The 115,343-nt window shown below is 70.0% G+C and carries 91 protein-coding genes and 3 pseudogenes (2 of these 94 only partly in view); 45 read left to right on the top strand and 49 right to left on the bottom strand.

Features of this window, described 5'->3' with window-relative positions:
* Positions 1–165 carry the 5' portion of a roadblock/LC7 domain-containing protein gene (locus PBV52_RS44435; protein ID WP_274247063.1) on the bottom strand. It extends 249 nt beyond the left edge of the window, so the window shows 165 of its 414 coding nt (coding positions 1–165); its start codon is at positions 163–165; its stop codon lies off the left edge, out of view.
* A complete protein-coding gene (locus tag PBV52_RS44430) occupies positions 162–1,523 on the bottom strand; it encodes an ATP-binding protein (protein ID WP_274247061.1) in 1,362 nt (453 codons plus the stop codon). Before PBV52_RS44430 ends, PBV52_RS44435 begins: the two co-directional genes overlap by 4 nt.
* A gap of 288 nt (positions 1,524–1,811) precedes the next feature.
* Between PBV52_RS44430 and PBV52_RS44425 the strand changes: the two genes are divergently transcribed.
* Positions 1,812–2,768: a helix-turn-helix domain-containing protein gene (locus tag PBV52_RS44425; RefSeq protein ID WP_306801471.1), complete on the top strand. Its 957-nt coding sequence runs from the start codon at positions 1,812–1,814 to the stop codon at positions 2,766–2,768.
* Positions 2,769–2,859: 91 nt separating this feature from the next.
* Positions 2,860–3,654: a hypothetical protein gene (locus PBV52_RS44420; RefSeq protein WP_274247059.1), complete on the top strand. Its 795-nt coding sequence runs from the start codon at positions 2,860–2,862 to the stop codon at positions 3,652–3,654.
* Between the two features lie 618 nt (positions 3,655–4,272).
* On the opposite strand, the gene PBV52_RS44415 is transcribed toward PBV52_RS44420, so the two are convergent.
* Both PBV52_RS44415 and PBV52_RS44410 read right to left on the bottom strand, forming a co-directional pair.
* Positions 4,273–7,542, bottom strand: coding sequence for a carboxyl transferase domain-containing protein (locus PBV52_RS44415; RefSeq protein ID WP_274247056.1), 3,270 nt, complete (start codon positions 7,540–7,542; stop codon positions 4,273–4,275).
* 2 nt (positions 7,543–7,544) lie between these two features.
* Positions 7,545–9,308 (bottom strand): AMP-binding protein, encoded by a 1,764-nt coding sequence (locus PBV52_RS44410; RefSeq protein WP_274247054.1) that lies wholly within the window; start codon positions 9,306–9,308, stop codon positions 7,545–7,547.
* A 956-nt stretch (positions 9,309–10,264) separates the two neighbouring features.
* Here PBV52_RS44410 and PBV52_RS44405 point away from each other — a divergent pair.
* The 6 genes from PBV52_RS44405 to PBV52_RS44375 all read left to right on the top strand — a co-directional run bounded on the left by PBV52_RS44405 (position 10,265) and on the right by PBV52_RS44375 (position 15,605).
* On the top strand, positions 10,265–11,038 hold the full coding sequence (locus PBV52_RS44405) for a calcium-binding protein (protein ID WP_274247053.1): 774 nt from the start codon (positions 10,265–10,267) through the stop codon (positions 11,036–11,038).
* A 65-nt stretch (positions 11,039–11,103) separates the two neighbouring features.
* Positions 11,104–11,889, top strand: coding sequence for a calcium-binding protein (locus PBV52_RS44400; RefSeq protein WP_274247051.1), 786 nt, complete (start codon positions 11,104–11,106; stop codon positions 11,887–11,889).
* Positions 11,890–12,113: 224 nt separating this feature from the next.
* On the top strand, positions 12,114–12,254 hold the full coding sequence (locus tag PBV52_RS44395; protein WP_274247049.1) for a hypothetical protein: 141 nt from the start codon (positions 12,114–12,116) through the stop codon (positions 12,252–12,254).
* 846 nt (positions 12,255–13,100) lie between these two features.
* A complete protein-coding gene (locus tag PBV52_RS44390; protein WP_274247048.1) occupies positions 13,101–14,090 on the top strand; it encodes a TIGR00341 family protein in 990 nt (329 codons plus the stop codon).
* A gap of 428 nt (positions 14,091–14,518) precedes the next feature.
* Complete coding sequence (locus PBV52_RS44385; protein ID WP_274247046.1) at positions 14,519–14,962, top strand: DUF6325 family protein; 444 nt, start codon at positions 14,519–14,521, stop codon at positions 14,960–14,962.
* 337 nt (positions 14,963–15,299) lie between these two features.
* Positions 15,300–15,605: an SHOCT domain-containing protein gene (locus PBV52_RS44375; RefSeq protein WP_274247044.1), complete on the top strand. Its 306-nt coding sequence runs from the start codon at positions 15,300–15,302 to the stop codon at positions 15,603–15,605.
* 74 nt (positions 15,606–15,679) lie between these two features.
* On the opposite strand, the gene PBV52_RS51500 is transcribed toward PBV52_RS44375, so the two are convergent.
* Positions 15,680–15,946, bottom strand: a complete 267-nt coding sequence (locus tag PBV52_RS51500; RefSeq protein WP_306801470.1) for a hypothetical protein — start codon at positions 15,944–15,946, stop codon at positions 15,680–15,682.
* 944 nt (positions 15,947–16,890) lie between these two features.
* On the opposite strand from PBV52_RS51500, the gene PBV52_RS44365 reads away from it, so the two are divergent.
* The 3 genes from PBV52_RS44365 to PBV52_RS44355 all read left to right on the top strand — a co-directional run bounded on the left by PBV52_RS44365 (position 16,891) and on the right by PBV52_RS44355 (position 19,807).
* Complete coding sequence (locus PBV52_RS44365) at positions 16,891–17,817, top strand: YhjD/YihY/BrkB family envelope integrity protein (protein ID WP_274247043.1); 927 nt, start codon at positions 16,891–16,893, stop codon at positions 17,815–17,817.
* 406 nt (positions 17,818–18,223) lie between these two features.
* Positions 18,224–18,604, top strand: a complete 381-nt coding sequence (locus PBV52_RS44360; RefSeq protein ID WP_274247041.1) for a hypothetical protein — start codon at positions 18,224–18,226, stop codon at positions 18,602–18,604.
* Positions 18,605–18,685: 81 nt separating this feature from the next.
* Positions 18,686–19,807, top strand: coding sequence for a PP2C family protein-serine/threonine phosphatase (locus PBV52_RS44355; protein ID WP_274247039.1), 1,122 nt, complete (start codon positions 18,686–18,688; stop codon positions 19,805–19,807).
* A gap of 20 nt (positions 19,808–19,827) precedes the next feature.
* On the opposite strand, the gene PBV52_RS44350 is transcribed toward PBV52_RS44355, so the two are convergent.
* From PBV52_RS44350 to PBV52_RS44335, 4 genes are all read right to left on the bottom strand, one after another.
* The gene (locus PBV52_RS44350) at positions 19,828–20,043 is read right to left on the bottom strand and encodes a hypothetical protein (protein ID WP_274247038.1); all 216 of its coding nucleotides are present in this window, start codon (positions 20,041–20,043) and stop codon (positions 19,828–19,830) included.
* A 294-nt stretch (positions 20,044–20,337) separates the two neighbouring features.
* Positions 20,338–23,838: a SpoIIE family protein phosphatase gene (locus PBV52_RS44345; protein WP_274247036.1), complete on the bottom strand. Its 3,501-nt coding sequence runs from the start codon at positions 23,836–23,838 to the stop codon at positions 20,338–20,340.
* Positions 23,839–25,534: 1,696 nt separating this feature from the next.
* Complete coding sequence (locus tag PBV52_RS44340; RefSeq protein WP_274247034.1) at positions 25,535–26,653, bottom strand: acyl-CoA desaturase; 1,119 nt, start codon at positions 26,651–26,653, stop codon at positions 25,535–25,537.
* Between the two features lie 7 nt (positions 26,654–26,660).
* On the bottom strand, positions 26,661–27,716 hold the full coding sequence (locus tag PBV52_RS44335) for a ferredoxin reductase (protein ID WP_274247032.1): 1,056 nt from the start codon (positions 27,714–27,716) through the stop codon (positions 26,661–26,663).
* 87 nt (positions 27,717–27,803) lie between these two features.
* Between PBV52_RS44335 and PBV52_RS44330 the strand changes: the two genes are divergently transcribed.
* Both PBV52_RS44330 and PBV52_RS44325 read left to right on the top strand, forming a co-directional pair.
* A complete protein-coding gene (locus PBV52_RS44330) occupies positions 27,804–28,943 on the top strand; it encodes a CdaR family transcriptional regulator (RefSeq protein WP_274247030.1) in 1,140 nt (379 codons plus the stop codon).
* Between the two features lie 564 nt (positions 28,944–29,507).
* A complete protein-coding gene (locus tag PBV52_RS44325) occupies positions 29,508–29,846 on the top strand; it encodes a co-chaperone YbbN (RefSeq protein WP_274247028.1) in 339 nt (112 codons plus the stop codon).
* A gap of 94 nt (positions 29,847–29,940) precedes the next feature.
* Here PBV52_RS44325 and PBV52_RS44320 read toward each other — a convergent pair whose 3' ends face one another.
* From PBV52_RS44320 to PBV52_RS44310, 3 genes are all read right to left on the bottom strand, one after another.
* A complete protein-coding gene (locus tag PBV52_RS44320; protein WP_274247026.1) occupies positions 29,941–30,123 on the bottom strand; it encodes a hypothetical protein in 183 nt (60 codons plus the stop codon).
* Between the two features lie 886 nt (positions 30,124–31,009).
* Entirely contained in the window at positions 31,010–32,011 is a 1,002-nt protein-coding gene (locus PBV52_RS44315; protein ID WP_274247024.1) for an IS481 family transposase, read from the bottom strand.
* 65 nt (positions 32,012–32,076) lie between these two features.
* The gene (locus PBV52_RS44310; RefSeq protein WP_274247021.1) at positions 32,077–32,622 is read right to left on the bottom strand and encodes an alpha/beta hydrolase; all 546 of its coding nucleotides are present in this window, start codon (positions 32,620–32,622) and stop codon (positions 32,077–32,079) included.
* 123 nt (positions 32,623–32,745) lie between these two features.
* On the opposite strand from PBV52_RS44310, the gene PBV52_RS44305 reads away from it, so the two are divergent.
* Positions 32,746–33,201 carry an Lrp/AsnC family transcriptional regulator gene (locus tag PBV52_RS44305; protein ID WP_274247019.1) on the top strand — a complete coding sequence of 152 codons (456 nt, stop codon included), beginning with the start codon at positions 32,746–32,748 and terminating at the stop codon, positions 33,199–33,201.
* 189 nt (positions 33,202–33,390) lie between these two features.
* On the opposite strand, the gene PBV52_RS44300 is transcribed toward PBV52_RS44305, so the two are convergent.
* Entirely contained in the window at positions 33,391–33,969 is a 579-nt protein-coding gene (locus PBV52_RS44300; protein ID WP_274247018.1) for a TetR/AcrR family transcriptional regulator, read from the bottom strand.
* A gap of 91 nt (positions 33,970–34,060) precedes the next feature.
* On the opposite strand from PBV52_RS44300, the gene PBV52_RS44295 reads away from it, so the two are divergent.
* Entirely contained in the window at positions 34,061–34,507 is a 447-nt protein-coding gene (locus PBV52_RS44295) for a DUF1772 domain-containing protein (protein ID WP_274247015.1), read from the top strand.
* A 125-nt stretch (positions 34,508–34,632) separates the two neighbouring features.
* Here the strand turns inward: PBV52_RS44295 and PBV52_RS44290 are convergent.
* Positions 34,633–35,660 (bottom strand): annotated as a pseudogene (locus PBV52_RS44290) (IS5 family transposase).
* Between the two features lie 180 nt (positions 35,661–35,840).
* Between PBV52_RS44290 and PBV52_RS44285 the strand changes: the two are divergent.
* Positions 35,841–36,794 (top strand): IS481 family transposase, encoded by a 954-nt coding sequence (locus tag PBV52_RS44285; RefSeq protein ID WP_274247014.1) that lies wholly within the window; start codon positions 35,841–35,843, stop codon positions 36,792–36,794.
* 139 nt (positions 36,795–36,933) lie between these two features.
* On the opposite strand, the gene PBV52_RS44280 is transcribed toward PBV52_RS44285, so the two are convergent.
* Positions 36,934–37,335 (bottom strand): type II toxin-antitoxin system VapC family toxin, encoded by a 402-nt coding sequence (locus PBV52_RS44280; protein ID WP_274250033.1) that lies wholly within the window; start codon positions 37,333–37,335, stop codon positions 36,934–36,936.
* A gap of 221 nt (positions 37,336–37,556) precedes the next feature.
* Positions 37,557–38,126, bottom strand: a complete 570-nt coding sequence (locus PBV52_RS44275; RefSeq protein ID WP_274247012.1) for a dienelactone hydrolase family protein — start codon at positions 38,124–38,126, stop codon at positions 37,557–37,559.
* A 57-nt stretch (positions 38,127–38,183) separates the two neighbouring features.
* Between PBV52_RS44275 and PBV52_RS44270 the strand changes: the two genes are divergently transcribed.
* Positions 38,184–38,774 carry a transcriptional regulator gene (locus tag PBV52_RS44270; protein ID WP_274247009.1) on the top strand — a complete coding sequence of 197 codons (591 nt, stop codon included), beginning with the start codon at positions 38,184–38,186 and terminating at the stop codon, positions 38,772–38,774.
* Positions 38,775–39,057: 283 nt separating this feature from the next.
* On the opposite strand, the gene PBV52_RS44265 is transcribed toward PBV52_RS44270, so the two are convergent.
* Together PBV52_RS44265 and PBV52_RS44260 are read right to left on the bottom strand one after the other, a co-directional pair.
* Entirely contained in the window at positions 39,058–39,486 is a 429-nt protein-coding gene (locus tag PBV52_RS44265; protein WP_274247007.1) for a hypothetical protein, read from the bottom strand.
* A gap of 100 nt (positions 39,487–39,586) precedes the next feature.
* The gene (locus PBV52_RS44260) at positions 39,587–40,489 is read right to left on the bottom strand and encodes a hypothetical protein (RefSeq protein ID WP_274247006.1); all 903 of its coding nucleotides are present in this window, start codon (positions 40,487–40,489) and stop codon (positions 39,587–39,589) included.
* Positions 40,490–40,866: 377 nt separating this feature from the next.
* Here PBV52_RS44260 and PBV52_RS44255 point away from each other — a divergent pair, with 377 nt between their 5' ends.
* Positions 40,867–41,061, top strand: a complete 195-nt coding sequence (locus PBV52_RS44255) for a hypothetical protein (protein ID WP_274247003.1) — start codon at positions 40,867–40,869, stop codon at positions 41,059–41,061.
* A gap of 234 nt (positions 41,062–41,295) precedes the next feature.
* Entirely contained in the window at positions 41,296–41,739 is a 444-nt protein-coding gene (locus tag PBV52_RS44250; RefSeq protein ID WP_274247002.1) for a hypothetical protein, read from the top strand.
* Positions 41,740–41,833: 94 nt separating this feature from the next.
* Here the strand turns inward: PBV52_RS44250 and PBV52_RS44245 are convergent, their stop codons facing one another.
* Together PBV52_RS44245 and PBV52_RS44240 are read right to left on the bottom strand one after the other, a co-directional pair.
* Complete coding sequence (locus PBV52_RS44245) at positions 41,834–43,060, bottom strand: hypothetical protein (protein ID WP_274247000.1); 1,227 nt, start codon at positions 43,058–43,060, stop codon at positions 41,834–41,836.
* 1,073 nt (positions 43,061–44,133) lie between these two features.
* Complete coding sequence (locus PBV52_RS44240; protein WP_274246999.1) at positions 44,134–44,814, bottom strand: response regulator transcription factor; 681 nt, start codon at positions 44,812–44,814, stop codon at positions 44,134–44,136.
* Positions 44,815–45,237: 423 nt separating this feature from the next.
* On the opposite strand from PBV52_RS44240, the gene PBV52_RS44235 reads away from it, so the two are divergent.
* Together PBV52_RS44235 and PBV52_RS44230 are read left to right on the top strand one after the other, a co-directional pair.
* Positions 45,238–45,396, top strand: a complete 159-nt coding sequence (locus tag PBV52_RS44235; RefSeq protein WP_274246997.1) for a hypothetical protein — start codon at positions 45,238–45,240, stop codon at positions 45,394–45,396.
* A 322-nt stretch (positions 45,397–45,718) separates the two neighbouring features.
* Complete coding sequence (locus PBV52_RS44230; RefSeq protein WP_274246995.1) at positions 45,719–47,128, top strand: glycosyltransferase family 39 protein; 1,410 nt, start codon at positions 45,719–45,721, stop codon at positions 47,126–47,128.
* Here the strand turns inward: PBV52_RS44230 and PBV52_RS44225 are convergent.
* Entirely contained in the window at positions 47,119–48,090 is a 972-nt protein-coding gene (locus PBV52_RS44225) for an aldo/keto reductase (RefSeq protein WP_274246993.1), read from the bottom strand. The two genes, PBV52_RS44230 and PBV52_RS44225, sit on opposite strands and share 10 nt — an antisense overlap.
* Before the next feature lie 315 nt (positions 48,091–48,405).
* The gene (locus PBV52_RS44220) at positions 48,406–49,659 is read right to left on the bottom strand and encodes a sensor histidine kinase (RefSeq protein WP_373922045.1); all 1,254 of its coding nucleotides are present in this window, start codon (positions 49,657–49,659) and stop codon (positions 48,406–48,408) included.
* A gap of 407 nt (positions 49,660–50,066) precedes the next feature.
* Between PBV52_RS44220 and PBV52_RS44215 the strand changes: the two genes are divergently transcribed.
* The 4 genes and pseudogenes from PBV52_RS44215 to PBV52_RS44200 all read left to right on the top strand — a co-directional run.
* Positions 50,067–53,429: a S8 family serine peptidase gene (locus PBV52_RS44215; RefSeq protein WP_274246991.1), complete on the top strand. Its 3,363-nt coding sequence runs from the start codon at positions 50,067–50,069 to the stop codon at positions 53,427–53,429.
* 160 nt (positions 53,430–53,589) lie between these two features.
* Positions 53,590–57,300 (top strand): hypothetical protein, encoded by a 3,711-nt coding sequence (locus tag PBV52_RS44210; protein ID WP_274246990.1) that lies wholly within the window; start codon positions 53,590–53,592, stop codon positions 57,298–57,300.
* Between the two features lie 100 nt (positions 57,301–57,400).
* Positions 57,401–58,843 carry a polysaccharide deacetylase family protein gene (locus tag PBV52_RS44205; protein WP_274246989.1) on the top strand — a complete coding sequence of 481 codons (1,443 nt, stop codon included), beginning with the start codon at positions 57,401–57,403 and terminating at the stop codon, positions 58,841–58,843.
* 150 nt (positions 58,844–58,993) lie between these two features.
* Positions 58,994–59,346 (top strand): annotated as a pseudogene (locus PBV52_RS44200) (transposase); the annotation flags it as partial.
* Here PBV52_RS44200 and PBV52_RS44195 read toward each other — a convergent pair.
* Positions 59,296–60,273, bottom strand: a complete 978-nt coding sequence (locus PBV52_RS44195; RefSeq protein ID WP_274246987.1) for an amidohydrolase family protein — start codon at positions 60,271–60,273, stop codon at positions 59,296–59,298. The pseudogene PBV52_RS44200 and the gene PBV52_RS44195 sit on opposite strands and share 51 nt — an antisense overlap.
* A gap of 77 nt (positions 60,274–60,350) precedes the next feature.
* On the opposite strand from PBV52_RS44195, the gene PBV52_RS44190 reads away from it, so the two are divergent.
* Complete coding sequence (locus PBV52_RS44190) at positions 60,351–60,980, top strand: TetR/AcrR family transcriptional regulator (RefSeq protein WP_274246985.1); 630 nt, start codon at positions 60,351–60,353, stop codon at positions 60,978–60,980.
* A gap of 21 nt (positions 60,981–61,001) precedes the next feature.
* Here PBV52_RS44190 and PBV52_RS44185 read toward each other — a convergent pair.
* Positions 61,002–61,532: pseudogene (locus PBV52_RS44185) on the bottom strand (hypothetical protein).
* A 71-nt stretch (positions 61,533–61,603) separates the two neighbouring features.
* On the opposite strand from PBV52_RS44185, the gene PBV52_RS44180 reads away from it, so the two are divergent.
* The 6 genes from PBV52_RS44180 (at position 61,604) to PBV52_RS44155 (ending at position 69,623) form a co-directional block, all read left to right on the top strand.
* Positions 61,604–62,530: a hypothetical protein gene (locus PBV52_RS44180; protein WP_274246983.1), complete on the top strand. Its 927-nt coding sequence runs from the start codon at positions 61,604–61,606 to the stop codon at positions 62,528–62,530.
* Positions 62,531–62,546: 16 nt separating this feature from the next.
* Positions 62,547–62,720, top strand: coding sequence for a hypothetical protein (locus tag PBV52_RS44175; protein WP_274246981.1), 174 nt, complete (start codon positions 62,547–62,549; stop codon positions 62,718–62,720).
* A gap of 951 nt (positions 62,721–63,671) precedes the next feature.
* Positions 63,672–64,493, top strand: a complete 822-nt coding sequence (locus PBV52_RS51495) for an RICIN domain-containing protein (RefSeq protein ID WP_306801501.1) — start codon at positions 63,672–63,674, stop codon at positions 64,491–64,493.
* Between the two features lie 221 nt (positions 64,494–64,714).
* A complete protein-coding gene (locus tag PBV52_RS44165; RefSeq protein ID WP_274246979.1) occupies positions 64,715–66,055 on the top strand; it encodes a jacalin-like lectin in 1,341 nt (446 codons plus the stop codon).
* A gap of 215 nt (positions 66,056–66,270) precedes the next feature.
* The gene (locus PBV52_RS44160) at positions 66,271–67,605 is read left to right on the top strand and encodes a glycoside hydrolase family 43 protein (RefSeq protein WP_274249949.1); all 1,335 of its coding nucleotides are present in this window, start codon (positions 66,271–66,273) and stop codon (positions 67,603–67,605) included.
* 17 nt (positions 67,606–67,622) lie between these two features.
* Positions 67,623–69,623 carry an RICIN domain-containing protein gene (locus tag PBV52_RS44155; protein ID WP_274249947.1) on the top strand — a complete coding sequence of 667 codons (2,001 nt, stop codon included), beginning with the start codon at positions 67,623–67,625 and terminating at the stop codon, positions 69,621–69,623.
* 157 nt (positions 69,624–69,780) lie between these two features.
* Here the strand turns inward: PBV52_RS44155 and PBV52_RS44150 are convergent, their stop codons facing one another.
* Genes PBV52_RS44150 through PBV52_RS44135 form a run of 4 tightly spaced genes read right to left on the bottom strand, consistent with a single transcriptional unit; the run spans position 69,781 to position 75,118 of the window.
* Positions 69,781–71,478 carry an amidohydrolase gene (locus tag PBV52_RS44150; RefSeq protein ID WP_274246977.1) on the bottom strand — a complete coding sequence of 566 codons (1,698 nt, stop codon included), beginning with the start codon at positions 71,476–71,478 and terminating at the stop codon, positions 69,781–69,783.
* A gap of 45 nt (positions 71,479–71,523) precedes the next feature.
* Complete coding sequence (locus PBV52_RS44145) at positions 71,524–72,504, bottom strand: ABC transporter permease (protein ID WP_274246974.1); 981 nt, start codon at positions 72,502–72,504, stop codon at positions 71,524–71,526.
* The gene (locus tag PBV52_RS44140; protein WP_274246972.1) at positions 72,501–74,075 is read right to left on the bottom strand and encodes a sugar ABC transporter ATP-binding protein; all 1,575 of its coding nucleotides are present in this window, start codon (positions 74,073–74,075) and stop codon (positions 72,501–72,503) included. Before PBV52_RS44140 ends, PBV52_RS44145 begins: the two co-directional genes overlap by 4 nt.
* Before the next feature lie 8 nt (positions 74,076–74,083).
* Positions 74,084–75,118, bottom strand: coding sequence for a sugar ABC transporter substrate-binding protein (locus PBV52_RS44135; RefSeq protein ID WP_274246970.1), 1,035 nt, complete (start codon positions 75,116–75,118; stop codon positions 74,084–74,086).
* Between the two features lie 243 nt (positions 75,119–75,361).
* Between PBV52_RS44135 and PBV52_RS44130 the strand changes: the two genes are divergently transcribed.
* Positions 75,362–76,363: a LuxR C-terminal-related transcriptional regulator gene (locus tag PBV52_RS44130; RefSeq protein WP_274246968.1), complete on the top strand. Its 1,002-nt coding sequence runs from the start codon at positions 75,362–75,364 to the stop codon at positions 76,361–76,363.
* 32 nt (positions 76,364–76,395) lie between these two features.
* On the opposite strand, the gene PBV52_RS44125 is transcribed toward PBV52_RS44130, so the two are convergent.
* Entirely contained in the window at positions 76,396–77,349 is a 954-nt protein-coding gene (locus PBV52_RS44125) for an LLM class flavin-dependent oxidoreductase (protein ID WP_274246966.1), read from the bottom strand.
* Between the two features lie 58 nt (positions 77,350–77,407).
* Between PBV52_RS44125 and PBV52_RS44120 the strand changes: the two genes are divergently transcribed.
* Entirely contained in the window at positions 77,408–77,980 is a 573-nt protein-coding gene (locus PBV52_RS44120; RefSeq protein ID WP_274246963.1) for a MarR family winged helix-turn-helix transcriptional regulator, read from the top strand.
* A gap of 12 nt (positions 77,981–77,992) precedes the next feature.
* Here PBV52_RS44120 and PBV52_RS44115 read toward each other — a convergent pair whose 3' ends face one another.
* From PBV52_RS44115 to PBV52_RS44070, 10 genes are all read right to left on the bottom strand, one after another.
* Positions 77,993–78,697 (bottom strand): gamma-glutamyl-gamma-aminobutyrate hydrolase family protein, encoded by a 705-nt coding sequence (locus PBV52_RS44115; RefSeq protein WP_274246962.1) that lies wholly within the window; start codon positions 78,695–78,697, stop codon positions 77,993–77,995.
* Positions 78,694–80,184, bottom strand: a complete 1,491-nt coding sequence (locus PBV52_RS44110; RefSeq protein ID WP_274246961.1) for an aldehyde dehydrogenase — start codon at positions 80,182–80,184, stop codon at positions 78,694–78,696. The genes PBV52_RS44115 and PBV52_RS44110 overlap by 4 nt, the downstream gene beginning before the upstream one ends.
* Positions 80,185–80,241: 57 nt before the next feature.
* On the bottom strand, positions 80,242–81,687 hold the full coding sequence (locus PBV52_RS44105; RefSeq protein ID WP_274246959.1) for an APC family permease: 1,446 nt from the start codon (positions 81,685–81,687) through the stop codon (positions 80,242–80,244).
* Between the two features lie 192 nt (positions 81,688–81,879).
* Positions 81,880–82,506, bottom strand: coding sequence for a TetR/AcrR family transcriptional regulator (locus PBV52_RS44100; RefSeq protein WP_274246956.1), 627 nt, complete (start codon positions 82,504–82,506; stop codon positions 81,880–81,882).
* Positions 82,507–82,549: 43 nt separating this feature from the next.
* A complete protein-coding gene (locus PBV52_RS44095) occupies positions 82,550–83,395 on the bottom strand; it encodes a fumarylacetoacetate hydrolase family protein (RefSeq protein WP_274246953.1) in 846 nt (281 codons plus the stop codon).
* 21 nt (positions 83,396–83,416) lie between these two features.
* Positions 83,417–84,343, bottom strand: a complete 927-nt coding sequence (locus PBV52_RS44090; RefSeq protein WP_274246952.1) for a 3,4-dihydroxyphenylacetate 2,3-dioxygenase — start codon at positions 84,341–84,343, stop codon at positions 83,417–83,419.
* The gene (locus PBV52_RS44085; RefSeq protein WP_274246949.1) at positions 84,336–85,799 is read right to left on the bottom strand and encodes an aldehyde dehydrogenase; all 1,464 of its coding nucleotides are present in this window, start codon (positions 85,797–85,799) and stop codon (positions 84,336–84,338) included. Before PBV52_RS44085 ends, PBV52_RS44090 begins: the two co-directional genes overlap by 8 nt.
* A 34-nt stretch (positions 85,800–85,833) precedes the next feature.
* Positions 85,834–86,640 (bottom strand): acetoacetate decarboxylase family protein, encoded by an 807-nt coding sequence (locus PBV52_RS44080; protein WP_274246948.1) that lies wholly within the window; start codon positions 86,638–86,640, stop codon positions 85,834–85,836.
* A gap of 12 nt (positions 86,641–86,652) precedes the next feature.
* On the bottom strand, positions 86,653–87,861 hold the full coding sequence (locus PBV52_RS44075) for an NAD(P)/FAD-dependent oxidoreductase (RefSeq protein ID WP_274246946.1): 1,209 nt from the start codon (positions 87,859–87,861) through the stop codon (positions 86,653–86,655).
* Positions 87,862–87,866: 5 nt separating this feature from the next.
* Positions 87,867–88,055, bottom strand: a complete 189-nt coding sequence (locus PBV52_RS44070) for a ferredoxin (RefSeq protein WP_274246944.1) — start codon at positions 88,053–88,055, stop codon at positions 87,867–87,869.
* A 257-nt stretch (positions 88,056–88,312) separates the two neighbouring features.
* Here PBV52_RS44070 and PBV52_RS44065 point away from each other — a divergent pair, with 257 nt between their 5' ends.
* A complete protein-coding gene (locus PBV52_RS44065; RefSeq protein ID WP_274246942.1) occupies positions 88,313–89,662 on the top strand; it encodes a glutamine synthetase family protein in 1,350 nt (449 codons plus the stop codon).
* A gap of 17 nt (positions 89,663–89,679) precedes the next feature.
* The gene (locus PBV52_RS44060; RefSeq protein ID WP_274246940.1) at positions 89,680–90,972 is read left to right on the top strand and encodes a cytochrome P450; all 1,293 of its coding nucleotides are present in this window, start codon (positions 89,680–89,682) and stop codon (positions 90,970–90,972) included.
* A 196-nt stretch (positions 90,973–91,168) separates the two neighbouring features.
* Here the strand turns inward: PBV52_RS44060 and PBV52_RS44055 are convergent, their stop codons facing one another.
* Positions 91,169–91,621, bottom strand: coding sequence for a hypothetical protein (locus tag PBV52_RS44055; RefSeq protein WP_274250032.1), 453 nt, complete (start codon positions 91,619–91,621; stop codon positions 91,169–91,171).
* Between PBV52_RS44055 and PBV52_RS44050 the strand changes: the two genes are divergently transcribed.
* The 4 genes from PBV52_RS44050 (at position 91,541) to PBV52_RS44035 (ending at position 95,705) form a co-directional block, all read left to right on the top strand.
* Positions 91,541–91,939 carry a carbohydrate ABC transporter permease gene (locus tag PBV52_RS44050; protein WP_274249945.1) on the top strand — a complete coding sequence of 133 codons (399 nt, stop codon included), beginning with the start codon at positions 91,541–91,543 and terminating at the stop codon, positions 91,937–91,939. The two genes, PBV52_RS44055 and PBV52_RS44050, sit on opposite strands and share 81 nt — an antisense overlap.
* A 5-nt stretch (positions 91,940–91,944) precedes the next feature.
* Complete coding sequence (locus PBV52_RS44045; RefSeq protein WP_274246939.1) at positions 91,945–92,832, top strand: carbohydrate ABC transporter permease; 888 nt, start codon at positions 91,945–91,947, stop codon at positions 92,830–92,832.
* 198 nt (positions 92,833–93,030) lie between these two features.
* Complete coding sequence (locus PBV52_RS44040) at positions 93,031–94,284, top strand: DUF3500 domain-containing protein (RefSeq protein WP_274246937.1); 1,254 nt, start codon at positions 93,031–93,033, stop codon at positions 94,282–94,284.
* Positions 94,281–95,705 carry a HupE/UreJ family protein gene (locus tag PBV52_RS44035; protein WP_274246935.1) on the top strand — a complete coding sequence of 475 codons (1,425 nt, stop codon included), beginning with the start codon at positions 94,281–94,283 and terminating at the stop codon, positions 95,703–95,705. Before PBV52_RS44040 ends, PBV52_RS44035 begins: the two co-directional genes overlap by 4 nt.
* A gap of 297 nt (positions 95,706–96,002) precedes the next feature.
* On the opposite strand, the gene PBV52_RS44030 is transcribed toward PBV52_RS44035, so the two are convergent.
* Entirely contained in the window at positions 96,003–96,152 is a 150-nt protein-coding gene (locus tag PBV52_RS44030) for a hypothetical protein (protein WP_274246934.1), read from the bottom strand.
* A complete protein-coding gene (locus tag PBV52_RS44025) occupies positions 96,136–96,852 on the bottom strand; it encodes a hypothetical protein (protein WP_274246932.1) in 717 nt (238 codons plus the stop codon). The genes PBV52_RS44030 and PBV52_RS44025 overlap by 17 nt, the downstream gene beginning before the upstream one ends.
* 127 nt (positions 96,853–96,979) lie before the next feature.
* On the opposite strand from PBV52_RS44025, the gene PBV52_RS44020 reads away from it, so the two are divergent.
* Positions 96,980–97,597: an NAD(P)-dependent oxidoreductase gene (locus tag PBV52_RS44020; RefSeq protein ID WP_274246930.1), complete on the top strand. Its 618-nt coding sequence runs from the start codon at positions 96,980–96,982 to the stop codon at positions 97,595–97,597.
* 17 nt (positions 97,598–97,614) lie between these two features.
* On the opposite strand, the gene PBV52_RS44015 is transcribed toward PBV52_RS44020, so the two are convergent.
* The 7 genes from PBV52_RS44015 to PBV52_RS43985 all read right to left on the bottom strand — a co-directional run bounded on the left by PBV52_RS44015 (position 97,615) and on the right by PBV52_RS43985 (position 109,796).
* Positions 97,615–98,622: a glycosyl hydrolase gene (locus PBV52_RS44015; protein ID WP_274246928.1), complete on the bottom strand. Its 1,008-nt coding sequence runs from the start codon at positions 98,620–98,622 to the stop codon at positions 97,615–97,617.
* A gap of 67 nt (positions 98,623–98,689) precedes the next feature.
* The gene (locus PBV52_RS44010; RefSeq protein ID WP_274246926.1) at positions 98,690–99,691 is read right to left on the bottom strand and encodes a LacI family DNA-binding transcriptional regulator; all 1,002 of its coding nucleotides are present in this window, start codon (positions 99,689–99,691) and stop codon (positions 98,690–98,692) included.
* Complete coding sequence (locus PBV52_RS44005) at positions 99,685–102,141, bottom strand: alpha-L-arabinofuranosidase C-terminal domain-containing protein (protein ID WP_274246924.1); 2,457 nt, start codon at positions 102,139–102,141, stop codon at positions 99,685–99,687. The genes PBV52_RS44010 and PBV52_RS44005 overlap by 7 nt, the downstream gene beginning before the upstream one ends.
* 80 nt (positions 102,142–102,221) lie before the next feature.
* Positions 102,222–103,535, bottom strand: coding sequence for an alginate lyase family protein (locus PBV52_RS44000; protein ID WP_274246922.1), 1,314 nt, complete (start codon positions 103,533–103,535; stop codon positions 102,222–102,224).
* 120 nt (positions 103,536–103,655) lie between these two features.
* Positions 103,656–106,535: a glycoside hydrolase family 2 TIM barrel-domain containing protein gene (locus PBV52_RS43995; protein WP_274246920.1), complete on the bottom strand. Its 2,880-nt coding sequence runs from the start codon at positions 106,533–106,535 to the stop codon at positions 103,656–103,658.
* Between the two features lie 153 nt (positions 106,536–106,688).
* Positions 106,689–108,227 carry an endo-polygalacturonase gene (locus tag PBV52_RS43990; RefSeq protein ID WP_274246917.1) on the bottom strand — a complete coding sequence of 513 codons (1,539 nt, stop codon included), beginning with the start codon at positions 108,225–108,227 and terminating at the stop codon, positions 106,689–106,691.
* Positions 108,228–108,284: 57 nt separating this feature from the next.
* The gene (locus tag PBV52_RS43985; protein WP_274246916.1) at positions 108,285–109,796 is read right to left on the bottom strand and encodes an alpha-N-arabinofuranosidase; all 1,512 of its coding nucleotides are present in this window, start codon (positions 109,794–109,796) and stop codon (positions 108,285–108,287) included.
* A 556-nt stretch (positions 109,797–110,352) separates the two neighbouring features.
* On the opposite strand from PBV52_RS43985, the gene PBV52_RS43980 reads away from it, so the two are divergent.
* From PBV52_RS43980 to PBV52_RS43965, 4 genes are all read left to right on the top strand, one after another.
* Positions 110,353–111,705: an extracellular solute-binding protein gene (locus tag PBV52_RS43980; RefSeq protein WP_274246914.1), complete on the top strand. Its 1,353-nt coding sequence runs from the start codon at positions 110,353–110,355 to the stop codon at positions 111,703–111,705.
* Positions 111,702–112,730 carry a sugar ABC transporter permease gene (locus tag PBV52_RS43975; RefSeq protein ID WP_306801469.1) on the top strand — a complete coding sequence of 343 codons (1,029 nt, stop codon included), beginning with the start codon at positions 111,702–111,704 and terminating at the stop codon, positions 112,728–112,730. The genes PBV52_RS43980 and PBV52_RS43975 overlap by 4 nt, the downstream gene beginning before the upstream one ends.
* Positions 112,730–113,551 carry a carbohydrate ABC transporter permease gene (locus tag PBV52_RS43970; RefSeq protein ID WP_274246912.1) on the top strand — a complete coding sequence of 274 codons (822 nt, stop codon included), beginning with the start codon at positions 112,730–112,732 and terminating at the stop codon, positions 113,549–113,551. Before PBV52_RS43975 ends, PBV52_RS43970 begins: the two co-directional genes overlap by 1 nt.
* A 411-nt stretch (positions 113,552–113,962) precedes the next feature.
* On the top strand, positions 113,963–115,343 hold the 5' portion of the coding sequence (locus PBV52_RS43965) for a TIM-barrel domain-containing protein (RefSeq protein ID WP_274246910.1). 644 nt of this gene lie beyond the right edge of the window; the window shows 1,381 of its 2,025 coding nt (coding positions 1–1,381); its start codon is at positions 113,963–113,965; its stop codon lies beyond the right edge, outside the window.

The following is a 115,343-nucleotide window of genomic DNA, read 5'->3' as shown; positions in this document are numbered from 1 at the left end:
GCCGGACAGACCCGCGGCCAGCCGTTCGGCGTCGTCGCGGTCGATGTCCTTGGAGAAGGCGCGGAGCATGCCGTCGGCGGAGAGCAGGATCGCGTGACGCGCCTGCGGCACCTTCAGCACCTCGTCCAGCATCCAGCCCAACGTGTTGTTGGTGGGCCTGGTCATTCGTGGCTGTTCCCTTCGTCGTCGTGGAGCGTGTGCCGGGCGTCCCTGCCCGAGCGGGTGCCGCGTGCGAAGGCGCCCATGCGCCGGGCGTTCTCCTCGGCCGAGCGGCCGCCGACCTCGTCGGCCGCTACGGGCTGCGGGGCCGGTTGCCGTGGGGAGCGGCGACGGCGCCTGGGCAGGCCGCCCGGCGTCGTCGCCTCCGCGGGTTCGGGTGCGGCATGGGGATCGGGGGCGGGGGCGGCCGGATCGGCGGTGGGGGCCGTGTCGGTCGAGTGCGTATGCGCAGGGGGGTGCGCGGGCGCGACGGCGGACGTGGGCGCGGGCCGTTCGGCGGGCGGCACGGGCTCCTGGACGGCGGCGTCCAGGTGCGTGAGCAGGGCGGCCGGAAGGAACACCACCGCGCGTACACCGCCGTACGGGGAGAGCGTGTCCACGGAGACGGTGAACCCGTAGCGCTCGGTGAGCGCCCCGATGACGGCGAAGCCGAAGCGGGGCGGGTCACCGAGCCGGACGATGTCCACGTCGTATGTGCGGGCGAGCAGTTCGGCGGCGTGCTCGGCCGCCTGGCCGTCCATGCCGACCCCGGCGTCGTCGATCACCACGCAGGCGCCGTTGTGCACCGTCTGGACGGTGACCTCGACGGTCGTGCCCGGCTGCGAGTGACGCGCCGCGTTGTCGAGCAGTTCGGCGACCGCCAGTACCACCGGTTCGACGGCCCGGCTGCGCACGGCGATGTCGACCTCGCCGTTGATACGGATGCGCCGGTAGTCGCGGATACGGGAGGTGGCGCCGCGTACGACCTCCACGAGCGCGGAGGTGGCACGCTGGCGGCCCGGCCACGAGCCGCACAGCACGGCGATGACCTGGGCACGGCGGCCGAACTGGGCGTTTGCGTGGTCGATTTCGAGCAGATCGCTCAGCACGCCGGGGTTGTCGTGCCGATCCTGCATCTCGGAGATGGACACCTGTTGTTCGTTCGCCAAGGCCTGGAGGGAGCGCATCGACGCCTTCAAGGCGGCCTTCGCCGACTGGTCGGCGCTCGACCGGGCGTGCTCGACCGCACCGGCGAATCGCTCCACGACACCGTCGAGGCACTTCGCGAACTCCGTGTCGGCGAGCCGGGTGTCGAGCAGACCGACGGCCGGTACCTGCGGGTGGGGCGCGTCCTCCAGGGCCGGCAGCCGGGCCGAGACGAGATGCCGCAGTTCCTCGTCCCGTGCCCGAAGGCCCTCCCCCAATTCGGCGTTCCGTCTGCGCTGCCGTGCGGTGATGCCGCGTTCGCGCACCAGCAGCACGGCGACGGCGAACAGGCCCACGGCCAGGCACCAGAACACCGCCTCCGGTATCTGTTCCGTCATCAAGTCCTCACAGCGGGTGGCGGGTCGACGGGCAGCGCACGACGGTAGTGGCGCATCCGCATGCGGACTTGTCCGTGCGCGCAAGGAAGTTGCCGCGGGACGCACGAGCGTTCGTGAGACCTGCAGATCGCGACCGGCTCGGCTCCGGCGTAAGCCAATGAGGCCGATACGAGTTCCGGAAACCGATTGCTGGTCCCTAGGCTGCGCCCCGAACAACAGTCCTCGAACACAGGGGCGTTCGGGGCTGCTCCCGAGGCCGTCGGGAGACGTCGCAGCAAAGGGGATGCGTTGCCCACGGGAAGCTACGTCGTGGAGACGACGAGAACCGCCGAGGTCGGAGCCCGCGAGCAGACCGATCTGTGGAGTGAGCGCGTCGCGGCGTACCAGACCAGGATGGACTACAAGTACGCCCGCGCCGAGGGCTTCCGCGGCAAGATGGTCCGGCAGGGCAGCGACAGCTACCAGGTCGTCACCTGGTACAGCGACCAGATCGAGTACGCCCGTACACCGGGCCTGATCCGTCAGATGCCCGACCCCGACTACCGGCTCCTCTTCCCTGTCGCGGGCGAACTGCTGCTGCGACAGGACGACCAGGAGGTGCGGCTGACGCCGGGCACGGGCAGCCTGATCACACTCGGTGCGCCCTTCGAGATCCTGCACGGCGCGTCCCTGCGCGGTGTCATCATGTCGATCCCGGCCCAGGAGATCGACGGCCCGCTGAACCGGAAGGCGCCGCTGGCCACCGGGCTCGATCTGACCAAGGGGCTGGGCCGTGTGGTGCACTCCATGGTGCGCGGCCTGAACGACGAGCGTGGCCATCTCACCACCCCGCAGTTCGACGCCGTCTGCGACCGCGTCGTCGAGCTGCTGTGCATGCTCGCCTGCGGGGACGACCGTCCCGACGTCCCGGGGCAGCTGACCGAGGTGGAGGCGGTGGTCCGCCGTCATGTGCGCGAGCACGCGGCCGACCCCGGCCTGTCCGGCGCCTCCATGGCCCGTGCCCTCGGCTGGTCCCTCCGCCAGATCCAGCTCGCGCTCCAACAGGTGGGCACCACGCCTCGCGACCTGATCCGCGAGGAGCGCCTGCGTCTGGTCCGCGAGCGTCTCCTGCGCGCCGACTGCGCGCACATGACGATCACGGACCTGACGTACGCCTCGGGCTTCTCCTCGGCGAGTGCGATGAGCACGGCCTTCCGTCGGCGCTTCGGGGTGAGCCCCCGGGAGATGCGTTCCAAGGCCCGCTGATCCCGCCCGCACGCATCGGCATCGACTCCGCGCGAACGGGGCCTCCCTGTGTCATTGACGGGCAGGCAGTTGATCGCGAACGATGACCGCCATGCGCTTCCTACGGCGGGTACGTGAGGATCTCTCCGCAGGGGAGAACCTGGAGATCTACGTCACCGCGCTCCTCTCGCTGACCTTGGCCGTACTCGGCGCGCTCGATGTGGCCGACGGCGAGGTGCTCTCGGCTGCCATCCTGGCGACGCTCGCCCTGCTGGCCGGGAGCCTGCTGGGCAGCCGCCGCCAAGTCGCCGATCTGGCCGCGCAGATGCGCGCTCGCAGCCGGGGAGAGGTGTCGGCCCAGGACTTCTTCAGCACCGACAAGCCGGACGTTGTCCAACAAGTGCACGGTGCACGGGACATCAGGATCGTCGGAGTCACGCTCGCGCGAACGCTCCGCAACCTCATCGACGAGTTGGAACACCGAGCGGTCGCCGGAGCGTTGGTCAAGGTCGCACTCATCGACCCGGACACCACGGCACCTGCGGAGGCCGCCCGACGCAGCACGATGCCTGACCGGCCCGAGGTCTACCAAAACCGGCTGCGCCCATCGATCGACCTGCTACGGGACCTTGTTGAGAAGCCTGGAGTCGACGGCCGGGTGGAGGTGCGCTTTCTGCCCTTCGTCCCTGCCTTCGGGCTGGTACTCCTCGATCCACAGCGGTCCCACGGGATCACCTACGTCGATGTCTACTCACACAGTTCTGCCAGCGGGGATGCCGTCTTCGCGCTGCGGCCGGGCCGGGACGGACATTGGTACGAGCACTTCCACGGCGAGTTCGAGCGTGTCTGGGCGTCGGGGCGGCCGGCCGACTCCTCGGACGGCTTTCCCGCCGTTCCGAGCGGCTGACGCCCTGCGGGCACGGCTGGCTGCGCAGCAGCACCGGCCGCCGCGCCCATCCCCACCGTCGCGTGATCACCGCCGTCCTGCACGAGTACACGCCCCGTCCCGCTCGGCGGGCAGCCCGAACTACGCCACCGCCGCCCCGGCGAACCGTGCGCCCGGCAGTCCGCCGGTGGAGTACGCCGCGTGCACCGCGCCGCCGGCATGCACCAGGCTGTGCAGCACCTCCGGCGGGTAGGGCGGGGTGGCGCGCGGCGTCTGCCAGAGGGGGGCATCGGTGGCCGCGTCCGCAGCCGCCGGCCGACGTGCGTACCGTGCGCGACAGACCGACCGTCGGCCATGGCGCGTGAGCACCGGCGGTCGTTAGCGGTCCGGCCTTCGCCGCACCACCAGGTGGATCGAACCCGGGTAAGTCATCGTGGCGGCAAACTCCGCCCGCAGGACGCCTGCTTCCTGGCGTACGCCGACGAGACCGTCCGCGGCCGGGTCACCGGCGTCCGGGCCACGCCGCCCATGCCCGGCCCGCCGCACGGGTGGCGGTGCCCCGGCATCGCCGCGCACGGCCGGCCGGAAGACACACGGCGACCACGGAAGCGGGCCGTGTGCCCGGGCGTCGGCGGGCCTTCACCAGGTGTCGACGCAGCGGCGCGAGCCGCGCTGCCCGGGCTCAGGGTCAGGGTCAGGGTCAGGGTCATGCAGCAGCGTGCTGATCCAGCGTCGGGACTCGGCCGGGTCGATGACGTCGTCGATCTCGAAGACCGATGCGACGTTGAGTGCCTTGCCGTGCTCGTAGGCGGCCGCGACCCTGCGGGCGAACTCCCGCTCGCGCTCGTCCGCGTCCTCGATGGCCGCCAGCTCCCGGCGGTAGCCCAGCCGCACCGCGCCCTCGATGCCCATCGGCCCGAACTCGCCCGTGGGCCACGCCACCGTGAACCGGGGGATGCGGAAGCCGCCGCCGGCCATGGCCTGGGCGCCCAGCCCATAGCCCTTGCGCAGCACGATCACCCCGAAGGGCACCGTGAGCGCCGAGGCGTGGACGAACATGCGGCTGACATGCCGGACGGTCGCGGTCTTCTCCGCCTCGGGGCCGACCATGAACCCGGGTGTGTCGCACAGGGAGACCACCGGCAGCCCGAACGCGTCGCACAACTGCAGGAAGCGGCTCGCTTTGTCGGCCGCGTCGGAGTCGATGGCGCCGCCCAGATGCCGCGGGTCGTTGGCGAGGATGCCGCACGGGCGACCCTCCACCCGGGCCAGAGCGGTGATGACGCCGCGTCCGAAGTGCCGTCGCAGTTCCAGGACGGAGTCCGCGTCGGCGAGGGTGGCGATGACCGCACGCACGTCGTACGCCCGCCGCCGGTTCTCGGGAATGAGGTGGCGCAGTCGGCGCTGGTCGGGGCACTCCCATTCCGTCACCGGGCCCTGGAAGTACGACAGATACGTGCGCGCCAGCCGGACGGCATCCGCGTCGTCCTCGGCGTCGAGGTCGATGACGCCGTTCGCCCGCTGGACCTCGACCGGCCCGATGTCCTCCGGGGCGTAGCTGCCCAGACCCCCGCCCTCGATCATCGCCGGGCCGCCCATGCCGATGGTGGCCTCGGGCGTGGCGATGATGACGTCGCAGCAGCCGAGCAGCGCGGCGTTGCCGGCGAAGCAGCGCCCCGAGCCGATGCCGACCAGCGGCACCTTCCCGTTCAGGGACGCGAACAGCGCGAAGGCCATGCAGTCCAGTCCGGAGACCACCGTGCCGTCCACGTCGCCCGGCCGGCCGCCGCCCCCTTCGGCGAACAGGACGACGGGCAGGTGCGCCTGTTCGGCCAACGCGAAGAGGCGGTCCTTCTTGCGGTGGCCCGTCATGCCCTGGGTGCCGGCCATCACGCTGTAGTCGTACGACATCGCCACCACGCGGGCGGACCGGGGGCCGAACCGGTCGGCCCCCACCGTGCCCACGCCGCCGACCAGGCCGTCGGCGGGCGTGCGGCGGATCAGGTCGTCCAGGGACCGGCGGCTGCGCTGGGCGGCCATGGCCAGGCCGCCGTACTCGACGAAACTGCCCGGGTCACACAGGTCGGCGATGTTCTCACGGGCGGTGCGCCGCCCCTCGGCGTGCCGCCGGGTGACCATCTCGGGGCGGTCGGCGTCGTCGCCGAACCGCTTGCGCGCCCGCACCTCTTCCAGATCGGCGCGGGGGGCGTCCGGATCCGGCCGTTCCTCGGGGCGCGGCTCACCGTCCGCCTCGCCGGTGGCCTCCATCACCACCAGCGGCTGACCGTGCTCGGCCAGTTCACCCAGCTCCACCCGTACGGCGACGACCACGCCGTCGCCCGGCGCCTGGAGCAGGTGCTCCATCTTCATGGACTCCAGGACCACCAAGGTGCTTCCGGCCCGTACGCGCTCTCCTTCGGCGACGGCGACGTCGACGACGGTGGCCGTCATGGGGGCGGTGACGGTGAGCGTGCCCTGTGGCTCCAACGCGTCGGTAACCTCGGCGTCCTTCTCCTCGTCTGTCTCCTGCGGGACCAGTGTGGGCAGGAGTTCGTCAAGGAGCGCCGTGTGCAGCCGCCCGGCGACGACCTCGGGTGCCTCCAACAGCCGCAGCAGCACCTCGGTGTTGGTGGCGACTCCCTCGACCCTCAGCTCCGCCAGGGCGCGGCGGGCGCGGGCGAGCGTGTCGGGCAAGCTGCCGGAGCCGTCGTGGGCGACGAGCTTGGCCAGCAGTGAGTCGAAGCGCGGGCTGACCCGGCCGCCGGGAAACGCGGCGGTGTCGACGCGCACACCCGGCCCGGCCGGCGGCCAGAAGACGTCCAGCGTGCCGGCGGAGGGCAGCACCGTCCCGTCGGGGCGGACCGTCTCGGCGTTGACCCGCACCTGCACCGCGCAGCCGCGGGGAACGGGAGCCTGCCCCGCCCCGATGCGGTCGAGTCTCTCGCCGGAAGCCACCCGCAGCTGGGCCTTGACCAGGTCGATGCCGGTGACCTCCTCGGTGACGGTGTGTTCGACCTGGATGCGCGGGTTGGCCTCGAGGAAGTAGAAGCCCGGGGAGCCGTCGCCGGTGTCCACGAGGAACTCGAACGTGCCGAGACCGGCATAGGCGACCTCCCGGGCCATGCGCAGCGCCGCATCGTGCAGCCCGGCCCGCACCGCCGCGTCGAGGCCGGGCGCCGACGCGATCTCCACGATCTTCTGCCGGTGCCGCTGCAGGCTGCAGTCGCGGTCGCCGTAGCCGACGACGGCGCCCGTGCCGTCGCCGAGCACCTGCACCTCGACATGGCGGGCACGCCGCAGCAACTGCTCGACGTAGACCGCGCCGTCGCCGAAGGCGTGCGAGGCCTCCGAACGGCAGCGCCGGACGGCCTCCTCCAACTGCCCTGCCTCGTACACCGCCCGCATGCCGCGCCCGCCGCCGCCGGCGACCGCCTTGACCATCACCGCGGCACCGTCGCCGAGGCCGGCCATGAACGCACGAGCCTCCTCGATACCGGTGTCGCCGTACGTCGCCGGCAGCACCGGCACGCCGAGGCGCGCGGCGAGTTCACGGGCCGCGGTCTTGTCGCCGAGCGTCCGCAGCACCTCGGGGCGCGGCCCGACCCAGGTCAGTCCGGCGTCGGCGCACCGCTGCGCGAAGTCGGCGTTCTCGGCCAGCAGTCCGTAGCCGGGGTGGACCGCGTCGCAGCCCGTGCGCACCGCCGCACCGACCAGGGCCGCCGCGTCCAGGAAGGCCCCCGGCCCCTCGCCGTCGAGCACCACGACCTCGTCCGCCATGCGGGTGTGCAGCGCGTCCGCCTCGTCGCGGGAGTGCAGCGCCACCGTCAGCAGGTCCAGCTCGCGGGCGGTGCGCATCACCCGTACCGCGATCTCACCGCGGTTGGCGACCAGCAGCTTGGCCAGACCCATCGTCACCGGTCCTTTTCGTCAGCATCGGCAGCGGCCGGGGACGCCGGAGACACGGCGATGCGCGCGGCCCGCTCCAGCAGCTCGCCCTTCTTCACCTTGCCGGTGGTGGTCATGGGCAGGGCGTCGACGCACCTCACCACGGGCACCTTGTACGGCGCCATGTTCGCCCGCGCCCACACTCGCACGCCCTCGGCGTCCAGCGCGGCGCCGGGGCGGGGCTGGACGAACGCCAGCGGCACCTGGCCCCGTTGGGGATCGTCCATCGGTACCACCGCCGCGGTCAGCACATCCGGGTGCCGGGCCAGCAGCGCCTCCAGCTCGGACGGGAATACGCTCATACCCGAGACCTTGATCATCTCCTTGTTGCGGCCGAGGTAGTGCAGGCACCCGTCCTCGTCGATCATTCCGATGTCGCCGGTGTGCAGCCAGCCGTCGCGCAGGACCCGGGCGGTGGCCTCCGGCTGCCGCCAGTACCCGGTGAGCAGGGAGGGGGAACGTACGAGGATCTCGCCGCTCTCGCCCAGCGGCAGCGGCTCGGCGCTCTCCCCGTCGGCCACCATGAACTCGGTTCCCGGCACGGGCAGTCCGCAGAAGACCGGCTCGGTCAGCAGGTCGTGATCCCCGTGCTGGAACCCGGTGGTGAAGGAGTCCGCGGTGTGCGTCTCGGTCATGCCGTACGCCGCCTCCTGCAGCATGCTGTGCTCACCGACCAGGGAGCTCCACCGGGCCCGGATCGCCGGCGTCAGCTTGCGCACGAACGACATGGCCCGCGGCTGCGCCAGACTGGACAGGTCGGTGCCGGGCAGACCGGGGTGCTCCATCAGCTCGACGTAGTTGTCGACCGTGCCCAGCATCAGCGTCACGTGGTACCGCTCGATCGCCTGCAGCACGGCCTCGGGGTCCCACCGGGTGAGCAGCACGATGCCGCTGCCGGTCAGCAGCGGCAGCAGGATGCCGAAGTCCTCGCCGGCGATCCAGAAGACCGGCACGTAGATCAGCAGCACGTCGGGGTTGTCGCCGGAGAGGTCCATGCCGCTGGCGGCCGCCGCCGTCGCCGCGGTGTAGAGCATGTGCCGCTGGGAGTGTTCGCACCCCTTGGGCAGGCCGGTCGTCCCTCCGGTGTAGTTCAGGGCGGCGAGCGCGTCCAGGTCGGCCGGCTGGTCCTGGCCGCGGGCACCGCCCACGGCCTGTCCCCACCCACTGCCGGTCGGGCCGGCACCCGCCAGGCCGGACGGCAACGGCAACACCGGATCGGAGGGGAGCATGTCGGCGAGGCTGGTGACGAGCACGCTCCGTACGGCTGTGCCGGACCGCACCGCCTCGACCAGCGGTCGCAGGGTGTCCAGAGTGATCAGGAGCTCCACCCCGGCGTCGGCCAGCTCGTGCCGCAGCTCGTACTCCCGGAACATCGGGTTCACCGGGACGTGCACGGCTCCGGCGCGCAGGATGCCGAGCATGGCGACGATGAACTGCGGGCAGTTGGGCAGGAACACCCCGACGCGGTCTGAGGGGCGTACGCCGCTGCGCTGCAGCCAGCCGCACAGCCGCGCCGTCAGGTCCTCCAGCGCCGCGTACGTGATCTGCTCGCCGTAGAAGGTGATCGCGACTCGGTCGGGATGGCGCCGGGCCCAGTGCCGCAGGTGGTCGGTGACCGGCCGCTGCCCGAACGGGTACACCACCTCCCTCGGCATCGAGGCCGGCCATACGCGCTGCTGGCGGGCCCGTACGTCGGCCAAGTACTCCTCCACGCGCGCGTTGTCCGCCACGACGGCCTCCACCCGGCTCAGGCATACCAACTGGTCGGCATGTGCCGCATCACCGTAAAGGGAGCCCGCAAGCCGGGACAAGGGGCCGGACGCAGTGGGGGCAGGCCGGGGGCTGCCGTCTCCTTGAACTGCGCGAGACCGGGCCGGTGACTGCCGACCCGCCGACGATGATCCCCACACCGGCAGGTTACGAACAAGCCAGAGCCGCGCCAGGAGGCTCGTGTACGTGCCCGAAGTGCTCTGGCACAGTGGCGGCCCGGCCGCCACTGGACGCCCTTGACGTCCACCTTTCACACCGAGGCAGGCCGGGATACCCAGGGTCGCCGGCGCAGAGCCCGAAGCCGCTTGGACATACCAGCGGAAAGCCCTGTTCACGAACCCTTTCAGATCGACCGTGCGGGCCGAATCAACTCACCCCGCGATTAATTGAATTCGATACGGGTGAATCGTGAATTGACGCAGCCGGGGCTGACGCAAATCAAGCGCAGACATGCGCGCAGTTCATCCATCCCCGGTCAGGGCGACGATCCACGCGCGGAGACCGCGTATTCGGCAATGGCGCTAATTCGGCTTCAGCACGGCTTCGCATCCCGGCATGCTCTGGGTGCCCAGGCGCCAGGGCCGATCACCGGTTGAGCAGGCGTCGGCCATGGCGCGATGGGAGGGGTCTGCGAGGACTGAGGACTGTTGAAAGCGGCAAGGACATCCGGGTGTCGCGCCGGGGTGAGCCGCAGCCGCACGTTCAGCGCTTGCGGCCACACCATTTCCCCCGTTTCCCTCGCACTCCGCGAAGGCCGGCTATTGGGTCCCGGCTGCGGTCGGCAAACCATCTGCCTCAGACGCGACCGCCGGAGCCGTCAATACCTGTCTCCTCCGATTGGCCCGGTGATCGAAGCAAAAGGAAATGCGCACGACTGTGAGATCGAAATTCAGCGCCCTATCGTCAGGAGCAGGTCATGAAGAGAACGCGTCATCACACCGTGGCACTTCTTGCCACGGTGTGTGGTTTCACTCTCTGCCTCACGGGCGTGGCCCGCGGGGCCGGCGCACCGACGCCACACATTCTCGCCACGACGCTGGTGAACAAGACCGGCACCACCATCACGGTCACCGCCGGAGTCGGACGGGGCAACACGATCAGTGTCTGGCAGTCAGGCAGCGGCATCAGAATCAGAGACACCGGAGACACGGTCGCACCGTCCGGCGACTGCTACGCCATCAGCACGACCGAAGTCGCCTGCAGGGCCGCCGACACCACCGAACTCGTGGTCAACGCCGGCGACCAGGACGACAACGTCACCTCCTCGCTGGCGGCCCTCGGCGTCACCCTCGTCGGCGGGGCCGGCAACGACAACCTCTACGGCGGATCCGCCAACGACACCCTCGAAGGCGACGAGGGATCCGACTTCCTCTCCGGCGGCGCAGGCAACGACACGCTGACCGCAGGAGCCGAGGCGGACAGGATCTTCGGCGGCTCCGGCAATGACTCCATCGAGGGACGCGGCGGCTCGGACATCGTGGACGGCGGCGCCGGCAACGACGTGATCTACGGCGGCAACGGCAACGAGCAGATCGTCGCCGGCACCGGCAACGACTACGCCGAGGGCGGCAACGGCCGGGACACCATCGACGCCGTGGACAACGTCAGCGGCAACGACTACGTCGAAGGCGGCGCCGACGCGGACGACTGCCGCGCCGATTTGGGCGACAACGTCAGCGGATGCCCCTGACCAGCGCGAGTGAGCAGCACGCCAGTACCCGTACAACAGCGAGACGACACGAAAGGCGGGCACCGATGAGAACACGGAGTATCTGCACCACGGTGGTGGCGATCGGCGCACTCACCTGCGCCCCACTGACCGCCGCCTCCGCCGCGCCCGGTGCGCCCGGTGCGGCCCCCGGCGGGGGCCTGGCAGGCACCACGGTCGTGCAGGAGGTGGGTGACGCCCTGGTCGTCACAGCTGACCAGGGGGTGGCGAACGACATCACCATCCGGCGTCAGGGCAACGTTGTCGTAGTGACGGACGCGGGGGACACCGTGGCCGCCGTCGCCCCGTGTCAGTCGACGGGGACGCACACGGCAGAGTGTCCGCTGCCCGTCACGTCGATACGGGTCAACGCCGACGACGCCGATGACAGCGTCACCATCTCGCCGAACCTGGAGGCCGCCGGAACGGTGATCGGCGGTGCGGGTGACGACCGCCTCATCGGCGGCCCCCGGGCGGACCGGCTCGTCGGCGACGATCCGGCTGCCACCGGACTGCGGGCGACGCCGGGCAACGACACCATCAACGGCGGCCCCGGCAACGACACGATCTCCGGGCTGGCCGGCAACGACACCCTCAACGGCAATGCCGGCAACGACACCCTCAACGGCGACGACGGCAACGACACCCTCAGTGGTGACCAGGGCAACGACACCCTCAACGGGGGCCGCGGCAACGACACGCACATCGGCGGCGAAGGCAACGACACTCTCAACGCCGTGGACAACGTGATCGCCAACGACAGCCTCGACGGCGGCCTCGGCTTCGACACCTGCAACCGCGACACCGGCGACACGGCCCTCAACTGCCCCTGATCAACGACCCTTCGTGCGGCCGGATGTGAAACTCCCGAGCCGCAGGTTCAAGTCCCCTCGTCCCGACAGTTCCCCGGTACCGCACTGCACTCTGTCGTCGGGTCGGGGAAGCGTGGGAGCCCCCTGGGACCGATCGGGTCGGAGGCGTCGGCGGCTCGATCGTCGCGCTCTACCGACTCACCGGCGGCCCCGACAACCACGACGACGGCTACGGCTACGGCGGCTTGAAGCGCTGCGAACTGTACGTCGACAGCCTGGCCCGCAACACGTTCGAGAACGCCCGCACCACGAAAATGCACAACAAGATCTCATCCCACGACTGGGTGAGCACGAGCGCCTGCACCACCTACTCGTACATCTCCTAAACCGCCCCATCCGGTGCCTCTCGGGGCCGAGTCGCCCCGAGAGGCACCGCTACCGCGAGGCCCGACCGGGGCCACGTCAGGTGTGCGCCACGACCGTCCACACTGCGGTGTCGGGGGCGAGTACGCCGTTCTCCAAGGGCTCGCTGGTCGGCAGCACAGGGGCCGCGGGCGCAGCGGCAGCGGCCGGTAGGAGAGGTAAGCGTGGCCGCGCTGCGCCAGGTGCCGAGCCCGCAGCCGCATGGCAGGCGTGCCGGCGAAGTGCGGCATCAAGGTGCCACAGACGGTGCCGCATCCGACCGCCACAGGCACGGGATACTCCATCGAGGCGCCAGTTCCTTGCCCGCACTGGGTGATCACCCGGTGCGGGTGAAGTCCCGGGACGGACGGCCGGTGCCCTAGGGTGCCCATGGCTGCCGAGAAGGGCGGGACAGGCCCGCCACTCCGCTCTCCGATTGGGCAGCACCGGTGCGGTGGGCGGGAAATCGGCCCGTGCGGCGGTCGGCTGCTGAGATCGGCGCAGGCACGGGTGCTTGTGGGAGTGGGCGCAGCTCTTCGCCACGGCCGTCGCCGCGGCGTCGTACGGGTCGGCCGTCGTGTCGGACGAGAGCCACGCAGCAGGCTTTCGACGACTGCATCCGCCTGGCCGCCGGCAGCGGCGCCGGGCTGGGGACCGAGGCCGATCAACTCGCCAGTCCCTCCGAGATCCGCGCCCGGGGCGACATCACCGACGAGTTCAGGCAGGCGCAGGAGAAGATCCTCCACTGAGCTCACAACTTGCTCACGTACACCGTGTCCCGCACAACCGGGCCGTGCCGGCCGTGGTTACTTGGGAGCATGCTCAGCGGCGTGCGTGCCCGTGTTCTGCCGGCCTCCCAGCGCCGCTCGCTGGACGAACTGGCTCAGGATCTGGACCTGTCGTCCGGAGACACCAGGTCCAAGCGTTCGGCCTTCTGGACCATGCTGACGCTGTCGTCGGTCATCGCGGCCGGCGGAGTGCTCACGGACTCGACGGCCACCGTGATCGGCGCGATGATCATCGCGCCGCTGTCCACACCGATCATGGGCATCGCCCTGGGCTCGGTGCAGCGCCGCCGCACCGGATCGGTCAGGACCGTCCTCTTCGCCTGCGTGCTGGTGATCGCGATCGGGATGGTGTTCTCGACGGTGCTTCCCGGCGACTACGACCTGCTCTCCAACAGCCAGATCTCGGGACGGACGTCGCCGGGCCTGATGGACCTGATCGCCGCCCTGGCCACGGGCTTCGCCGGCGCGGTGGCACTCGCCCGACGGGACGTAGCCGCCGTGCTGCCCGGAGTTGCCATCGCCATCTCGCTCGTTCCGCCCCTGGTGGTCACCGGAGTCTGCCTGGGCCGACTGTCGGGATGGCTCGCGCTGGGGGCACTGATGCTGTTCGTGTCCAACCTCTTCGCGCTGGTCTTCGGCGGCATGGTGGTCTTCGCCACCCTCGGCTACGGCGCTCAGGACGACAGAGCAGCCGGACGGCCCGCCCGACGGGCATACGCCGCCATGGCCCTGCTCTTCACCGTCGTGTTCGTGCCGCTGACGGCCAACACCGTCCTCACGCTCCTGCTCGACGCCTGGACCGACCGGACCAAGGACGCGGCGCAGCAGTGGCTCGCCGACGAACCGGGCGCCTCCGTAACGAGTGTCGACGCGGAATCCCGGACCATGTACATCCATGTGCGCGCTCCCGGAGACCTCCCCCCGGTGAAGCCGCTGCTCGACCGGCTCGACGGACAGATCCCGGACGGGATCCCCGTCGTGGTGGACGTGTCGCGAGGTCGACGCATCGATGCCGGAAGGGTCGGCGGCTGAGCGGCCAGCGGCCCGATGGTCGCGACGAAGCGGTCTGTGTTCTGCACGATGCTGTTCGCCCACACCACGACGACGGACAGCAGCGACAACAGCGCGGCGACAAGGATCAGCAGGCCGGCGCCGAGCGACGGAAACGGGTGGTGCCACGGCGGCCCGGCGACCTCCAGGGCAGCCACCCGGCGCCGCAGTTCCTCCAACTCGCCGCGCTCCCGGCCCGAGAGACCTCCGTCACCGCTGTCGCTCGGTCACCAGCAGATGTGAGTGGCGCACAACGCGTCACGTAGGCGGACGAGGCGAGTGAACCGCGTCTTTTGGAAGTGCGAAGGCCACGCCCCGATGCTGCAATTGAGGTGCGCGCCCCGATGCTGAGGCGGGTGTGTCACAGGGGGCCAGCCGCGAGCACGAGCACGAGCACCAGAGGCGACACCGTGAGCGACGAATTCGACGAAGTGGGCCCGATCGACTACCTGGTCGTGGAGTTCCCCGGCAACCGGATGACAGGCGAGGGCTTCCCCCTCCTGGTCGATCTCGTGGACCGCGGCCTCATTCGGATCATGGACCTGGTGTTCGTCAGAAAGGACGAAGACGGATCCGTGACCGGCATGGAGATCGCCGATCTCACCGGCGACGGCTCCCTCGACCTGGCCGTCTTCGAGGGCGCGTCATCCGGTCTCCTGGACCAGGACGACATCGACGAGGCCGGCACCGCACTGGAACCCGGCAGTTCCGCCGGCATCCTGATCTACGAGAACCTGTGGGCAGCGCCCTTCGCCGCGGCCCTGCGCCGTGGAGGTGCAAGGATGGTCGCGTCCGGCCGGATCCCGGTGCCCGACCTCGTCGCCGCCCTCGACGCGACCGAGGCCGCTCACTGAACAGCAACCGTGGCGGTTCAAGGGCAGCAGGGAAGCAGGCCGTGCCAGGTCTCGTACGTGGTGTCGCGCGCACCGCCGTCATCTCCGGAACGGCGACTGCCGTGTCGAACCGTGCGTCACGCCGACAGCAGGGGCGCTGGGCTGCGCAACAGGGGCAACAGGGACAAGGTCGGCCTCCGGGCAGCGCCCGTGGCCCGTGCGCTGCGACGCAGCGGGGCCGAGGTGGTGACCAGTGGGCGGATCTCCGTCGACGGCGGCCGGCGGGGCCGCCGCCCGCTGAGGCGGCGTACGCCCCGCATCGCCACACCACCCACGGATCACAGGGGAGATGAATGACATGCCAGGACTCCTTCGCGGTGTCGCCCGCACGGCCGTCATCTCGGGGACGGCCACAGCGGTGTCCAACCGCGTCTCACGGCGGCAGGCGGGCCGGTGGGCCGAGCAGGACCGCGAACAGCAGCTCGCTCACCAGCAGTACGTCACGCCGCCCGCACCCGCCGCGCCTGCGCCCGCCGCGCCGCAGCCGGGCGCCGACGACATGTCCAGCAAGATCGACCAGCTGAAGCAACTTGGCGACCTCAAGGCCCAGGGAGTGCTCACCGACGAGGAATTCGAGACCCAGAAGCGGCGGATCCTCGGCTGACATGCAGGGAACGGGAACGGGGGGGGTGCACGGGCCGAGGGCTCCGACTGCCCCCCGCTGCCGGTACGCAGCCATCAGAAGCCGACCGGCTGCGTGACCTGCTGCGGAGCCCGGCCTGCCGGAAGGCGCTCGTCTTCTCCGCGCTCATCGGTGTCCCGGTCTCCCTCGCCGCGTTCTGGTTCCTCGCCGGCCTGCACGAACTCGAGCACCTGCTGTGGGCCGAACTGCCCGCGGAGCTGGGTTGGGACACCCCTGCGTGGTGGTGGCCGCTGCCGCTGCTGACGCTCGCCGGCATCGCCGTCGGTCTCGTGGTCCGGCGCCTGCCGGGAGCTGGCGGCCACGTTCCCGCCGCCGGTCTGCACGCCCCGGGGCTGCCCCTGGCCGCCCTGCCGGAGTCGTCCTTGCGGCCGTGGCCGGCCTGCCGCTGGGCGCCACCCTCGGCCCCGAAGCCCCGTTGATCGCGCTCGGCGGCGGTCCGGCCCTGCTCTTCGCATGGCTGGCCCGAGCCCCGGTGACCCAGCAGAGCACCGCTCTCCTCGGAGCGGACGATGCCGCTGCGGTACGGAACACCGCCAGGCACCCGCGACGACCATGTCGGATGCTGGTGCCGGGACAACGGCCCAGCCACGGCCCGCTACGGACAGTGCACCCGACGGCCGCCCGTCACAGCCGCTGTGCTCATCGGATCGCAGCGCTGAGCAGCATCGCGACTGCCCCTGAGGCCCCTCGGACGCGCGGGCCGGGACCTCACATGCCGGCTCGCAGACGCTCTGTCCCGTCATCCAGCGGCCGATCAGCACACTGCCGAGCACCATCGCCTGTTGCGCGTGATCTCCCGTCCAGGTGCGCTGCGCGGTCCCAGCAGCGGCGCTGGGCCGACGCCGGATGGAGCAGCACGTGCAGTGCGTCCTGGTGGTGGCGTCCGCCAGAGGCGTACGGACAGGGCCCGCCTTCATCTCGACCCCCAACCGATCCGTCCGGCCCCGTCTCCTCGCCATCGCACGGTGGGCCGTCCTAGGGGTCGAGCCCGTGCACGGCCGTGATCCGCCGCATCTCTTGACGGGTGACCCGTTCGTCCCCGTGTGAGCCCCTCATGCGGCGGAGTGCCGTAGCCCGCTTCGTCGCGCACTCTGGAGGTGGAAGGGAGCGTCGATGGAGACTTGCGCAGGGGCGCCGTCGGCACCAGGGATCCGGACACCATGCCGGGCACCATGTGCGTCGACGACTGATGCGGCGCGGGGGTAGGCGCAGGGGTGCCGGCAAGCGGCCGAGTCGGCCCGACGGGATGAGGCGCGGAAGCGGCGACCGGCGGCGGATCTTCTCCCTGCTGCGCGTGTCATGGTGGCGTGGCCGTATCAGGGAACTGACTGCCTGGCAGAAAGGCTTCCACGCGCGGGTGGAGACCCGCTTCCCGGTGGTCACAGGGCTCGTGGACCGCATGGTGTCGGTGAACATCTTCGACTCCGCCACTCGCATCGCGGCGCAGTGCTTCCTGACCGCCGTTCCGTTGCTGTTCGTGGTGGGTGCGTACGCGCCGACGGCGGTGCGGGACCAGGTCTCCGCGTCAGTCAGTGCCGTCTTCGGTCTGACCGGGCAGGCGAAGGACGAGGTGAAGCAGGCGTTCCAGCCCCCTGCCGACGATCTGCGCCAGGCGACCGGCCTGGTGGGCCTGCTCATGGTGCTGCTGTCGGCCACCGCGGTGAGTCGCGCGGTGCAGCGACTGTGCAGACGGGCCTGGCTACTGCCCCGGACGGGGGCGAAAGTCGCTCCGTGGAGGTGGCTGGCGTGGATCGTCCTGTGGCTCGGCGCACTGGTCGTGCAAGGGCTGCTGCACAACGGGTTCGGTCAAGGGGTGGTGCTGGGATTTCCGGTCATCCTGGTCATGCATGCGGCCATGTGGTGGTGGACCCAGCACCTTCTGCTGGCCGGCGTCGTCCGCTGGGCGCCCCTCCTGCCTGGGGCCGTCATCACGGCGATCGCGGTCAGCGGTCTGTCCGTGACCGCGCACTTCTACATGCCACGGGCACTCAACCGGGCCTTGGCCGACTACGGTTCCGCGGGGTCGGTCTTCATCCTCCTGTCCTGGCTGATCATCGTGTGTGTGGCCGTCGCCATCGGCCTCAGTGCGGGGGCAGTACTGTCCCAGGAGCCCTATCTGAAGCGCCGCCTCGGAACCCCTACGTCGTCACCTGGTGAGACCGAACACGCGTGACCGCCCTCGCGGGCTACCGGTGCGGGGCTGCCGTGAGACCGGAACCGACTCCCCCGCCCCGAGGCGGAATCGCCCCTCGCCCGTGTCCTGTACGGACGCAATGTGTCCCGGGTGTTGATCGGCATGGGCGCGACGCGAGTGTCCACGCGTCCGGGGTCGGTGCGCGAGAGCTGGTCGATCAGCGTCGGCGGACGCTGCTCGGCGGTGCCCACCGCTGCTTCCCGTAACCGGCGCAGAGCGGCGGACCTCCGCACCTCGAAGGCCGGATCTTCGTCACTCTGGTCGTAGCTTCTTCGGTGATCTTGTTGCCCGTCGCCTCTGCCTCCTCGCGTCGGGCGGCCGCGCCTCGGGGCGCCTCTCCACGCACCTGCTCGGCTTCTCTCTGGATTCGCTCAAGATCTGCGAGGTGCTGCTCGGCGACGTCAGCTTGGGCGGCCTTCCGCTTCCGTTCTTCACGCTCTGTCTGATCTTGTGCGGTGGCGGGCTACTCCGCCAGCTCCGCACAGCGGCTCTGCGCGGCATCCTCAGGGTCCTCCAGTCGGACCGGGCAGCCGTGCGCGCTCTGCCCCTGGACGCGGCGTTCCGGGAGACGATGAAGCGTGCGGTAGCACTCTTCACGGACCCCGAAGCAAGCCCTCCCAACCCGCTCCGCTCCACGACCGCGGTATTGATGCTGCACACCACGGTGTCCGCATCGGACGGCATCGAGGCCGCACCGGAGGGGAAGCAGGCCGCTTCTCTCGCCGTCGCGCTCGGCCTGCCGGCCTCGGCCCAACCATCGGACTGACACGGGCTCGGCGGGGCGCCCCACCCGGGCGGCGGAGCCTGCATAACGTACAGAGAGATCACCACCTGCCCGGGAGTACCCATGATCGGTCCCCGCCGGATGAGGCCCTCCGACGCCCTCGAGGCGATCGAGCCTCCGGGCAACGCCGAGCTGGCCGTCGGCGTGGTGTCGGTGACGGCCTTGGTGGAGGCCCTCGGTGTCCTGTCCGGATCCGCGGTGTGGCTCCTCGGGCTCCTGGTCTTCCCACCGGGTACGGCGTCGGCGCTGTGCACCGTCCGGCAGACGAGGTTCGTCGCCGCCTGGACCACGGTCGTCGTCACACTCAACGTGCTGCTGCGGGGCGATGACGTGGGCCGGTGGCTCGACCGGGCTCTGCTCGTGCTGCTCACCCTCGCCCTGGGAGTGACCTCCGTCTACGCCTGCCACCGGCGTGTCAAGCGCGAGCACGAGATGCTCCGCCTGCGCTCCACCGCCGCCGCCATGCAGCGGCACATTCTGCACCCCCTGCCCCTGGTCACCGACGACGTCATGGTCAACGGCGTCTACGAGCCCGTACAGGAGGACCGGCTCGTCGGCGGTGACATCTACGAGGCTGTCGCCTCGCCCTGGGGGACACGGGTGCTGATCGGTGACGTGCAGGGCAAGGGACTCGCCGCCGTGGGGGCCGCGTTCGCCGTCATCGGTGCCTTCCGCGAGGCGGCCCACCGGGAGCCCACGCTCACCGCACTCGTCGACGCCCTGGACGCCTCGGTCGTCCGGCACAACGCATACGCCGAACAGAACAGCGACGACGAGCGGTTCGTGACCGCGCTCGTCATCTCCGTCGACGCCGGTACCGAAGCGCAGGTCGTCAACTGCGGGCACATCCCACCCCGGTTGGTGCACGACGGCATCGTCACCACACCGCCGCTGGAGTCGGGGGTCCCGCTCGGTCTCGCCGAACTGGCCTCCGAACCGACCACCGTGGGCTGGTTCGAGTTCCCTGCCGGTTCGACACTGCTGCTGACCACCGACGGCCTCACCGAGACCCGCGCTGCCGACGGCACGTTCTACCCGGTCGACGAGCGGCTGACGAAACACCTCGACCTCTCCACCACCAAACTGCCCCAGGCCCTGTACGCAGACGCCCGCGCCTTCGCCGGCAACGGCAACCAGCACGACGACGTCGCCGTCCTGACCGTCCGCCGCACTCCCATCCACTGAGCAACGCCCCAGTGAGGCCTTCAGCCCAGCGGGTCGCTTCCGTAGAGGACGGGACCGTCCTGTACGGAAGTTGCTCTGCCCACGGGCGACGGCCGACAGGCCCTCCGGCTCCCGGGCGGCGGTACGGACGTCTCGCACAGCTCGTGTCGACCGCTGTCCTTGAGCAGACAGCCCACAGCACCGGCCTCGATCGCGGCGGTGAGGTCGGCGTCCATGCCGGGCATCTGCAGATCCATCAGCACCAGGACTCGTGCGAGTGAGGCAGTCGGTGAACCCACCCTCCAGATTTCGGCAGACCACCTCCGCAATCCTGCGCGGTTCGATGCGGCTCCGCGCTCGACAGCATGCGTGGAACTACGGACGCAGCCTGCGCACGGTTCTCACCCTCCAGGATCCGTCCAGGGTCCGCGACTCCGCTAGCAATGAAGACAGTTCGTCAGCAGTGCATTAACTAATCCGCAGCCTCCTCACCGAGCACCAGCGGTCGGTCGTGTGGCACTTCCGTCAGCCTGCGGGTCGCCGGTTCGACACTACGGTTCAGCGGTGGCGGCGAGCAGGGCGGTGTCGTCGTCGACCCGGTGGGGGGTGTTCAGCAGCTCCAGGGCCCGTTCGGTGATCTGCTGGGGATCGGTGCGGGCGGCGGCGGGCAGCGCGCCGCAGGTCTGGCACAGGGCCGCCAGGCAGCTGTCCAGGGACAGTGACCGGTTTTCCACCAGGCCGTCGGTGTACAGCAGCAGGCTGGTGCCGGGCGGGAACGCCACCGCGCGGTCGACTGGGGTGCTGCCCAGTCCCAGCGGCAGCGCCGGGGGCAGCTCCAGATAGGCGGTGTCGGTGGCTACCAGCAGGGGCGGCAGGTGCCCGCTGCCGGCGTAGCGCAGGCTGTGGCGTTGTGGGTCGTAGACCGCGTACAGGCAGGTGGCGAAGCGTTCGGTGGCGAGCGACTGCAGGTAGGCGTCCAGCCTGGCCAGCACCTGGGCCGGGTCGGCGCCCTCCATCGCGAGGCTGTGCAGGGCGGAGCGGAGTTGGCCCATCACGATGGCGGCTTCCACGTCGTGGCCCATGACGTCGCCGATGGCCAGCCCCACGGCACCGTCGGGGAGGGCGAGAACGTCGTACCAGTCGCCGCCGACCTCGGCGCCGCGGTTGCTGGCCCGGTAGTGGGATGCCAGGCGCACCCCGGGCACCTGGGGCAGGCGGTGGGGCAGCAGGGCGCGCTGCAGGGTCAGGGCGAGACGGCGCTCGTTGTGGTACCGGGTGGCGTTGTCGTAGGCCAGAGCCAGGCGGTGGGCGAGGTTCTCCAGATACTTGTGTTCGACCGCGGAGTAGCCGGTGTGCCGGACCAGTACCAGGGCCCCCAGTGTCTGGTCGTGGGCGTGCAGCGGCAGGGCCAGCACGGCGACGGGCGGCGGCTGCGGGCTGGCTGGGGCCGGGACGGTGCCGTTGATCGCGTGGGTGGCGGCGGCGGCCAGGTCCTCGGGGGCAAGAAGGGGGGTGCCGGCGATGTATGCCGGGGGTGACTGGGCCGGGGCGGGTTTTGCTGCGGTGAGGTGGATGCTGATCTGGTCGGCGAAGTCGGGCAGCAAGATCTGGCCGGCAGTCTGCAGTATCCGGTCCGGGTCGAGGGTGGCGGACAGCCGCAGGCCCGCGTCGGCCAGGGAGGCCAGCACGGCCAGCTGGTCGCGGGTCTCGGTCAGGGCCTGTTCGCGCAGCCGGGACAGCTCCAACCCGGTGCGGACGCGCGCCAGCAGCTGGCGCGCGGAGAAGGGTTTGGCGAGGTAGTCGTCGGCGCCGGCCTGCCGGCCCTGCACGGATTCCTCCTCGCCGGCGCGGGCGGTGAGCAGGACGATGGGCAGGCGGGCGGTGCGCGAGTCGGCGCGCAGCGCCCGGACCAGCTCGAAGCCGTCCATGCCGGGCATCATCACGTCGCTGAGCACCAGCTCCACCGGCTGCGCCAGGGCCATCTCCAGGGCGGCCCGGCCGTCGGCGGCGAGCAGCACGTCGTAGTCGGGCTGCAGGAGCTGGGTGAGATAGGCGCGCATGTCGGCGTTGTCGTCGACGACCAGCAGGCGGGCCCGGTGTGGGTGGTCGGTTTCGTGCGGGCCGGGGCCGTGGGGGGCATCGTGGGCCGCCGGAGCGTGCGGCGTGCGTGCCGCGGGGGTGGCTGCGGCGGGGACGGGGTCAGCCGCCAGCCAGCCCAGCGCCTCGTCCACATAGGCCGCAGCACCGCCGGGCCGGCCGCCTCCGCCTTCCCTGGGGGTTTCCCCGGGGGCTCCGTCGCCCGCCGCGGGCGGGGCCGGGCGCGGTCGGTGGGCGGTAGCGAAGGGGAGGTCCACGGTGACGTTGGTGCCCTGGCCGAGCCGGCTGTCCACACCTACGGTGCCGCCGTGCGCTTCCACCAGGTCCTTCACCAGCACCAGACCGAGGCCGCTGCCCTCGTGGGAGCGGGAGCGGGCGCCGCGGACCCGGTGGAAGCGCTCGAACAGGCGCGGCAGCTCGTCCGCGGGGATGCCGGTGCCGGTGTCGGTGACGGTCAGCCGGGCCCGGTCGCCGGCCGCGGCCACCTGCACCCGGGCGCCGCCGGTGAAGGTGAACTTCAGGGCGTTGCTGAGCAGGTTGAGGATTATCTTCTCCCACATCTCCCGGTCCAGGGACACCGGCTTGGGCAGCGGCGGGCAGTCCACCTCCAGCGTCAGCCCGGCCGCCTCGAAGGCGGAGCGGAACACCCCGGCCAGCTCGGCCGTGGCACCGGCGAGGTCGACCGGCTCGAGGGCCGGGCGTATCTGCCCGGCCTCGGCTCTGGCGACCTCCAGGAGGGTGTTGACCTGCTTCAGCAGGCGCAGGGCGCCGCGCTCGGCCAGCTCCAGCTGCTCGCGCCGCTCGGGCCGGTCCTCGTCGGCCAGGGCCTGCTGGAGCGGGCCCAGGAGCAGGGTGAGCGGGGTGCGCAACTCATGGCTTACGTTGGCGAAGAAGGTGGTCTTGGCCCGGTCCAGCTCGGCCAGCGCCTCCGCCCGCCGGCGCTGCTCGTCGTGGGCGAGCGCAGCCGTCAGCGCCCCGGCCACGGCGGCGGCGAGCACCTCCAAAAAGTCCCGGTAGGCCCCGGCCGGCGGGAAGCAGGGGTTGACACCCACCACCAGGACGCCCGCCATCTGGCCCGCACAGTCCAGCGGCAGAGCCAGCGCCTGCTCGACTGGGAGCCAGGAGGCCGCAGCGTGCTGCCCGGCCGTGTTGCCGCCGGTGAGCGCGGCGGCGGGCAGCGTGGCAGGGGCACCGTTGGCTACCACCTGCGCCAGCTGGGCCGCGACCTCCGACCCGTCGGCCGCACTCTGCGAGACGGCTTCGGGCGACGGCTGGAGCCCGGCGGAGGCCGCCGACCGCAGCATCCCCGGCTCGGAGGCCAGGTACAGGCCCAGGAACGGGATCTCCTCGGGATAGGAGCCCAGCACCTCCGCGACGACACGTGCGACCTCGCCCGGGGTGGGCAACCCGGCGGTGCGGGCGCCGGTCTCACTCAGCAGGCGCAGCCGGCGCTCGCCCAGTACCCGGCCGGTGGTCTCCGTGATGATCTGCAGCACGCCGCCGGCGGTGCCGTCGTCCAGCAGCACAGGCTGGAAAGAGGAGTCGAAGTAGCACTGCTCCGGAAAGCCGTGGCGCTCCATGATCAGCGGCTCATCGGGGATCAGCAGAGACTTGCGGGTGTCGGTCACGTAGTGGAAGTGGGAGCTCACGGGGTGGACCCAGACCTCGGGGAAGATCTCCTTATAGGGCCTGCCGAGCGCCCAGGGGTGTTTGGCGCCGACAATGGGTGTGGAGCCCAGGTTGTACAGCGTGGCGAATTCGGCGCCCCAGTACAGAGCCATCCCGTGCTCAGAGGTGAGCATGAGGCGCAGGGTGTCCACCAGAGGCCCCGGCCAGGACTCGGGGGGCCCGAGCGGCGTCGCCGCCCACTCGATCCCAGCCAGAAGCTCGCCGAACGGACCGGCCTCGGCGAACATCCGGGCCGCCGCGGTACGCGGGTCATCGGGCCGGGGCATCGAGAAATCTTCCTCCTGGGGCCTACGTGATCCGCCCGCGCCCTCCCAAGGCTGCCGACGGCCACTCGCTGCGCACCTTCCGGGCAGATCGGACACCAGATCCGACGGTTCCGGCTACGCTCTGGCAGGATTACAAGAATCAAATTATCAAATACTGTGATTTTCTCAGCAATGTACGCTTTTAGGCTCACGCCAATGGCGGGAGGAAGGTGGCGGGCCACAAGGGCAGGTCGTGGACTGCCTGGGCCGGGCTTGCTGCCGGCAGTGGTGACGCTGGTCACCGCCGCGAGCGTCCAGGACCGGGATACCGCTGCTGCAGCGACTGCGTGAACTCCACCGCAGGGTCACCCTGGTGTGGGCCGACGGCGGATACGCCGACTCGACTGGGCCCGCACCAGGCCCCGCCTCGCGCTCACCATCGTCAAACGCACCGATGCCGCTATGGGGTTCGTCATCGCGCCTCGCCGCCGCACCAGCAAAGCCACCCCAACTTGGCGCGACCCGATCCCGTGGGACCAAACAACATCCGCGGGACGAAGCAACGAAGAAGACGAACCTCTGACGAGAGCACGGTCTTCGGCCTCGTCGATCCAGACGCGCTCAACCCGCCGGTGGGCCGGGACTGCGTCCGCACTGCCCCTGGCTACAACGCACCGTGATCACAGCACACGCCACTTGGAGAAGAACGCAGCAAAGCGACCCAACCAGTGCGCATCAAGCCCATTGCCGGCGCGCGGGGGAAGCGGCGGGGGGCTCATCCCTGGTTACTCATTGGCGGGCTACGGGGAGCGGCAGCACGAGGGGGCAGTGACCTACTGAGCGTCGCCCGATCAGTCCCAAGGCCGGAGTTCAACGCTGCGCAGCCAGCACCAAGTCAGCACGGCACCGCCAAATCCCCCCTGACTACGCCTCTCGGACAGCGGTCGCTTCTGCCTTCCGCCGACCTCTGAACCACCGCTGCACGACGAGGCATGGAGCCCACACGCATAGCCAGAACCAGAACTATGTTGCCCCACCACATGTGCGTCTGACCTGTGTCTTTCTACCGTGTGCCGAAGCTCGGCCTGATCACGTGGCACCGGCTTCCGTTCGCATCAAGGCAAGCGCCGGGCACGTGCGAACGCCTTGATGTGTCGGCGGCGAGTACGCACCAGGACGCTTACGTCGTGGACGGGTAAACCCCGGAACGCCCCGACCGCAGACCGACACCCTGACGGCGGACATCGCCCGCCTCAAGAAGGCGGACCGCACGCTGCGCTCCCAACACGCGGCGGAGCAGCGGGAGGCACGCGCCACCATCGCCGCCTACGCCAACCACATCCAGACGCTGAGCCTGCGGAACGCCGAACTCGAAGCGGAGAACGCCACCCTGCGCGAAGCTCTAGGCCAGGGCGGCACCGTGGCCTCCCTCCCTGTGACGCGTTGATGCCTTCCACCCAGCCCGCCCGTCGGCAAACCGAGTGCGCGTACGCACCCGACTACCGGCCCGACCACGGCAGGTCAGCGCACTACAACACCTCGCCGGGGGCTGTGTGCTGAGCTCCTGGGGCACGTCCAGGCAGCGCAGCCGGACACCGGGCCGCCCGGATCCCGTGTCGTACGGTCTGATGTCGCGGCCGCCCACTGTCCGCAACGGATCTCACCGAACCCGGCGGTGCCGCCGGTACGACCGAAAGATCTGAACCGATACCGGGAATCAGGCCGCGACGAGCTCCTGCTCGCGGTCCGGCGTCTTGACCGTGGGCTTCTTGTTCGGCAGCGAGAGCCGGAAGACCTTGCGCCACGCGGAGAACACCTGCTTGGGCAGCGGCCCGGTGACGTACTCCAGCTCGTACTTCTCGAACAGCGCGCGCACCTTCACCGCGACCTCGGCGTACCGGTTGCTCGGCAGGTCCGGGAACAGGTGGTGCTCGATCTGGTGCGAGAGGTTGCCGGTCATGAAGTGCATGGCCTTGCTGCCGCTGATGTTCGCCGAGCCCATCATCTGGCGCAGGTACCACTGGCCGCGCGTCTCGCCCTTGATCGACCGGCGCTCGAAGACCTGCACGCCTTCGGGGAAGTGCCCGCACATGATCACCGAGTGGGACCAGATGTTGCGGACCAGGTTCGCGGTGAACGTGGCGGCGAGCGTGGGGAGGAACGACGGGCCCGACAGCAGCGGGTGGATCACGTAGTCCTTGAGCACCTGCTTGCGGATCTTGCGGCCCACGGCCTTGGCCCGCGCGCGGAACTCCGGGTTCTTGCGGCGGCGCTTGTGCAGGTTCTTGCCGAGTTCCAGGTCGTACGCTGCGATGCCGTACTCGAAGAAGCAGGCGTTGATGAAGTTCCACAGCGGCTGGCCGAGGTGGAACGGGTGCCACTTCTGGTCCTCGTCGACGCGCATGATGCCGTAGCCGAGGTCGTTGTCCTTGCCGATCACGTTGGTGTACGTGTGGTGCAGCTCGTTGTGCGAGTGCTTCCACTGGTCGGACGGCGAGACGTGATCCCACTCCCAGGTGGTGGAGTGGATCTTCGGGTCCCGCATCCAGTCCCACTGGCCGTGCAGGACGTTGTGACCGATCTCCATGTTGTCCATGATCTTCGCCACGGACAGACCGGCGGTGCCGATCAGCCACGCGGGCGGGAAGATCGAGAACAGCAGCACGCCCCTGCTGACCAGCTCGAGCTTGCGCTGCGCCGAGATGACCTTGCGGATGTAGGCGGCGTCTTTCTCGCCGCGGCCGGCGATCACCTCGTCGCGGATCGCGTCCAGCTCGCGGCCAAGCTCCTCGATCTGCTCCGCGGTCAGGTGGGCGGTGGGGTCGATGGCGGTCAAGGTGCTCCTACCGTTCGATGTCGCAGGGGCCCGCCGCGGCGGACACGCAGGTCTGGATGAGGACGCCCGGCTCGGCCTCGGTGATATCGCCGGTACGCAGGTCGCGGACGGCGCCCGCCTTGAGCGGCGAGACGCAGCCGAAGCAGATGCCCATGCGGCACCCGGAGGGCATGAGCACGCCGGCCTCCTCGCCGACGTCCAGCAACGGCGTGGCGCCGTCCGCGTCGACGGTCTTGCCGGTGGCGCTGAACGTGACCTCGCCGCCGTCGCCGGCCACGACGATGCTGGGGCGGAAGCGTTCGGTGTGCAGGCGCTCTGGGACGCCGTGCTCGCTCCAGTGCTTTTCGGCGGCGTCGAGCAGGCCCGCGGGCCCGCAGGCCCAGGTCTCGCGCTCGGCCCAGTCGGGCACGAGTTCGTCGAGACGGGCGATGTCGAGCATGCCGTCTGTATCGGTGTGCACCTCGGTGAGCCGCAGCTTCTTGTCCGCGACCAGGGCGTGCAGCTCGTTGCGGAAGATCACGTCTTGCGGCTGTGGCGCGCAGTGGACCATGACGACGTCGTCGAACTCGGTGTCGCGCAGCATGCCCATCACGGGCGTGATGCCGCTGCCTGCCGTCAGGCAGAGCACCTTGGCGGGCTTGGCCTGCGGCAGCACGAAGTCACCGGTCGGCTGGTCGAGCTGGATCAGCGTGCCCGGTTTGGCCCTGCGGACCAGGTGGTTGCTGACCTTGCCGTCCGGGATCGCCTTCACGGTGATCGTGACGCGGCCGTCCTGGCGGTTTGTCGGCGAGGTGAGGGAGTAGGCACGCCACAGGCGCACCCCGTCGACGTCGACCCCGATCCGCACGTACTGACCGGCCGTGTGGCCGCGCCAGCCCCGTCCCGGCCTGATCACGATGGTCGCGGCGTCACCCGTCTCGGGGTGCACGGCCTCGATGCGCCCACGCAGGTCAGCGCCCGCACGCAGCGGGCTGACCAGGTCGAGGTAGTCCGACGGCAGCAGCGGCGTCGTGACCATCTCCAGCAGTTTCCACGCCCTGCTGCGGAGGGCTGTACTCGTCATGACTCCAGCTTGCTGTGCCTCAGGGCGTAAAGTCCTGACCGCAGGACGTAAATCTGGCTGGCTGATTTGTTCGCAGGGAATAGAAACGTGAGCCATGCAATCCGGAGGGCCAGCGAACTGGCCCTGGATGAGACGACGGTCACCGCCCTTCGGGCCGCGCTGAAGACCACCGCCGACGAGGTCGTCCAGGCGATCATCGACGAGGTCCCTCCCTACGCCAACGCCCTCTCGGGCCACATGGGCGCCACCATCCGCCGAGCCGTCCGCACCGCCCTGGGGCACTACCTGGACCGCGCGAGCGGGAACGCCACAGGCGGCGACGCCGGCGACGCCGCCTACGAGCTGGGCCGCGGCGAGGTGCGCGACGGCCGCTCGATGGACGCCCTGCTCAGCGCCTACCGCGTCGGCGCCCGCGTGGCCTGGCGATGCCTGGCAGCGGGTGCCGTACCCGCAGGTCTGCCCGCCGCCGAGGTCGCCAAGTTCGCCGAGCTGACCTTCGCCTACATCGACGAGCTCTCCGCCGCGAGCGCCGCGGGCCACGCCGACGAACTGGCCGCCCGGGGCAGGGACCACGAGCGCCACCTGGAACACCTGGCCCGCGACCTCCTCGCCGGCGCGAGCCCGGACGTGCTGCTGGCCTCTGTTCAACGGGCCGGGTGGCAGCCTCCGGTTTCGCTGACCGCGGTTCTGCTGCCCGCCGCCCAGGCCCGGCCTGCCTACCGCGCGCTCGACCCGAGCACCCTCGTCCTCGACGATCTGCCGGACGCCACCGGTGTGCTGCTCGTCCCCGATGCCGACCGATCACATCTCTTGCGGCAGCTGACCGACCGCACCGCCGTGGTCGGCCCGGCCCGGCCATGGACTCGTGCGTCCGCCTCGTACGCACGAGCCGTACGCGCGCGCTCCCTCTCCTCCGATATCCGCGACACCGAGGACCACCTGCCCGAGCTGGTGCTGAGCGCCGACGCGGACGCGTTCGCAGACCTGCGTGCCCGGGCCCTCGCACCGTTGCGGACCTTGCCTGTCGCGACCGCACAGCGGCTGGAGGAGACGTTGCGGGCGTGGCTGCTGCACCAGGGCAGGCGGGACGAGGTGGCGGCGGCGTTGTTCGTCCATCCCCAGACGGTCCGGTACCGGATGTCGCAGCTGCGGGAGCTGTTTCCGGATCTCGCATCGCCACACCGGGTCCTTGAACTGACACTGGCGGTCGGTCTTCGGGCCGGCTGACGCGTACTTCGACCGTCCACGACCGCGTCCGCGAGCGGTCCAGGAATCGTGCCTCGTTCTCGGTGCCATCAGCCGGCTCATGCGGCCCGGGGAAGAGCGGTATCAGCCAGCTGAGACCCGGGGTTGATGTGAAGACCGGACAAGACCTCGGGAAGCCCGTCGGGGGCGCTGTCTCTGAGAAGCGCGGTGACGGACACGGCTCGACTGGATCCGGTGGACGATGCACCCCGGCCCGCTCGTCGACGCGCTCATCGAGCATCTGGTCGATGATCTGGGCCGCTGCACCCTGGAAAACGGCTTTCATGTCGTCGTGGAGGGCGCTGTCCTGGCACGAGCTGACCCACGGGCGCGCGCGGCGGGCTGCAGCTGGGTGACCGGCGGGGCGGCCAGGCCGGGTCACCAGGGGCGGGGGGCCGGGCCGCTCGCGCCGGGGACCACCGTGGTTCTGCGACGGCCCCGTGCCTCCCTTCCGACAGGTCAACCGGACGACCGACCGGGCCGGCCTGGCACACCGCGCGAGGGATGATGGGGATGGAATGACGGAACGTGAGGTCAGGAGCTTCCATGACGAAACGGGTTCACCGACCCCGTGAGGACGCGGAGTTCAATTTCATCCTCGGGATGAGCGGAGTCCCGGTCCTCGCATACTTCACCGGGACATGGCCCAAGGCAATCGAGCCCTGCCGGGCGATGGACCTCGTAGTGGGTGGCATCGCCGACGACTACACGGGCCGCCTGACGGCCGTCCGCGCCGACATCACGCGTTGTCCGGCCGCAACCGAGCGATACGGGATCACCGGAGCCCCGTCCTACGTCCTGCTGAAGGAGGGAGAGGCGGTGGCGTACGGCACGGGGCCCATGACCATCACCGAGGTACGTAAGTTCCTGGACGGCCACCTCTGAGCGGCCGCTGCGGAACGTGCCGCGACGCCCGTCACGTCTCGTCCATGGGAGCTGCGCCGCCTGAGACACCTTGGGGCTGAGACACCCCCACAGGTCACATAACGCCATCCAGAACCACTCCTGGCGGCAGCAAGTCGAAGGCCGCGAGGGCCAGGTCCATCCACACGGCAGTGACGTCCCGCCCGGAGCGGGCCTGCTGTCGGACGGTGTCCTTCTCCCGCCAGACGACGGTCCGGTGGCCGTCCTTCTCCAGACTTTGAGGTGTCTCATGAGACATCAGCTCGCGTCTGGGCCCCCACATGATGAAGACGTCCCAGGGGCGCTCAGGCGAATCCCCAGAGCTGCTCTTGCTTCCTGCCCCGTGGCCTTGCTGGTGCCGGTGAAGCAGGTTTCGTCCGGCGTCGGGGCCCGGGAGTATTCCTTACGGTCAGGGCCGCTCTCCGCGCGTCCCTCCGCTATGGCCTCTGGTAACCCCGAATTGCCCTGCCGATTCCGTGGCCGCTGACTGACGGTGCCGTTGGCGTGGCAGGTAATCTCCGGGCCAGAGACCATAGTTGGGGGTGCAGGTGCGGGGCCGTGTTGTGGGGCTGGTGTCGCTTGCCGGGGTGACGGCGGTGCTGGCGGTCTTGCTGGCACTGACGGGAAACGCTGCCACATCCCAACAGCGGTGGCCCGGTTTGGTGGATGGACTGCGTCGGCACCCGTGGCCGTGGGGCGCCGTGCTGGGGGCGCTGTCATTCGTGGCAGCCAGTGTCGCGATGTGGATGCAAGAGCGTCCACTAGCGGTTCAAGATGATCCACCACCTCCGCAACCCGCGGCCGTACCGGGCTGGTTCGTGGACCGGGACCAGACGCGCGACACGGTGGCGGCGGTGTGCCACGGCGGCCGCGCGGTAGGCATCACCACCTCGCTGTGGGGAGCGGGCGGGTTCGGTAAGACCACTTTGGCCACGGCCGTGTGCGCCCACCGGCGGGTGCGGCGCCGGTTCCGTTCGCGGATCTATACAGTCACCATCGGCCGAGATGTCCGCGGACGGGCAGCCGTGGCCGCCAAGGTCACCGAAGTCACCCGATTCATCACCGGCGACACCAGCGAGTTCGACGATCCCGACCTGGCAGGCGCTCACCTGGGCCGACTCCTGGATCAGCGTCCCCGCATCCTCCTAGGTGTAGGAGGCCAAGACATTGGTTACGCCTACTCGGAGTCGATCTGCTGGCGGCTGGCCTCCGGTAGCACCGTGGGGCCGGTGGTAGTTGTAGTGGATGTTCCAGACCTTGAGAGCCTCGGCGCGCTGCTGCTCTGAGAGCCAGGTGCGGGCGTAGAGGAACTCCTCGGCGAGGATCCGGTTGTACCGCTCCACCTTGCCGTTGTGGCATGGCGTGTAGGGCGCGGTTCGCTGATGCCTGGATCCGAGGAGTGCGCGGGCGAAGGCGCCGGCTCGGTAGCAGGAGCCGTTGTCGGTGACGATGCGTTCGATTCGGGTGATGCCGTGTGCGGCGAACCACGCGTGGGCTCGGTGGAGGAACCCGATGGCAGTCGCCGCCATTTCGTCTGGCAGGGCTTCGGTGTAGGCGAGGCGGCTGTAGCCGTCAACCGCGGAGTGCAGATAGACGTAGCCGCCGCGTTCGGTCTTCTTCTTGCGCCGATCCACGGCCTTGGCTTCTCCGCTGCCTCGCCCGTGAGCACGCCAGCCGCCGCCGTCGGGGGTGCAGCCGACTTTCTTGACGGCGATGTGGACCATGTGCCCGGGACGACAGGCGGTGATCTTTCGCGGTTCCCTGTTGGTCTCGCCGTTGGGGTCGATGAACCGGCGCCGGTTCAGGCCCAGGCTCACGAGGTGACGGGATACGGTGCGGCGACTGATGGTGGCGCCGTCGTTGTTGAGTTCGAATGCGATCCTCGAAGCCGACCATTTCCGGGTGCGGCGTAGGTCCTCGATCCGGGAAACGACATCGGTGTCAGTTGCTGTGGGTCGCCGATGTGGTGCTGAGGAGCGATCCAGGAGGCCGAGGTCGCCGTGGCCGCGGAAGCGGTTGACCCACTTCGACGCGCACGCGCGAGAGATTCCCATCTCTGCGGCGACATGGGCGATCGGGCGGTTCCGGCAGCGGTCGATCAGACGGCGCCGACCTTCGGGAGACAGCGGGGCATTGCGATGCGGCATGCGCGGGCTTTCAGAGCAGGGAGAGGGCTGGCGTCAACGCGAAGCTCCGCGTCGGATCGGTCATCTCAGCAATCGACGAGTGTGCGAAGGAGTTCCAGGCCCGCCTGCCAGTCGCCGAGGCCGCTGTCGGAATTGATGTGGCCGTGGCTTCCGATGAGATGCCCTTGTGCCTGCCACTCGTGCGCGAAGGAGGCGGACGTCGTCGGGTCGCAGTAGGGGTCGTCGTCGCTGGCCACCATCAGGCTCCGGCACGGCAAAGGGCGAGCGGACAAGCCCAGGAACGTAGATGCGGCCTCACGTGGGAACGCCGGTCCCTGGGGATTCGGAGGCGCGACCAGGAACGCCGCAACCTCGTCGGGTCGCGCCCGGTCCAACCAGTGCACAGCCGCCCAGCAGCCAAGGCTGTGAGCCACCAACGCCACCTGGCTGTCACGCCGGGAAGCGATCTCGTAGGCAGCCTGGACTGCGGCAACCCAGTCCGGCAGGTGCGGCATGCTCCACGAGGCCGGTGCAATCCGGACCGCTGAGGCTCCCCACTGGTTCTCCCACAAGCTCTGCCAGTGCCTCTCATCCGAACCGTCGATCCCGGGGATGATGACGTACGCGACCATCGCTTACCGACCTTCCAATCGCGGCCCCCACGCGTCGTGGGGCCACCCTGGGGAGATTCTCGATGGATCAGCGGCAACGATCAGGCTCAGCAAGTGATCTCAAAGAAAGTGGGGGTGACAACGATGGAATCAATCGACGAGATCGACCGTGCCATCTTGGAACTGCTCCAGACCGACGGCCGACTCACCGGAGCCGAGGTCGGACGCCGAGTCGGGCTGTCCCAGCCAGCAGCCAGCGCCCGCATCCAACGCCTGGAGAAGAACAGGATCATCACCGGCTACCGCGCCGTCGTCGCCCCAGCCGCAGTCGGGCTGAACATCCATGCCATCGTCCGACTACGCACCACCCACGCGCAGCTGTCCCAAGCACTCACCCTCGCCGCCAAAACTCCTGAGGTCGTCTCGACACTCCGCGTGACCGGCGAGGACTGCCTGCTGCTCGACGTGCACTGTTCTCACGCCGAACGCCTTGAACAAGTCGTGGACTCCCTCGCCCGCTACGGCCCGGTCACCACATCCCTGGTACTGCGCAGCTATCCACCCAAGTCGCTGCCAACGACACCGTCAACAAGGTCATGACCCGCAACACCTAGGGTGCGTATTGAGTCGTGATCAATGAGCACCGCAGCTTCCGGGCCGGGTGCCCCGTCGGGGGTACGGGGCCGGCGATCTGCGGCTGCGCCGTGTGGGCGCGAGTGACCGGAAGCGATGCCGCAGGCAGGCAGCGGGGCCCGAGGACCCCGGCCGTGTGCCATCCGGGACGGTGCGTCAGAGCATGGCGAGCCGGTCCACCAGCAGCTCCGTCCTGCGCTCGGTGTCCTCCGGCGGGAGCCGTCCCGCTCGGGTCAGGGTGGCCAGTCCGTGCAGGGACGCCCAGAACGTCTCGGTGAACAGCTCCGGGCGCACGCCGTCCCCGGCGACCTCGCTGAGGCACTCCAGCAGCGCGGCGAAGGCGTCCTTCAACGGTTCGGGGGTGTCCTCCTGCGCGTACGCCAGGCCGCCGTCGAGCTGGAACAAGGCGTCGTAGACCGCCGGGTTGCGCTCGGCGAAGTCCAGGTAGGCGCGCGCGAGGGCGGCGACCCGCTCGCGCGGGCCGTCCGCGCCGGAGGCCGCGTCACGCACGGCCGCGGCCATCTCCGTGGCGCCTTCCAGGGCGACGGCGCCGATGATCTCGCGCTTGCCGCGGAAGTGGCTGTAGAGGACGGGCTGGCTGTACTCGATGCGCTCGGCGAGCCGGCGGGTGGTGACCGCCTCCCAGCCCTGCTCCTCGGCGAGTTCGCGGGCCGTCGCCACGATGAGGCGCTCGCGCTCCGCCCGTTCGCGCTGCTTGCGTTCCTGTACCGACATGATTCGATCCTAGCACCGCTAGACAATCAAGCGGCAGCAGTACTAGCGTTGCCTCGTCAGCTAGCAACACTAGATTTCCGGAGGGGTCATCATGCTCGATGCACTTGAGGTCGTCACCATCGTGGTCGTCGGCGTGATGGTGGGGGTGGAGTTCTCCGTCCCCTTCTTCAGTAACCCGATCCTCAACGCACTCCCCGGCGACAACGGCCTGCGCGGCCGCGTCCACGGGGCCCGACTGGGCGGCGCCGTGATGCCGTTCTGGTACATCGGCTCGCTCGTCCTCGTCGGGGTCTGGGCCGTCGCCGGATGGGACGACGACGGCACCGGCCTCGTCGTGACCGCCGCCGCGCTGCTGATCGTCAGCGTGCTCATGTCGATCCTGGTGCTTGTCCCGATCAACAACCGGGTCAAGACGTGGACCGCCGGCAGCCGGCCGGCCGACTGGAAGGAGCAGATGAAGCGCTGGGACCGCTGGCACTACGCCCGCGTCGCCGTCATCATCGCCGCCTTCGCCTGCCTGGCGGCCGCCCTCACCTGAGCCCGCGGGCCGGCGCGGCGCCGGTGGCGCACAATCCCCACTCCCCGGGCGGCAGCGGGCCACCGAAATCCCGACGTCCGGGCATGCAACTGCCGCTGAGAGTCCACACCTGCGATCCCGGCAAGCTACGCCCCTCGATCACCTGCGCGGCTCTCGGCTCTGGTTCGGGTGAGGTCTTTGATCCAGATCACCGAGGCGCAGGTGAAGCCCGGCGAGGTGGCTTTCCGGGGTCTTGTCGTAGCACGTCGCGATGCCCCGCCACGCCTTCAGTTTGTTGATCAGGCGCTCGACCATGTTCCTCTCCTTGTAGAGCTCTGCGTCATGGTCGACGGGGCGTCCCCCTTTGCGGCCCTTCCTCTTCCGGTTGGCGGCCTGGTCCCGTTTCTCCGGGATGACGGCCTTGATGCCGCGCCTGCGCAGGTGGGCGCGGTTGCCGCGGGAGGAGTACGCCTTGTCCCCGGCGACCGCGTCCGGCCTGGTGCGGGGACGGCCGACCGGACCAGGGACGCGAACCTTGCTCAGCACGGGGATGAACCGGGGGCTGTCCGCGGCCTGTCCTGCGGTCAGTACGATCGCCAGCGGGCGGCACCTACGGTCGGCGGCAAGGTGGATCTTGCTGGTCTGCCCGCCCCGTGAGCGCCCGAGCAGGGCGGCCTTCAGCCGGACTCTGTGCCGGCGCCGGAAGCGTCTTCGGTCTTCTCGCGCGGGGGCGTCCTCGGTGTACTGCCCGTTCCGTCCTTCCGAAGTGCCCCTTTTTGCCGGGCCTTCTCCTCCTCGGCGGCGGCCTTCTCCAGAGCGGTCAGGACATCGTCATCGAGGTGCATCCCGGCGGCGTCATGGTGGGCCCGTGCGGTGGTGGAGTCCACGCTGACCAGCGACAGTCCACCTCGTCCCGGTTCGTGGCCTCGGCGATCAGGCCCTCCAGCAGGGCCTCGAAGACACCGGCGTCGCGCCACTGCCGGAAACGGTTGTGGACGGTCGACCAGGCACCGAACTCAGCGGGCATTTCCCGCCACTGCCCGCCCGTCCGAAATCGCCACAGCACCCCCTCGAACTGCTGCCGCAGCCGCACCGGGTACGGGCCATACTCGCCGATCGGCAGGTACGGCTCGATGAACTCCCATTCCACGTCGGCCAGTTGCGCACGTGTCATGCAAGACGATCTACCGGATCGAAGATCAGCGCGAGGGGAAAACCCGCTCATTGATCACGACCCGATACGCGCCCTAGGTGTATTGATCACGAGCGTTGTTAACGCTGGCGCGGGGCTTGATCATGGCGAAGACCTCCGGTGTGGTGGAGCTGTCTAGGACTGCACCGCACGGAGGTCTTCATGTCCCACCGTAATGCCCGGCTGACCGTTCACGGCAGGCGGCTGCTGGTCGAACGTGTCTGCGCCGGTCGCCCGGTCGCCCATGTCGCAGCCGAGATGGGCATCTCCCGCGTCACGGCCCATAAGTGGATCCGCTGGCGGGCCGAGGGCGAGCAGGGGCTGCACGACCGCTCCAGCCGGCCGATGACGACACCGCACCGCACGGCGGCCGCAGTCGAAGCCCGAGTGTGCCGACTGCGCCAGGACCGTAAGCTCGGTCCCGCCCGTCTCGGCCCGATCCTGGGCCTGCCCGCCTCGACCGTGCACCGTGTCCTGGCCCGGCACGGCCTGAACCGGCTGGCGTTCATGGACCGGCCCACCGGGCAGGTCATCCGCCGCTACGAACGCGCCCGCCCCGGCGAGCTGGTCCACGTCGACGTCAAGAAGCTCGGCCGGATCCCGGACGGCGGCGGCCACAAGACGCTGGGCCGTCAGGCCGGCCGGGCCACCCGCAGCGGCATGGGGTTCGACTACATCCATTCCGCCGTCGACGATCACTCCCGCCTCGCCTACAGCGAGATCCACCCCGACGAGAAGGTCGCCACCTGCGCGGGCTTCCTCACCCGCGCGGCCGCGTTCTTCCACGCGCACGGCATCACCCGCATCGAGCGCGTACTCACCGACAACGCCTGGGCCTACCGCAAGGGCCTGGCCTGGAAACACGCCCTCGCCCAGATCGGCGCCACCGGCAAACTGACCCGCATCTACCGGCCCCAGACCAACGGCAAGGTCGAACGCTTCCACCGCACCCTGCTCGAGGAATGGGCCTACCAGCGGCCCTACACCAGCAACGACGACCGCACCGCAGCCCTCGACAACTTCCTGCACACCTACAACCACCACCGCTGCCACACCGCACTCGGCGGCCAGCCACCCATCACCCGCGTCAACAACCCTGCGGGTCAATACACCTAGGGCGCGTATCGAGTCGTTATCAACGAGTCGCCCCGTGACGCCTTTGATCCAAATCCTTGAGGGCAGATCCCAAAGAATGGTCGCCCCCCAGCTCGGGCAGGCCGGGCCGGCGATCGCCGAGTGCTCCCTTGCGAGCGCCTTACGAGGAACTCAGAGCGTCTAGCGACGCCACGGGAACGATGCCGTCCGCCCGACGAGCCAATGCCTCATCGATCGTGACCAGTGCATCAGCCTGAAGCCGCGTCACGGCGAGGTATTCGGCGTCCCCGATAGTGTCCCACCCCTGCTCCCGGGCGATCCGCCAGGCTGTGCGACGGGAGACCCGGTCGCCCAGCAGCCGCATCTTCACCTCGGTCAGGCGCTCGTGCATTCGCAACGCCTCGACCTCGTCGAGCTCGCCGCCTCTGACCCGTTCGAACAGCAGCGACAGTGCCTGCGACCGCACCGGATTTGGTGCGACAAGCTGGTTATCGGGACTGATCTGCACACCGGTCGACACGATGTGCAGCAAGGTCCTGGCATCGACCACGTAGCGCGTCATGGCTCGCAGAATACGGCAGGGCATCCCCCGCCCTCCCGAACCTGTCGATGCAGACCTCAGGTGCTCGGGATACGGGCCGCACTCGCCGATCGGCAGGCACGGCCCGATGAACTCCCACTCATCGTCCGCCAGTTGCGCACGAGTCACACAAGACGATCTACCGGATCAGAGCCTCGGAGCAAGGCCCGAACCCGCGGATTGATCACGACTCGATACGCGCCCTAGCGCGAGCCGAGGAACTCGAACGTCCGCTGGGTCAGGAGCTTGGCAGCGTCCGGGTCGTAGGACGGCAGCGAATGGTCCGCGAACAGGTGCTGGTCTCCGGGATACAGGAACAGTTCCGCGTGGGCGCAGTCGGAGACGAGCGCGCGGGCAGCGTCGATGTCCTCGGCGAAGAACGGATCGGCTTCCTTCGCATGCACCTGCACCGGCACACCGTCAGGCCAAGCCGCACCGAACTCCGACACGGGGATGCAGGCGTGGAACAGGAGCGCGCCCCGCGCGCCCGCCCGCGTCTGCGCCAGCTTCTGGGCGGGCAGCACACCGAGCGAGAAGCCGACGTAAACGATGTCCTGCGGCAGGTGCTCGGCCGCGCGGACGCCACGCTCGGTGATCTCGCCGAAGCCGATCTGCTCGACGTAGCCCGAACCCTCCTCAAGGGAGCCGAAGGTACGCCCCTCGAAGAGATCGGGCGTGTGGACGGTGTGGCCGACGGCGCGGAGTTCGCCGGCGAAAGCAGCGACTCCGGGGGTCAGCCCCTGCGCGTGATGGAACAGTACGACCTCTGTCATGCCCGAACCCCTTGCTTGCGAGTAGCGAATGATCCGGAACTATAGAATAATCGAGATGTGTCGAACAATACCCGCCTCCCCGACTACGACCTCGCCGATGTCACAGATGTGACAGCCCCGGCCCAGCTCCGCGCGCTGGCCAGCCCGCTGCGCAACGCCATCCTCGAACTGCTCCTCGAACGCGCCGCGACGGTGAGCGAACTGGCCGCCGCACTCGACCGACCGAAGAGCACGGTCGCGCACCACGTGAACGCCCTGACGGATGCCCAGCTGCTGAAAGTCGTGCGGACCCGCCGGGTGCGGGCCATCGACGAGCGCTACTACGGCCGCACCGCGCGCATCTTTCGCGTTGGCACCGTCAGCCCGACCGACGGGGGCGCCACGCCGTACTGCACCAACGATCTCGCCACGGCCGCAGCCGAGTCGGCACCGGCGCACCAGGCGGATCAACTGTCCTCGATCGTGCGGCATGTGCGGATCCCGCAGGAGCAGGCCCGCGAGTTCTGGGCGCGGGTCCTGGAGCTTGCCAACGACTACGCGCAACTGCCGCGCGGAGGCGATGTGGTGTACGGCTTCGCAGCCGGGCTCTACCCGACCGACTATCCGGCGCTACCAGAGGCTGAGTCTGCGGAAGAGGACCCGGACTGACCTGTACCGCAGGTCGTAACGTCCGCAGCCACGGCCTGCAGCACCCGAACCTTCACCACCCTGGCCCCATCTCAGGCAGCAACCCACCGAGTCACATGACCTATCGGACAGGCCCTAGTTGAGTCGCTCCGCGGTCGGCGAGACGCCAGATCATGCAGGTACTGCCGGGCAGAGTCGAGATGGCCGCCGACATCACCGTCCATCTCGCGCGTCGGCGCTACGAGGATTGATCACGACACCTCGCCATGTCAGCCCGCTGGCCCCAGGCTGGTTCCGAGCACCTTCACTCCCGTGTGGCGTGTGCTCGGTCGAGCGGGATGACGACGGTTGAGCGTTGGGCGATCTGCTCGCGGAGGGCCGTGTTCTCCGCGAGCAGGGCCGCGACGACCGTGGCGGCGGCGTCGACTTCGTCTTGGAGTCGTTGTCGCTCGTGTCGGTTGTCTTGCAGTTGGCGGCGGAGGCGGGCGATCTCCGCGGCCTGGGCCTGGTCGTGTTTGCTTGCCGCGCTCTGGCTGACGTGGTTATCCCAGTCGACGAGTACTGCGGTTGCCCGGTTCATCGTGGCCCGGCTGACGCCAGCCTCCCGCCAGAGGTTCTGCTTGGTGAGCTTGCCGTCGGTGCGGATGGGCCGACCAGTGAAGAGCCGTTCCATGGCCTCTCGAAGGGCCTTCTCGGCCGTGGGTGAGAGACCGGGCCGGGTTGGGGCGGTCATGTTTCTCCCGCTTTGGTGAGCGCGATCTCGACGTCGCGGACCTGCTGGTCGATCAGGGCTCTGCGGTTCGCCGGGAGTGTGGGGAGGCTCCGCAGTTTGGTCAGGGAGGCGTGCTCGGCCTGCCAGATTGGCAGGTGCTCCGGGGCGATGGTGCTGTTGCTGCAGCGTGCGGGCTGGCAGGGGTCAATGAGTGGCCCTCGGTGTCCTGGGGCACGATGGCGTCTTCGAGGCACTTGGCGCCGGCGGGGTTGTTCTCGTCCAGGGTGCAGTGGTTGAGCTTTCCGAACCGGATCGATAGGTGCGTGCGTTTGAGCAGGCCGTGTTCGACGCGAACGTCCCCTCGCTGGGCCTTCCCACTCGCTCGGAGGGCTTCGGCCTTCTCCCGGACGGCAGCGAAGGCCGAACGCATCTGGTCAGCGCCGGGCCCAAAGCCGATGGCCTCGCCGCGGCTATCGGCGTCGAAAAGGTCCCTCAGCCGTTGGAACCGACGTTCGGCGATGGCGGTGGTGAGGAGACGGGCCCAGGAGGGGTCGTGATCCATGTAGCCCTGGGTCCAGCGGTTGGCCAGGGCTCGGGTGGCTGCGTGCTTGAGCTGCATGCCGACAGCGATTTCCGATCCGGGATAGTCGCGGGTGAGCATGGCCATGGTCCGGCGGAACATGTGCGGAGTGACCTTGCTGGGAGGGATCTCGGCGAGACCGGTGACGCTCCGGTGACGGTTGACGTGCTGGATGAAGCACCTGATGGCGGTCTGGCTGGTGAAGCCACTGCCGTGGAAGCGCGGGGTGACCGCCGCAAAGGCGAGGGTGTCGCTCATCGACAGGTGCATGGCGGTTTCGATGGCCTGAGCAACCGGTGCGATGATCCACCAGTGGGCGGTGGGCAGGTCGGGATCGAGCTTGCGTTTGACCGACTTCACCGCCGGGGTGCCGAAGTACTCGGTGAGAGCATCCTGGGTGATCTCGCGGATTACTGGCGGGAGGGGGCTATTCCGACCGTGCACTATTCCCCTTCTTTTCCCTCTGCCCCGGGAGGGACGGGGCCAACTACTCTCGCCCCTTGTCCGGGCTCGGTCCGGGCGGGGCGGGAGGCAGCTTCGGCGGGGCAGCCGGTCGCAGCAGTCTCTTTCGGTATAGCCCGGCCGCAAGCGCCGTGATTTCCTCACGGGCCCACCGCCTGCTGACGTTCGAACGACGGCTACTGGCGGCCACGGCCGTTCCCAAGGTTCCGTCCTCCGCGACAGACTGAAGGTTCATCAGGCACTCGTGGTTGTAGCGGACAGCGCCGCCGTCCGGGCGCGTACGCGTGTCGCTGACCAGTGCGCAACCGTAGCCGTCGTTCTTCCAGAGCGCGTAGGTCGGGACGGCCAGACGGACATGCGTGAGTGAGGTGGTCGACGGTTTCCTCCGGATGCGCGGCGTGCCAGGCAAGCAGGACATTCTCACGCTCCTCACGGAGGTCCTCGTCCACGATCTGGGACCAATGGCAGTCAAGGCAACGCACTGCGTGCTGGAAGCCGTCGACGCGCTGGGACATGTCGTAGTAGGGGTGGTGCGGCGCTTCGGCGCCAACTGATTCGCCCATGTCCCGTCAACGAACGATGCTGCTTGGAGTCTCCGGCGGGGTACTCGCCTCCGACGCACATGGCCGGTGGTTTCGAACCCCTTGGCCGTCGTCTCGTCAACCTCGAAGAGTTCAGGTTCCCATCTGCTGCGGCAGATGGCATGTTCACCTTCCAGTTGCCTAAGCAAAGATGGCACGGGGAGAGATTGGAGACACCGAGTGAGAACAGCACCGAGCGCGGTCCGCATGGCTCTGGTCGCAGCCTGCACGGCTGTGGGGCTCACAATCAGCACTACCGGAACAGCCCACGCGGCCACCTTCTGGGAAACCGAATCGTGGACGGACCCCAGTGCCAAGGACCCCGGAGGTGTCGAGGCGGGCTCAGGTCTGTGGCGCAGCGACGGATCTGGTGAGTACTGGGTCTTCTTCGACCCGTACGGCGAGAAGCTGTCCGTGAAGGACGGCTACGCCGACGGACATGCTGCAAGAGCCCGGGTCGTCGTCACAGACGCGCAAGGTCATACACAGGACGAAGACACCTTCTACGTGGGCACGGCGGACGGGTTGAAGGAGTACAACCTGGGCACGCCCGACGGCAGCGGAGACATCGCCGAGGGCCTAAACGTCACCGTCTATGTGTGCATCAACGAGACGACGACGTGTTCGCCCAGTACTTTCGGCAAGGCGTGAGGAACAACCGGACACTCGGCCGGGTGGACTGATGGCCCACGTGATGGCAGAAGTGTTGTCCAGTTCTCATCGAAATCTCTCAGTCGTCTGATAGCTAAACGGTGTCAGGAACCTGCTTCTTCTCCCGCTTGTTGGCCTCGTCTTCAGCTCGGGCGGCAATGTATTCGGCCCAGTCGCGTCTGGCGTAGGCGACCCAGCGGACGGCGGTGTGGCGGTGCATGCCGGTCAGGTCGGCGAGGATTGGGCTGGGGAGATCGGCGGCGAGGGCTGCCAGCGCCGCGTTGCGGGCGGTGCGAACCGGGATGCCGTGGCGACCCAGTTTCTGGGTCATGCCGTGCGTCGAGATCGGCTTGCCTGGGACCATGCCCGGGAAGAGCCACCGCGGCCCTGGCTGGACTCGTGAGAGCTGCGGCCGTAGCTGAGGCTGTTCGGCGAGGCTCCGAAGGAGCTCGGCGAGCCGTGGAGGCAGCAGGACGGGGTGGCGGCCCAGGACCAAGTGAGCGTGCTCGTCACCGAACTTGAGGTGCTCGGGCGTCAGATGGCAAAGGCGTTCGGTGGACGGACCGAACAGCAGGGTGATCGCGCCGGCAGCCTGCACGTCCGTAGGCAGGGCATCGTCGGTGAGACAGCGCTGGAGGAGCGGCCATCGATCGTCCTCGTCGAGCAGGTTCTGGGGCTCTTGCCTGGGGATGGAGGGGACGGTCAGTTCGCGGGTGAGGCGACGGCTTGTGGTCCATTTCAGGAAGTATCGGATCAGGTAGCGGCGTTGGCTGGTGGCTCCGGCGATCCAGTCGTCGATGTGCTCCTGGGCGAGCTTGTCAAGGGCCAGGCCGCGCTGGTCCATCCAGGTCAGAAAGTCCAGGGCGACGCGGACGCGACGCCGCAGGTCGCGGTCGGCGGAGGCGGGATGGCGGCGAATGGCGGCCCGTTGGCGTGCTCGCCGAAGCAGGAACCAGTGCAGGAAGGGGCGGGCGAGGTTGGCGTGCGCGGCCGGCTTGTCCGCGAGCTCGTGCTCCAGCCAGCCGGGGATGCGTTCGATGTCCTCGTTCCGCTCATCCAAGATGCTGGTATGGACGAGGAGTTGGCGGATGTAGCGCTGGTTCCGGCTGGGCGGGAGCTCGTCGAGCAACTCATGGGTGAGCTCGTACCCTTCGGCCGCCAGTTGAGCGAGGAGCTTGGTATTCGGGCTCTCCTTGATCCACTGGATGGCGGGGAACGGCGAGGGAGCGTCCGCCAGCGCGGCCGCGAGCGGTTCCAGCTGTGGGGGTGACCGTGCCGTCGGGCCCGGCCAGCAGGGCGTTGACCCGCTCGGCGAGGACACAGTGGGCGCATCGGCCGCGGCTGTGGGGGTTGCCGGCCCGGCCGCACTGGTTGCATGTGTAGTCGGTGGCGAAGCCGACGCAGGGTCCGCAGATCTCGGCGCCGTCGTCGTCGCGCGCGATCAGCGGTTGGACCGTGCCGCAGCGGGGGCACTCGGTCGGCGAGCGGAGAACAGCGGTGTAGCAGCTCTGGCAGACCGGCCCGATCGGCCACCGTGTCGTGATCGGCCGGGTGCGGGCGCAACGAGCGCACGTATCGCCGGTGCGATTGCGCTGGTAGCAGGTCCCGCAGACGGCCTGGCCTTCCGCGTTGCGATGGCAGGGCAGTACCCGGCCGCAGAGGGAGCAAGGGGCCTCTGGTCCGCGGAAGCAGCTCGGACACAGATCCGGGGTGTCGCCGGTGGCGTTGCGGGCGATGATACGGATCTCCCCGCAGCGTCCGCATGGGCGGCGGGGGCGTCGCTGCTGGTTGTAGCAGTGGTGGCAGAGCACCTCGTCCTCGTTGACGACGGCGGCGGTCTTCCCGCAGGATGTGCAGGTCCGGTCCGGGCGTCGATAGCACTGTTTGCAGATGCCGCGACCGTCGTCGCGCCGGACCACTGGGACGTCGAGGTGCCCGCACTCGGCGCACTCCTCGAATTTCGAGGGGTCGGCGCGATAGCAGGGGTGGCAGATTGGGCCTTCCGGCCGGCGGCCGACGATGGTAGGTGATCTCCGCTTCGATGTCGTCGAGTTGGGCCTTCAGCGAGGTCGGCGGCGCGAGCAGTTTCCGCTGCTTCTCGCGGGCCCGGTCGAGGTCGTCGGCGTAGGCGCGGTAGAGCCGGATGATGTGGTCGACGTCGATGGTCTGGTGCATGAGTGCTCCGTGCGAAACCGGTCTGGTTGATCAGGGCGCGGTGACGCTAGGACGTGGGGACGAGTCGGCACGTCCGACCCAGGTGCCAACTCCGGTGTCACGCCTGGGTATGAGTGACGTGGCCCCGGGAGGGCCGGGGGTGTGCCGGTGCCCGGATGGTGACGGTGGCGCCGGGCTTGCCCATCCGTGATGACCGCAGCCGGCTGCGCCGGATCTGGTTCAGCCGGAGGTCCCCGGAGCGACCAGCCCCGACTCGTAGGCCATGACGACGAGTTGGGCCCGATCGCGGGCACCGAGCTTGGCGAGCAGCCGGCTCATGTGGGTCTTGACGGTCTGTTCCGACACCACCAGCGTCGAGGCGATCTCCGCATTCGACAGGCCTCGCGCGACCAGCAGCAGGACCTCCGTCTCCCGTGGCGTGAGGCCGTTGAGCCGCAGGCGGGTGTTCGGGCGCGGGAGGGGGCGGCGCCGGGCCACGTCCTCGATGAGGCGACGGGTGATGGACGGGGCGAGCAGCGCCTCGCCTGCGGCGATCACCCGCACTGCCTGCACGAGTTCGGCGACCGGCGCTTCCTTGAGCAGGAAGCCGCTGGCCCCGGCGTGCAGGGCCTCGTAGACGTAGTCGTCGATGTCGAAAGTCGTCAGCATCAGCACCTTTGGACGGTGCACCACACCGGGTGGCGGATCGAGCAGCCGCCGGGCGGCCTCCAGCCCGTCCATCTCCGGCATCCGTACATCCATCAGCACCACGTCAGGGTGCGTACTGCGGCTGACCTCGACGCCCAGGCGGCCGTTGGGCGCCTCCCCCACCACGTCGATGTCGCTCTGCGCGGACAGCAGCGCGGCGAACCCCGAGCGCACCATGTCCTGGTCGTCCACGACGACCACCCGGATAGTCATGCCCATTTCTCCTGTCCTGGTCCCCTGACGACCCCGCGCGGCCCGGCCACATGGCGGCGGAGGCGTGGCGGCGGCAATATCGCCGTACCACTGCGGTACGGGGCTGAGGGCTCCACTCTCCCCTCTCTGCAGGGACCACCGCCTCGGCCGAACGGCCATCAGCAACCGGCCCGGACACGCGGGACCTCGGCCGAACGGCGGATCAAGGGGCACTGAGTTGACGGGCAGAGTCCGGTAGGTACTCGACCGACGCCCGCGTCCAACGCCGCCGACGACAAACGGCACCACCCAGAAGTGGACCCTCACCTGGCCTGAAGCCGATGGCCGCCGGTCCGCGGGGCAATGGGCGCTGAGCGAGGCCTGGAGGTTCCAGAACCTGGCACCGTCATACCCAGGTATGAGGCCGGAAGACAGCACCTGGGTGTGACGTGCGTTCGCAGTTCGATCTCCTACTTTCTGCGCGCCCCCGACCACGGCCCACCAGCACGGAGCGCGCGCATGCACCAGCACATCGACTTCGACCACATCCGTAGCCTCTACTGGACCTGCGCCGACGGCCTCGGCCGGGTCCGCGAGAAGTAGCGCGAGCTGGTCGCACGCCCGCTCGCCGCCCCGTTCAGGAGCAGCGCGGACAGCCCCATGGCCGTCTTCACCCCTGCACTGAAGACGCGCTGACCTCCAGGACCGCCACGCCCAGGGCCCCTCTGCGCCGACGGTGAGAGTCAGCCCGGCGGGGCCATGCACGGGCCTCCCTGCACACATCCAGTCGGCCGTCCGGTCGCAGCCCTCGGAGCTCACCATCAACACCGCACAGGGACAAACGCACCCTCTCCTGAAGCCTGCCGTCGTTCGATCCCGGAGACCGCGACGCGAACCGCATGCCGCACTGGCGGTCATCGTGCCCATGCTGGTCACGTCGGCCCTGGGCCTGTGGGGGATACGCCGGAAGAACAGCATGTGGGGCGACGAATCCGTCACCTACCAACTCGCGCACCGCAGCGTGGCGCACATCTGGCGCACCGTCCAACACGTGGACCTCGTGCACGCGCTCTACTACACGCTGATGCACGGGCTGTTCAGACTGTTCGGCGGTGAGCTGCTGACGTTGCGCCTGCCCTCAGTGGTGGCGATGTCCTTGGCCGCAGCCGGCGTCGGACTTCTGGGGCATCGTCTCGCCGGTCCTCGTGTCGGACTGCTGGCCGGTCTCGTCTTCCCCTTGATCCCTCAGATTCAGCTGTACGCGCAGGAGGGCCGCTCGTACGCCATGGTGTGCGCTCTGGTCACCTGGTCCACCTGTCTGCTCGTCCGCACCGTCTCCCGCCCGTCCGGAGGGCGGTGGTGCGCTTACGGCCTTGCCATGCTGCTCGCGGGCCTGCTCCACGAGTTCGCGATCCTGGCCGTGGCCGCCCACGGCGTGACCCTACTCGTCTCCGGGGTCCCTCGCCCTGTGATGCGGGCGTGGACGGTGGCAGCCTGGGGTGCTGCGGCAGGGCTGCTGCCGCTCGCGGTGCTCAGTACGGGTCAGTCCGGACAGGTCGCCTGGATCGCCTGGCCGCACCCTGTGCAACTGCTGGGCATGCTGGGCATGGCGGTGGTGGGCGTCTGGTGCGCGCGAAGCCCCGTGACCGGGCGGGGGCCCATCAGCCTGGCAGCTCTGGCGGTGCCGATCCTGGTCCTGCCCGGTCTGCTCCTCCTCCTGCTCGCGCCCATCAAGCCCCTGTTCGTCGACCGGTACGTCCTCTACAGCACCATCGGTTTCGCGTTGCTGCTGGGCGCCGGCATCGATCACGCCTGTCGTCGGCCGCTGACGGGATGGGCCCCGTGGGCGGTGGCGGCCGCGGTGCTGGCCTCCCTGGTGCCGGTGAGCATGCATCTGCGGACACCGCAGAGCCGCCACGACGACGTGATCGCCATCGGCCGCGCGGTACGCCAGTCCGCCCGCCTCGGCGACGGTCTCCTCTACCTGTCGGGCCGCCACCGCGTCTGGACCCAAGCACGTCCTCAGGACACCCGGCTACTCACCGATCTCGCGCTGGCACAGGACGCCTTGTCCTCCAACACGCTGTCCGGAACCGAGCTGCCCGCCCAGGAGATCGCCCACCGCATGCGGGCCTTCCGACGGATCGTCGCAGTCCGCGACGCCGCAGGCGCGCACTCGGACATCAACGCCCAGGAGCTGGCCAAACACCGCACCTTGGAACGGTACTTCCGGGAATGCACGACCAAGAACGTCACCGGCGCCCGCGTCACCGTCTACGCGCGCGACGACGTCCCGTGCCCCGGCCAGGAGAGCGGAAGAACGGATCAGCAGTAGAAGTTCTTCTGCCAACGGTGCCTGGCCAGCAGCGCGAGCTCGTCGGCGGTCAGCGGCGGTGCCTCGGTGACCGCGGCATTGCGTTCCACGTTCGCCAGTGACCGCATCCCGACGATGACCGTGGAGACCGCCCGCCCGGCGAGCGCGAACCGCAGTGCGGTGGACGCAAGCTCGCCGACGCCGATCCCCAGGTCGGCGAGGAGCGCGTCCGTACGCTTCTCGACCTGGGCGGGCCGGTCGTCCCTGAAGTACCAGTTGCGCCAGTCGCCCTCCGGGAAGGTGACGCCCGTCCGGATCGAGCCCGTCAGGGCCCCCTCGTCGAGCGCGACCCGCCCGATCACACCCACGCCGTACTCCGCGCAGGCCGGCAGCAAGGCCTCGGAGGGGGCCTGCTCGAAGACGTTGTAGATGACCTGGACCGCATCCAGCACCCCGGTACGCAACACCGCGAGCACGTTCTCGGGCTGGTGGTCCTTGACGGAGATCCCGAAGAACCTGATCTTGCCCTCCTGCTTGAGGGCGTCCACCGTCTCCAGCCAGTCGCCGCGCCCGGCCCAATCGTCCTCCCAGGTGTGCAGCTGGAGGAGGTCGACGTGGTCGCGGCCGAGCTCGCGCAGGCTGGTCTCCAGGCTCTCGCGCAGGTGCGAGCCAGGGAACGCCTCCATGGGGTCGAGCCCGCTGGGCGCCAATGAGACCGGGACCTTCGGCCCGACCTTCGTCGCCACGTACACACCGTCACCGCCGCCCGGGAATTCCCTCAGCGCGCGGCCCACGACGCGCTCACTGCGGTCGTATGCCCTGGCAGTGTCGATGAGGTTGACGCCCAGGTCGAGGGCACGGTGCAGGGCACGGACACCGGAGTCGTCGTCCGCGCCGACCCAGGCTCCCTGGCCAAGCCCCCAGGCCCCGTACCCGATCTCCGACACGGTCAGCCCGGTGCGGCCGAGTTCCCGATAACGCATGTGCTGTTCAGGCCCCTTGCTGACGGTCCACGGCGAGGGCCGCTCGGCGCGTGCCCCTCAATGCCACGACTTGCCTGCACGACCGTACAGACGGTGGCATTCAGTCACCACCTGCGGAGGATCACTGAAACTTTCGCTCGCACCATGCCGGCGAGTTCGCCGTCATGCCGACCCGATCGTCGAGCGCTGCGTGCAACAGCGGTACGAGTACCCCGAGTTCGATGTCCCTTGCCTCACCCCCGGCACGGCTCTCACCCGGCTTCCCTCAGTGGCCGCCGGCCGCCTCCGGGGCGATGGTGGCCGCGCTCCCGCTCTCTACGGCGTGGGGCCGAGGGCACCGAGGCGGTCACGACGGCCCCTCTCCGCGGGCAGAGTCGCCATGACTTCCCAGCCCCGGCGGTCGGAGCGGGGTCCCGTACGCAGCTTGCCGCCGAGCGCTGTGACCCGTTCGGTGAGGCCGACCAGGCCGAAGCCGCCGCCGCGTGCGGCCTGCGGCAGCCGGGTGCCGCCGCGGCCGTCGTCGCGCACCGTCACCTCCAGCACGCCACCGTCGTAGGTCAGGCCGACCGTCACCTCGGTGGCGTCCGCGGCGTGCCGCCGCACGTTCGTGAGGGCCTCCTGGACGACCCGGTAGGCGGCGGCCTGCACCTCATGGGGCAGGTCGTCGGGTACCGAGAGGTCGCGGCGCAGCGCGGTCTCGGGGCCGACGGGCCCGCGGAAGCCCTCCACCAGCTCGGGGAGCGCGGCCAGGTCGCCCCTCGGACGGCGGTCGTCGGTCCCGGCCTCGGCTGACTCGTGGACCTCGCGCAAAAGACCGACGGTACGGCGCATGGAGGCGAGGGCCTCCACCGCGGCGCGTTCGACGTCCTTCAGGATGCCGCCCAGACGCTCGGGTTCCGAGGTGGCGAGGAGCTGGGCCAGCTGCGTCTGCACCAGGATTCCGGTGACATGGTGGGCCACGAAGTCGTGCAGGTCGGCGGCCATGGCGAGGCGTTCGGCCCGCTGTGTCTCGGTGACCGCGACGCGGCGGCGGTGGTCCAGGGTGCGCAGGTACCCGCCGAGTCCGGCGACCGCACCCGTCGGCAGCAGGAACTGGAACGGGTTGACCGACGTGACATAGGGGTGGCCGGCAGCCGCTCTGTAGGGCAGGGCCAGAACCGCCGCACCGACCAGAACGCCGCACACCGCCGCCCATGGCATGGGGCAGTCACGCACCGCGATCAGGAGCAGGCACAGCAGGATCGCGAATTCGCCCGGGCCGTACCACAGCTCCCGGCCGGACAGGAACGCGACCACCGTCATGGCACCGGAGAGCACTGCGGGCACGGCAGTGCGCACGGCCGTGGTGAGCCATGCCGGCCGCACTGCGGCGGGCCAGAGGACCGCCGCCAGACCGATCGGCAGCACGACCAACTGAGGCCACAGCGGCTTACCGGCGCCGCCCGCCAACAGCAGGTCCGCACCTGCCGCGAGCATCAGCAGCACGATGCCGAACGCCCGCAGAAGGACCTGCCGACGGGCATCCGGTACCGGTCCGCCGGACACATCAAGGGCACGCACGGGTTTCAGGAAATCCACGGCGCGACCCTAACCCCCCGCCGGCACAGCCGGATCGGCCGAAAGGCCACATGCCGCGACGCGGCAGGGCCGCACAATCGGCCGAACGGCCGAGACTTCCCGAGAACAGGGCTTCTCCCCGATTTTTCAGTGCCCGCGATGGGCTACTGACCAATTCCCCCGGGTCCAAGACTCGGTTCCGACCGACGGCATCCCCCCGCCGACGGTCTCAGGCGGCCCCGGCTCACACCCCCCCTCGTGCAGCCCGGGGCCGCCCCATGCACCCGCGCAGGCGGGCGCGACTCGGGACCATCCACCGACCTATGGGGAAGCGAGAGAGCACATTGCGGAACAAGCACAGCCGGAGCGGGAAGAGGAAGAGACTGACGGCGCGGGGTGCCGCGTACGGGATACCGGCCATGGTGGCGCTGGCCGGGCTCACCGCCACCACCGTCACCGCGGCGACAGCAGGCCCATCAGCGGCGGGCCTGTCAGCCGCGGCGGCGAGCGGCTCGGCCCGGGCCGCCGCCCGCGTGACACTCGTGACCGGCGACACCGTGAGCATGGACGGGACGGGCCGGGTGACCGATGTGCGGCGCGGCAAAGGCCGCGGCCACATCGGCTTCTCCGTACGGCGGTTCGCCGGCCACGCATACGTCGTCCCGCAGGACGCGACCCGGCTGCTGGGCAGCGGACGGCTGGACCGCCGCCTGTTCGACATCACCCAGCTCGTCAAGGACGGCTACGACGACGCCCACCGCAAGCGGCTGCCGCTGATTGTTTCCTACAGGGGCGGCAGCGGCACCCGGGCCGGTACCAGGCGGGCTCTGGCCGCGGCCGACGCCGAGGTCGAGCGTCAACTGCCCGCCATCCGCGGCGAGGCGCTGTCCGCCGACAAGCCGGACGCCGGCGACGTGTGGCGGGCGCTGACCGACCCGGTCGCCGACCGCACCGCCGTGACCACCGCGCCCGGCATCGACCGGGTGTGGCTCGACGGGCGGGTCAAGGCGGCCCCCCAGGACGACAGCAGCGACCCCGATCCCGAGGGCGGTGTCGCGCAGATCGGTGCCCCCGAGGCCTGGAAGAAGGGCTACGACGGCAAGGGCGTGAAGATCGCCGTTCTGGACACCGGCGTCGACGCCACCCATCCGGACCTCAAGGGCAGCATCCTCAAGGCGAAGGACTTCTCCGACTCCGGCTCCACCACCGACGGGCAGGGGCACGGCACCCATGTCGCCTCCACCGTCGTCGGCTCCGGGGCGAAGAGCCACGGCAAGTACAAGGGTGTGGCGCCCGGCGCGAAGCTGCTGGTCGGCAAGGTCCTGGACGACACCGGAGTCGGATCCGACTCGTCGATCATCGCCGGTATGCAGTGGGCCGTGGCGCAGGGCGCCAAGGTCGTCAGCATGAGCCTGGGCTCCACCGACACCCCAGGGGTGGACCCCATGGAGAAGGCCGTGAACGGCCTGTCGGCCTCCTCCCACGCCCTGTTCGTGATCGCCGCGGGCAACGAGGGCCCCTCCGACACGACCCTCGGTACTCCCGGCTCCGCCGCGGCCGCGCTGACCGTCGCCGCGGTGGACCGGCACGACAAGATCGCCGACTTCTCCAGCCGCGGTCCAACCGCCGACGGCCGCCTGAAGCCGGACATCGCCGCACCCGGCGTCGACATCGTCGCCGCGCAGGCCGCCCACACCAGCGAGGGCGAGGAGGTGGCGCCCGGCTACGTGTCGATGTCGGGCACCTCCATGGCCACCCCGCACATCGCGGGCGCCGCCGCGATCCTCGCCCAGGAGCACCCCGACTGGACCGGCGAGCGGATCAAGGCCGCGCTGACGGCATCGGTGAAGCCGCTGACCGGCACCACCGCGTACGAGGCCGGGGCGGGCCGGGTCGACCTGACCCGGGCGACCGGCGCCGATGTCACCACCGAGCCGTCGTCCGTCGACTTCGGCACCGCGAGCTGGCCGCACCATGACGACCGGCCGGTGACGCGGACGCTCAGCTACCGCAACCCGGGCGCGAAGCCCCTCACCCTGGACCTGACCGCCGACGCCACAGGCCCCGACGGCGGCAACGCGCCCACCGGCATGTTCACGGTCTCCCCGGCCCGGCTCACCGTCCCGGCCGGCGGCACCGCGCAGGCCACGGTCACCGCCGACATCCGGCTCGGCGGCGCCGACGGCGCCTACTCCGGCGCCGTGACGGCGACCGGCGGCGGACAGAGCGTGCGCACCGCCCTGGGCGTCATCCGAGAAGTGGAGTCGTACAAGTTGACGCTGACCGTCACCCGCCGCGACGGCAAGCGCGACGACGGGCCCGGCGTCACCGTGGCGGGCCTGGATACCGGCAAGCAGTACACGCCCTTCGACGACGGCAAGAGCCACCCCGACGGCACGGTCACCCTGCGGCTGCCCAAGGGCCGCTATCTGATCGACGTCCAGAGCGTCGACCCTCGGGGAAGGACCGCCCTGATGGTGGCGCCCCACTTCGTGCTCGGCCACGACACCGCCCTCGCCTTCGACGGGCGCAAGGCCAAGCCGGTGAAGGTCACCGCCCCCGACCGCCGGGCCACCCTGCGCGATGCGCAGGTTCTCTTCGCGGCCCACGGCGCCAAGCCGGCCTACGACTACGCCGGCGGAAACACCGTCGACGCCGACACCACCCTCGGCCAGGTCGGCCCCGGCACCCCGGCCGACTCCTTCGTCACCCAGCTCGGCGGGATCTGGCAGCGCACCGCCACCTCACCGACGTACAACCTGGTCACCACCCGTACCGGCTCCTTCTTCACCGGCCTGAACCGCACGTTCTCCTCCACCCGGGGCATGGCCCGGGTGAACACCTCCGTCGCCACCGCCCTGCCCCAGGCCGGAACCGCCCCCCAGGTGAGCTGGTCCACCCCCGACTGGCCGCAGCTCGGCCGGGCGTCCCTCTTTTCGGAAGGCGCCCTGCGTCCGGCCCCGACCGCGTCTCTCGTGCAGTACCTGAGCACCGACCGCGGCCTGCGCTGGAACCTGGGCTCCCGGATCGCCAACGGCTCGCACAACGAGGACTCGGTCTCCTTCCTCACCGCCCGCCGTTTCGAGCCGGGCCGCACCTACCGGGTCGCCCTCAACGGCGGCGTCCACGGCCCGGCCGTAGCGCCGGCGTCCGGAACCGGCGCCAAACGGCTCGGCGGGTACTACTACGTGTGCGTGCCGATGTTCTCCGACGGCCCGGGCAACCTGGCCTACCTCCCCCAGGCCGCCATCACCACCCGGCTCAGCTCCGGCTCGCGGGTCTTCACTTCCACCACGGACGACACCTGCCTGAACGTCTACGGCGGCCTGCCCGCCGCGCCGACGCGCTACCGGCTGTCCATCAGCACCGACCGGGCCAAGGACTACAGGACCAGCGACCACGTGGACGCGGTGTGGACCTTCACCTCCCGCGACAACGGGGAGACCAAGGGGGCCCCCTTCCCGCTCTCCGTCGTCCGCTTCCACCCGCAGCTGAGCCTGACCGACACCGCCAAGGCGGGCGCCCGCGTCACCGTGCCGCTGTCGCTGCAGGGCCCGGCCGCGGCCAAGGGCCACCTCAAGTCACTGACGGTGCGCGTGTCGTACGACGGCGGCCGCACCTGGAAGCCGGTCACCGTCCACACGAACGCCTCCGGCAAGCGGTACCTGACCCTCACCCACCCGAAGAAGCCCGGCACCGTCTCCTTCCGGGCAGCCCTGGCCGACACGGACGGCAACACCGCCACCGAGACCGTCCACACCGCGTACCGCACCGTGCGCTGACCCGGGACGGTCCCGCGACGTGCCTCCGGCCGCACTGGCCGGAGGCACGTCCGTGTCGGTGCCCCGTCCACGTAATGGGCCGGAATTGCCGCTGTTCGACAGCCGTACGTAGGTTGGGCGCCGATCACTGGTGTGTTTGCAGCGTGAAAGGTACGGCCCGGTGGGACGACGCGAGAAGCCACTGGACCCGGATGCGGGGCCCGTGCCGCGGCTGGCGCACGAACTGCGCCTGCTGCGCGAGAAGGCGGGAAAACCTCCGTACCGGGAGATGGCCGAGCGCGCGGGCTACTCGACGACCGCCCTGTCCCAGGCGGCGGCCGGCGACCAGCTGCCCTCGCTCGCACTGGTGCGGGCCTACGTCCAGGTGCTGGACGCCGACCCGGACGAGTGGGAGCGGCGCTGGCGGGAGGCGGACGCGGAGGTGCGGGCGCCCTCGGCGGAGGAGCGGGCCCCGTACCGGGGGCTGGCCCGCTACGAGCCGGGGGACAGCGACCTGTTCTTCGGCCGGGACAGGCAGGTCGACGAGCTGCTGGGCCTGGTGCGCGCACACCGGTTCGCGGCCGTGTTCGGCCCCTCCGGCAGCGGCAAGTCGTCCCTGCTGCGGGCCGGGCTGATCCCGGCGCTCCGGCAGGCGCGGGGCGCCGGCCGCCCGGCGGTGATCCGCGTGCTCACACCCGGTGAACAGCCCGCGCACGCACACGAGGAGGCCCTCGTCCCGAAGGACGACGACCTGGACACCTGGGTGCTCGTCGACCAGTTCGAGGAGGTGTTCACCCTCTGCCACGACCGCGAGGAACGCGACCGCTTCCTCGACCTGCTGCTGCGCGCCCGCGCCCCCGAGAGCCGACTGCGCGTGGCCATCGCCGTGCGCGGCGACTTCTACGGCCACTGCGGCGCCCACCCGGGACTGGCCGAGGCGGTCAGCCGTGCGAACCTGCTGGTCGGGACCATGAGCCGGGACGAACTGCGGGAAGCGATCACCGGCCCGGCGACCGCCGAGGGCCTGAACGTGGAGCGTGCGCTGACCACCCGCGTCATCGACGAGGTCACCGACCAGCCCGGCGCCCTGCCGATGCTCTCGCACGCCCTGCTGGAGACCTGGCGCCGCCGCCGGGGCCGTACCCTCACCCTGGCCGCGTACGAGGAAACGGGCGGCGTGCGCGGCGCGATCGCCGCGACGGCCGAGCGGGTCTACGGCGAACTCGCGCCGGAGCAGGCCTGCGTCGCCCGCCGCATCCTGCTGCGGCTGATCGCCCCCGGGGACGGAACCGCCGACACCCGCCGCCCGGCGTCCCGGGCGGAACTGGGGCCCGACGCCCAGGACGCGCTGGAACACCTCGCCGCCGCCCGGCTGGTCACCCTGGACGGTGACACCGTCGAGCTGGCCCACGAGGTGCTGATCACCGGCTGGCCCCGACTGGCCGGCTGGATCGAGGAGGGCCGGCAGCAGCTGCGGGCGCAGCGGCTCCTCGGGGAGTCGGCCCGTGCCTGGGAGCAACTGGACCGTGACCCGGGAGCGCTGTACCGGGGGACACGGCTGACCCAGGCCGAGGAGCTGTTCACCGAGCGGGCCGACGACCTCGCCGAGCTGGAGTGGGCCTTCCTCGACGCCTCCCGTGCCGCACGCGACGCCGAGCGGGAGGCCGGGGCACGGGCCGCCCGCCGTACCCGCCTGCTCACCGTGGGGCTCTCCGCGTTCCTCGTACTCGCCCTGGCCGCGGGCCTGCTGGCCTGGCAACGCGACCGGGCGAGCGACGCGGAGGCGGCCAAGGCGGCCGCCCGCCGCCTGGCCACCGTGGCCGACAGCATGCGCTCCGCCGATCCCCGCACGGCCGCCCTGCTCTCCGTGGCAGCCTGGCGGCTCGCCCCGCTGACCGAGTCCCGCTCGGCCCTGCTCGACGCCCTGGCCCGGCCGGAGCGGGACGCCTTCACCGATCCGCAGACGGGCGAGAACACCCAGCGTTTCCTCACCGACCAGGGTCGCGCCCTCGTCACCGTCACGGGCACCCGGGTGACCGTCCGCGACGTGGCCGACCACCGTGTCACCGCCACCTACCGCCTGCCCGGGGGCACAGAGGCTTCTGACGCCGACCTCGATGCCCACTTCCTCGTCCTCACCGGCCCGGACGGCAACGAGCTGTGGAACCTCTCCGCCCGCAGAGCCGTCGCCGAACTGGGCGACGCGGACTACTGGGCGGCGCCCGACGGCAGCGCCTACGGCACCGGACCCGTGGACGGTCCCGGTCCGGTCAAGGTGCACCGGGCCGGGGACGGAAAGGTGCTGTTCACCACGGACGCGCCACGCACCCTCACCGCCGCCGCGGTCGGCCCGGGCGGCCGCGTCATCGCCCTGTGCCCGGCCGACGGTGCACCCCAGGTCTGGGACACCGTCCACGGCAAGCGGCTGCCGGGGGCCTGGGAGAAGGCGGGCGGCACCGTCTGCGGCACCGGCTCAGGGGCGGACCACGGCTCCCGGCTCCTGCGGTTCAGCGGGGACGGCCGACGGCTGGCCGTGGTCTTCGGGAACACGGCCACCGCCTGGAACATCTCCGACGGACGGGAGGTCGCCGACTTCCAGAGCAGCGGCACCAGTGGCTTCACCCAGGCCGTCCTCTCCCCGGACGGGCAGTTCCTGGCCACGGCCGACGACCAGGAGATCGCCGCGTGGTCGCTGGACCAGGGCGGCGGGAACGACTTCCACACTCCGTTGGCCGGCGCCGAGGTGAGCAGCCTGACCTGGGCCCCGGGCAGGAACCGGACGCTGCGCTATCTCGACGGCGCCACGGTGCGCACGTACGACCTGAGCGACCGCCTGGACGCCCACTGGCAGAGCACTCCGGCCGACGCGACCGCGCTCAGCCCGGACGGCAGCGTCCTGGCCACGGCAACCAGGTCGGGCTCCGGCTACCGCTTCGAACTGCGCTCCACGCGCACGGGCGCCGTCCTTGCCCGCACCACGCTCGGTGCCCTGCCGGGCGACGGCTACGAAGGAGCCCCACCGCTGGCCTTCAGTCCGGACGGCCGGGCCCTCGCCGTCGCCGACACCGTGTCCTGGCACGGCTCCCTTCGGCAGCGCTTCAGCATCTGGGACGTCCCCGCTCACCGGGTCCGTACATCGTTCGAGACTTCCGGTGCGGCGGACCGCATCGTCTCCGCTCTCGCCCTCGGTACCGGCGGCCGGACGCTGCTGGCCGCGCGCTCCCCCGGCGACGACGGCACCGCCGAGGTCTGGGACACCGCCGCCCACCGCCGAACGGCCACCCTCAGCTCCCTCGACGCGGAGGGGCTCGCCCTACGGCCCGACGGCCGGCTGCTCGCCGGTTCCGCGGACCGGTACGCCGAGCTGCCGTCCGGTCACGTGAGCGGACGCGCTCTGGCCGACGGCCGACAGGTCACCGCACTGGCCTTCAGCCCGGACGGCACCCGGCTCGCCGTCGGCGACTCCACCGGGCACGTCACCTTGTGGGACGGCGACCTGCGCCACCGTATGGGCATCCTGACCGGCACCTCCGACACCGTCTCCGGGGGCGAGGCCGAGGCCGTGGGCGCGCTCGCCTTCTCCCCCGGCGGCAGCACCCTCGCCGTGGGCGGACGCAACGGCACCCTGCGCCTGTGGGACACCGCCGGGCAACGTCTCCTCGGCAGCGACCTGCCCACGTCCGGCGACGAGATCGGCACCCTCGCCTTCACCCGCGACGGCGCCACTCTGTACTCCGGCGGTCCGGACGCACTGCTCCAGCGCCACCCGGTCGCCCCGGACGACGTCGCCCGCATCGTGTGCGAGCGGGCCGGCGCAGGACTCACCGAGGCCCAGTGGCGGACGTACGTGCCCGACGTGCCGTACCGGCAGGTGTGCACCACACCACACTGAGCGGGATTTTTTGTTCACAGTGACTGCGACGGTCGCTGAAAAACGCCCCTGACCTGGACGATCGGACTCCGAAAAGCCCTCTAGTCCAGGTTCTGGTCCCATGCGTACACACCTCCTGTTCCCCTCCTTTCTGCTGCTCGGCTCGCTCTCCCTGATGGCTGCCTGTTCGTCCGGTTCCTCCGGGACGAACGACACGGCGACCGCCGAAGCGCGGCCCGGATCGTCCTCCGGCACCGCGCCGGTGCGGGCGGTGGACCCCTCGAAGATCAAGGGTCTGCAGATCGTCAACGACAGCAGCGAGGACAGCTCCTGCCCCTTCGCGGCCGGCTACCCGGACGTGCCCGGCGCCGAGGCGATGACGGCCGCGATGAAGAAGGACGTGGAGCAGCGTCTGGCGACCTTCCGCACGGGGTGCGACGACAGCAGCGGGTCGGGCGATGTCGGCGAACTCAACATCAGCCACCAGTTCCTGGTGGCCTCCGGGGACGTCCTCGGCGTCCGGCTCACCACCCAGGACCACTCCGCGGCAAGCAGTGGGCTGAGCGTGCGCACCTACTGGTACGACGGACGGGCGGGCGCCTACCGCACCGCGCTCGCGCTCGTCGGCGACGGCTCCCGGGACGCCTTCGTCTCCGCCCTGAAGAAGCAGCTCAAGGGACGCGACGGCACCGACGCGGACACGGTGGACGGGGCGTTCGCCGACCCGTCGGACCTGGCCGCCGTCCTGGACGACGTGGCCTTCACCGCCGACGGCGGACTGCGGGTGACATTCGACCGGGGCGACGTCGGCGCCCCCGCCGCCGGCTCCTACGTCGTGACCTTCTCCAGGGCGACGGTCACCCCCTGGCTGTCCGCCTTCGGCAAGCGTGCCCAGCAGCAGACCGTACGGCCGTCCGGCTCACTGGACCTCGGGGCGTCCGCCACCCCCACTCCCGCCACGCCCACCCACACGGCCTCCGGCGACGACGACACCGACTGCGAGAAGGTCAAGTGCATCGCCCTGACCTTCGACGACGGCCCCGCCGTCCCGGAGACGGCGACCCTGCTGACGTACCTCGCGCAGTACAACGCCCGGGCCACCTTCTTCACGGTCGGCCAGAACGTCGCCGCCCATCCCGACCTGGTCCGCGCCGAGGCCAGGGCCGGCAACGAGGTCGGCAACCATTCCTGGAGCCACCCCGATCTCACCAAGCTCACCTCCGAGCAGGTCGCCTACCAGCTGAACCGCACGAGTGCCGCCATCAAGGCCGCGACGGGCAAGGCCCCGACCCTCTTCCGCCCGCCCTACGGCGCCGTCAACAGCGCCGTCCGCCGCGCCACCAAGCTCTCCCCTGTGCTGTGGACCCTCGACACCGAGGACTGGAAGTACCCCGACGCCGCGAAGGTCGCCCAGAGCGTCATCGGCAAGGTGAAGCGCAATGACGTCGTCCTCATGCACGACATTCACCCCACGTCGGTGGCCGCGGTCCCCGAGATCGTGCGCACCCTCAGCGCCCGCGGCTACCACTTCGTCACCGTCAGCCACTTGCGCGCCACGATGTGACCTGACGGATCTGCGCAGGTCCTGTCGTGTCATCGACCGTTCTGGCCAAGAGGCCGCGCCGACAGGCGCGGGATGGTACCCCGACAGCAAGACAGGCACCGATCTCGGCGATCATGGAGTTGCGAGGCTCTGTGGTCACCGGGGAGACCTGTGCCTGTGCTGCCATCATGGCTGACCGACCCACTCTGGGGTCAATGCGCCGCCTTGCTGCCTGAGCGATCGAACTACGCGCCGACCCATCCCCTGGGCTGCCACCACCCACGCATCAGCGACCGGGTCGTCTTCGACAAGATGCTGCAACTCCTGCGATTCGGCTGCTCCTACCAGGCGGTCGCGACGCGACCTGTTCGGCCACCACGATCCGCAACTGTCGCGACGAGTGGATCCAACTCGGCGTCTTCGCCAAGTTCAAGCAGATCGCGCTGGAATCCTACGACCGCACCGTCGGCCTCTCAGGCTGCTGCTGCGATGGCGTCGCGGTGGCGTTGTGCGGCTGCGGGGAAGAGGTCGAAGGCGCGGTGGCCAAGTGCGTCGACTTCTTGCGGTGTGAGGACGTGGGAGTTCCGGAGCGCGTCGATGTTGCGTTTCATGTTGTTCTCGTTCGAGCAGGGGACTCCGGCGTCGGCGCCGTAGACGAGGTGGTCGTGGGGGACCATCGTGACTGCTGCGGCGAGGTTGGCGTCTGTGCCGGCCGCGGCGGTGTCGAGGTAGAGCTTCGCCAGGTCGGTGCGGATGTCATCGGCGGTCAGGCCCAGGGGGTTGAATACATACTCCTCCGCCCCGAGCAGCCCGAGGCGACCGGAGAGCGCGGGCAGGGCGCCGCCGCAGTGGGCGAGGACGACCGTGAGACGGGGGTACCGGCGGAAGAATCCTGTGTAGAGGAGGTCCACGACGGTCCGGGTCGTCTCGAACGGCAATTCGACCAGGACGGCGGTCTGCCGGAACGTGGGTGGTACGGCGCTCGGATGGATGAACAGCACGGCCGAGCGCCGGTCGAGTTCCTCCCACACCGGCGCCAGACGCGGGTCCCCGAGCGGGACACCTGAGCGACGGGTGGTCAGCAGGTAGCCGTCGGGGTGTGTTTCCGTGTCGCCGCGCGCGATCTCGGCCAGAGCCGCGTCCGGGTCGTCGGTGGGCAGGCCGGCGAGCAGGCCGAAGCGGCCGGGGTGGTCGGCGACGAGCTGGGCGCCGTAGTCGTTCCAGGCGCGCAGTTGCGGCAGTGGGGAATCGACTGGTACCGGGCTGAGCATCTGCACGGCAATGCCCAGGCGATCCATGGTGGCCAGCATCGTCTCGGGTTGCCAGTGGTAGGGCTCGGGCGCCAGGAGGTGCGCGTCCCTCAGCTGACGCCACTGGGCCTCGCGCGCCTCTGCCGTGGTCGGTGGGGTGAAATGCGCGTGGATGTCCACCCAGCCGTTGGTCTTGTCCATGATGCGTTCTCCCTCAAATCAAATTGCACTCAGATGCAATAAGCTCGATGGTTGCACGCGAGTGCAACAATGTCCACATGAGGCAGACGGAGGGCGAGAAGCAGGACGGGAGGACGCGCAATGCCCAGGCCAACCGGGAGCGCGTCTATGCGGCAGCGATCAAGGTGTTCGCTTCGCGCGGCTACGACGCCGCCACGATGGACGAGATCGCGGCAGAGGCCGGCGTGGCCCGGCGGACCGCGTTCAATCACTTCCCCGCGAAGTCGGACATCGCCACTGAGTGGGCCGTACGAGGCGGGGAGTCGGTCTTCGCCCTGGTCCGCGACGTCGACCCCATCACCTCTGCCGCAGACCGGGTGCGGGCATATTTCCACGAGCTGGCCCTGAGGGCGGAGCGGGACTGGGACGAGACCCGGCAGATGACAACCGGACTGCTGCGCGGACACGGCGTACCGCCCCACCGCTCGCAGCTTTCCGCGGAACTGCGCGACTGGCTGCGTGACTGCCTACGGGAACGGCCGGACAACGGACCGACACCCTCTGCCGATCCCGCCCTGACCGTGGACGTGCTCTACGACGTCTTCCAGGGCGCACTCATGCGACGGCTCTCCCAAGAGGCTGCGCCGCACGGGGCGTTCACGGCCGAGGTGGACGCCGCAATCGCGCTCGTGCTGGCCGGATTCGCGAGTGATGCCGGACACCCGTAGAGAACGCAGGTAGGTGCGTGCTCATGGGCGGCGGTTCGGGCGTTCGTCCCAGCGGTAAGTCGTCCATGCCTGACGGATCATGCTACGGGCGGTGATGATGGTGTCGGCGAGGTCGATGAAGGCGTGGGTGCGTTCGACGTGCCACCTCTGACTTGCCTGGATCGGTGCTGTCTCACGCTTGTGCGCGATGCTGCCGTGCAGGCCGCGCTCCCTGTTTGCCGCGATCGACCGGTGATCGACCTGCGACCTCACCGCCGCCGGGGGCTTTGGCGATGGAGCCGTCGATGGCGATCTGGTCCAGGACGAGGCCGACGGTGCGGTCGTAGGATTCCAGCGCGATCTGCTTGAACTTGGCGAAGACGCCGAGTTGGATCCACTCGTCGCGACAGTTGCGGATCGTGGTGGCCGAACAGGTCGCGTCGCGACCACCTGGTAGGAGCAGCCGAATCGCAGGAGTTGCAGCATCTTGTCGAAGACGACCCGGTCGCTGATGCGTGGGTGGTGGCAGCCCAGGGGATGGGTCGGCGCGTAGTTCGATCGCTCAGGCAGCAAGGCGGCGCACTGACCCCAGACCTAACCTCCGGGCAATCCCATTGAAACCTTTCATGAGTCGAGGGTGCACCATGTCCTGGGACCTGTCGCGTCGAAGACTTCTCCAACTCGGTGGTGCCACGTCCGCCTCGGTCGTACTGAGCGGGCCCCGGGCCCTCGCGGCCGACGGCCCGGGCGGCATCGCAGCCCACGGCAAGCCGCCCGCGCCGACCGGGACGCTGGTCGATCTGCTGCCGCAGGCACTCGCGACGAGTGCCGGGCAGCGCCCCCGGTTCAGCTGGCAGGTGCCCGACTTCGGCGCCGGAACCCTCCAGCACGCCTACCAGCTGCAACTGACCGCCACTCCGGGCGACTTCGAGGACGAGCGGCTCGTCTGGGACTCGGGCCAGCGCAGGTCCGCCGACTCCACCGCCGTACCGTACGAAGGGCCGGCCCTTGAGCCCCGTACCGCCTACTGGTGGCGGGTCGCCAGCTGGGGCGAGAAGCGATCGGCCTGGTCGGAGCCCGCCCTGCTCGCCACCTCGGTCGAGGACATGTGGGAGGCGGAGCCGATCTGGGTGCCGTCCGGGCCGGTCATGACGGACGGCACCTTCGCCGCCCGGCTGAGGATCACTGCCGTGGCCGCTGGGGTGTGGTTCCGCACCGCGAGCACCGCCAACAACTACATGTGGCAGCTGCGCGCCGGCAGTCCCGGCATGCTGCGCAAGCATGTCTGCGTGAACGTCACGTACACCGTCCTCAGCGAGGTCCGCCTGCCGTCCGCCATCGCCACCGGGGAGTGGCTCGACCTCGCCGTCACCATGACCGGCCCCACCTTCACCACCAGCGTCAACGGCACCCTGGTCGACACCACCACCGATACCCGTTACGCCTCGGGCAACATCGGCCTGCGCAACGGGCTCACCGAGTCCCAGGCGGCTGGTCGACGACTGCGTCCGCACCGGCGCCGGTACCGACCGGGCCGAGGGTCCCACCGTCTTCAAGGACAACTCCGGTGACGGCTGGTGGGTGTTCATGGACGAGGCCGCCGGACGCGGCTACCTGCCCTTCCGCACCGACAGTCTCGCCGAGCCCGACTGGTCGCTGCCGAGCGACTACCAGCTCCCCTCACGGCCCCGGCACGGAACGGTGCTACCCGTCACCGCCGAGGAGCTGGCTTGGGTGCGTGCCGCGTATCCGAAATCCTGAGCCACACATGACCCTGTGTCCGGCCGCCCGTCACGAGGCGGTCGGACACGGCCAGTTGCACGCAGCGGCGCCACGCAAGCCTTATCCCGAATTGCCGGAGAAATGCCGCGACAGCCCTGAAAGTTTCACATCCCAAGCTTCGAATGCACGTACGACTACCGCCGGTAACATTCTATCTCCCGTAGGGTTTTGAAAATCGGTCAGAGATAGCGCTTGTTTCTGCCGAATCACGTATGCGAAGGTGAGCCTCCCTTGAGACAGTCCCGGCCCTGACCAGGCAAAAGGAACCCTCAAGGTATGAACCAATCACTCAGCCTTTCCGACGGAACGTCAATTCGCATGCCGTCCTGCCATGAAAAGGAAAGGGTTCCGTGCAGGTTTCCCACCCCCCACGCCCGCCGTACCCGCCCCGACCCGGACTGCCCCCCCCCACCGCCCAGTTCGTGGCCGCCAGCACCTTTCATCGGCTGCTGGAGCGGCTCGCGAGCGGCACACCCGCGGTCGCCCTGCGCCCGCAGCTGCTCGTGACAGTGCGCGAGACCGTGCGCGCCTGGGCCGCAAACGACAGGACCTGCGCAGCCATACCAGAACTGCGCAAACCTACTGGCGGCCGTGGTCTGCACACGGCCAAACCGGGGCCACCAGTGCACCGAAAACTCGCCGAACGCGCCTTCGTGGCGTTGTCGGATTCCTCCCAATGCCTTCTGTGGCACACAGAAGTCGAGGCGGAACCCATAGACATACCCGCCGGTCTGCTCGGTATGGAAACCGTTGTCGCGAGAACGGCAGCGAGCCATGCCCGTGAACAATTCCGGAGCGGTCTGGTGCGCGCCCACATGCAATTCGCACCCTCCCCGGAGTGCCGGTTCTACAACCGCCTTATCGACGTTCCCATTCGCCGGGGCGGCACACTGCTCCCAGATGTCCAGCACCACCTGACGCAGTGCCCGCATTGCCGGTCCACCGCCGAGCAACTCGAATACTTCGAAGGCAAGTTGGGGCTTCTGCTGGCCGACGCCGTGCTCGGCTGGGGAGGCCGGCGCTACCTCGCCACACGCCCCGGCCGCAGCACCCCCGAAGCGTGGCAGCCCACAGCGGAGCGCGAGCCGGCAGCTCCGGTCACAGGCGGACGCCACCGCACCACGACCGAGCGAAGACATCGCGCGCTCACCGCCGCAGCCCTGGCCTCTCTCGCACTCCTGGCGGCCGTGCTGGCGGCCCAGAACTCGTCCGACGACAGCGACACGCCCGCGCCGAACACACCGATCTGGGGAGCTCCCGCCAACAGCTCCCCGAGCCCCGGCACCACCGGATGGACCGGCGCCGCGTCCTCCACCTCACCGGGCACCTCCGACACCCGCCCAGGGCAGGCTGCGCAACCTGGCCACCGGACAGTGCCTGGCCGTCGACGGCCAGGCCACGGCCGGCGCGGCTGTCCGGCTGACAGCGTGTTCGTCGGCCGAATCCGAGCGGTGGTCCTACGAGTTCGACGGTCTGCTGCGCAGCGGCGCCGACCCCTCCCTCTGCCTGGCCGCCGACCCTCGGCCCCGGAACGTCCGACTCTCGCTGTGTGACGCGCACACCGGCGAGGTGACGTACATCCTCACGGGCCACGGGGAGCTTCTGCTGCGCCCGCACCAGGGCCTGGCTCTGGCGGCGAACCCGGACGACAAGCCCACCGAGGTGGTCGTCGCCGACCACGACGCATCCAGCAGCCAACGCTGGGCGCTCGAAACCGCGCAAACGGAGGCTGCTCCCAAGTCCCGTACGTAGCCGCACCGTTAGCAACTGTGACGAGGCAGTCGAGGCAGTGGAGCGACGGCAGCAAGCGGATCCCTGCGGTGAATCACCCCGGCGGGGATCCGAACCGTCCATGTACGGCCGGCGACTCCTGTGAAAGTACGCCCGAACTCTCGACAGACCCCGGGTAACCGGCGGTAACTTCAGCCCCGTCCCCACCACAACCGCTTTCTCTCCACAGGAGCCACACCCTCATGCGCAGACTCCTCGCCTGTCTGACGACGGCCGCCGCCGTTGTCGGCGGGCTCACCACGACCGCCCCCTCCGCGGCGGCCGCCGACTCCGGCACCTTCAACGTCCTCACCTACAACGTGGCCGGCCTGCCCGAGGCCATATCCAGCGCGCCGACCCCGCGCGAGTCGGCCACCACGACGATCGGCCAGCGGATCGCGCCGTACGACATCGTCCAGGTGCAGGAGGACTTCAACTACCACGCCTACCTCTACGCCGCCGACACCGCGCACGCCTACCGCACCCCCACCAGCGGCGGCGCCGGCATCGGCAGCGGACTCAACACCCTGTCGAAGATCGCCTACGACGAGGACGACTTCGAGCGGGTGGGCTGGAACACCTGCACCTACGGCTCGGGCGACTGCCTGACACCCAAGGGCTTCACCTTCATGCGTGAGCGCCTCGCCGAGGGTGTCTACGTCGACTTCTACAACCTGCACACCAACGCCGGCACCAACGACGACGACCTCGCCGCACGCAGGGACAACCTCAGCCAGCTCACCGCGTTCATCGCCACCCACTCCGCGGGCAACGCGGTCGTCGTCATGGGCGACACCAACACGCGCTACACCCGCTCCGGCGACACCGTCGCCGAGTTCGCCACGGCCAACGGCCTCACCGACGCCTGGGTCCAGCTGATCCGCGGCGGCAGCGCACCCGCCAAGGGCAGCGACGCACTGGTCTGCGACCAGACGGGGACCACCGTGCCCAACACCTGCGAGGTCGTCGACAAGATCCTCTACCGGGGCAGCAAGCTCGTCTCCCTGAACACGACGTCGTACAACAACGAGCACTCCAAGTTCCTCACCGACGACGGTCTGATGCTCTCCGACCACGACCCGCTCACCGCCGGCTTCAGCTGGACCCGCAACTCCGCCTTCCAGCTCAGCGACCAGTTCGGCGGCCCGCACGGCGACTACTACAACGACATCGACAGCGTGCCCGCGGCCGCCCGCGCCACCACCATCGGCCTGCGCGCCGGCTCCCGGGTCGATCAGCTGAACGTCACCCTCTCCGACGGCACCACGCTCGCCCACGGCGGGACCGGCGGCACCGCGTCCTCCCTCACGCTCGGCAGCGGGGAGTACGTGACGACGGCGTACCTCTGCCAGGGCCAGAAGGACGACCACACGCGGATCTTCTACGCCAAGTTCACGACCAACCTCGGCCGCACGCTCGCCGGCGGCACCACGACCTCCGACTGTGTGACCCGCACCGCGCCGAGCGGCTGGCAGATCGCCGGGTTCCACGGCCGCGCCGGCGACGAGGTCGACAAGGTCGGATTCATCTACACCCAGCGCTGACCCTCCGTCCGCCCCGGGGCACGCCACTCCCGCCCCGGGACACACATGAGACACAAAGGCACGACAGAACGATTGACGGACACATGGCCAACCTCTACGTTCTGATCGATTTCCCGAACCCCGTTCGAAATCCCGGCCTTTGCGGGTGCCCCGCACGCCATCCTGGAGCCCAAGTGAGCAAAAACCCCCACCTGTCCCGCCGCGCTCTGCTCGGCATGACAGCCGCCGTCCCGCTCGCCCTGACCCTCGGCACGGGCACTGCCCACGCCGCCGACTCGGCCTACGCGATGGTCTACTTCACCGAGTCGACCAACCTCGGCGACGGCACCGACTACGGCCTGCACCTCGCCGTCAGCCCCGACGGACTGAACTGGACTCCGCTCAACCAGAACAACCCCCTGGTCACCCCCACCGCCGGCGCCCTCGGCCTGCGCGACCCCTTCCTCATGCGCAAACAGGACGGCACCTTCGTCGTCCTCGCCACCGACCTCAAGGGCACCGACTGGAGCTACAACAGCCAGTACATCCACGTCTGGGACTCAACCGACCTGCGCACCTTCACCGGCTACCGGCGCCTGAAGCTGCACGACATGACCACCCACAGCTGGGCGCCCGAGGCGTTCTGGGACGCCGGCCGCGGCCAGTACGCGGTGATCTACTCCTCGGTGAACTCCAGCGGCCACAACGTGATCATGGTCAACTACACCAGCGACTTCGTCACCGCCTCCGCCCCGCAGGTGTTCTTCGACCCCGGCTACGACGTCATCGACGGCGACATGGCGGTCGGCGTGAACGGCTACAACTACCTCTACTTCAAGAAGGACCAGACACTGGTGAGCGCCAGGTCCACCTCCCTGGACCCGGGCAGCTTCACCGAGTACAGCGCCGGTGTGGCACACGGCGGCACCGAGGCTCCGACGGTGGTCAAGTCCCTCACGTCCGGTAACTGGTGGCTGTGGGGAGACACCTACACGCCCAACGGCGTCTTCTACGCCTGGCAGTCCAGCAGCCTGGCCGCCGGCACCTGGACGGCACTGGACCAGAAGACCTACACCCAGCCGGTCAACTCCAAGCACTGCGGCATCGCGACGATCACCACGGCCGAGTACACCAACCTGCTCGCCAAGTGGGGCGCGCCCACCTGGAACCGGCTCAAGTCCTACAACTACCCGGCCCGTTACATCCGCCACTCCAACTACGCGGGCCGCATCGACGAGTACCCGATCGAGCCGTACAAGGACTCCCTGTGGACCCTGGTCCCCGGGCTCGCCGACAGTTCCGGGGTCTCCTTCCAGTCGGTCAACTACCCCACCCGCTACCTGCGGCACTACAACTACGCGCTCCAACTCGACGTCAACGACGGCACGTCGACGTTCGCGGGCGACGCGACCTTCTACCGCACGGCGGGCCTGGCCGACGCGAGCTGGTCCTCCTTCCGCTCGTACAACAACCCGACCCGCTACATCCGCCACTCCAACTACGTCCTGCGCATCGACCCCGTCTCCACGACCACGGAACGGCAGGACGCGACCTTCCGGGTCGGGTACTGACCATGGAAGGCACCCGCATGCCGAGCGACTCCGCACGTGGCTGGGCCAGACGCGTCACCGTGCGCGTCCTCGCCCTCGCTCTCACCCTGGCCGGCCTGACGGCCCTGACCGGCCACGAGTCGTCGCCGCCGCTGTCCGCCGAGCCGGCCGCCGTCAGCACCAGCCAGATCGGGGTCACCCCGCCACCGATGGGCTGGGCGTCCTGGAACAGCTTCGCCAGCAGCATCGACTCCGATGTCATCAAGGAGCAGACGGACGCTCTCGTCTCCTCCGGCATGGCGGCGGCCGGCTATCAGTACGTCAACGTCGACGACGGCTGGTGGCAGGGCGACCGCAACGCCGACGGCTCCATCGCCGTCGACACGGACCTGTGGCCGGGCGGCATGGAGGCCGTCGCCGACTACATCCACAGCAAGGGCCTGAAGGCCGGTATCTACACCGACGCCGGCAAGAACGGCTGCGGCTACTACTACCCCACCACCCGCCCGGCCGCCCCGAACACCGGCATGGAGGGCCACTACCAGCAGGACCTGGAGACCTTCCAGCGCTGGGGCTTCGACTACGTCAAGATCGACTGGTGCGGCGGCCGGGTGGAGGGCCTCGACCAGGAGACGGCCTACAAGGCGATCGCCGCCGCCAACGAGGCCGCCACCACCGTGACCGGCCGGGGACTGGTGCTGTCCTTCTGCGAGTGGGGCAGCGGGCTGCCGTGGAACTGGGCCACCGGGTACGGCGACCTGTGGCGCACCAGCACCGATGTCATCCTGTGGGGCCAGACCCCGACCACCGGCATGATGCTCACCAACTTCGACCGGGGCCTGCACCCGACCGCCCAGCACACCGGCTACTACAACGACCCCGACATGCTGATGGTCGGCATGAGCGGCCTGACCGCCGCCCAGAACCGGCTCCACATGGGCCTGTGGGCGACTTCCGGCGCACCGCTGCTGGCCGGCAACAACGTCGCCACGATGAGCACCACCACCCGCGGCATCCTCACCAACCCCGAGGTCATCGCCATCGACCAGGACCCACGCGGGCTCCAGGGCGTCAAGGTCGCCGAGGACACCAGGAACCTCCAGGTGTACGGCAAGGTCCTCGCCGGCACGGGCAAGCGCGCGGTGTTGCTGCTCAACCGCTCGTCCTCGTCGGCGTCCATGACCGTGCGCTGGGCCGACCTCGGTCTGACCGGCGCCTCCGCGTCGGTGCGCAACGTGTGGACGGGCGGCAACGCGGGTTCCCACGCCACGAGTTACTCCACCACCGTCCCGGCGGGCGACGCCGTCCTGCTCACCGTCTCCGGCACCGAGGCGTCCGGGTCGACGTACGAGGACACGACCACGGCCACCACACCCACCTTCAGTGCCGTCACGACCGGCGCGGCCGGCACCAAGCTGGTGGACATCACCTACGCCAACGGCGGCGGCACCGCCCGCGAGGCGACCGTCCAGGTCAACGGCCAGTACACGTCGGTGGTCGCGTTCCCGCCGACCGGCTCGGCCACGACCTATCGCACGGTGTCCGTACTGGCGCACCTGGGCAAGGGCACCAACACCGTGCGCTTCGCCGCGGTCTCCGGCGGCACCGCGCCCGACATCGACGCCATCCGCGTCCAGGGCATCCCCGGCACCAACGGCGTCGCTCTCGTCGGCGCCGCCTCGAACCGCTGCGCCGGCCTGGAGAAGAGCACCATCGCCGACGGCTCCCAGGCCATCCTGTGGGACTGCTCCGGCGGGCGGAACGAGACGTTCGCCCACACCTCACGCGGCGAGCTCGTCGTCTACGGCAACAAGTGCCTGGACGCCGACAACAACGGCACCACCAACGGCACCAAGGTCATCATCTGGGACTGCAACGACGGCACCAACCAGAAGTGGACCGTCCACTCCGACGGCACGATCACCAACGACCGGTCGGGACTGTGCCTCGACGCCGAGGAAGCGGCGACCGCCAACGGCACCAAGCTGATCCTGTGGACCTGCAACGGGCAGACCAACCAGCAGTGGACCGTGAACTGACCTCCTTCGCGACGGAGGTCGAACCGCCGTCGCCGCTCGGTTCACGACGGCGACGGCATCGAGGCCGGGCGAAGCGCGACCGCTCCGGCTGACGCTCGCATGACCGGACTCGGGCGGAGGTTCGTCCCACGGGATGCACGGCATCCGTCTCAGGAACTCACCGCTCGTGCACCACCCGCCCGTCGAACACGGTGAGATCCACCTCCACTCGGGTCAGGTCATGCGGGTCGAGGCCGAGCAGCGGGCGGTCGAGGACGCAGAGGTCGGCGGCCTTGCCGGGTTCGATCGTGCCTTTCCAGTCGTCGGCGAAGTCCTGCCAGGCCGGGTTGGCCGTGTAGGCGCGCAGGGCGTCGGCGAGCGGCACGCACTGGTCGGGGCCGCTCTGCCGGCCGCTGGCCTTGGATTCGCGCAGCATCATGGAGGCCACGCCCTGGCGCCAGTCGGGCTCGGTGATCGGCGCGTCGGAGCTGGAGCAGACGGTGACGCCGACCTCCATCGCCGAACGCACGGGCCACTGGTAGGCCGAGCGGGCCGGGCCCACGACCTCGTCCATGAGGTCGGCGACGGTCCACTTGATCCCGGGGTTCATGTTGACGCCGTAGCCGCTTGCGGCGAGTGCGGCCAGGCTGTCCGGGCCGATGAAGTCGCCGTGGATGACGTAGTGGCGGGCGTCGGGGCGGGGTGCGGCCTCGTCGGCGGCGATGAAGGCGTCCACGACGGTGTCGATGGCCCGGTCGCCGGTGACGTGCACGCCGAGCTGGAAACCGGCCTCGTGCGCGAGGCGGATCATCTCGCGCAACTCCTCCACCTGGAGCGCGGGGCTCTCACCGTGCACGCACAGCGCGCCGTGGCCGCCGTCCGGGTAGGGCTCGTTCATCCAGGCCGTGCGGTTCGGGGGCACCCCGTCGGCGAAGATCTTGACGCCGATGGCGTTCAGCAGCCGTGGGTCGGCGGACGTCGGGCGGCGCAGTTCGGCCAGACCCTTGCGTACGTCGTCGGCGGAGCCGCCCATCGGTGCGGGCAGCAGCAGCACGCTCACCCGGGCGTCGAGCAGGCCCTCGGCGGCCAGTTCGGCGTAGGCGGTCCAGTTCTCGGTGCTCAGGCCGCCGAACAGGGTTCCGGCGCCGCCGGGGCCGAGGCCGGGCTCGGTGTAGCTGGTGATGCCCCGGGAGTGGAGTTCGCGGATCACGCCCTGGATGGCCTGCCGGCGCTGGGCGGTGGTCGGGGACGGCAGGGCCGTCTGGACGAGCCGCTGGGCGGCCTCGCGCAGGATGCCGGTGGGCTCGCCGTCGGGGTCGAGGTCGATGACGCCTCCGGGCGGCGCGGCGGTGTCCCGGTCGATGCCGCAGGTGCGCAGGGCCGCGGTGTTGGCCCAGACCATGTGGGAGGAGAAGTCGGTGAGGCAGACAGGGTTGTCCGGGGCCACCGCGTCCAGGTCCCGGCGGTGCGGGAATTGCTGCTGGTCCGCGAGGCACTCGGCGACGTAGCCGGGATCCCAGCCGAGTCCGACGATCCACTCTCCCGGCGGGGCGGCACGCACCGCCGCGGCGACGGTCGCGGCGATGCCGGCGATCGAACCCACCGCGGGATGGCCGACGTCCAGGGCGAACGGGGGTTTGGTCATGCCGTAGGCGGCACCGTGCAGGTGCGAGTCGTTGATGCCGGGCAGGACGGTCCGCCCGCCCAGTTCGACGACCCGGGTCGCGGGCCCGGCGAGCGCGCGCATCTCGGCGTCCGTACCGACGGCGACGATGTCCCGGCCTCGGACGGCCACGCCCTGCGCGACGGTGAAGTCACGGTCGACGGTGAGGACCTGGCCTCCGGTCAGGATGAGGGTGGGAGCGGTGTCGGTCACGACAGACCTTTCTGAAGGGTACGGAGGGGGCCGAAGGGCACATGCTCAGCGTCCGGCCCGTGGTGCGAGGTACGCCAGCGCGGCACCTGCCACCAGCGCCACGCCCTGGGTCATCTGCTGCCAGAACGTCGGCACGTTCAGCAGGGTGAGACCGTTCTGCAGCCCGCCGAGGAAGAGCACGCCGAGCAGCACGCCGAGGATCGAGCCCGAACCGCCGGTGAGCGCGACCCCGCCGATCAGGACGGCGGTCAGCACCGCCAGTTCGAACCCGGCGCCGGATGTGCCGGCGACCACGCTGTCCAGCACCGACGCCTTGACGGCCCCGGCCAGTGCGGCGGCCGCACCGGTGACCACGAACAGTGCGAAGGGCATGCGGCGGATGTTGATGCCGGACAGGTGGGCCGCCTCCCGGTTGACGCCGATGGCGAACACGTGCCGGCCGGCCGGGGTGAACGCGAGGAAGAGAGCGCCCACGGCCAGCACGAGCGCCGCGATGACGACCGGCGCGGCGATCCCGGCGATCCTCGCCCCGCCCAGCCATGCGAAGCCCGGTCCGAAGCCGCTCAGCGGGAGCGGGAAGAGCTGCTGCGCGAGTCCGCGTACGGCCGTCAGCATGCCCAGGGTCACGATGAACGGCGACAGTCCGAGGTGACAGCAGAGCACGCCGTTCACGGCGCCGACCGCGGCGCCCGCGGCCAGTGCGCCCAGGACGGCGACAACGGGTGGCTGTCCCGCGCCCGCCAGCTTGCCCGCGACAAGTCCGCCGAGGGCGAGCGTGGAGCCGACCGACAGGTCGAGGTAGCCGCTGATGACGAGGAGCGCCAGCGGGACGGCGACGATGGCCAGGGTGGCGGCGTCGGTGGCGATGCCGCTGAGGTTGGCCGGGGCGAGGAAGCTGCCGGTGGAGAGCTGGAAGACCAGCACCATCGCGGCGAGCACGACGAGCAGGGGGTGGCGTCGTACGGCGGTCAGGCCTCCCGTGGCCAGGTCACGGGGGCGGGACAGGACGGTGTCGGCGGTGGTCATGCTGCTCCTTCGGCGGGCGGGACGGCGGGCCCCGGGGCACTTCCCGCGCCCCGGGCCGGACGGTCCCTCCGGTCCGGGGCGTGGACGGCTGACAACAGGGCCTGCTCGGTGAGGGCGGCTCCGGTCAGCTCTCCGACGACGCGTCCGCCGGCGACGATCAGGCACCGGTCGGCGAGGGCGACGACCTCCTCGGGGTCGCTGGAGGCGAACAGCACGGCCGTGCCGCGTTCCTCGGCCAGCCCCGTCACCACCCGGTAGATCTCGTGCCGGGCGCCGACGTCGACGCCCTGGGTCGGCTCGTCGAGCAGCAGGACCTCGACGTGCCGGGCGGAGTTGATCCAGCGGCCGAGGACCAGCTTCTGCTGATTGCCACCGGAGAACGCGCCGGCCGGCAGCCCCGGACGCGGGGGCCGCAGTCCGACAGCCGCGGCCAGGGAACCGAAGACGCGCCGTTCGTCGCGCAGCGCCCGCACGCCCGAGCGGGCGAGGGGCCGGATCGAGGGCAACAGCACATTGTCCTGAGCGGTCAGTGGCGGGAAGAGGGCCTGGGCCCGCCGGTCCGCGGGCACCAGGGCGATCCCGGCCGCGAGGGCCTGTGCGGGCCGGGCCGGGGCCACGGTGCGTTCCCCGACACGGATCGTGCCGCCGCCCGCCCTGCGCCTGCCGAAGAGGGTCTCCAGCAGGCGGGTACGCCCGGAGCCGATGAGCCCGAACAGCCCGACGCGCTCCCCCTCGCCCACGGTGAGGCTGACGGGACCGAAGCCGGGTCCGTGCAGGCCGTCGACGACCAGGCGGGCCGGGGCGGCGGGGCGCGCGGGATCGGACGCGGGTCGCGCGGGCTTGTCGTGGGGGCGGCCCGCGATGGCCGCGACGAGTTCGCCGCGCGAGAGCCCGGACACGGGCGAGTGGTGGGTGACGCGGCCGTCGCGCAGCACGGTCACCGCGTCCGCGAGCCGCTCCACCTCGGACAGAAGATGGGTGACGTAGACGATGGCCAGCCCCTCGGCGCGCAGGTCCTCGACCCGTTCGGCCAGGGCGTCGCTCTCGGGGCCGGACAGCGCCGCGGTGGGCTCGTCCAGGACCAGCACGGACGCGCTGCGGCTGAGCGCCTTGGCGATCTCCACCAGCTGGCGCTGCCCCATCGGCAGGTCGACCACGCGATCACGCGGGGAGCAGGTGGCGGCCACCCGCTTGAGCAGGGCGCCGGCCGCCTCCTCCTGGGTGCGTGTGTCGACACGGCCGTAGCGCGTCCACTCCTGGCCGAGGAAGATGTTCTCGGCGACCGTGAGCGCGTCGACCACGCTCAGCGTCTGGTAGATGATCGCCGCGCCCGCGGCGATCGACTCGCGCGGGGTCAGCCGGGTGTGTGCCGTTCCGCCGATCTCGATCGTGCCGGAGTCGGGCGGGAAGGCTCCGCCCAGACACTTGATGAGGGTGGACTTGCCGGCGCCGTTGTGGCCGAGCAGGGCGTGCACCTGGCCCGCGGGGACGGTGAGGTCCACGTCGGCCAGGGCCTTGACTCCGCCGAAGGACTTGGTCAGTCGGCGGATGCGGAGGTTGGGGGTCGTCATGACGGTCCCTATGCGTTCTGCGCGAGCAGCTTGTCGATCTCGGCCGTGTCGCCGCTCCGGACCAGCGTGATGGGCACCTCGGCACTGGGATCGGCCTTCCCGGCGGCGACCGCCCGGGGGACGTCGACGATGGCCGCCGCGATGTCCTTCGGCGCGAGCGCGGCCGAGGCCCGGTAGAAGGTGCCCTGCTTGACGGCGAGCAGGGAGGGGGCCGAACCGTCCTGTCCGCCGACGAAGGTCTTCGCGTCGTCGGCGGCGCGGCCCGCCTGCTGGAGGGCTTTGAAGGCGCCGTACGCGGCGGCGTCGGTGATGCCGAGAACGAGGTTGAGGTCGGGGTGCTTGGCGAGGACGGCCTTGGTCTTCGACAGGCCGGTGTCGGGGTCGATGGCCTGCTCCTGTGCCACGACGTCGACGCCGGGCGCGGCCTTGGTGAACGCGTCGATCATGCCCTTGGTGCGTTCGCGGCCCAGTTCGATGGTGCTGTCGGTGAGGAAGGCGATCTTGCCCTTGCCGCCGAGCCGCTCCGCGGCCCACTTCGCCGCCGCCTCGCCCAGCAGGGTTCCGCCCTCGCGGAAGCTGAACTTGATGTCGGCGCTCTGGTTGTCGAGGGAGCCTCCGTAGGTCACCCAGATCAGACCCGCGTCCAGGGCCCGTCGGGCGATCGGCTCGGCGGCCTCGAAGACCATCGGGAAGGACACGATCGCGGGGACCTTCTGCGTGACCCAGGTCCCGAGGTTGGTGGCCTGGGTGTCGGCGCCGGCGTTGTCGCTCGTGGTGAGCAGGGAGATGCCGTGCTTCCGGGCGGCTGCCGTCGACAGCTTGACCAGGGTCGAATAGAGCGGGAGTTGGGTGAAGGGATAGTCCAGGCCGATCTTCGTCAGGGCCTGGCCGGCCGCGGCGGAGGTCTTGGCCGAGGCGGAGGCCTTGTCGGGGGCCGAGCAGCCGGTGGCGGTCAGGGCCGTGGTGGCGAGGGCGCCGGCGGACAGGGTGAGGAACCGTCTGCGGGTGGCCGTCGGGCGCGGGCTGGATGCGGGAGTGGTCATGGCAGGCCCTCCGAGGGGTGTGACCGTGAGCGGCGGGCACCCGGTGGTGCCGAGTGGTGTGCCGAACAGGAAAGACCTGGCGCCGCCGCGCCACCATCCGTAGAAATACCGATCGGGTACGGCGGCTTCACCGGGCGGGGACGATTCGGTTACGGAGCCGTGAAGGCCTTGCCGCAGGGAATCTGCCGCCATATCGTTGGGGTCCAAACGACCTTGTCGAGGTCCCGGGCCCCGGAGGCTCGTATGCTCACCCACCCCCAGATCGCGGCCGCCACCCGGATCGGCATGCTCACCGGCGAACGGGACAGCGCGTCCGCCGGCGCCGAGGCACTGCGCCAGCTCGCCCGCGCCCTCCCCCTCGACGCGGCGACCCTGCTGGCCCTCGATCCGCTCACCGGCACCCACGTCCAGGTCGCGGGCATCGGTTACACCGCCGAGGACTCGCAGGCCCTGGCCGCCGAGTTCGTCGAGACCCCGTGGTACGAGAACGTCGTACGGCAGGCACTGCCACCGTCGATCTCCGAGGACACCGGCACCCGCTTCCGGGACGGTTGGTTCTACGCCGAGCGGGTACGGCCCGCGGGCTTCCGCGACGGAGTGACCGGGGCGCTGCGCCAGTACGGGCGGCTCGTGGGCCTGGTGCATCTGTCCGCCTCGGACGCGAACGCGTACGACACCGACGCCCGGCAACTGCTCGCCTCCGTCCTACCGGCTCTGGCGGCCTTGGCCGACCCGGTGCCGCGGGCCGACGGTCCGGAGGACCTCGCGCGGGAGAGCGCGGCGAGCCTGGTGGCGGACGGCACCGTGATCGACGTACCGGGACGAGAGAGGGTACGGGCCTTGCAGGACCCGCTGTTCCTCGAACTGCTGCGGGCCTTCACCGAGACGGGCGGACGGCGGCTGCGCCTGCTGTGGCCGGCCGAGGGGACCTGGCATCGGGTCGTCCTGCACCGGCACCGGTCGGGGCCGGTCGCACGGGCCGTGCTGGTGGTCGAGACGCCCATCGACCTCCCGCACGGACTGAGCCCGAGGGAGCTGGACGTCCTCACCCGGGCGGCCACGGGACAGACCAACCAGGCCATCGCCCAGGCGCTGTACCTGTCGCCGCGGACCGTGCACACCCACATGGAGCACCTGCTGCGCAAGACCGGTGCCGTCTGCCGGGCGGAAGCCACGGCCCTCGCGGTCCGCGACGGGCTGCTGCGCCCGGCCCCGGAGCAGGTGATCCGCTTCGTGGAACGGTGAGCCGTCCGGGGCCGGGTGTCGCCCTCGCGGGCTCAGGAGGTCAGTGCCTCCACACGGCGCATGACCTCACGGCAGAACGCTCCGACGCCGTCCGGGTCGTCGATGAACTGGTTCGGCTTGATGCAGAAGGTCGTGAAGCCGCTCTCCAGTTGCTCGGGAATCGAGGCGAGGGCCGCTGCGAGGTCGGCCGGTGAGCGGTCGTCGGGAAACACGGCCTGGGTGCCGCCGATCATCTCCAGGTCGGCGATGTCACGGCCGGCCCCGGCCAGCGCGTCCTTGAGGACCTGGAGGTCCTCGGGCGTGGGTCGGCCGAGCGGGTGGAAGCCGTGCCCGTACTCCACGAGCCGCCGCAGCACCGGGCCGTGCAGGCGCTGTCCGCCGAACCACAGCCGGGGGCCGTCGGGCCGGTACGCCTTGGGCTCGAAGTAGACGTCCTGGAAGGGGTAGTCCGGGCCGTCGTGGGACATGGGCGAGGGGCCCCACGCCTTCGCCCAGACCTCCAGATGCTCGTCGAGCAGCCGCCCCCGCCGGCCGAACGGCACGCCGAGGGCCTCGTACTCGTCCCGGCTCCAGCTCACCGTGGGCTGCACCACCAGCCTGCCCTCACTGAGCAGGTCGAGGGTGCCGAGCTCCCGGGCGAGCACCAGCGGGTGCCGCAGCGGGGCCAGGACGGCCGCGGCGGCCAGTCGGATGCGCTCGGTGACCGAGGCGATCGCGGCCAACAGGAGCAGGGAGTTCGGCCAGGGGGTGTACGGGTCCTGGTTTCCCGGCAGGGCGTACTCCCGGGGGTTGCCCATGATCCCGTCGGCTCCCGCGTCGGGCCCGAGAACGATGTGCTCGCTGACCATGACGGCGTCGAAACCGGCGTCCTCCGCCTCGCGGGCCCACCGCACCGCGGTGGGCAGGTCGGCCCGGCCTCCGGTCAGGGTCCAGTTCTCGCTGAGGACGAACAGCATGCGGGGGGGCTTGCGGGGAGTGAGTGTCATGTCCGGTTGCTCTTTCTCTTCGTACAATTTGATCCCGAACGAAATGAAGGAGCCGCCCGTGCCCGGCCAGCGATCCATCACCGAAGCCGAGAAGCTCGCGGACGCGAAGCTCGGAGGATTCCCGATCCGCCGGGAGCAGATGGCCGCCGTGGCGAACATCTACCGGGCGGCCTCCGCGGTCCGGCAGCATCTGGAGAACTCGGTGCTGCGCGGCTCGGACCTGACCTGGACGGCGTTCGTCGTGCTGTGGGTGGTCTGGGTGTGGGGTGAGTCGGAGACCCGTCATGTGGCGGAGGAGGCGGGGATCTCCAAGGGCACGCTGACGGGTGTGGCCCGCACGCTGGAGTCCCGTGGGCTGCTGCGGCGGGCGGGCCATCCGACCGACGGGCGGCTGGTGCTGCTGAGCCTCACCGACGAGGGCGAGGAACTCATGCGCCGGGTGTTCCCGGCGTTCAACGAGGAGGAGGCCTTCGTCACTTCGCGGCTCAGCGACGCCGAGTGCCGCAGCCTGGCCGAAGGACTGCGCCAGGTCGTGATGCAGGTGGAGGAGAACGGCGAGGAACGGCGCCAGGCGCTGCTGGACGGCGCCGAGCCCGCGCCGCGGCGCAGCGGGCGTCGGCCCCGGACCTGACACCGGCCGGCCTCAGGCGGTCTCGCCGGCGGCTGCCCGCACCAGCGCGTCGAACAGCGACTGCTGGACCGGATCCGCGTCGGCCGTGTCCTCCGGATGCCACTGGACGGCCGTGAACCAGCCGCGGGAACCGGGCAGTTCGACGCCTTCCACCGTGCCGTCCGCCGCCGTGGCGGTGACGGTCAGGCCCGTGCCCAGGCGGTCGACGCGCTGGTGGTGGTAGCAGGAGGCGTCCGCCTTCTCGGCCCCGAGGGCCAGGTGCAGTGTGCTGCCGCGCTCGACGCTCACGGGGTGGACGCGGTGCCGGTGGTCCGACTCCGGTCCTCCCATGTCCTGTTCCAGGGTGCCGCCGAGGGCCACGTTGACGGCCTGGAGGCCGCGGCAGATGGCCAGCAGGGGCAGGCCCAGCTCCAGGGCGGCACGGGCGGCGTCGAGATCGAAGGTGTCCTGCAGGTCGTCGACGTCGTAGACGGTGTCGTGGACGTCGGTGACGCCGTAGCGGTGCGGGGCGAGGTCGCCACCGCCGGGCAGGAGCAGACCGTCGAAGCGGGTGAGGCGGGCGGCCGTGTCCGTGTCGGCGGGATGGATGCTCACCGGTTCGCCGCCGGCCCGCCACACGGCCTCGATCAGCATGCGCGCGTTGACCTCGGCGGCGAAGCGCAGGGCGGAGGTCGTCGCGGAGAAGCGGGCCGGGACGGCGATGAGTGGGCGGGTCACAGCTGGATCCAGGTGGTCTTGAGCTCGGTGTACTTCTCCAGGGCGTGCGCGGACTTGTCACGGCCGTTGCCGGACTGCTTCATGCCGCCGAAGGGGACGGTCAGGTCGCCCTCCTCATAGCAGTTGATCCAGACAGTGCCGGCTTTCAGGGCTCGGGAGACCTTGTGGGCGGTGGACAGGTCGGAGGTCCACAGGCCGGCCGCGAGGCCGTACTCGGTGGCGTTCGCCAGCCGCACCGCCTCCTCCAGGTCGTCGAAGGCCAGGACGGACAGCACCGGGCCGAAGATCTCCTCGCGGGCCAGCCGCATGCCGGGATCGACGCGGTCGAAGACGGTCGGCCGCAGATAGCTGCCTCCGGTGTCCGTCAGGGTGCGTTCGCCGCCGGTGCGCAGACGGGCGCCCGCCGCGCGGCCCTCGGCGATGTGGTCGCACACGCGGTCCAGGTGTGCCTGCCGGACCAGCGCGCCCATCTCCGTCACCGGGTCCAGGGGGTCGCCCACCCGGAGTTCCTCGGCGCGGCGCACGACGGCTTCCGTGACGCGCTCGGCGATGGAGGAGTGGACCAGGAGCCGGGAGGGGGCGGTGCACATCTCGCCCTGGTTGAAGAAGATGCCCCATGCCGCGGTGGCCGCGGCCCGGTCCAGGTCGGGGGCGTCGGGGAGGATGATGTTGGGTGACTTTCCGCCCAGTTCCAGCCAGACCCGCTTGAGGTTGGAGTCGGCGGCATAGTGCAGGAAGTGACGGCCGACGGCGGTGGAGCCGGTGAACGCCAGCACGTCGACGTCGGGATGCAGGCCGAGCGCACGGCCGGCGACGGGGCCGTCGCCGGTGACGACGTTCAGGACGCCCGGCGGGAGACCGGCCTCGGTGCCGATACGGCCCAGGAGGAGGGCCGACAGGGGCGAGTACTCCGACGGCTTGAGGACGACGGCGCAGCCGGCCGCCAGGGCGGGGGCCACCTTCCAGCTCGCGAGCGTCAGAGGGAAGTTCCACGGGACGACCGCGCCGACCACGCCCGCCGGTTCACGTGTGATCAGGGCGAGGGCGTCGGTGACGGTGTGGGGGGACTCGTCGGTGAGTTTGTCCGCGAGCTGGCCGTAGAAGCGGAAGGTGTTGACCGCGGCGCGCACTTCGACGGCGTACGCGTCGGCGATGGGTTTGCCCATCTCCAAGGTGATGACGAGGGCGAGTTTCTCCCTTTCCTCTTCCAGGAGTTCGGCCATCCGCAGCAGGATGCGGCCGCGGTCGGCCGGGGCGAGGCCGGGCCAGGGGCCGGAGTCGAAGGCACGGCGGGCGGCCGCGACCGCGAGGTCGACCTCGTCCCCGGTCGCGTCAGAGACGTGAATGAGGGTCTGGCCGTCCCGGGGAGAGACGACGGGGAAGGTGGCGCCGCCGCCGGGCTCGTCGGTGCCGTCGATGTGGTGGTGGGCGGGCAGGCCGAGCGCCCTGGCGCGGCGCAGGAGTTCGTCGTGGGTGGCGTCCAGCATGGGTTTCCTCGTTCCGGGGCCCGGCTCCGGGTGGAAGCCGGGCCGGGTGCGGGCGGGTCAGCGGGTGCGGGCCAGGCGGGCGGTTCCGGCGCCCAGCAGCAGCACGGCCGGGACGGCCAGGACGAGCCAGGTGGCCGTGGCGGTGTCGCCGCCGATGAGGGTCGTGAAGTTGGCGAGGACGACCCAGATCACGCCCGCAATGCCGAGGGCACCGAGGGCGGGGGCGATCAGGGTGTGCCACAGCCGGGTGTCGAGCCGCTCGCGGCGGAAGAAGGCGATCACGGAGACCGAGGTCAGGAAGTACAGCAGCATGCAGGCCAGGACGCCGACGCCGCTGAACCAGGAGAACAGGGTCAGGACGGGGTCCTTGCCCGCCAGGGCGAACGGCGTGACCAGCAGGACCGCGATCGCGCTCTGCACGAGGCCGGCCGTCCGGGGCGACCGGCGTCGGTTGAGGGTGCGCAGGCGGCCCGGGAGCAGGCCCTCGCGGCTGAGGGAGAACAGGTAGCGGTTGGCCGAGTTGTGGAAGGCGAGGATGCCTGCGAAGAGGGAGGTGGCCAGCAGGATCGGCAGGATGTCGTTGACCCAGCCCCCGAACTGATCGGCGATCGGCGCGAAGACGAACAGCGTGGAGTCGCCGCTCTCCAGCGCCTGGCCCGCGGCCGCGGTGGCCTTCGAGGGCCCGTACGCGGAGATCAGCATCCAGGAGACGAAGGCGAAGAAGCCGGTGACCACGGCCACTGACAGGTAGGTCGCCCGGGGCACGGTCTTGTGGGGCTCGCGGGCCTCCTCGCCGTAGATGGCGGTGGCCTCGAAGCCGAACATCGACGCGACGGCGAACATCAGGGCCACGCCTGGCGCGCCGTCCAGCACGGCGCCCGGCGAGAAGGTCTCGGTGACGGCGAGGCCCTCGGGCCCACCGCCCTTCACCAGGGTGACCAGGGCGAAGACAAGCAGGATGCTGAACTCGGCCAGCACGAACACGGCGAGCACCTTGGCGCCGATCTCGATGCCGGCGGCACCCAGTACCTGGACGACGACCATGGTGGCCAGCGCCCAGATCCACCAGACGATGTGGACACCGGAGTAATGCTCGACCAGACCGCTGACGGTGGCCCCGTACAGCCCGTACATCGCGGCCTGGACCGTGCAGTAGGCGAACAGGGCCACGGCCGCGCTGGCGCTGCCGGTGGTCCGGCCGAGGCCCTTGCCGATGTACGTGTAGAAGGCGCCCGCGTTCACCACGTGCCGTCCCATGGCGACGAAGCCCACCGAGAACAGCAGGATCACCGCGCCGGCGACGGCGTAGGCGGCCGGGACTCCGGGGCCGTTGCCCACCGCGACGGCGATGGGGACGGCGCCCGCGATGCCGGTCAGCGGTGCCTGGGCGGACAGGACGAAGAAGAGGATGCCGAGGACACCCAGGGCGTTGCGTTTGAGAGTCGCAGTGGGGCGGGTGCCCTCTGCTGTCTGCGAAGAGGTGTCGACTGTCTGACTGTCCACTCGGATCACCTGCTGAGGGAAAGGGGAGAGATTTCGTTTTGAGCCAAACGAGTTGCCTCATCGTGGGCCGGAACTATCCATCTGGCAAGGGGCTGGGCTGAAGAATTCACGCCGGGGAAACCGACGCACGTACGGCACCGCGGGCAGCGAAAACCCCCGCCGCGGGCGCGACGGGGGCCGGGTCGGGCAGGCTCAGTCGCGGTTCCCCGGCTGCGTCCCGCCCAGCGTGCGCAGCACGGAGCGCAGTTCGGCGAGGGCCGCCTCGGTGTCCGCGCGGTCTCCTACACCGGTCAGCTGGTGCAGTACGAGGCCGTCCAGCGCGGCGAACACCAGCCGGTTGAGGGCCGGGGAGGCTCCCTCGGGGAGGATGCGGTCCAGTTCGCGCCGGGAGGCGCCGAAGTACTCGTCGTACAGTTCACGCACCTGCGGCAGCAGCTCCGGGCTGCGGCGGGCCTCCAGCAGCAGCTCGTACTGGTACGCCTGGAGATCGGCGTCGTCCTCCACCATGGCGGTCAGCCCGCCGACGAAGTCCTCGGGCCGGCCGGTGCCGGGCTCCAGCAGGCTGCTGCTCAGGCTGGTGCGCACGGCGTAGGCGAGGGACTCCTCGATCAGCGCGTCGCGGGAGCCGAAGTGGTGGACGACGAGACCGTGGGTGACACCGGCCTCCTCGGCGACCGCGCGGTAGGTCAGGTGGCGCAGCCCGCGCCGCCCCACGACCCGGACCGCGGCCTTGAGCAGGGCCTCGCGCCCCTCCCCGTACCCCAGCCGCTTGCGTGCGTGGGCTCCGGGTTCCTGCGAGGTCGCGGCGGGCTCGGTCATGGTCGCGACCCTACCCGCCGGGTACCGCCGCGGGTCTCGGCGCCTACCGTCGGGGAGCACGGATGCCGCGGAACTCCCAGTCGCCGCCGAGCGCGGTGGACAGCACCTCCTCGGACTCGGTGGGCTGGGCGCCGACATCGGTGCGGATCGGGGTGGGGCCGGTGACGATGTGGTTGGTCAGGCGGCCCAGTCCCTCGACCTCGACCTCGACGACGTCGCCGGGCCGGACGGGACGGGAGTTGGCGGGGGTGCCCGACAGCAGCACGTCGCCGGGGTGGAGGGTGATGGTGCGGGCGATGTCGGCGACGAGGTAGTGCATGTCCCACTTCATCTCGTCGGTCGAACCGTCCTGCACCACCTGGCCGTTGACGTAGGTGCGCAGGTACTTGCCGCGGAAGTCCCAGTCGGTGACGAGTCCCGGACCCAGCGGGCAGAGCGTGTCCGAGCCCTTGACGCGGAGCATGGAGCCGGCGTCGGTGTCACGGAAGTCGTGCAGGCCGTAGTCGTTGGCGACGGTGTAGCCGGCGATGTACTCCCCCGCCTGTGCCGGGGAGATGTTCCTCGCGGTCCTGCCGATGACGATGGCGACCTCGCCCTCGTAGTTGAGCCATTTGCAGCCCTCGGGACGGACAACGGCGCCCTGGTGGGAGTTGAGGGACGAGGTCGGCTTGTGGAAGTACGTGGGTGTGTCGGGCAGGTCGATCCGGAACTCGTCGACCCGGCTCTGGTGGTTCAGGTGGACGGCGATCACCTTGGACGGGACGACCGGAGGCAGGTGGTGCGCCTCGTCGGTCTTGACGCGGCGGCCGTCTCCGGCGAGGAGTTCGTCCCCGTCGACGGTGACCTGGACGGCTGCGCCGTCGAGGAGGATGCGGCGGTATTCGGGCATGGCGGGGCTCCAGAGGTATGGCTAGACGCTGCTGTGCGGGGTGCGCGGGGCGGGCAGGCCGGTGCCGGTCCAGCCGTCGGCCGGACGGTCGAACCACAGGTGGACCTGGCCGGTGCCGATCGAGTTCTCGTACTCCCCGTACTGGCGGGCCCTGGCCACGCAGGCCTGCTCGCCGAGGGCGCCGGCCATCATCAGGTAGTGGAAGAACCTCGCCTCGGGCTTGTGCTTCCAGAACTCGTCCATGGTGTCGAGGACCTTGTCGTGACGGCCCTCCTTGAACCAGGCGATCCGCTCGTGATCGGCCTCGCGGGCCTCGGGGGTGAAGATGTGCACCGGGTCGCTGGCCTCGTGGTCGCGCAGCTCGCGCAGGGGCCAGAAGGTGTGGGAGAGGGCGCCGGAGGCGATCAGCAGGACGCGGCGGCCCGGGGTGGCGGCGATGCCGTCGGCGAGCGCCCGGCCGAGCCGGAGGTGGTCCTCCATGTCGCCGGTCTGGCAGACCCCGATGGTCACCCACCGCTTGTCCGCCAGCCCCTCCCCCAGGAACTTCCAGAGGTTGATGGTGGCGTAGTAGATCGGCAGGTGGTCGTCGTCGATCGCGGTGATCCAGGTGCCGTGCCGGTCGGCGAACCTCTCGATGTTCCGGGCGAGTTCGGGGTCGCCGGGGAAGTCGTACGGCATCCGGCACATCCCGCGCGGCAGTTCCTCGGAGGTGAACAGTCCCGCCCGGCGCTGCTGGGCGGTGACGACGAACTCGACCGTCGTCGCCCAGTGCGAGTCGAGGACGACGACGGTGTCGTAGTCGTCGCGCTCGAAGACGTCCCTGCGCAGCTGTTCCAGGCCGGTGACGAGGGTGATCTCCTTGCCCTCGTTCAGCTCCAGGCGCTCCTGCCGCGGGAGGACGATGGTGGGGACGTGGGCGAGGAGGCCCGCCCCGACGATCTCACCCATGGTTGCTCCATCCGCTCGGCGCGGTCACGGTGTTCTTGACGTCGCAGTAGAAGTCGAAGCTCCAGGTGCCGCCCTCGCGGCCGACGCCGGAGTGGCGGGAGCCGCCGAAGGGTGCCCGGAGGTCGCGTACGAAGAAGCAGTTGACCCAGACCGTGCCGGCGACCAGCTGTGCGGTGACGCGTTCGGCGCGCCCGGGGTCCCCGGTGGCGAGGGTGGCGGCCAGGCCGAAGCGGGTGTCGTTGGCGAGGCGGACGGCTTCCTCCTCGGTGGTGAAGGTCTGGAGGGTCAGGACCGGACCGAAGACCTCCTCCTGGACGATCTCGCTGTCCTGGGCGACGTCGGTGAGCAGCGTCGGCGCGTAGTACAGGCCGTCCTTGCGATGCCCGCCGATGACAGCCCGCGCCCCGCCCGCGATGGCACGCTGCACGAAGCCGTCGATCTTCTCCAGTTGCCGGGTGTGGATGGTGGGCCCGATGTCGGTGGCCTCGTCGCGTGGGTCGCCCTGCTTCAGCGCCGTGGCCTTCGCCACGAACCGCTGGGTGAACTCCTTCGCCACCGGCTCCTCGACCAGCAGGCGCGTCGCGGCCAGGCACACCTGCCCGGCGTTGTCGTACTGCTCCACGGCGAGGTCGACGGCGAGGTCGAGGTCGGCGTCGGCGAACACCAACAGCGGTGACTTGCCGCCGAGTTCGAGGCTCAGGGGCGTGAGATTCGCGGCCGCCGAGGCGGCGATCCGCTGTGCCGTCGGCACCGAGCCGGTGAAGCTGATGCGCCGCACGTCCGGATGCGAGGTGAGGGGGTCGCCGACCTCGGAGCCGTAGCCCTGCACGACGTTCAGCACCCCGGCCGGCAGCCCGGCCTCGGCCGCGATGTCCGCGAGCAGGGACGCGGTCAGCGGGGACCACTCGGCAGGCTTGAGGACGACGGTGTCGCCGGCGGCGAGGGCGGGGGCGACCTTCCAGGTGGCCAGCATCAGGGGCGCGTTCCACGGCGTGATGAGCACGCAGGGCCCGGCCGGGTCCCACGAGACGTGATTGCCGTGCCCGCGCGTCTCGAAGTCCTCGTGCTCCAGCTTCAGCAACCAGTCGGCGAAGAAGCGGAAGTTGTGCGCGACCCGGGGCATGACACCGCGCCGATGCGAACGCAGCAGCGCCCCGTTGTCGGTGGTCTCCACAATGGCGAACTCTTCGATCCGCTTCTCGACCCCGTCGGCGATGGCGTGCAGGAGGCGGGCGCGTTCGGCTCGGGAGGTGGCGGCCCAGGCGGGGAAGGCGGCCTTGGCGGCGGCGACGGCGGCGGCGGCCTCCGTGACGGTGCCCCGGGCGATCTCACCGATCGCGCGGCCGTCGATCGGTGAGACGTCGGTGAACGTCTCGGTGGAGGCGACGCGTTCGCCGCCGATCCAGTGCCGGGTGTCGATGGCGACCCCGGCCACCGTGAGGGTGTGCTCGGTCATGTCCGGTCTCCAAGTCCTGTGCGATGTGAGGGGGTTACTCGGCTCCGGACGTACCGGACTCCAGCAGCCGGCCGCCGTCCCACACCACGCCGACCTGGCGGTAGTACGCGGCGATGGGTTCCCGGATCTCCAGCCGGGCCAGCTCCTCGGTGGGCGCCTCGAACAGCTCCAACTCCGCTTCGCCCACCCACGGTCGGCCGCCCTCGAAGGACGCGGCCCCGGACTCGATCAGCTCGTCCAGCGCGAGCCCCTTGCCGTTCTCGATCGACGGCAGCCACCGGTGGTGCGCCATGGGGTGCGCGTTGACGAACCCGTTCGTCTCCGACGGCTCCCGCAGCGTGACCACCGCCTGGGCGAGACGCCGGTCCGCGGCGGCGAGCGTCGCGCCGAATCGCGCCCCCGCCTCGATGCGCGGCGCGGGGCCGTAGGGATGGGGCCGCGTCTGGTGGATGGATCCGAGCTTCTTCGGATAGCCCTGGTGCAGACCGCGCGCGATGGCGAAGTCCTTGTCGACCCAGATGTACACGCACCGCGTGTAGGTCTGCCCCCGGTACTTGCAGCGGACGACCGCGAACGCCTCCTTGTACTGGGAGAGCACAGGGTCGAGCAGCTCGTCACCGGCCCCGGCGCACGACTGCCAGTCGGCCCAGATCAGGGCGACCGCACCCGGATCCTCGTCGGCCGGCTCCAGTGGCTCGGGCAGCAGTTCACGCACCCGTGCCGGGTCGGTCCGGTACTCGACGGTGAGCAGGTCACCGGAGTAGCGCCACGGCGGCGAGGGAATCAGAGACGAGGCACCGCTCGCCGTCTTGGGGAAGAGGTAACCACGGACTGAGGACATGACGGAGGTTCCTTACGCGGTGAGGGCGGGCTGCTTCAGCAGCTGGGCGCGGTAGCGGGCGGCGCCCATCGCGGCGGCCTGGCCGCCGAGCGCGACGACACCGACCAGTAGGCCGCCGGTGTGGTAGCCGACCAGGACGTCTCCCGACGGGTCGCCGTCGAGCACTCGGACGTCGTCGAGGCCGAGCGCCGGCGCTCCGAAGGACTGCAACCGGAAGTCGTGCTGGTCGCTCCAGAAGGTGGGCAGGGGCGCGAAGGGCGCCGGGTCGGTCTCGGCACCGGCGAGATGGGCGGCGAGGGTCTTCGCCGCGTGCTTGGCGGTATCGGTCGGGATCGACCAGTGTTCGACCCGGCGGGGCACGGCGTCGTAGCGGGCGTTGGGGAAGCGGGCGACATCGCCGACGGCGACCACCTCCGGCCTACCGCCGACCCGCAACCGCCCGCAGGTGAGCACTCCGTCGGACAGGTCGAGGTCGTTGCCCGCCAGCCACTCGACGTTGGCGACCGAGCCGACCGACTCGACCACCACATCGGCGGGCAGCACGCCGCCGTCACCCAGGACGACCCCGGTGACCCGGTCCTCGCCCTCGAATCCGGCGACCGAGGTGCCGAGCCGGAAGCGCACCCCGCGCTCCTCGTGCCGTCGCAGCAACGCCCGGCCGAGCAGTTCGCCGAGCGGTCCGGCCATGGGCAGGGGCAGCGGATCGACGACGGTCACCTCACGCACGCCCAGCCCTACGGCCGTGGCGGCGACTTCGCAGCCGATGAACCCGGCACCCACCACGACCACGCGCGCGTCGGGACGGGTGAGCTCGTCCCGCAGTCCCTGGGCGTCGGCGAGGGAGCGGACCGTGTGACGGCCGGTGAGCGGGCCGGGGCAGCGCAGACGCCGGGGGCGCATGCCGGTGGCGACGACGAGACCGTCGTACGACAGCGTCGAGCCGTCGTCGAGTGTGACGGTCCGCTCGGCGAGCCGGGCGGAGACGACCTTCGTGCCGAGCCGCCATTCCACGTCGGCGGCGGCCGCCCTCGGGGTGAAGGCGAGCGACTCGAAGGGAGCCTTGCCGGCCAGGACCTCCTTGGACAGGGGAGGCCTGTTGTAGGGCATGTGGGGCTCGTCGCCGACGACGGTGACGGCCCCGGTCCAACCCGCCGCACGCAGTTGCTCGGCGGCCCGCAGCCCGCCCATCGAGCCGCCCGCGACGACGATCGTTGCGGTCATGGGGCTCAGCCCTCGATCCGGATGGCCTGCAACGGACACACGTCGGCGGCCTCCTCGACCTCGTCGCGCAGTGCGTCGTCGGGGTCGGAGACGTAGAGCAGGTGCCCGGTGTCGTCCATGGAGAAGACGTCCGGGGCCGCGAAGACGCACTGGCCGTGGTCCTGGCACTTGTTCATGTCGACGACGACCTTCATGGCCGGTCCTCCTGAAGGTGCGGGAACGAAGGGGGAGGCAAAGGGGTGCGGTGATCACAGGGGAGACCGCACCCCGAACTCGTTTGGCTTCAAACAAGATAGGTAGACCCCACCCTCTGGTCAATACCTATCCGGATGGATAAATTCTTGGCCTCACCCCCTTGCGGGAGAGTCACCCTCTCCATACCGTTTGGCTTCAAATGACTGCCGGACCGACGGTCCGGAAGATGTCCCCACAGCCGCCCGAGGAGACAACGGTGAGCGCTCAAGACCTGTCAGAAGTCCGCCGCCACATGGAGCGGCTCACCGCCGACGGCATCGACGTGGTGCGGGTGACGTATCCCGACCTGATCGGCACGGACCGGGCCCGGGACGTGCTGGTCGAGGCGCTGCCCCGGGCCGTGGAACACGGCCTCGCCTTCTGCCGTGCCGTCTACCACACCAGTCCCCAGGGTGACGTGGTCCCGGTCGGCGGCGGCCTCGACGCCGGCCTGCCGGACATCTGCGTACGGCCGGACCTGTCCACCCTGACCAGGCTCCCCTGGGAGCCCGGCGTCGCCGCCTGTCTCGCCGACGTCGTCGACCCGGCCACCGGGGTTCCGGCCCCCGAGTCACCGCGCGATCTGCTGCGCTCGGTCCTCGGCCGGTGCGAGGAGAACGGACTGAGCCCGATCGTCGGACCCGAGCTGGAGTACTTCCTGTGCGACCCGGATCCGGCGGGCGGCTGGCAGCGCTACGGCGCCGACCCCGGCGTCGTCTACACGGCCGGCCTGCGCGCCGACCCCGACAACCACCTGCTGCGCACCCTTCGGCACGTCCACGGCCTGGGCCTCGGCGTGGTGAGCGGGAACCACGAGTTCGACGGCGGACAGTTCGAGATCAACCTGCTCCACTCCGAAGCCCTCTCGGCCGCCGACCGGGCGTTCCGCTTCAAGGCCGCGATCAAGGAGCTGGCCCGGCGTGAGGGCAGGCTCGCCACCTTCATGGCGAAACCCTTCAACGACGCCGGCGGCTCCGGCTTCCACCTGCACCTCTCCTGCACCGGCCCCGACGGCCGCAACACCTTCGACGACCCCAACGGCACCCACGGCCTGTCGGCCACCGCCCGGCACGCGATCGCGGGCGTACTGGCCCACGCACCCGCCCTGGCGGCACTGCTCAACCCGACGGTGAACTCCTACAAGCGCTTCGGCCCCGACACGCTCGCCCCCTGGCTGATCGACTGGGGCCTGGACAACCGGAGCACGATGGTCCGCGTCCCGCCCGAGCGGGGCTCCGGCGCCCGGCTGGAACTGCGCCTCGGGGACGCGAGCGCCAACCCCTACCTGGCCGTCGCCGCCACCGCCGCCGCCGCGCTCCTGGGCGTCCTCGCCGGAGAGGAACCCCCCGCCCCTCTGGAGGGCTACGGCTACGACCCCGCCAAGGCGGCCGTGCTGCCGATGGACCTGCCCACCGCGCTCGACGCCCTGGAGGCCGACACCGACCTGGCCGGGCTGCTCGGGAAGGACTTCACCACCTCCTACCTCACCTACAAGCGCAACGAGGTCGAACGCTTCCAACGGCACGTCACCGACTGGGAGTTCAACGAGTACGCCTACCACCTGTGACGCCGAGGAGCCCGACCATGACCACCCCGACCCACCTCTCCGCCGCCGATGTGCGCGAGCCGCTGCCGCTGGCGCAGGTCGATCTCGCCGACCTGGACAACTTCACCGACGGGATCACCCCCTGGCGGATGTTCCACACGCTGCGCCACGAGGACCCGGTGCACTGGCAGCCCGAGCAGGCCCCCAACTCCGGCTTCTGGGCGGTGACCCGGCACGCGGACATCGCACGTGTCGACCGGGACGCCGAGACTTTCACCTCCACCAAGTTCGTGAACCTGGAAGAGGTGGACGAGGACCAGATCCGCAAACGCGCCTCGATCCTGGAGCTGGACGGCGTCCGCCACCGAGCCCTGCGCAGCGTCATCCAGCGCCAGTTCGGCGCCGGGGTCATCAACAGCTACACCGACTTCCTGCGCGGCCTGACCGCCAGGACCCTGGACGCGGCCCTGGCGAAGGGCACGTTCGACTTCGTCAAGGAGGTCTCCGCGGACTTCCCCATCAACGTGCTGGCCCGGCTCCTCGACGTACCGCCCGAGGACAACCAACAGCTCATCGACTGGGGCAACCGGATCATCGGCAACACCGACCCCGACTACGCCGACGTGCTCCTGCACAGCGCCGAGAGCGAGAAGTACCGCGATCTGCCCTTCCGCTCCCCCGCCTCGCTGGAGGTCTTCGAGTACGGCCGGGAGCTGGCCCGGCAGCGGCGCGGCGGCGACGGCACCGACCTGGTGTCCAAGCTCGTCAACACCACCCCCCGCGACGGCATCCCGCTGTCCGCGCAGGACTTCGACAACTACTTCCTGCTCCTGGTGGTGGCCGGCAACGAGACCACCCGGCACACCATCTCCCACTCCATGCTGGCCCTCCTCCAGCACCCCGAGCAACTGGCCCGCCTCAAGGACGACCCCTCTCTGATCCCCACGGCGGTCGAGGAGTTCCTGCGCTGGGCCTCCCCCGTCTACCACTTCCGCCGCACCGCGACCCAGGACGTCGAACTCGGGGGCAAGCGGATCAAGGAGGGCGACAAGGTCGTCATGTGGTATGCCTCCGGCAACCGCGACGAGGAGGTCTTCGGCAACCCGTACGACTTCGACGTGGCCCGCCGGAGCAACGACCACGTCACCTTCGGCAAGGGCAGCCCCCACCTGTGCCTGGGCAACCTGCTCGCTCGCACCGAGATCCGCATCATGTTCGAGGAACTGATCCCGCGGATCGCCGACATCCGCCTGGCCGGCGACGTGCCGCGCGTCCGCTCGAACTTCGTCAACGGCATCAAGAAGCTGCCGGTCGAGGTCACGCTCGCCTGACGGCACGCTCGAGCCACCGGCCGGGCCGACGACGGTCCTGGGCCGGGTACCCCGGCACACCGTGCGGGTATCCGGCCGACACCCCTCGCCGCCGGGTCCTCCCGGGCCCCGGAATCCATGCGCCACAGGTCGATGATGCGCCGGGCCCCCTCGTCCGCATCCTGCCGGAAGGCCTGCTGCCACACCTCCGGCGGCGTCAGCGTGTCGTCGCCCGGAGGCTGCCGTCGACGCGAGGGGCATCTCGCCGTAGTGCGGCGGCCAGGCCGCGATCAGCGACCCAGCCGTCGTTCGGCACGAACGCGCTCCACACCACCAGCCGCCGCATCCGGGCCGCGTGCTTCGGCACCGCGCTGGTCAGGAGGTAGCCGCCCCCGCCGCGGTCGACCAGGGGAACGTCCGACAGCCCGGCCCTCTGGCACTGCGCTGGAAGTGCCGCGCTGTGCCGTCCGTCGGCTGCGGCACCGTCACGGCCAATCGCGACGCTGGTCGCCGTGATCTGGCGCCTGATCCTGGCCCGCAGCGAGCAGGGCATGGTCAACTCCCTGCTGAACGCCGTGAGTTTCGGCAACTGGGGCGCCTTCAGATCCCCGGTGAGCTGTACGAGGCCGCCGAGCTGGACCGCGCGAACCGCCGGCAGCAGTTCCGGCATGTCACCCTGCCCGGCATCCGCGGCACGCCGGTCTTCGTCGCGCTGCTGACATCAGTGATGTCCTTCCGGATCTTCGACCAGGTGCACATCCTCATCCACGACGGAGGCCTGGCCGAGGACGCCACCCGCACGGTGATGTACCAGGCCGTCACCACCGCCTTCGACCAGAACAACATCGGTCAGGCGTCCGCGATCACCGTCGCCTTCTTCCTGATCGTCTTCTTCCTGATCGTCTTCTTCCTGATCGTCTTCTTCCTGATCGTCCTCGTCCTGACGATCGTCCAGCGCCACGTCGTCCGGCCCGAGAACGAGGACTGACATCCATGGCCATGACCCGCACCCCCGTCCGCCGCGTCCTCGACTACACCGTCCTGAGCGTCCTGGCGTTCGTCTTCGTCCTGCCCGTCCTCCATCTCTTCCTGGGCAGCCTCAAGCCGTCCGACGAGGTCCTGAACGGACTGTCCGGTTTTCTGCCCACCCGTCTGCCGTTCGACAACTACTCCGCCGTGCTCGACAGTCTGAACTCCGACAGCACCGGCTGCTTCTGGCAGTTCATGGGCGTCTCGGTGCTGCTGGCGTTCGTGGTGGTGACGGGCGGACTGTTCGTCAACTCGATGGCGGCTTACGGCCTGTCGCGGCTGAAGTGGCGCGGCCGGGAAGCCGTCTTCACCCTCGTCCTGCTGCTGATGCTGATCCCGTTCGAGTCGGTGGCCGTCCCGCTCTTCCACATGTTCAACGGCCGGCGCAACACGTTCTTCCGGAGGATCCCGGAGAGCATCGAGGAAGCCGCCCGGCTGGACGGCGCCAGACCCTGGCGCACCTTCTTCGCGATCATCGTCCCGATGTCGAAGCCGGTGTTCGCCTCGGTCGCGATCCTCACCTTCCTCATCCAGTGGGGCTCCTTCCTGTGGCCGGTCCTGATGGTGTCCGACCCCTCGGTGCGCCCCCTCCCCCTGGAGATCAGCGTCTTTCAGGGCCAGCAGCCCCCCCGACCGGGGCCAGATCCTCGCCTTCGGCGTCCTGCTCGTCCTGCCCGTCCTGATGGTCTTCGCCTTCTTCCAGCGCTGGCTCGTCCAAGGCGTGGCCAGCTCCGCCGTCCAGGGCTGAGAGCAGGGGGAGCCGGCCCTCGCCCCTCGCCGCCTACGCCGGCTTTGCCGGGACGGCGGCCTTGTCGTGACGCGCGCCCGTTTCGGCGGCTGAAGCCGCGCTGAGAGCAACCTGTCAATGAGCACAGCATATTTCCCGCATACGGGGTGACCGCCGCCCAATCGGGACAGGCGCGGAGGCCCGCGCGTTGAGCTGTCAACAATATTGCTGATAGTTCTCTCATCCAGCGCGCGCGTGTTCTGGACGCCGCCGCCCGCAGAGTCGGCGCAACGTCCCCCCACCCTTGTCTTCAGGGAGTGTTCATGAGCAAGCAGAGAACAAGTCGGGCCCGTAACCGACGGACTTGGCGAGTCATAGCCGGCGTGGCCGCCGGTGCGGTCCTCGTCGGGGGCGGGTTCGTGGCGGCCAACGCCGCGACGACCACCGGCGACGCACAGAAGTCGGCTACGGGTGTGCACTACCCGGTCAACAAGAAGGCCAACGGCGTCGCGGCCGTGGTCAGCGCGGCCAACACGTTCTTGAACACGCTGGACTCCGACCAGCAGGCGGAGACACTGCTGGACTTCAGCCAGGAGAACGCGACCGCCTGGTCGAACCTGCCGTGCGGCGGGTCCTGCCGGCCCGGCATCCAGACCGGCTCGCTGAGCGAGGTGCAGCTGGCCGCCCTGAAGAACGTGCTGAAGGTGGCCCTGGGGACCGGCAAGGACACCGGCTACGAGCACGTCCTGCAGACCCTCCTGGCCGACGACCAGCTGGCCGCGGCGGAGAGCTCCGGCTCCGGGCCTGCCGCGCCGACGGCCAGCGCATCGAGCGACGCCTCGGCGGACCCGAGCACCACGCCCAGTGACGCCCCGACGGGAGCCCCGCCGTCCGGCGGCACAGGCGGCGGCGCGGGCGGCGGGTACGGCAGCGACATCTACTTCCTGGCGTTCCTGGGCACCCCGTCGGTCGACGGCACCTGGCAGCTGCACTTCGGCGGCCACCACCTCGCCGTGAACATCACCTACAAGGACGGCAAGGTCTCCGGCGCAAGCCCGTTCTTCACCGGCGTGGAGCCCACCAGCTGGACCGCGGACGACGGCACCACCTACGCGCCGCTGGCGAACTTCCGCGACGGCCTGCTGAAGCTGACCAGCAGCCTGAGCACCGAGCAGCTGGCCACCGCCAAGCTGTCCGAGTCGTTCAGCGACGTGCTGCTCGGCCCGGGCGAGGACGGCCAGTTCCCGGAGACCAAGGAGGGCATCAGGGCCAGCGAGCTGTCGCCCAAGCAGCAGAAGCTGGTCCTGGCGGCGATCCACCCCTGGGTCGCGGGCGTGGACGACGCCACCGCGAAGAAGCTCATGAAGACGTACGCGCGTGAGCTGAACCAGACCTACGTCGGATACTCCGGCGGTACGGGCCTGGACACCCAGGGCGACTACGTCCGCATCGACGGCCCGAGCGTGTGGATCGAGTTCGTCTGCCAGAACGGCTTCGTCTACCGGGACAAGGTCCACTACCACACCGTGTACCGGGACCACACCCGCGACTACGGCAGCGAGTTCTCCTTCTCATGACCGGACCGCGAAACTGGCTGACCACAGCACTGCGTCTGGTGGCCGGGATCGCGATCGCGGTACCGGCGGCGCTCCTCCTCGGGGCGTCGCCGGCCGCCGCGCATCCGATGCCGCACTCCGTGGTGGAACTCGATGTGTACCAGGCGTCGGTGAGCGCACGGCTGGAACTGCCGACCGACGACTTCTCCCGGGCCAGCGGGATCGACCTGAGCGACACCACCGAGGCCACGTTGTCCAAAAGGGCCAAGGCCATCCGGACCTACCTCGGCCGGCACATCCACCCGGCCACCACCGAGGGCAGAGCCTGGCAGATCAGCGTCGGCGACCTGAGCCTCAGCAGCACCGAGCAGACCTCCACCGGCCCCTACCGCGAGCTGATCGCCGAGGCCGTGCTCACCCCGCCGACCGGCGCCGACGTACGGCACTTCACCTTCGACTACGACGTCATCGTGCATCAAGTCATCACACACACAGCCCTGGTGACGGTACGTCAGGACTGGGTCGCCGGGCAGGTCGACGACGCGGGCGCCACCCAGGTCGGCACCATCCGGGTCGACACCCGGACCATGAAGGTCCCGGCCCTGAAGGTCGACCTCGGCGAAGGCAGCGCCTGGCGCGGCTTCCTCGCCATGGTGAAGCTGGGCGGCGACCACATCCTCACCGGCACCGACCATCTGCTCTTCCTGCTGATCCTGCTCCTGCCCGCGCCGCTCGCGGCCACCGCAGGACGGTGGAGCGGGCTGGTGGGCGCGCGGTCCGCGCTCGCCCGGATCGGCCGCATCACGCTCGCCTTCACCGTCGGGCACTCCGTCGCGCTGGCCGCGACCGCGCTCGGCCGCCTGGACATCCCGGGCTGGCCGGTCGAGGCGTTCATCGCGCTGAGTATCCTCATCGGCGCCGTCCACGCGATCCGCCCGCTGTTCCCCGGCCGTGAGGCACTCGTGGCCGGGGTCTTCGGGCTCGGTCACGGCATGGCGTTCTCCTTCGTCCTGGCCGAGATGCACCTGTCCACCGGACAGCTCGTGACCAGTCTTCTCGGCTTCAACCTCGGCATCGAGCTGGTCCAGCTCCTGCTGGTCTGCCTGGCACTGCCCTCGCTGCTGGTCCTCGCCCGCCTGCGCATCCAGCCCATGCTGCGACTGGTCGGCGCCCTGCTCACCGGCACGGCGGCGCTCGGCTGGCTGGCCGACCGCCTCGGTCTGCCCAACCCCATCGCCCGGGCAGCCGACAGCGCCGGATCCCACACCACGCCGATGCTTGCCGCCCTCACGGTGACAGCACTCGCCGCCACCGCCTGGACCCTGGCCACACGTCGGCACGCACGGCCCGGAACGGCCGAGCCACCGGCGGCGACAGGTGAGCCGCACGATCAGGACGAGTCGGTGGACACCGCCGACTCGGCGACGGCACAGAGTCGTTGAGGGGCTCGGGCCGGTGATCATGTGGTGGCGCCGTAGAGCGGGGGTGTCGTGCGCAGCTGCAGGTCGGCCCCCTGGCGGCCGCGGCCCGTCGACACCTCGGGCTGTTCAGGACACCGGCGCGGCCGGTGTCCTGTCATCGGCACAAGGCGCCGTTTCGACCCGGTTCCGCCGACCCGGTGGCCGGTTCCTTCCGATGCCGGTGCCGTCACAAGGGAAATCTTCAGCAACGGCTGCTGCCCCGACACCCGTCCCCGCACACACTTGTGCACGGGCGAAGCAGCACGGTCACCGGACATCTCACGAATTCAGCAGACGGTTGAGAAGCGCAGGGCAGTGGTCATGGGACTCACCGCGGCAGCCGCCCTTTTCGAGGAACATCGTCTCGGCGGTGGTGAAGCGGGTGCCACCGCCGATCTCCAGCAGGCCGCCGTCACCGCTGTGCGACATCACGCCGAACCCACGGGGTGCGAACGACCGACGGCCTGGGTTCGAACCCGGCCGGTTCCTGCCCGGTGATGTCCTGCCGGCTGCCGCCGTCCGCGTAGGTGCCGTAGCCGGAGTCGCCGGTGAGGGTGACGGTGGAGTTGATCGCGGTCAGCAGCGAGTTGCGGACGGAGTCCATGGACAGCACTCCCCAGGACTCCGAGGAGATACGGGAGTTGAAGTAGGTGGCCGTGGTGTTGGCGCCGAGGACGTTGGTCGCGCGGACGTTGTCCGCCAGGCCGAGCATCCAGGGCACCGTCATCATGTTCGCGCCGAAGCCCGGCTCGTGGTCGTCGGGCAGCACTCCCTCGCGGGTGCGGATGCCGGAGTTCTTGACGATCACGTTTGCGCCGTCACGGGCGATGACGCCGGTGCGCACCACGCCCCGGTTGTCGATGTCCGCGCCGTCCACGACCAGCCGGGTGCCGTCTCCCGCACCGGTGACGGCCGCGCCGTAACTGGCGAAATCCAGGCGGCCGTTGCCTTCGAAGGCGATCCGGTGGGCCTCCAGGGTGTACGAGGCGCCGCCCGCGAGGAAGAACCCGTTGAACGCCTCGCTGGTGGGGGGGCAGGGAGACGCGCCTCGCGTACGCGTCGGTGAGGCGGCCGCCCCGCACGCCGGAGAGCACGGAGTTCTCGGTGACGACGCCGTCGGCACCGACATACACACCCTGACGCAGGTGGAAGGTGGCACCGGCGAAGGACTCCAGTACTCCATCGCTGTCGATCGCCGTACGGATCGCCTCGACCACCGGGTCGGGCCCGGACGGGACGTTGCGTGCAGCCGGCACGTGACCTCCTCTCCATGTCTCCCCCACGCGGACGCCCTGCGGGCGGGCCTGGCCGGCACGACACCCGGCTGCGTCTGGGCCGACATCAACACCGCGTCACCCGCGTTGAAGCGACGCCTCGACAGGACCGCCGGGGACGCCGGCATCGCCTTCGCCGACGTGTCCTTGATGGCGACCGTGCCCGGGAAAGGGTTGTACACGCCGATGCTCGTCTCCGGGACGGGGGCCGGTCGCTACGCCGAACTGCTCGGTCCCCTCCGCCTGAACGTGGACGTCCTCGACGGGCCGGCCGGCCTGGCGGCCGAACGCAAGCTGCCGCGCAGCGTGTTCTACAAGGGCCTGGCGGCCGCCGTCGTCGAGGCACTGGACGCGGCCCGGGCCGCGGGCTGCGAGGACTGGCTGCCGGAGATCATCGCCGAGGAGCTCACCCGCGCGGACCCCGCCACCCTGAGCAGGCTCGTCGAGGGCAGCCACCGGCACGCCGTACGCCGGACCGCCGAGATGCAGGCCGCCGCGGACATGCTCGGTGACCTCGGTGTGCCCCCTTTGATGGCCACGGCCGACAGGGATCTGCTGCATCGGCTGTCTCGCGGTTGCGCCACAGGTGGACCTCGGTAACAGGGCAGCACTCGTCTTCAGGACGAGGTTCTCACCCGCATCCCGGTCCAATAGTCCGACTCCACCGATGTCCGGGTGTCACCCACGGCTCCGGCCCCAAGCAGATCGAGCCGTACGGGCTCGTCGCGGTCGCAGCGCAGGGTGCCGTCGACGACCCGTGCGACGGCGACCTGGAGGGAGGAACGGCGGGTCGCGTAGGTGCCGTCGTCGTCGGTGACAGGGGCGACGCGCCCCGGGTGGGTGAAGTAGAAGACGTACGCCGTCCCGCCCTGGACGACCACGTCGGCGTGGAGGCCGATGGTCCCGTCGTCGGGGCGGCTGCCGGGCTTGTCGAGGATCAGTCCCCGGTGTTCCCAGGTGGTCAGGTCGTCGGACCTCAGCACGCCCTGGCCTCGCCACTCGTCGACGAGCATCCAGTAGTGGCCGCCGAGCTCGAAGACGTTGGGGCCCTCGTGCGGGCGATGGCCCACCGCCAGGCCGGTGGGCCGCCAGTGGTACAGGTCGGGACTGTCGGCGGCGCAGGTCAGCGAGCCGTGGGTGTCATCCTTGAACCACATGCGCCAGCCGCCGTCCGGCAGCGGGAACACACAGGCGTCGATGACCCGGTCGGAGCCGAGGTCCAGGGCCCCGTGATGGGTCCAGTCGATCAGGTCGGGGCTGGTGTAGTGGCGAATGGAGGCGGCGCCGTTCCAGTCGTCGCGTATGCCTTGGATGTAGCTGACGTACATGTGGTACAGCCCGTCGTGCCAGACGATCTCCGGCGCCCAGAAGGTGTTGCGGCCCCATTCGGTCTCCAGGCCGGTCAGGGTGCCCCGGTAGTTCCAGGTGCGGCCGCCGTCCGCGGACGCGGCCACACCCAGGTCGGTGCCGTAGACCCAGGAGACGCCTGGGCCGGGGGCGGTGGTGCGGCGGTTGGTGTACACGAGCCACCATTCGCCGGTCCGGCGGTTCCAGATGGCCGTGGGGTCGGCGGCCCCGTCGTAGATCGGGTCGCGGAAGAGTGGCGCGTCGGCCAGGGGGTGCACGGGGTTCTCCCTTGTTCGTGCTCGTGGTTCGTGCTCGTGCGGCGCGGCGCGGCGCGGCGCGGCGGGTTCAGCCTCCCGTCGACTCCCGGACCACCAGGGCGAAGTCGCCGATGTGGTCCTGATGCCGCGTCGAGGGTTCGGTCTGCTCGATGCGGCGGATCAGGAGGTCGACCGCGCGCTCGGCCATGCCGTCGTGATCCGGGTCCACGGTGGAGAGGGAAGGGATGAAGAACTCGCTCTCCGAGACGTTGTCGAAGCCGATCACCTTGACCTGCTCGGGCACCCGGATCCCGACGTCGGCCAGGCCCCGCAGCACGCCCATGGCCAGGGAGTCGGTGATGCAGAACACTCCGTCGAAGTCGAGCCCGCGCTCCGTCATCTCCCGGGCGCGCTGCGCACCTTCGCGCATGCCGAGCCGGTCCACCTGCTGGATCAGGGCGCGGTCCACGGGAAGGCCCGCACTCTCGAGCGCCTGCCGGTAGCCGGTGAGGCGGAAGCTGGAGGTGTCGACCTCCTTCAGCGCCCCGCACAGGAACGCGATGCGCCGGCAGCCCCGCTCGATCAGATGGCTGGTGGCCGCCCGGGCCGCTTCCAGGTTGGGCATGGCGACGTGGTCGACGGGTCCGCCGAAGATCCGGTCGCCCAGGACGACCACCGGGTGCTCCACCTTGAGCCGCTCGGCGTCGGCCTGGCTCATACCGGCGGCGGTGAGGATGAGCCCGTCGTAGAGGTGGTTGCGGGACAGGGAGAGCGCGTCCAGCTCGTTCTCCCGGGAAGCGGTCTGCTCGATGCTCACCCGGAGGTCGCGCCGTTCGGCGGCGTCGATGATGCCGGCCGCGAGCCGTCCGTAGTAGGGACTGTTGACCTCGGGCACGGCGAGACCGATGATCCCGGTGCGGCCCTTGCGCAGGTTGCGGGCGGCGACGTTGACCCGGTAGTCGAGCCGCGCCATCGCCTGAAGGACCTTCTCGCGCGTCGACGGGCGGACGTTCGGATGATCGTTGATGACGTTCGACACGGTCATCGGCGAGACTCCGGCCGCCTTCGCCACGTCCTGGATCGTTACCACGCTCGCCCCTGGTCTGCGGTCTCGGTACCCGCTCGCATGCTATGCCGCGCGTCCGTGCGCAGGACGGTGAAAGAGTACGGCGGGACGGCACAGAGCGTGCCGGTCAGCCGGTCGTGGACGGGGGCGGCCGGGGCGGGCCCGAACCGGCTGGCGGCGCCCGGGGCAACAGTGAGAGTCGTGCGGGCGTAACCGGTCTCGACGCCCTCCGCCCCGGACATGCGCAGCCGGACCGGGACGGAGTGGGAAGTGGTGTTCACGATCTTGACGATCACATCGCCCGCGTCACTGTCACGGACGGCCGAGACCGCGAACACCTCCGGGTCCGGCCGGACGTCCTCGACGTCGTGCAGCAGCTCACCGTCGCGGAAACAGCGCACGCGCAGGCCGTCCACCTCCACCCGCAGGTCGTACCAGCGACCGCTCTCCACGCCTTCGAGGACCCGCTCGCCGAGGTCCTCCCCCACGTCGTCTTCGACCCGTTGGAGCCAGGTCGCCCGGTTGCCCCAGCCGCCGAGCCGCCACTGGTACCGGCGCTCGGACGTCGTGCCGGTGAAGGAGAGGACGAACCCCTCGGCTCCGTCCCCCTTCCTGGCTCGCACGGAGAAGGCGTACGACGTTCCGCGCACCGCGTCCATGAGCACCGGTCCAGCACCGGTACCGGCCAGTGACCCGCCCGTCAGGTCCCATGTGCCCGACTCTGTCCGCCAGTTGCGGAAGTCGGGGGCCGGTACGAGTTCACCGCCGACCGGCCCGCACAGGACGTCGGTGAACTCGGCGTGGGTGTCGGATCCGGTACCGACGCGGATGTCGTGCCGGTCGCTCACCTGGACGGCCGGAGCTTCGGGCGCTCCGGTGACCGTGACGGGCAGGGCGGTGTCGCCCGAGTTCAGCGAATGCATCTGCTGGACGTGGTAGTTGAGGGTGGTCCAGACGTGCGTGTTGTCGAAGTAGATCAGGTCGGGCAGCCACTGGGTGTGGTCGCGCTTGGCGAGCAGCGGGGCGTAGGAGGCCATCCGGACGGCGTCGCCGTTGCGCTCCATGCCGATCATGTAGAGGGCCTCGGCGAGGGCGCCGCGGCCGTCGTTGCACCAACTGCCGTACTCGCCGATGTACAGGTGCGGGCCCTCGCGGTCCATGGTGTCGAAGCGCCGGCTGTTCTCCAGGAGCCAGCGCGGCGATTTGTAGGAGTGCTCGTCGACGACGGCCAGGTTCCGCTCGCGGGCGAACGCCCAGCCCTTCTCCCAGTCCTCGCCGAAGGTGGCCGGGCCGAGGGTGCCGATGACCGTGATCTCGGGGTGGTGCTCGCGCAGGGCGTCGTGGATGCGGGAGAAGCGGTCGCGGAAGGTGTCGGTGATGGTGTCCTCGTTGCCGACGCCCAGGTATTCGAGGCCGAAGGGTTCGGGGTGTCCGGCGGCGGCGCGCAGGGCGCCCCAGGGCGAGTCGGCGGGGCCGTTGGCCCACTCCACCAGCGCCAGCACCTCGGCCACGTAGTCGTCCATCTGCTCCTCGGGGAGGCCGGCCTGGCCCGTGACGTCGCTGTTCTGGCAGCAGACCCCGGCCGGGACGACGGGCACCGGCTTGGCGTCGATGTCCTCGCAGAACTGGAAGTACTCGTAGTAGCCGAGGCCCATCGACTGGTGGTAGTGCCAGATGTTGAACTGCTGCCGGCGCTCGTGCAGCGGCCCGACGGTCTGGGACCAGCGGTACATGTTGCCGAGCCCCTGACCATGGGCCAGGCAACCGCCGGGAAAACGCAGGAACTTGGGCTTCAGGTCGGCGATGGCCTGCGCGAGGTCGGCGCGCAGGCCGTTCGGCCGGTCCTTGAAGGTCTTCCGCGGGAAGAGCGAGATCAGGTCCAGGTGGACGGTGCCGGGCCCGGTCGCCGTGAGGGTGAGGCGAGCGTCGGGGTCGGTGACTTCAGAGGTGATGACCGCCGCGCGGCGCCTCCAGGAGCCGTCCAGCGGACCCAACTCCGCCTGCCCGTGGATGCGTTCGCCGTTCCGGCTCTCGATCCGCGCGACCAGCCGGCCGACGGTGTCCGCGCCCTCGGCCAGGCGGGCGAAGAGACTGACGTCGTACGCCTCCCCCGCCCGGACCGGGATGCCGTCGAACCCCTCGTTGCGCAGGCCCGCACCCTCGATGGTGGTGCTGGTGAGTACCGCGTGGTGCGGGTTGGCGGGGTGCAGCGGGTCGTCGGTGGCGACCGTGAGTGATCCGGCGGCGCCGTCCCGCTCCAGCAGCTCCCAGGCGGTGAGGGAGTGCCACTCGGGCCGGTCGGCCGGGCCGTACTCGAAGGACCTGTTCTGCACCAGCTCGGCGTAGAGGCCGCCGTCCGCCGCGTAATTGAGGTCCTCGAAGAACGCGCCGAACAGATCGGTGGAGATGGCCGTGCCCGGAGTCCGGGTGTCCACCTCCACGACCGTCTCGACAGGGGGGCTGGCGTCGGGCACGGAGATACTCCTGCGTGGGTGTGGCGTTGCGTGAACGGTGTGACGGGCGGCCCCGCGGGGGAGCGCGGGGCCGCCCCGGACTACTTGGCGTACATCAACTGGCCGAAGCCGAGCTGGTCGTAGCCGCCGCTGGTGGTGCCGTAGTCGCCGCCTCCTCCCTCGATGCCGACGAGGTCGTTGGACATGGCCCAGATGTACTTGTCGTCCAGGCGCTTGATCCGGTTGTAGTGGTAGTGGAGCATCGCCCACACCGGGCGGATGCCTCCGCGGCCGGACGAGGAGATGACCGTCTGCTCGTTGTACGTACAGCTCGTGCCGCTGCCCCAGCTGTAGGTGGTGTAGGGCACGTCCAGGCCGATGTTGTACTTGGCGACGTACTGGGCGGCCTTGAAGAACCTGTTGTTGTCGTAGCCGTACAGGTCGACGCCCTGGTTGTAGGCCATCTCGCAGATCACGCCCATCTGGCCCATCCCCAGCAGGCAGTGCCCTTGGTCGCGGCCGGACTCCTGCCACTGGCCCAGCGCGTAGCCGTCGTTGTCCGTGTAGAGGTACGGGACCGCGTGGGCGATGGAGCCGTTGCCGACGCCGCTCTGGAAGTAGGTGACGGCCTCGTCGAACTTGGCGCCGTCCTCGCAGAGGATGGCGATGGCCAGCATCGACGCGATGTTGCACAGATCCCAGTTGGCCCAGTAGTGGGTGATGCAGGTGAAGTTGTGGTCTCTGAGGAAGCCGTGGTTGATCGGGTAGAAGACGTTCAGCATCATCTGCTGGAATGCTTTGAGGTCGAATCCCTTGTAGTCGCGCAGCAGTTCGCCCACGTTGGCGAACTGCCACCCCTGGAGGCCCGCGACCAGGATTCCGTCCGTGCTGCCCGAGATCGTGGTCAGGGTGCTGGACCAGGCGTTGCAGATGGCGGCCGCGCAGTCCGCGTGGGCCGTGTCGCCGCTGATCAGCCAGCGCAGGGTGTTCTGGTAGGCGGCGGCGATGTCGTTGTAGAGGATCGAGTAGTTCTGCGGGTAGCTCCCGCCGCGGTAGACGGTCGCCTGGGGGTTGGCCGTCCAGGTGGAGGCGGAGTGGGCGTTGGCGGTCAGCCGCTGCCAGCCCGAGTACCACGGCTCGATACGCGCGGCCACCTTGACCTTGGCGCGGTTGATGTCGCCGGGGTGGTGTATCCCGCCGGGGTGGTTCCAGACGGTCGGCGCGGCGGCAAGGGCCAGGTCGCGGACGCCATGCCGCTTGCCGGCGGCGTCGGCGGACCGTACGGAGGCGGCACCGAGCGCGCCGGCGAGAGCGACTCCGCCGGCGGCGCGCAGGACGCCTCGTCGGCTCAGCAGCTCGGCGCGCAGGCGTTGGGGTCCGCCTTCATCAAGTGGGGGGAGATCGTTGCGGCTCATGGGATGTGCGACTCCAATCGGACGGGCCCGAACGGCTCTGATCGGGCGGTGAGGTCGATATCGGTCGAACTGTGGGGGGTGCCTGAGGGCGTGAACCGGCCGGTGTACGCGACTCGGTGATCACCTGCCGGAGATCTCCGACAAGGTGACGACGAGAGCGTCGGACCGGGCGGTCAGCTGGTGGTTCGGCAGGACGCGGGGGCCGCACGCGGCGGACCCCAGTCCGTGGTGGGCGAGGTCGATGTTGACGTGGACGGCGTCGCCGGGGCGCAGCTCGTCGGTGTGCCGGGCGGTGTCGAGGTCCTCGCTGGTCCAGCGGCGGGCGGTCAGGTGGTAGGTCGGCGCACCGGTGACGCGTAGTCCGCCACGCGGTCCGGTGAGCTCCGCCCAGCGGACGTCGGCCCGGCTGCCGTTCTCCTGGGGGAAGACGTACGGAGTCTGCAGAGCGTCGACGGTGCCGCTGTGCCGGCCCAGGCGCGCGGCGCGGCGACTGTCCGGATACGCCTCCCCGGGGCCCAGCCCGTACCAGGTCACGTGGTCGATCCAGGCGGGCAGGGCCAGGCGTAGTCCGAGCCTGGGCAGCGGGATGCCCAGCCAGCCCTCGTCCGGTTCGATCTCGGTGGTGAGGCGCAGTCCCTCGGCGGTGTCCTGCCAGTGGTACGTGGCGTACATGCCGAGGTCGGTGGCGGCGGGGGCGACCCTGGTGCGTACGACCACCGCGTCGCCCTCGGTGTCGATGCCGAGCAGGCGGTGGTGCAGACGGTCCAGGCCGATGCGCCGCCAGGTGTCCGCCACCGGATCGTGGCCGAGCCGGTCGTTGTCGATCGGCGCCCGCCACAGGTCGAGTCGGGGTCCGGTGACGGGCAGGTTGCCGAGTCGGGTCAGCCGGCCGGTGCGGGTGTCGAACAGGCCGGGGTCCGGCCTGGACCCGCGGGTCGGCCGGCGTGCGGGAATCCGCTCGGGGATGCGTTGGGCCCAGGCGACCTCATGGCCGGCGGGGGCCCAGGGCTCGTCCTTGGCGAGGCGGGCGCTGACGGTGAGTGTGCCGGTGGTGTCCGTCGTGGGGTACGGCAGCCGGGCCGGAGGGCTGCCCGCGGGAATCGCCGGAAGCGGCAGGTCGCCGGAGGCGGTCTCGTCGCCGGAGGCGGTCTCGTCGCCGGAGGCGGTCTCGTCGCCGGAGGCGGTCTCGTCGCCGTCGTGTTCCACACACCAGGTCAGGACCAGATGGGAGAGGTCTCGGAAATCGTGGAGGTTGGCGATCTCGATGCCGTCCGGTGCCATGGTGATGCGGACCGGTTCCACGACCTTCTTGTACTCGGCCAGGCCCGGGGAGGGGGTGCGGTCGGGGAACACCAGGCCGTCGCAGACGAAGTTGCCGTCGTGCAGTTCCTCCCCGAAGTCGCCGCCGTAGGCGAAGTGACCGCCCTGGCGCAGGCCGTGGTCGATCCACTCCCACACGAAGCCGCCCATGCATCGTTCGTACTTCTCGAACAGGCGCTGGTACTCGGCGAGTCCGCCGGGGCCGTTGCCCATGGCGTGGGCGTACTCGACGACGACGGCCGGCATCCCGCGCCGCCGCGCGTCGGCGACCGGGTCGGCGAGCGGCTCCTCCGCGCGCCGCCCGATGGCGTCGAGCTCCTCGTGGGAGGTGTACATACGGCTGTACACGTCGGTGTAGCGACTGCCCCAGTCGTGCTCATAGTGCAGCGGCCGGTCCGGGTCGCGCCGCCTGGTCCACTCCGCCATGGCCTGGAGATTGCAGCCGTCACCGGCCTCGTTGCCCAGCGACCACATGACGACGCTGGGGTGGTTCTTGTCCCGCTCGACGGTCCGCTCCATGCGGTCCAGGTACGCCTCGCGCCAGCGCGGGTCGTCGCTGGGATTGCCGCGCCAGTCGCCGATCAGGGAGAAGCCGTGCGTCTCCAGGTCGCACTCCAGCATCACCCACAGGCCCAGCTCGTCGCACAGTTCGAGGAACCGGCTGTCCGGTGGGTAGTGGCTGGTGCGGACGGCGTTGATGTTGTGGCGCTTCATCAGCACGATGTCCTCGCGCATGGTCTCCTCGTCGAGGACGCGCCCGTGGTCGGGGTGGAACTCGTGCCGATTGACCCCCCGCAGCAGGACGGGCCGGCCGTTGACCTTCAGCAGCCCGTCCTCGACGGCGACGGTACGGAAGCCGAACCGCAGGGGGATCGTCTCTCCCCCGGCCCGCAGCTCACCTGCGTACAGCCGGGGAGTCTCGGCCGTCCAGGGCTCGACCGCCGCGAGGTCGTACGGCCCCTGGGCGGGGACGTCCCACAGGCCGAGTCCCTCGACGGTGAGCCGGGCGGGTGCGGAGGTGTCGACGCGCAGGGTGCCGCGGCCGGTGGTGTGGTCGAAGTCCGCGTGCACGAAGAAGTCGTCGAGCGCCCCCAGCGGACGGGCGAGAAGCGTGACCGAGCGGAAGATGCCGGAGAGCCACCACATGTCCTGGTCTTCCAGGTAGCTGCCCGGAGACCACTGGTGGACGCGGACCGCGAGGACGTTGCGGCCCGGACGGGCGATCCCGGTGACGTCGAACTCGGTGGGCAGCCGGCTGCCGGTGGACCACCCCAGTTCCTGCCCGTTGAGCCAGGCGGTGAAGCAGGAGTCCACCCCGTCGAAGCGCAGGACCGCTCCCAGACCGCTCCACTCCTCGGGAAGGTCGAAGGCTCGGCGGTAGTCACCGGTGGGGTTGTCGTCCGGGACGTACGGGGGATCGAGCGGGAAGGGATAGGAGATGTTCGTGTAGATCGGGGCACCGTGACCGTGCAACTGCCAGTGGGCGGGGACGGGCAGCTCGTCCCATCCGGAGTCGTCGAAGTCCGGCCGTTCGATGCCCGCCGGCGCCTCGGCGGTGGACGGCGACAGCCGGAACCTCCAGTCGCCGTCCAGGATCAGGCGGGGAGCGTCCGAGCGGAACGCGGCCCTCGGAGGCCTGCGGCCCTCACCCGGGCTGAAGGTCGTCAGCGGGTCGGTCATACGGGTTCCGGCTCCTCTTGGCATGGTGGTGGGCTTCGGCCTGGTCACGCAGGCCCACCGCGTGCTGGGCGGGCGGGACGGAGCAGGCCGGACACCGGCGGTTCCGGCCTGCTCTCCGCGCAGGGGGCGCGGACCCAGGGCACGCGAGGGCGATCAGGAGGCGGCGGCCGCGTCGGCCTCGGCGGTGGTGAGGAACTTCATGTTGATCACGTGCTCGTTGGCGTACCACTGCACCATGTCGGTGGTGTAGTACCAGCGCGGCTTGCGCATCGAGTCGGCGATGACCACGCCGTTGACCACGAGGTTCTCGAACGTGACGTTCTTGACGGCGTGGTCGGCGTCGTAGCCGAGGAACAGCGACGGGTTGGCGCGGGTGCCGGTGTAGGTGAGGTTCTTGATGTAGACGTCCTCGACGCCGCGGCCGACCGAGGTGTTGTACTTCGTGTTGTACATGACCCGGAAGTTGAGGAGCTGTCCCCAGCGGAAGTCCTCGACCCGGACATCCTCGACCCGGACGTTCTTGATCAGGTTGGAGTCGCCGGCGTTGAGGGAGATGCAGCCCTGGTAGTTCATCTGGGGCTCGCGGTGGTCGAGGATGTCGACGTTCTTGATGACGAGGTTCTCGATCATCTCCGGGGTGTCGCTGTTGCCGTGCGTGCCGACCTGGATCGGGTGCGCGACGTCCGCCCAGATGGTGGTGTTCTGGATGGTGATGTCGCGGGTGTCGCCGTACCACTGGTCGCGGTGGGCGTAGATGGAGAAGCTGTCGTCGGAGCTGCGCACGAAGCAGCCGTCGAAGGTGATGTTCTTCGAGCAGTAGACGGGGAAGCCGTCGCCCCACTGCCCGTAGGTGAACACCCGGGTCTTCTTGATCAGGACGTTCTCGGACATCCCGTGGCCCAGGCCACACCCGAGGAGGATGACGCCCTCGACGCGGATGTTCTTGCTGTGGTGGATGTGGACGTGGCCGATGGAGTTGCTCACCGTCTGCAGTACGCCGCGGCCCCTGAGGGAGGCCTTCTCGACTTCCGTGAAGTCGATCTGCGCGTTGAGGACGGCACCGCCGGCCAGGTAGACGGTCTTGTCGCTGGGCACGTTCAGGATGCCGCCGTCGACCGTGTGCTTGCCGGGGCCGAAGTAGATGACGTCCGGGTCGTCAGCGGCCGGCGGGTTCGGGTCGATGTGGTTGGTGATGAGGTGCAGGCAGTCGAAGACCTCGTCGTTGATCTGGACGACGATGTCCTTCGGCTCGTCGAGGGTGAACCGCAGGGTGTCGCCGAGGAGTTCGGGCTTGATGCCGAGCGAGTCCGGCCGTACCCGCGCCTTGGTGGTGCCGCCCTTGAGGTAGGTGACCTCCAACTCCACGGAGCCCTGGAAGTCGAAGTACGCCATCGACGAGTTGCGGACCGGACCGGAGCCGGTGGTGGCGTTGATCTCCTTCACCCGCGCCAGGTAGATGTCGAGGGTCTGCCACTCGCCGTCGGGCGCGGTGCGTACCCGCACCTTGAAGCTGGTGTTGGTCGCGACATCGGCCGGCCGCGGGTAGGTGACCAGCTTCGGCGCGGAGTTGTCCGTGCCGGCCGCCGTGTCCTCGGCGTGGGCGGCCCCGGCGGTCATGGAGGACAGGCCGGCGGCGAGGGCGGCGGCTCCGGCGGCCTGGAGGGTTCTGCGACGGGTCAGGTCAGTCGTCATGTGCGGCTCCTTGCCGGTTGAAATGCTTGAGTGAAAGGAAATTGACGTTGCGTCAGTTCAGCTGGCGCTGACCGTGACGAACGAGTGGGGCGGCAGCGTCAGGGCGAGGCCCCGGTCGGTCGTCTTGAGGTCGTCGAAGGGGCGCGGACTGACCGTGTCCGGTGTGCCGGGAGTGTTGTGGGCCTGGAGGCGGTCGGCCGTCAGGATGCGGGCGGTCGGCTCGCCGATGGAGCGGCCCCGCAGGTCGAGCGTCAGCTCGACGGGCTCCTCGGCGTCGAGGTTGGACAGCGAGATGAGCATGTGACCGTCCTTGACGCTGGCGGAGGCGGACAGGGTCTCCAGCTCCGCGTCGCCGACCGCGCGCCGGATGCCGTCGCCGCACAGGTGCACGGCGAGCGAGGCGGCGTCCTGGTGCCCCTTGTTCATCTCGAAGACGTGGTAGGTCGGGGTCAGGACCAGCGCGTCGCCGTCGGTGAGGATCACCGCCTGGAGGACGTTGACGGTCTGGGCGATGTTGGCCATGTGCAGGCGGGCGGCGTGCTTGTGGAAGATGTCGAAGTGGGTGGAGGCCACGAGCGCGTCGCGCAGGGAGTTCTGCTGGAACAGGAATCCGGGGTTGGTGCCCGGTTCCACGTCCCACCAGGTGCCCCACTCGTCCAGCACCAGGCCGACCGTACGGCCGGGGTCGTAGACGTCCATGACCGTGGAGTGGCCGGTCAGGATGCGGTCCGTGCGACGGGCCGCGACCATCGTGCGGTAGTAGTCGTCGGTGTCGAAGTCGGTGGCGCTGCCCTTGGCCTCCCAGGGGCCGGCGATCGTGTAGTAGTGGACGGACAGTCCCTGGAAGAAGTTCTTCGGGGCGGCCTCGCAGCCGAAGCAGCTGATCTGCTGCATCAGCGTCTCGGTCCACTTGTAGTCGTCGTTGGAGGCGCCCGAGGCGATGCGGTACAGCTTGTTGTCGCCGTGGTCGCGGCAGTACGTGGCGTACTGGCGAGCCAGGTCGGCGGAGTACTCGGCGCGCATGTTGCCGCCGCAGCCCCAGGTCTCGTTGCCGATGCCCCAGAACTTCACGCGCCAGGGCTCGTCACGGCCGTTGGCCCGGCGCAGCCTGGCCATGGGGCTGTCGCCGTCGCGGGTGAGGTACTCCACCCACTCGCTCATCTCCTGGACGGTGCCGGAGCCGACGTTGCCGCTGATGTAGGGCTCGGCGCCGAGCAGTTCGCACAGGGCCATGAACTCGTGGGTGCCGAAGTGGTTGTTCTCCTCGACATCGCCCCAGTGGGTGTTGACCATGCGGGGGCGCTGCTCGCGGGGGCCGATGCCGTCCTTCCAGTGATACTCGTCGGCGAAACAACCCCCCGGCCAGCGGAGATTGGGGATGTTCAGGGCTCGTAGCGCCTCGACGACGTCGAGGCGGATGCCTCCTTCATTGGGTATCGGCGAGTCCTCCCCGACCCAGAAGCCGCCATAGATGCAGCGGCCGAGGTGCTCGGCGAAGTGGCCGTAGAGGTGGCGGCTGATCGTCGGGCCCTCGATGTCGAGGTTGATGACCGCGGTGGCGTTGGGCACGGACGAACTCCTGCGTCGATGTGTGTGGGGCGTGCTGCGAGGGCGCGATGGCTTGCGGGGCGTTGTGCCGGGTCGCGAGCAGGGAGTGGCGCGGCGGATACCGACCCTGACTGCTTCGTTCGAGATGTCGAAACGTTTAGAAACCGGTTTCCTGTAGCGATACAAAAAACTGCCACCGCCGCACCGAAAGAGTCAAGAGGCTTGCGCCAACGTCATGTCGGCGGAGTCAATGCCCGGTTGTCCGTGCGGTTTTGGGAGGTTCCGACCTCTTGACACCGCCCAAAGACCACACCTAGCGTTCGCCGAAATTCTCCCAACCGGTTTCTGTGGCGGGCGTCTCGGGGCGTGACGCCGCCCAGACGAAGCACCGGTCCGTCAACGCCAAGCACTCACCGGTGCGTTGCGGCAGCAGTCGACGAGGCTGCGCACCACCACCGGGAACACAACAGCGCTTCCTTCTCGGCGACTTGGCGTCCTGCCCCGCGCGTCCTCCACCGCGCGGGAGCGCCGTTCCAGCACACCCCTGCTCTCAACCCGCACGAAAGGCTTCATCGTCATGCCCGTTTCATCCAGAGGCTCCCTCGACCGGCGCCGATTCCTGGCCGCCTCCGCCGGTGCCGCTCTCTCGGCCGCCGCCCTGCCCGGATGTGCCGCCTCCGTCGACTCGGGGAGCGGCGCCAAGGGTGCCAAGGAGACGCTCACCGTCATGGACACCGCCTGGACCAAGAAGGACAGGCAGAACGCCGAACGCGAGCTCGGCATGAACCTCGAGATCGTCACGTACGACGTCACCAAGCTCAACGCCATGCTGGCCGGCAAGAACCCGCCGGACGTGGTCCGCGGCATCGGCGCGACGGACGTGCCCTACTTCGCCGCGCGCGGGCTGATGGCTGACCTGGACCCGTACTTCGCCAAGAGCGACGCGCTCAAGCCCTCCGACCTCGCCCCGGCCAACGACGTGTGGCGCTACGACGGCACGACCAAGAAGCAGGGCACCGGCCCCCGCTACGGCATGGCCAAGGACTATTCGCAGGACTGCATGTTCTGGTACCGCACCGACATGTTCGAGGCGGCCGGACTGGAACTTCCCAGCGACACCGAACCGTTGTCCTGTGACGAGTGGCTGGACCTCGGCAAGCGCCTGGTCAAGCGCCGGCTCGGCAAGGTGAAGGTGTACGGCCTCAGCGGCACGCCTCTGGGCGGCCCCCTCACTCAGGTCATGTGGATGGCCGCGTCGGCCGGCGGGAGCCTGTTCTCCGAGGACCTGGCGACGGTGGACTTCTCCTCACCCGAAGCGCTCAAGGCACTGCAGTGGTACCTGGACTACGCGAAGGCCGACATCGGCCCGAGCGTCGTCAACCCCAACCCGGACGGCTGGGACTGGCCCACCTACCAGGCAAATCGTATGGCGATGGCCACCGACGGCTACTGGTTCGGCGGCACCATCGGCGGCGACGCCAAGATCTCCGAGGTCTCGCGGTTCGCCCCCGCGCCCCAGCTCGGCAGCCACCGCGTCAGCCCCTGCTTCAGCGGAACCGGCTACTGGATCCCCAAGGAGGCCAAGAACAAGGACACCGCCTGGAAGTACTTCGAGTGGTACTTCGGCGGCAAGGGCGCCCAGGACCGCGCGACCACCGGCTGGGGCATCCCTTCCCTGAACTCGCTGCGCTCGAAGATGCCGCGGGACACCGCGTTCCACAAGCAGTCCTACGAGGTCCAGCAACGGGAGCTGGCCCACTTCTCGGTGCTGCCCGTCAGCCCGTACGCCCAGGTGGACGCCCTCAACATGGTACTCACCAAGGTGCTGCCGGGTGCGGTCAAGTCCGGCAGCAAGGCCGGGAAGATCGCCGACATGCTCAACTCCCAGATCAACGAACAGCTCGCGCGGGGCAAGGAGCTGGTGGGGTGAGCACCGACCAACTCGCCGGTCCGGACGCGCGTTCGTCGATGGGGGCGGCCGTCACCCGGCCCGGCTCAACGCGAACGCGCCGTCCCCGCTCGCTGCGGGCCCGCCGGGCCGGGGCCTTCTATGTGTTCGCCGGCCCCTGGCTGCTGGGTTTCCTCGGCATGACGGTCTTCCCGCTGGGCTACGCGCTGTGGCTGAGCTTCACGAACTCCGACGGCCTGTCCCCGAACGCCCGCTTCGTCGGACTGGCCAACTACCGGGAGGTCTTCTCCGACCCGGACACCTTGGCCTCCCTGGCCCGCACCGGCCTGTTCGCCGCGATCACGGTGCCGCTGACGATCGCGTCGGGACTGTTCCTCGCGGTGCTTCTGAACCAGCCGATCCGCGCCCGGGGCGTGTTCCGCACACTGGTCTATCTGCCTGCCGTGGTGCCACCGGTCGGTGCCGCCCTCACCTTCAAGCTGATCTTCGACCGTGACTCGGGTTCGGCCAACGGCCTGCTGGACATCTTCGACGTCAACGGACTCGCCTGGCTGCAGGATCCCTACGCCCGCTGGGTGCTCATCACGCTGACCGTGTGGGGCTGCGGGAACGTCATGATCATCTCGTTGGCGGGCCTGCAGGACATCCCCGCGGAACTGCTCGACGCGGCACGGGTGGACGGGGCGGACTGGTGGCAGTCCTTCACCCGGATCACCCTCCCCCTCCTCTCCCCCGTGCTGTTCTTCCAGCTGGTCACCCAGATCATCGCCACCCTGCAGAGTTTCCTGCCGCTCCTCATCGCGGTCGACCCCACCCCCAAAGGGGTGGCGGCCGTACCCGAGAGCAACCAGCTGATCATGATCGACGTCTTCGCGCAGTACTTCTCCAACGGCCGCTACGGCTACGCCTCCGCCCTGCTCTGGGTGCTCTTCGCGTTCGTCATGGCCGTCACCTTCCTCGTCTTCAAGATGAGCAAGGGAGTGGTCTTCTACTCCGTCGATCCCGAACAGACGAAGAACAAGCCCCGGACGATCGGAGACAACTGATGGTCCTGGCCCGACGCAAAGTCGTCTACATGCTCCTGGTCGCGATCCTGGTGCTCATGCTCAGCCCCTTCGGCTGGCTGCTGATCAGCGCGTTCAAGGACCCCTCCGAACTGCGCGCGGTGCCCATCCACTGGTGGCCGCACCACCCGACCCTGGAGAACTTCCACCTCGCCCTGACCCTCTTCGACTTCTTCGGCTACGCCCGCAACTCACTGACAATCGCCGGCATCTACTCGGTGCTGATCACCCTGGCCTCGGCCTGGGCCGGCTACGGCTTCGCCCGGCTGACCGGGCCGGGCAAGCGGATCATCTTCGGCCTGGTGCTGTCCACGATGATGACGCCACAGATCATCACCCTCATCCCGACCTACCTGTTGTTCGCCAAGGCCGGGCTGACCAACACCTATGTGCCGTGGGTGCTGTGGGGGCTGGCCGGAGCGCCGTACCTGATCTTCCTCTTCCGGCAGTTCTTCACCAACATGCCCAAGGAACTGGAGGAGGCGGCGATCATCGACGGCTGCGGCCAGATCCGTATCTTCTGGCGGATCTTCCTCCCGCAGTCCTGGCCCGTCATCGCCACCAGCCTGGTCCTCTCCTTCAGCTGGAGCTGGGGCGACTACATCGCCCCCGCCCTGCTGCTGGACGACGACCGCACCACGCTCGCCGTGAAGATGGCCACCGGCTACGTCAACGAGCACGGAACCGGCCTCTACACCGTCGTCGGAGCGGGCGCCATCCTGTACATCCTGCCCTCGCTGGTCCTGTTCCTGATCCTGCAGCGCGGCTTCGTCGCCGGCACCGCCACGTCCGGACTCAAGTGACCGACTCCGCCTATCCCGGAGCAGCACACTGACCACGCACCCCTTCCTCTCCGTCCGCGGCATCGCCCACGGCGCCGACTGCACCCCCGAGACAACGCCGCGAGGAGGTGTGGGCCGAGAACAGGCGCCTCATGCGCGAGGCCGGCGCCGACTTCGTCGGTGTCGGCATCTGCTCCTGAGCCCTGAGGTGACCCGTGCCGAGGACGCGGTCGACGAGGGGGCCCGCTGCCGGGCTGCTCGGGCGAGAAGAACGAGCACTCGTGGCAAGCACTCCCCTGCTCCGGTACTCCTTCTTCCGGCCCGTTCCAGGACGCGTGCTGTCCTCCTCGCTGCCTCCCCGCTCCTGGAACGGCATTCGAACTGTCACCGTCGAGCACCGTCAACTTCCGGATCCGAGAAGGAATCCCAGTCATGGACGTCTTCACCGCACAAGGCAGCGGACTCGAACGACGCACCCCACACGAAGTCCTCCTCATCGAGCCCTGCGGGCCGCAGTCGGTACGAGTCCGCGCCCGCCCGGGCCAGGCTCCGGACGACACGCTCCCCGGCGCCCTGGACGTTCCCGTCACCGCCCATGCCGCCACGGTGACCGCGCACGCCGACGGCGGCGCCCGCATCGTCAACGGCCGCCTCACCGTGGAGGCCGACGAGGACGGCTCGCTGCGCTTCCTGCACAGCGCAACGGGCCGCGAGCTGCTCTGCGACAAACGCCCCTACCAGGCGTGCCCGCAGGCGCGCTCCTACGCGCCACTCGCCGACGGCAGCCACCGCGTCGAGCAGCGCTTCGGGGCATACGACGGCGAGCGGATCCACGGCCTGGGCCAGCATCTGCACGGCTACCTCGACCAGAAGGGCCTGGTGATCGATCTGGTCCAGGGAAACACGGTGGTCACCATCCCGTTCCTGCACTCCTCCCGCGGCTACGGCCTGCTCTGGAACAACCCCGCGATGGGCAGGGTCGAGCTGGGCAGGGACGCCACCCGCTGGGTCGCCGACTCGGCCTGCCAGATCGACTACTGGATCACCGCGGGCGACACCCCGGCCCACATCATGGAGGCATACGCCGAGGCCACCGGGCACCCGCCGCTGCTGCCCGAATGGGCAGCCGGTTTCTGGCAGTCCAAGCTGCGCTATCGCACGCAGAACGAACTCCTGGCCGTCGCCCGGGAGTACAAGGAACGCGGACTGCCGCTGTCGGTGATGGTCTGCGACTTCTTCCACTGGACCCACATGGGCGACTGGGACTTCGACCCCGCCGACTGGCCCGACCCGGGCGCCATGATCAAGGAACTGGAGTCGCTCAACGTCAAGTTGGCGGTGTCCGTCTGGCCCACCGTGGACGCCGGAAGCCGCAACCACCACACACTGCACGACGGCGGACTCCTCGTCGACGACAGCCACGGCGGCCTGCTGGCCTTCCCCTGGCCCGCCCGCGACCACGGCACGGACCACCAGCCGATGACCTACGTCGACGCCACCCATCCGGCTGCCCGCCGCCACCTCTGGCAGCAGCTGAGCGAGCACTACCACTCGCTCGGTGTCTCCGCCTTCTGGCTCGACGCCTGCGAGCCGGACATGCCCCTCGAACTGGCCGCCCGCGCTGACTACTCGGCGGGCCCCGGTGTCCAGGTGAGCAACCTCTACGGGAAGTTGGTCGCCCGTGCCGTCGCCGAAGGCTTGACCGAGTCCGGCGACGAGCGCCCGCTCAGCCTCGTCCGCTCAGCCTGGGCAGGCAGCCAGCGCTACGGCGCCGCACTGTGGTCCGGCGACATCAAGCCCACCTTCGAGTCAC

It is taken from the genome of Streptomyces sp. T12 (genome assembly GCF_028736035.1).
Taxonomy (GTDB): Bacteria; Actinomycetota; Actinomycetes; order Streptomycetales; family Streptomycetaceae; genus Streptomyces.
This window is presented reverse-complemented; position numbering and strand designations above follow the sequence as displayed.

Coding starts and splice junctions, on each gene's coding strand:
- PBV52_RS44430 (WP_274247061.1), bottom strand. CDS start 1,523: ATGACGGAACAGATACCGGAGGCGGTGTTCTGGTGCCTGGCCGTGGGC.
- PBV52_RS44420 (WP_274247059.1), top strand. CDS start 2,860: ATGCGCTTCCTACGGCGGGTACGTGAGGATCTCTCCGCAGGGGAGAAC.
- PBV52_RS44415 (WP_274247056.1), bottom strand. CDS start 7,542: ATGGGTCTGGCCAAGCTGCTGGTCGCCAACCGCGGTGAGATCGCGGTA.
- PBV52_RS44405 (WP_274247053.1), top strand. CDS start 10,265: ATGAAGAGAACGCGTCATCACACCGTGGCACTTCTTGCCACGGTGTGT.
- PBV52_RS44400 (WP_274247051.1), top strand. CDS start 11,104: ATGAGAACACGGAGTATCTGCACCACGGTGGTGGCGATCGGCGCACTC.
- PBV52_RS44375 (WP_274247044.1), top strand. CDS start 15,300: ATGCCAGGACTCCTTCGCGGTGTCGCCCGCACGGCCGTCATCTCGGGG.
- PBV52_RS44365 (WP_274247043.1), top strand. CDS start 16,891: ATGAGGCGCGGAAGCGGCGACCGGCGGCGGATCTTCTCCCTGCTGCGC.
- PBV52_RS44355 (WP_274247039.1), top strand. CDS start 18,686: ATGATCGGTCCCCGCCGGATGAGGCCCTCCGACGCCCTCGAGGCGATC.
- PBV52_RS44350 (WP_274247038.1), bottom strand. CDS start 20,043: ATGGATCTGCAGATGCCCGGCATGGACGCCGACCTCACCGCCGCGATC.
- PBV52_RS44345 (WP_274247036.1), bottom strand. CDS start 23,838: ATGCCCCGGCCCGATGACCCGCGTACCGCGGCGGCCCGGATGTTCGCC.
- PBV52_RS44335 (WP_274247032.1), bottom strand. CDS start 27,716: ATGACGAGTACAGCCCTCCGCAGCAGGGCGTGGAAACTGCTGGAGATG.
- PBV52_RS44325 (WP_274247028.1), top strand. CDS start 29,508: ATGACGAAACGGGTTCACCGACCCCGTGAGGACGCGGAGTTCAATTTC.
- PBV52_RS44320 (WP_274247026.1), bottom strand. CDS start 30,123: ATGTCTCATGAGACACCTCAAAGTCTGGAGAAGGACGGCCACCGGACC.
- PBV52_RS44315 (WP_274247024.1), bottom strand. CDS start 32,011: ATGCCGCATCGCAATGCCCCGCTGTCTCCCGAAGGTCGGCGCCGTCTG.
- PBV52_RS44310 (WP_274247021.1), bottom strand. CDS start 32,622: ATGGTCGCGTACGTCATCATCCCCGGGATCGACGGTTCGGATGAGAGG.
- PBV52_RS44305 (WP_274247019.1), top strand. CDS start 32,746: ATGGAATCAATCGACGAGATCGACCGTGCCATCTTGGAACTGCTCCAG.
- PBV52_RS44300 (WP_274247018.1), bottom strand. CDS start 33,969: ATGTCGGTACAGGAACGCAAGCAGCGCGAACGGGCGGAGCGCGAGCGC.
- PBV52_RS44295 (WP_274247015.1), top strand. CDS start 34,061: ATGCTCGATGCACTTGAGGTCGTCACCATCGTGGTCGTCGGCGTGATG.
- PBV52_RS44285 (WP_274247014.1), top strand. CDS start 35,841: ATGTCCCACCGTAATGCCCGGCTGACCGTTCACGGCAGGCGGCTGCTG.
- PBV52_RS44280 (WP_274250033.1), bottom strand. CDS start 37,335: ATGACGCGCTACGTGGTCGATGCCAGGACCTTGCTGCACATCGTGTCG.
- PBV52_RS44275 (WP_274247012.1), bottom strand. CDS start 38,126: ATGACAGAGGTCGTACTGTTCCATCACGCGCAGGGGCTGACCCCCGGA.
- PBV52_RS44265 (WP_274247007.1), bottom strand. CDS start 39,486: ATGACCGCCCCAACCCGGCCCGGTCTCTCACCCACGGCCGAGAAGGCC.
- PBV52_RS44250 (WP_274247002.1), top strand. CDS start 41,296: ATGGCTCTGGTCGCAGCCTGCACGGCTGTGGGGCTCACAATCAGCACT.
- PBV52_RS44240 (WP_274246999.1), bottom strand. CDS start 44,814: ATGACTATCCGGGTGGTCGTCGTGGACGACCAGGACATGGTGCGCTCG.
- PBV52_RS44230 (WP_274246995.1), top strand. CDS start 45,719: ATGCTGGTCACGTCGGCCCTGGGCCTGTGGGGGATACGCCGGAAGAAC.
- PBV52_RS44225 (WP_274246993.1), bottom strand. CDS start 48,090: ATGCGTTATCGGGAACTCGGCCGCACCGGGCTGACCGTGTCGGAGATC.
- PBV52_RS44215 (WP_274246991.1), top strand. CDS start 50,067: ATGGTGGCGCTGGCCGGGCTCACCGCCACCACCGTCACCGCGGCGACA.
- PBV52_RS44205 (WP_274246989.1), top strand. CDS start 57,401: ATGCGTACACACCTCCTGTTCCCCTCCTTTCTGCTGCTCGGCTCGCTC.
- PBV52_RS44195 (WP_274246987.1), bottom strand. CDS start 60,273: ATGGACAAGACCAACGGCTGGGTGGACATCCACGCGCATTTCACCCCA.
- PBV52_RS44190 (WP_274246985.1), top strand. CDS start 60,351: ATGAGGCAGACGGAGGGCGAGAAGCAGGACGGGAGGACGCGCAATGCC.
- PBV52_RS44180 (WP_274246983.1), top strand. CDS start 61,604: ATGTCCTGGGACCTGTCGCGTCGAAGACTTCTCCAACTCGGTGGTGCC.
- PBV52_RS44175 (WP_274246981.1), top strand. CDS start 62,547: ATGGACGAGGCCGCCGGACGCGGCTACCTGCCCTTCCGCACCGACAGT.
- PBV52_RS44165 (WP_274246979.1), top strand. CDS start 64,715: ATGCGCAGACTCCTCGCCTGTCTGACGACGGCCGCCGCCGTTGTCGGC.
- PBV52_RS44160 (WP_274249949.1), top strand. CDS start 66,271: ATGACAGCCGCCGTCCCGCTCGCCCTGACCCTCGGCACGGGCACTGCC.
- PBV52_RS44155 (WP_274249947.1), top strand. CDS start 67,623: ATGCCGAGCGACTCCGCACGTGGCTGGGCCAGACGCGTCACCGTGCGC.
- PBV52_RS44145 (WP_274246974.1), bottom strand. CDS start 72,504: ATGACCACCGCCGACACCGTCCTGTCCCGCCCCCGTGACCTGGCCACG.
- PBV52_RS44140 (WP_274246972.1), bottom strand. CDS start 74,075: ATGACGACCCCCAACCTCCGCATCCGCCGACTGACCAAGTCCTTCGGC.
- PBV52_RS44135 (WP_274246970.1), bottom strand. CDS start 75,118: ATGACCACTCCCGCATCCAGCCCGCGCCCGACGGCCACCCGCAGACGG.
- PBV52_RS44130 (WP_274246968.1), top strand. CDS start 75,362: ATGCTCACCCACCCCCAGATCGCGGCCGCCACCCGGATCGGCATGCTC.
- PBV52_RS44125 (WP_274246966.1), bottom strand. CDS start 77,349: ATGACACTCACTCCCCGCAAGCCCCCCCGCATGCTGTTCGTCCTCAGC.
- PBV52_RS44110 (WP_274246961.1), bottom strand. CDS start 80,184: ATGCTGGACGCCACCCACGACGAACTCCTGCGCCGCGCCAGGGCGCTC.
- PBV52_RS44100 (WP_274246956.1), bottom strand. CDS start 82,506: ATGACCGAGCCCGCCGCGACCTCGCAGGAACCCGGAGCCCACGCACGC.
- PBV52_RS44095 (WP_274246953.1), bottom strand. CDS start 83,395: ATGCCCGAATACCGCCGCATCCTCCTCGACGGCGCAGCCGTCCAGGTC.
- PBV52_RS44090 (WP_274246952.1), bottom strand. CDS start 84,343: ATGGGTGAGATCGTCGGGGCGGGCCTCCTCGCCCACGTCCCCACCATC.
- PBV52_RS44085 (WP_274246949.1), bottom strand. CDS start 85,799: ATGACCGAGCACACCCTCACGGTGGCCGGGGTCGCCATCGACACCCGG.
- PBV52_RS44080 (WP_274246948.1), bottom strand. CDS start 86,640: ATGTCCTCAGTCCGTGGTTACCTCTTCCCCAAGACGGCGAGCGGTGCC.
- PBV52_RS44075 (WP_274246946.1), bottom strand. CDS start 87,861: ATGACCGCAACGATCGTCGTCGCGGGCGGCTCGATGGGCGGGCTGCGG.
- PBV52_RS44070 (WP_274246944.1), bottom strand. CDS start 88,055: ATGAAGGTCGTCGTCGACATGAACAAGTGCCAGGACCACGGCCAGTGC.
- PBV52_RS44060 (WP_274246940.1), top strand. CDS start 89,680: ATGACCACCCCGACCCACCTCTCCGCCGCCGATGTGCGCGAGCCGCTG.
- PBV52_RS44055 (WP_274250032.1), bottom strand. CDS start 91,621: ATGCCGGAACTGCTGCCGGCGGTTCGCGCGGTCCAGCTCGGCGGCCTC.
- PBV52_RS44045 (WP_274246939.1), top strand. CDS start 91,945: ATGGCCATGACCCGCACCCCCGTCCGCCGCGTCCTCGACTACACCGTC.
- PBV52_RS44040 (WP_274246937.1), top strand. CDS start 93,031: ATGAGCAAGCAGAGAACAAGTCGGGCCCGTAACCGACGGACTTGGCGA.
- PBV52_RS44035 (WP_274246935.1), top strand. CDS start 94,281: ATGACCGGACCGCGAAACTGGCTGACCACAGCACTGCGTCTGGTGGCC.
- PBV52_RS44030 (WP_274246934.1), bottom strand. CDS start 96,152: ATGTCGCACAGCGGTGACGGCGGCCTGCTGGAGATCGGCGGTGGCACC.
- PBV52_RS44025 (WP_274246932.1), bottom strand. CDS start 96,852: ATGTCGGTGCCGACGGCGTCGTCACCGAGAACTCCGTGCTCTCCGGCG.
- PBV52_RS44000 (WP_274246922.1), bottom strand. CDS start 103,535: ATGAGCCGCAACGATCTCCCCCCACTTGATGAAGGCGGACCCCAACGC.
- PBV52_RS43995 (WP_274246920.1), bottom strand. CDS start 106,535: ATGACCGACCCGCTGACGACCTTCAGCCCGGGTGAGGGCCGCAGGCCT.
- PBV52_RS43990 (WP_274246917.1), bottom strand. CDS start 108,227: ATGACGACTGACCTGACCCGTCGCAGAACCCTCCAGGCCGCCGGAGCC.
- PBV52_RS43980 (WP_274246914.1), top strand. CDS start 110,353: ATGCCCGTTTCATCCAGAGGCTCCCTCGACCGGCGCCGATTCCTGGCC.
- PBV52_RS43970 (WP_274246912.1), top strand. CDS start 112,730: ATGGTCCTGGCCCGACGCAAAGTCGTCTACATGCTCCTGGTCGCGATC.